The organism is Streptomyces sp. NPDC057702 (genome assembly GCF_042799315.1).
GTDB lineage: Bacteria > Actinomycetota > Actinomycetes > Streptomycetales > Streptomycetaceae > Streptomyces.
On sequence record NZ_JBHVJC010000028.1, the window covers coordinates 1 to 115,343 of the forward strand.

55 protein-coding genes and 2 pseudogenes are annotated in these 115,343 nt (G+C 75.6%); 33 read left to right on the forward strand and 24 right to left on the reverse strand.

Annotation, left to right across the window (positions count from 1 at the left end; translation table 11 throughout):
* A pseudogene (locus tag ACFVFR_RS21690) lies at window positions 1–735 on the forward strand (Tellurium resistance); the annotation flags it as partial.
* Between the two features lie 53 nt (window positions 736–788).
* Here the strand turns inward: ACFVFR_RS21690 and ACFVFR_RS21695 are convergent.
* On the reverse strand, window positions 789–2,030 hold the full coding sequence (locus ACFVFR_RS21695) for a glycosyltransferase (protein ID WP_383704156.1): 1,242 nt from the start codon (window positions 2,028–2,030) through the stop codon (window positions 789–791).
* Between the two features lie 346 nt (window positions 2,031–2,376).
* Between ACFVFR_RS21695 and ACFVFR_RS21700 the strand changes: the two genes are divergently transcribed.
* Together ACFVFR_RS21700 and ACFVFR_RS21705 are read left to right on the forward strand one after the other, a co-directional pair.
* Window positions 2,377–3,159 carry a glutamate racemase gene (locus tag ACFVFR_RS21700; RefSeq protein WP_383704277.1) on the forward strand — a complete coding sequence of 261 codons (783 nt, stop codon included), beginning with the start codon at window positions 2,377–2,379 and terminating at the stop codon, window positions 3,157–3,159.
* A 116-nt stretch (window positions 3,160–3,275) separates the two neighbouring features.
* On the forward strand, window positions 3,276–3,845 hold the full coding sequence (locus ACFVFR_RS21705) for a hypothetical protein (RefSeq protein WP_383704159.1): 570 nt from the start codon (window positions 3,276–3,278) through the stop codon (window positions 3,843–3,845).
* Between the two features lie 448 nt (window positions 3,846–4,293).
* On the opposite strand, the gene ACFVFR_RS21710 is transcribed toward ACFVFR_RS21705, so the two are convergent.
* The gene (locus tag ACFVFR_RS21710) at window positions 4,294–5,265 is read right to left on the reverse strand and encodes an O-antigen ligase family protein (protein WP_383704161.1); all 972 of its coding nucleotides are present in this window, start codon (window positions 5,263–5,265) and stop codon (window positions 4,294–4,296) included.
* A gap of 283 nt (window positions 5,266–5,548) precedes the next feature.
* Here ACFVFR_RS21710 and ACFVFR_RS21715 point away from each other — a divergent pair, with 283 nt between their 5' ends.
* Window positions 5,549–6,031 carry an NUDIX domain-containing protein gene (locus tag ACFVFR_RS21715; protein WP_383704163.1) on the forward strand — a complete coding sequence of 161 codons (483 nt, stop codon included), beginning with the start codon at window positions 5,549–5,551 and terminating at the stop codon, window positions 6,029–6,031.
* A 719-nt stretch (window positions 6,032–6,750) separates the two neighbouring features.
* Here ACFVFR_RS21715 and ACFVFR_RS21720 read toward each other — a convergent pair.
* The gene (locus ACFVFR_RS21720; protein WP_383704165.1) at window positions 6,751–7,353 is read right to left on the reverse strand and encodes a helix-turn-helix domain-containing protein; all 603 of its coding nucleotides are present in this window, start codon (window positions 7,351–7,353) and stop codon (window positions 6,751–6,753) included.
* Window positions 7,354–7,471: 118 nt separating this feature from the next.
* On the opposite strand from ACFVFR_RS21720, the gene ACFVFR_RS21725 reads away from it, so the two are divergent.
* Together ACFVFR_RS21725 and ACFVFR_RS21730 are read left to right on the forward strand one after the other, a co-directional pair.
* Window positions 7,472–7,879: a hypothetical protein gene (locus ACFVFR_RS21725; protein ID WP_383704167.1), complete on the forward strand. Its 408-nt coding sequence runs from the start codon at window positions 7,472–7,474 to the stop codon at window positions 7,877–7,879.
* Complete coding sequence (locus ACFVFR_RS21730; protein WP_383704169.1) at window positions 7,872–8,141, forward strand: hypothetical protein; 270 nt, start codon at window positions 7,872–7,874, stop codon at window positions 8,139–8,141. Before ACFVFR_RS21725 ends, ACFVFR_RS21730 begins: the two co-directional genes overlap by 8 nt.
* A 196-nt stretch (window positions 8,142–8,337) precedes the next feature.
* On the opposite strand, the gene ACFVFR_RS21735 is transcribed toward ACFVFR_RS21730, so the two are convergent.
* Window positions 8,338–9,276, reverse strand: a complete 939-nt coding sequence (locus ACFVFR_RS21735) for an aldo/keto reductase (RefSeq protein WP_383704171.1) — start codon at window positions 9,274–9,276, stop codon at window positions 8,338–8,340.
* A 69-nt stretch (window positions 9,277–9,345) separates the two neighbouring features.
* Here ACFVFR_RS21735 and ACFVFR_RS21740 point away from each other — a divergent pair, with 69 nt between their 5' ends.
* Window positions 9,346–9,711 carry a MerR family transcriptional regulator gene (locus ACFVFR_RS21740; RefSeq protein WP_383704173.1) on the forward strand — a complete coding sequence of 122 codons (366 nt, stop codon included), beginning with the start codon at window positions 9,346–9,348 and terminating at the stop codon, window positions 9,709–9,711.
* Between the two features lie 72 nt (window positions 9,712–9,783).
* Here the strand turns inward: ACFVFR_RS21740 and ACFVFR_RS21745 are convergent.
* Both ACFVFR_RS21745 and ACFVFR_RS21750 read right to left on the reverse strand, forming a co-directional pair.
* Window positions 9,784–10,759: pseudogene (locus ACFVFR_RS21745) on the reverse strand (amidohydrolase family protein).
* Window positions 10,760–11,066: 307 nt separating this feature from the next.
* Window positions 11,067–12,389, reverse strand: coding sequence for a lysine N(6)-hydroxylase/L-ornithine N(5)-oxygenase family protein (locus tag ACFVFR_RS21750; RefSeq protein WP_383704175.1), 1,323 nt, complete (start codon window positions 12,387–12,389; stop codon window positions 11,067–11,069).
* 136 nt (window positions 12,390–12,525) lie between these two features.
* On the opposite strand from ACFVFR_RS21750, the gene ACFVFR_RS21755 reads away from it, so the two are divergent.
* The 8 genes from ACFVFR_RS21755 (at window position 12,526) to ACFVFR_RS21790 (ending at window position 69,866) form a co-directional block, all read left to right on the forward strand.
* Complete coding sequence (locus tag ACFVFR_RS21755) at window positions 12,526–13,482, forward strand: methionyl-tRNA formyltransferase (protein WP_383704177.1); 957 nt, start codon at window positions 12,526–12,528, stop codon at window positions 13,480–13,482.
* A gap of 60 nt (window positions 13,483–13,542) precedes the next feature.
* Window positions 13,543–14,637 (forward strand): FecCD family ABC transporter permease, encoded by a 1,095-nt coding sequence (locus ACFVFR_RS21760; RefSeq protein ID WP_383704279.1) that lies wholly within the window; start codon window positions 13,543–13,545, stop codon window positions 14,635–14,637.
* Window positions 14,634–15,785 carry a FecCD family ABC transporter permease gene (locus tag ACFVFR_RS21765; RefSeq protein ID WP_383704179.1) on the forward strand — a complete coding sequence of 384 codons (1,152 nt, stop codon included), beginning with the start codon at window positions 14,634–14,636 and terminating at the stop codon, window positions 15,783–15,785. Before ACFVFR_RS21760 ends, ACFVFR_RS21765 begins: the two co-directional genes overlap by 4 nt.
* A 127-nt stretch (window positions 15,786–15,912) precedes the next feature.
* Window positions 15,913–16,131: an MbtH family protein gene (locus tag ACFVFR_RS21770; protein WP_383704181.1), complete on the forward strand. Its 219-nt coding sequence runs from the start codon at window positions 15,913–15,915 to the stop codon at window positions 16,129–16,131.
* A complete protein-coding gene (locus ACFVFR_RS21775) occupies window positions 16,128–18,137 on the forward strand; it encodes a multicopper oxidase family protein (RefSeq protein WP_383704183.1) in 2,010 nt (669 codons plus the stop codon). Before ACFVFR_RS21770 ends, ACFVFR_RS21775 begins: the two co-directional genes overlap by 4 nt.
* A gap of 323 nt (window positions 18,138–18,460) precedes the next feature.
* Window positions 18,461–36,325 (forward strand): non-ribosomal peptide synthase/polyketide synthase, encoded by a 17,865-nt coding sequence (locus tag ACFVFR_RS21780; protein WP_383704185.1) that lies wholly within the window; start codon window positions 18,461–18,463, stop codon window positions 36,323–36,325.
* On the forward strand, window positions 36,322–52,398 hold the full coding sequence (locus ACFVFR_RS21785; protein WP_383704187.1) for an amino acid adenylation domain-containing protein: 16,077 nt from the start codon (window positions 36,322–36,324) through the stop codon (window positions 52,396–52,398). Before ACFVFR_RS21780 ends, ACFVFR_RS21785 begins: the two co-directional genes overlap by 4 nt.
* A 35-nt stretch (window positions 52,399–52,433) precedes the next feature.
* On the forward strand, window positions 52,434–69,866 hold the full coding sequence (locus ACFVFR_RS21790; protein ID WP_383704189.1) for an amino acid adenylation domain-containing protein: 17,433 nt from the start codon (window positions 52,434–52,436) through the stop codon (window positions 69,864–69,866).
* Between the two features lie 318 nt (window positions 69,867–70,184).
* Here the strand turns inward: ACFVFR_RS21790 and ACFVFR_RS21795 are convergent, their stop codons facing one another.
* The gene (locus ACFVFR_RS21795; RefSeq protein ID WP_383704191.1) at window positions 70,185–71,183 is read right to left on the reverse strand and encodes an ABC transporter substrate-binding protein; all 999 of its coding nucleotides are present in this window, start codon (window positions 71,181–71,183) and stop codon (window positions 70,185–70,187) included.
* Window positions 71,184–71,313: 130 nt separating this feature from the next.
* On the opposite strand from ACFVFR_RS21795, the gene ACFVFR_RS21800 reads away from it, so the two are divergent.
* The 3 genes from ACFVFR_RS21800 (at window position 71,314) to ACFVFR_RS21810 (ending at window position 75,835) form a co-directional block, all read left to right on the forward strand.
* Window positions 71,314–72,117, forward strand: coding sequence for a siderophore-interacting protein (locus ACFVFR_RS21800; RefSeq protein ID WP_383704193.1), 804 nt, complete (start codon window positions 71,314–71,316; stop codon window positions 72,115–72,117).
* A 204-nt stretch (window positions 72,118–72,321) separates the two neighbouring features.
* Window positions 72,322–74,022 (forward strand): ABC transporter ATP-binding protein, encoded by a 1,701-nt coding sequence (locus ACFVFR_RS21805; protein WP_383704195.1) that lies wholly within the window; start codon window positions 72,322–72,324, stop codon window positions 74,020–74,022.
* Entirely contained in the window at window positions 74,015–75,835 is a 1,821-nt protein-coding gene (locus tag ACFVFR_RS21810) for an ABC transporter ATP-binding protein (protein ID WP_383704197.1), read from the forward strand. The genes ACFVFR_RS21805 and ACFVFR_RS21810 overlap by 8 nt, the downstream gene beginning before the upstream one ends.
* Before the next feature lie 479 nt (window positions 75,836–76,314).
* Here the strand turns inward: ACFVFR_RS21810 and ACFVFR_RS21815 are convergent, their stop codons facing one another.
* The 3 genes from ACFVFR_RS21815 to dhaK all read right to left on the reverse strand — a co-directional run bounded on the left by ACFVFR_RS21815 (window position 76,315) and on the right by dhaK (window position 78,580).
* A complete protein-coding gene (locus ACFVFR_RS21815) occupies window positions 76,315–76,740 on the reverse strand; it encodes a PTS-dependent dihydroxyacetone kinase phosphotransferase subunit DhaM (protein WP_383704199.1) in 426 nt (141 codons plus the stop codon).
* Window positions 76,737–77,480: a dihydroxyacetone kinase subunit DhaL gene (gene dhaL, locus ACFVFR_RS21820; protein ID WP_383704201.1), complete on the reverse strand. Its 744-nt coding sequence runs from the start codon at window positions 77,478–77,480 to the stop codon at window positions 76,737–76,739. Before dhaL ends, ACFVFR_RS21815 begins: the two co-directional genes overlap by 4 nt.
* A 107-nt stretch (window positions 77,481–77,587) precedes the next feature.
* The gene (gene dhaK, locus ACFVFR_RS21825) at window positions 77,588–78,580 is read right to left on the reverse strand and encodes a dihydroxyacetone kinase subunit DhaK (RefSeq protein ID WP_383704203.1); all 993 of its coding nucleotides are present in this window, start codon (window positions 78,578–78,580) and stop codon (window positions 77,588–77,590) included.
* Window positions 78,581–79,342: 762 nt separating this feature from the next.
* Here dhaK and ACFVFR_RS21830 point away from each other — a divergent pair.
* Window positions 79,343–80,476 (forward strand): hypothetical protein, encoded by a 1,134-nt coding sequence (locus ACFVFR_RS21830; RefSeq protein ID WP_383704205.1) that lies wholly within the window; start codon window positions 79,343–79,345, stop codon window positions 80,474–80,476.
* Window positions 80,477–80,534: 58 nt separating this feature from the next.
* Here the strand turns inward: ACFVFR_RS21830 and ACFVFR_RS21835 are convergent, their stop codons facing one another.
* The 4 genes from ACFVFR_RS21835 to ACFVFR_RS21850 form a co-directional block, all read right to left on the reverse strand.
* Window positions 80,535–81,176, reverse strand: coding sequence for a hypothetical protein (locus ACFVFR_RS21835; RefSeq protein ID WP_383704207.1), 642 nt, complete (start codon window positions 81,174–81,176; stop codon window positions 80,535–80,537).
* A 116-nt stretch (window positions 81,177–81,292) separates the two neighbouring features.
* Window positions 81,293–81,757, reverse strand: a complete 465-nt coding sequence (locus ACFVFR_RS21840) for an RICIN domain-containing protein (RefSeq protein WP_383704209.1) — start codon at window positions 81,755–81,757, stop codon at window positions 81,293–81,295.
* Window positions 81,758–82,439: 682 nt separating this feature from the next.
* Window positions 82,440–82,568 (reverse strand): hypothetical protein, encoded by a 129-nt coding sequence (locus ACFVFR_RS21845; protein WP_383704211.1) that lies wholly within the window; start codon window positions 82,566–82,568, stop codon window positions 82,440–82,442.
* A gap of 502 nt (window positions 82,569–83,070) precedes the next feature.
* On the reverse strand, window positions 83,071–83,676 hold the full coding sequence (locus ACFVFR_RS21850) for a TetR family transcriptional regulator (RefSeq protein ID WP_383704213.1): 606 nt from the start codon (window positions 83,674–83,676) through the stop codon (window positions 83,071–83,073).
* Between the two features lie 93 nt (window positions 83,677–83,769).
* Between ACFVFR_RS21850 and ACFVFR_RS21855 the strand changes: the two genes are divergently transcribed.
* The gene (locus ACFVFR_RS21855; protein ID WP_383704215.1) at window positions 83,770–84,810 is read left to right on the forward strand and encodes an NAD(P)-dependent alcohol dehydrogenase; all 1,041 of its coding nucleotides are present in this window, start codon (window positions 83,770–83,772) and stop codon (window positions 84,808–84,810) included.
* A gap of 162 nt (window positions 84,811–84,972) precedes the next feature.
* On the opposite strand, the gene ACFVFR_RS21860 is transcribed toward ACFVFR_RS21855, so the two are convergent.
* The 6 genes from ACFVFR_RS21860 to ACFVFR_RS21885 form a co-directional block, all read right to left on the reverse strand.
* Window positions 84,973–85,359, reverse strand: a complete 387-nt coding sequence (locus ACFVFR_RS21860) for a hypothetical protein (RefSeq protein ID WP_383704217.1) — start codon at window positions 85,357–85,359, stop codon at window positions 84,973–84,975.
* 491 nt (window positions 85,360–85,850) lie between these two features.
* Window positions 85,851–86,111, reverse strand: coding sequence for a GlsB/YeaQ/YmgE family stress response membrane protein (locus ACFVFR_RS21865; RefSeq protein WP_383704219.1), 261 nt, complete (start codon window positions 86,109–86,111; stop codon window positions 85,851–85,853).
* Window positions 86,112–86,330: 219 nt separating this feature from the next.
* Window positions 86,331–86,762 (reverse strand): PPOX class F420-dependent oxidoreductase, encoded by a 432-nt coding sequence (locus ACFVFR_RS21870; RefSeq protein WP_383704282.1) that lies wholly within the window; start codon window positions 86,760–86,762, stop codon window positions 86,331–86,333.
* A 30-nt stretch (window positions 86,763–86,792) separates the two neighbouring features.
* The gene (locus ACFVFR_RS21875; protein ID WP_383704221.1) at window positions 86,793–87,452 is read right to left on the reverse strand and encodes a hypothetical protein; all 660 of its coding nucleotides are present in this window, start codon (window positions 87,450–87,452) and stop codon (window positions 86,793–86,795) included.
* Window positions 87,453–87,593: 141 nt separating this feature from the next.
* Entirely contained in the window at window positions 87,594–88,799 is a 1,206-nt protein-coding gene (locus ACFVFR_RS21880) for an FAD-dependent monooxygenase (RefSeq protein ID WP_383704223.1), read from the reverse strand.
* Window positions 88,800–88,952: 153 nt separating this feature from the next.
* Complete coding sequence (locus ACFVFR_RS21885) at window positions 88,953–90,437, reverse strand: MFS transporter (RefSeq protein ID WP_383704225.1); 1,485 nt, start codon at window positions 90,435–90,437, stop codon at window positions 88,953–88,955.
* Between the two features lie 625 nt (window positions 90,438–91,062).
* On the opposite strand from ACFVFR_RS21885, the gene ACFVFR_RS21890 reads away from it, so the two are divergent.
* The 3 genes from ACFVFR_RS21890 (at window position 91,063) to ACFVFR_RS21900 (ending at window position 94,872) form a co-directional block, all read left to right on the forward strand.
* Window positions 91,063–91,761 carry a response regulator transcription factor gene (locus tag ACFVFR_RS21890; protein WP_383704227.1) on the forward strand — a complete coding sequence of 233 codons (699 nt, stop codon included), beginning with the start codon at window positions 91,063–91,065 and terminating at the stop codon, window positions 91,759–91,761.
* The gene (locus tag ACFVFR_RS21895) at window positions 91,758–93,524 is read left to right on the forward strand and encodes an ATP-binding protein (RefSeq protein ID WP_383704229.1); all 1,767 of its coding nucleotides are present in this window, start codon (window positions 91,758–91,760) and stop codon (window positions 93,522–93,524) included. The genes ACFVFR_RS21890 and ACFVFR_RS21895 overlap by 4 nt, the downstream gene beginning before the upstream one ends.
* A gap of 250 nt (window positions 93,525–93,774) precedes the next feature.
* Window positions 93,775–94,872: an FAD-dependent monooxygenase gene (locus ACFVFR_RS21900; protein WP_383704232.1), complete on the forward strand. Its 1,098-nt coding sequence runs from the start codon at window positions 93,775–93,777 to the stop codon at window positions 94,870–94,872.
* Window positions 94,873–95,145: 273 nt separating this feature from the next.
* Here ACFVFR_RS21900 and ACFVFR_RS21905 read toward each other — a convergent pair whose 3' ends face one another.
* Window positions 95,146–95,292 (reverse strand): hypothetical protein, encoded by a 147-nt coding sequence (locus ACFVFR_RS21905; RefSeq protein WP_383704234.1) that lies wholly within the window; start codon window positions 95,290–95,292, stop codon window positions 95,146–95,148.
* A gap of 241 nt (window positions 95,293–95,533) precedes the next feature.
* Here ACFVFR_RS21905 and ACFVFR_RS21910 point away from each other — a divergent pair, with 241 nt between their 5' ends.
* From ACFVFR_RS21910 to ACFVFR_RS21930, 5 genes are all read left to right on the forward strand, one after another.
* Window positions 95,534–97,819: a tetratricopeptide repeat protein gene (locus ACFVFR_RS21910; RefSeq protein WP_383704236.1), complete on the forward strand. Its 2,286-nt coding sequence runs from the start codon at window positions 95,534–95,536 to the stop codon at window positions 97,817–97,819.
* A gap of 67 nt (window positions 97,820–97,886) precedes the next feature.
* Window positions 97,887–98,672 carry a gamma subclass chorismate mutase AroQ gene (aroQ, locus tag ACFVFR_RS21915; protein WP_383704238.1) on the forward strand — a complete coding sequence of 262 codons (786 nt, stop codon included), beginning with the start codon at window positions 97,887–97,889 and terminating at the stop codon, window positions 98,670–98,672.
* 1,033 nt (window positions 98,673–99,705) lie between these two features.
* Window positions 99,706–99,945 carry a DUF397 domain-containing protein gene (locus ACFVFR_RS21920; protein ID WP_383704240.1) on the forward strand — a complete coding sequence of 80 codons (240 nt, stop codon included), beginning with the start codon at window positions 99,706–99,708 and terminating at the stop codon, window positions 99,943–99,945.
* Window positions 99,946–100,294: 349 nt separating this feature from the next.
* Window positions 100,295–100,828 carry a GNAT family N-acetyltransferase gene (locus ACFVFR_RS21925; protein ID WP_383704242.1) on the forward strand — a complete coding sequence of 178 codons (534 nt, stop codon included), beginning with the start codon at window positions 100,295–100,297 and terminating at the stop codon, window positions 100,826–100,828.
* 292 nt (window positions 100,829–101,120) lie between these two features.
* The gene (locus ACFVFR_RS21930) at window positions 101,121–101,618 is read left to right on the forward strand and encodes a hypothetical protein (protein ID WP_383704244.1); all 498 of its coding nucleotides are present in this window, start codon (window positions 101,121–101,123) and stop codon (window positions 101,616–101,618) included.
* A 92-nt stretch (window positions 101,619–101,710) separates the two neighbouring features.
* On the opposite strand, the gene ACFVFR_RS21935 is transcribed toward ACFVFR_RS21930, so the two are convergent.
* Window positions 101,711–103,735 carry an N-acetylmuramoyl-L-alanine amidase gene (locus ACFVFR_RS21935; RefSeq protein WP_383704284.1) on the reverse strand — a complete coding sequence of 675 codons (2,025 nt, stop codon included), beginning with the start codon at window positions 103,733–103,735 and terminating at the stop codon, window positions 101,711–101,713.
* A 223-nt stretch (window positions 103,736–103,958) separates the two neighbouring features.
* Window positions 103,959–105,068, reverse strand: coding sequence for an aminoglycoside phosphotransferase family protein (locus tag ACFVFR_RS21940; protein WP_383704246.1), 1,110 nt, complete (start codon window positions 105,066–105,068; stop codon window positions 103,959–103,961).
* A gap of 488 nt (window positions 105,069–105,556) precedes the next feature.
* On the opposite strand from ACFVFR_RS21940, the gene ACFVFR_RS21945 reads away from it, so the two are divergent.
* The gene (locus ACFVFR_RS21945) at window positions 105,557–107,035 is read left to right on the forward strand and encodes a hypothetical protein (protein WP_383704248.1); all 1,479 of its coding nucleotides are present in this window, start codon (window positions 105,557–105,559) and stop codon (window positions 107,033–107,035) included.
* 278 nt (window positions 107,036–107,313) lie between these two features.
* Here ACFVFR_RS21945 and ACFVFR_RS21950 read toward each other — a convergent pair whose 3' ends face one another.
* Window positions 107,314–108,771 carry a PP2C family protein-serine/threonine phosphatase gene (locus ACFVFR_RS21950; RefSeq protein WP_383704250.1) on the reverse strand — a complete coding sequence of 486 codons (1,458 nt, stop codon included), beginning with the start codon at window positions 108,769–108,771 and terminating at the stop codon, window positions 107,314–107,316.
* Window positions 108,772–109,079: 308 nt separating this feature from the next.
* Here ACFVFR_RS21950 and ACFVFR_RS21955 point away from each other — a divergent pair, with 308 nt between their 5' ends.
* The 4 genes from ACFVFR_RS21955 (at window position 109,080) to ACFVFR_RS21970 (ending at window position 115,235) form a co-directional block, all read left to right on the forward strand.
* The gene (locus ACFVFR_RS21955; RefSeq protein ID WP_383704252.1) at window positions 109,080–110,507 is read left to right on the forward strand and encodes a HEAT repeat domain-containing protein; all 1,428 of its coding nucleotides are present in this window, start codon (window positions 109,080–109,082) and stop codon (window positions 110,505–110,507) included.
* A 427-nt stretch (window positions 110,508–110,934) separates the two neighbouring features.
* Window positions 110,935–112,080: a glycosyltransferase family 4 protein gene (locus ACFVFR_RS21960; RefSeq protein ID WP_383704254.1), complete on the forward strand. Its 1,146-nt coding sequence runs from the start codon at window positions 110,935–110,937 to the stop codon at window positions 112,078–112,080.
* Complete coding sequence (locus tag ACFVFR_RS21965) at window positions 112,077–113,471, forward strand: glycosyltransferase (protein WP_383704256.1); 1,395 nt, start codon at window positions 112,077–112,079, stop codon at window positions 113,469–113,471. The genes ACFVFR_RS21960 and ACFVFR_RS21965 overlap by 4 nt, the downstream gene beginning before the upstream one ends.
* Before the next feature lie 693 nt (window positions 113,472–114,164).
* Window positions 114,165–115,235, forward strand: coding sequence for an SGNH/GDSL hydrolase family protein (locus tag ACFVFR_RS21970; protein WP_383704258.1), 1,071 nt, complete (start codon window positions 114,165–114,167; stop codon window positions 115,233–115,235).
* Window positions 115,236–115,343: the final 108 nt, after the last annotated feature.

The following is a 115,343-nucleotide window of genomic DNA, read 5'->3' on the forward strand; positions in this document are numbered from 1 at the left end:
GCCCCCGCCGCTCCGCTGCCGCCCCCGCCGCCCGTCGCCCCGGCCGCGCCCGCCGCGCCGCCCGCGCCCGCGGCCCCGGCCCCCACCGGCGCTCCCGTGCGGCTGACGAAGGTCACCCTGACCAAGGAGGCGCCCACCGTCTCGCTCACCAAGCAGGGCGGCACCTCGGGCGTCATGCGCGTGAACCTCAACTGGCAGGTGCACAAGCAGTTCAAGAGCTGGGGCCAGAAGCTGGGCAAGGTCATGGCCATGCACTCCGACCTCGACCTCGACCTCGGCGCGTTCTTCGAACTCGCCGACGGCACCAAGGGCGTCGTCCAGGCGCTGGGCAACTCCTTCGGCGCCCTGCACCAGCCGCCGTTCATCCACCTGGACGCGGACGACCGCACCGGCGCCCGCACCGAGGGCGAGAACCTGACGATCAACCTGGACGCCAAGGACGTCTTCCGCCGCATCCTGGTCTTCGTCACGATCTACGAGGGCGCCCGCAGCTTCGCCAACCTCAACGCGACCGTCACCCTCAGCCCGCAGCACGGCGCACCGGTGGACTTCTCGCTCGACGAGTGCACCGTGCCCTCCAACGTGTGCGCGCTGGCCCTGATCACCAACAACAACGGCGACCTCGTCGTCCAGCGCGAGGCCCGCTACCTGGTGCCCGACCGGGGTGTCAGCCCCCAGCGGACCCTGGACCACGCGTACGGCTGGGGCATGAACTGGACGCCGGGCCGCAAGTGACGTCCACGTGACGTCGGGGCCGGGCGCGTCGCGCGGGCGCGGCCCCGCCCCGCTCACGGCGCGGCCTTGGGACGGGCGTAGGTACGCCCCTTCCAGGCCGCGCCCCGGCCCCGGTAGTGCTGGATCGCCGAATCCACCGTCATGAGCAGGTACAGCGCCGCCGTGAACGGCAGCAGCGGCGCCCACCACGGCGAGAGCCGGTAGTAGCGCAGCATCGGCAGGAAGGTGCCGGCCATCACCGCCCAGGCCAGGGCGCCGGCCAGCCACATCACCCGCGCCCCCCGCAGCGCCCCGACGCCCACCGCCACCGGGGGAACGAGGTAGACCACGGCGAGCCCGACCACGGTCGCCGCCAGCAGCGCCGGGTTGTGGCGCAGTTGGGCGTACGCGCTCCGCGAGACCATCCGCCACAGCTCGCCCAGGTGCGGGTAGGGCCGCACGCTGTCCACCCGCTCCGCCAGGCCCAGCCAGACGCGCCCGCCGGTCGCCCGCCCGGCCGGCGCGGCCACCGACGCCCCCGGGCCGGGTGCCGGGCGCGGCGGCCCGGCGCGCTTGACCGCCCGCGCCAGGGCCACGTCGTCGATCACCGACTGGCGGATGCTCTCGGGGACGCGCGCCCGCTCGGCGGCCTCGGTGCGCAGCAGTACACAGCCGCCGGCCGCCGCCGCGGTCCGCGCCCCGGGCCGGTTGACCCAGCGGAAGGGGTAGAGCTGCGCGAAGAAGTACACGAACGCCGGGACGATCAACCGCTCCCACCCGGTGGCCACCCGCAGCCGCGCCATCTGCGAGACCAGGTCCAGATCGCGCGAGCGGGCGGCGCGCACCAACTCCCGCAGGCTGTCGGGCTCGTGGGCGATGTCCGCGTCGGTCAGCAGCAGGAACTCCGGTTCGAGCTGGGCCCGGGCCAGCGCGATGCCGTGCCGTACCGCCCACAGCTTGCCGGTCCACCCGGGGGCCGGCTCCCCGGGCGAGGCCACCACCAGCGGCAGCCCCTGTTCGCAGTCGGCCGCCAGCTCGCGGGCGATCTTGGCGGTGCCGTCGGTGCTGCCGTCGTCGATCAGGAAGACCACGGCGCGGCCCGGGTAGTCCTGCTCCAGCAGGGAGGGCAGGCTCACGGGCAGGACCTCGGCCTCGTCCCGCGCGGGGACGATCAGGGCCACGGTGGGCCAGTCCTCCCGCGCCGGGTCGTGACGCCGTGGTAGGCGGATGTCCGTACGCCAGAACAGTCCCTGCCCCAGGAGCAGCCACCCCCAGGCGGCCAGCGAGACCAGGGCGATCCAGGTAAGCGCGCTCACCTTGCGCAGTCTGCCCCAGTGAACGCCGTGTACGGGGGCATCGCCCGCGATCCGGTGCGCCGCGCTCACCGCCGGTGACCGTGGCGCCCGCTCACCCCAGTCCCGGGTGTCGGCCAGGACCCCGTCGGGCACGAGGCCCACACCACCGGGGCCGGGGCGCGCGGGCTCGGCCGCTCGCGCCAGGGCGCCCCGCCCCACCGCCGGCGGCGGGGCCGGGGGAGCGATCGACTAGGGTGGCCGGGTGCCGCGCTCAGGTGGCGTGTCGCACGGGGCCACGGGCCGCCGCCGGTGTCGCAGCGACCGGGTCCGCCCAGCGAGTGACCGGAGATGGCGAGACGGCATGGCAGTGAAGATCGCGCTCATGGACTCCGGTCTCGGCCTGCTGGCGGCTGCCGCCGCCGTGCACCGCCTGCGTCCCGACGCGGATCTCGTCCTGTCCAGTGACCCGGACGGGATGCCCTGGGGGCCGCGTACGAGCGAGGACATCGTCGCGCACGCGCTGGCCGTCGGCAGGGCCGCCGCCGCGCACCGCCCCGACGCGCTGATCGTCGCCTGCAACACCGCCTCCGTCCACGCGCTGCCCGCGCTGCGCGCCGAGCTGGAGCCCACGCTGCCGGTCGTCGGCACCGTACCGGCGATCAAGCCCGCCGCCGTGGCCGGCGGCCCGGTGGCCATCTGGGCGACGCCGGCGACGACCGGCAGCCCGTACCAGACCCGGCTGATCCGCGACTTCGCGGCACGGGTCAGCGTCACCGAGGTGCCCTGCCCCGGCCTCGCCGACGCCGTACAGCACGCCGACGACCAGGCCATCGACGCCGCCATCGCGGTGGCCGCCCAGCTCACTCCACCGGGCGTACGCGCCGTCGTGCTCGGCTGCACCCACTACGAACTCCTCGCCGACCGCATCCGCGCCGCCGTCCAGGCCAGGGCCGCCACGCCGGTCACGCTCTTCGGCTCCGCCGACGCGGTGGCCGCGCAGGCGCTGCGCCGCATCGGCGCCCAGCCCGCCCCGGACGCGGCCCCCACCGGGACCCTGACGGTGTTGCTCAGCGGGCGCGAGTCCGCGCTGCCGGCCGAGGCGCTGGCCTACCCGGAGGGCGCGCAGCTCGTCCCGGTGGGAGCTGCCTGATCCGGCGGGCGCCGTCCGCCGGACGCGTTGTCCGCGCGTCCGCCGTCGGCCGGGCGGGTGGCGCGTCGCCCGCCACGGCGCTGCCCGGCGGGGGTGGCGCGCGTACGCTGCACAGCATGAGGCACCACTCCCAGGACGATCCGTCGCGGGACGCAGGGCAACCCGCGCAGGTGTGGACCGGGCGGGCGACCAACCGGTTGCAGTGGGCGCTGGCCGCCGTCGGCGCGGCGTGCATGGCGCTGGGAATCGAGCTGGCCGTGGACTCCGCCTGGACCCCCGGCCTCGCCCCGCTGCTGATGTCGGTGATCGGCTGTGTCGCGGCCGGGCTGCTCATGCTGTTCGGCACGCTGGCCTTCGTCCACGTGGCCGTGCGGGTGGACGCCGAGGCCCTGGAGGTGCGCTGCGGCCACATCGGGCTGCCGCGCTGCCGCATCCCGCTGGAGCAGGTGATCGGGGCCGAGTTCGCGCCCCGGGTCACCCCGCGCCACTGGGGTGGCTGGGGCTACCGCTGGCGGCCCGAGCAGGGCACCGCCGTGGTGGTCAGGCGCGGCGAGGGCCTGGTGGTACGGCTCGGCGACGGCCGGACGTTCACGGTGACGGTCGACGACGCGGAGGCCGCCGTACGGGTCATCCGCGAACGCCTGGGCCTGCGACACGGCCACCGAGGCCGCCCCTCACCCGCCTGACCCCGCCCGCTCGTCGCGGGCGCGCGCGGGCGGACGCGTGGCTACGCGGGACCGCCTCCCGCCGCCCTGTGTGGTGCCGTGTGGTGCTGTGTGGTGTCGTGCCGCGATGTGCGGCCCTGTGCCGCGTGGGGGTGTGCGGTGTGGTGTGGGGGCCGCCGCGGTGTGCGGCCGGCGGACGGCGTGGCGAGTGTGCCGTCCGCTGCCGTGGCCGCTGGTTCGGCGGTGGGATGGTGGGGTCGGTGTCCGGTTTCCCCCCGTGGCCCTCGGCCCTCGGGGGGTGGCCGCCCCCCTGGCGCGGGGGCGTGTCGCCCCCGGGGCGACCGCTGCCGACGTCGGTGCGGCCCGGCTCGGGCGCCGGCCGGCGCGGCGAGGGCGCGGACGGAGGGCGGGCCGGGCCCGGCTGCCCCTTCGAGTGCGGCGCTCCGCGCCACGGTCGGGTGTGCCGGTGTCAGCCGGTGGGCGAGCACTGTCTGCGAGCGCTCGCGTCCTCGCTGACCAGGTGGGCCGTGGCCACGCCGGCCAGCAGCCCGGCGCCCGCGGTGACCTCGGAGAAGCTCAGCGCGTTGCCGACGGTCGCCGCCACCGCGAGCGCGGTCAGGGCCGCCCCCGCCGTGAGCACCACCGGAGTCGTACGGGTCGAGCAGCGCAGCGCGTACAACATCCAGCCGAAGGCCGCGGCCAGCAGCGCGACCCCGGGCACTCCCTGCTCGGCGGCCTGCTGGAAGGGCGCCGAGTAGGGTCGGCTCGCCGGCTCCGCCGCCTGCCGCGCGGTCGGGCTCAGCTCGGCGAACCGGCCGGGGCCCGCGCCGCGCCCCGGATGGCCGGCGGCGATGTCGATCGCGTCCTGCCACAGGTGCACCCGCTGGTCGGTGAGCTGGCCCTGAAGCGAGGAGGACAACCCCGCGGGCAGCGCGCGTTCGGCCGTGGCCCAGGAGGCGCTGACGGCCAGCACGGCGCACAGGGCGAACCCGGCGAGGCCCAGCGCCCGCCGTGGCCTGCGCGCCGCCAGCGAGAACAGGGCGACGGTGGACCCGGCGAGGCCACCGGGTACCGAGCCCACGCCGAAGGCGGCGACCACGACGGCGACGGCGAGCAGCGCGCACCCGACCCGGACCGCCGGCGCCGTACTCGCCCAGCCCGCGCAGCAGGCGGCGCCGACCGCGAGCGCCGCGTAGGCCACCATCAGCCCCGCCGGGCCCGGCGCGGTGGGCTGCCCCGAATGGGGTGTGGCCAGGACGAGCCCGAGGCCGACCACGCCCGCCGCGGCGGGCGCGGCCACCGGCAACAGCGCCCCGGCGACCCGACCGCCCGCGTACCCCGCCGCCACCGCCAGCACCGCCAGCACCATCCCCTCCGGCCGGGTGGGACGCCCGGCCGCGCACAACAGCGCCCAGGCGACGCACGCGCCGAGCACCACCACGCCGGCACGGTCGGACCGATGGCGCGCCGTGATCACCGGAGATACGGCCGAAGAGACCACCCCGTCGACCCCCCGAGTCGAAGCGGGCACCGCGCGGCGGGGACGAACGTCGCCTGCGGGCTTGGACTTTGGGCCACCGTAGCGGGTGTGGCGAACGTTGTGGACATCCTGCGCAGAAACGATGCGGCGACGGTGTGTGCGGGTCCCGCACGCCGCCTCCGGCGTGCCGGGGGCGGACCCCCCGCCTCCGGAGTGGCGGTGGACGGGGGCCTACGCTCGGCGCATGGCTATCCCCGAGTTTCTCCGGACCCTGCGGGTCAGCGCCGGCCACCAGTTGCTCCTGCTGCCCGCCGTCAGCGCCGTCGTCTTCGACGCCGACGGTCGCGTGCTCCTGGCCCGCCGGGTGGACACCGGCCGCTGGTCCATCATCGGCGGCATCAGCGAGCCCGGCGAGCAGCCGGCGCACACGGCGGTGCGGGAGGTGTTCGAGGAGACGGCGGTGCACTGCGTGCCCGAGCGCGTCGTCCTGGTGCAGAGCCAGGAGAAGCCGGTCACCTACCCCAACGGCGACGTCTGCCAGTTCGTGGACATCTGCTTCGTCGCGCGTGCCACGGGCGGCGAGGCCCGGGTCAACGACGACGAGAGCCTGGAGGTCGGCTGGTTCGAGCTGGACGCCCTGCCGGAGGTGGAGGAGTTCGCGATCCACCGGATCAAGCAGGCCACCGCGGGTGGGCCGACGTGGTTCGAGGGGATCGGCCAGGGGTGAGAACGCGCCCGCCCCGCCACGTCGCGGCCCCGTGGCCAGAAGACGCCTCAGCGCGGCCGGCGCCGGGCTCCCACGGCTGAACCCGGCACCCACTCGGCACGGGGTGTGGCGTGTGCTGGCGCGCGAGGTCACCTGAGCGGCGCGCGGCGGGCCCGGGGGGCCCGACGGAGGCGGTCGCGACACCCTGTCCGACAGCGCCGTCGCCGGACCCAGACAGCTCCCTCACCCGCGTCCGCCAGCGGGGCGCGGCGTGTGTCGCGGCCACCGCGCGCCCGTCTGTTCCACCACGGCGGCCCGGAACGCTGCCGGCAGGACGGATCCGGGAGACGTCTCGAACGCCCTGTGCTTCCAGCGGTGGTAGCACGACCAGTAGCTCACCACACGACGCTCCGTGCGCGCGCCGGTTTCGGAGCGGTGAACTCCCCGTAGACGCGGCGCTGGGCCGAGCCCGGGACCGCGAGTTCCGGATGGCTCTGATCTGATCGCCTCGATGGTCTCCAGCACGTGTTCGCCGGCCAACCGTCCCACGAACGGGACCACCCACCGCTCCTTCGACGTCACGATCCGCTCAGGGTGTCGCCGGAGTCAACGTGAGCCCGCGCGCGGTCGCCGGCGGCGGGACGGTGGCGGGGTACGTGTTCGCGCGAGGCTCGGGAAGCCATGCCGCTCGGCGGGAGAGGTACGTCGTGTCGCCCCGCCCACGGCGGGCGGGCGCGGCGCTAGTCGTCGGCCGGCTCGGTCGGCAGGGTGGGCCGGGGGCCTTCGTCGGGTACGACCAGCAGGCGTACGGCCACCTGCCGTGCGTCGGGCGGGTGGTCGCCGGGTTCGGTCTGGTACTTGCGCAGCAGCGCCTGGTACTCCTCGACGAACGTGGCGACCTGCTCCCTGGTCATGCGCAGCCCCGAGCGCTGGATCTGGTTCCAGCCCCCGGAGGAGTCGTACCCGGTGTACGCGCTCACGGTCAGGTTCAGGTCGTGGGTCATCTTGAGCGCGCCGATCTTCACCGCGGCCTCGCGTTCGTCGGCCGTCAGCTCCAGACCCGGTGGCGTGAAGATGTCCGTCATGAGCGACCTCCACCAGCGTTCCCGGCCCGTGGAGCGTTCCTCGATCTCGGCGATCAGCTGGAGATCGGCGAGTTTGCGCAGGTGGTAGCTGGTGGTGCCGGTGCTCTCGCCGAGTGCTTTGGCGACGCTGGTGGAGTTGGCCTCGCCGTGCTCTCCGAGGTAGCTCAGGATGTCGCGGCGCACCGGGTTGGACAGGGCCTTGTAGAAGGCTTTGAGGTCCGGGCCGGTGAGCACTCTCGTCTCGGGGCGCTCGACCATGCCGGCCAGCATAGTGCGCAGGCTCTCGGCTACCGCAGAGAATGTTTGCAGAATATCTCTGCAGTCGTTACGTTGGTTCCGGAAGGTGCCAACGGGTGCCGGGACGCTGGGGGTGAGGATGCGGGACGACCTGGTCGGGCGGGTGGTACTGGCCGCGGGGGTGGCGCTGGTGCCGTGGCTCGCGGTGCTGTGGATAACGCTGCCGGACTCCTACTCCGCGCGACACTGGCGGGTCGCCTGGGTCGGCTTCGACGCGTTGGAGATCGCCGCTCTGCTGACGTCGGCGGTGCTGGTGCGGCGTGGCGGCAACCGGGCGCCGCTGGCTCTGATCGCGACGGCCGTGTTGCTCCTGGTCGACGCCTGGTTCGACGTCATGACAGCCGGGCGCGACGTGGCCCTGTCGGTGACGCTGGCCTGTGCGCTGGAGCTGCCCGTGGCGACATGGTGTGCCGTCGCCGCGCTCCGGCCGCCAGGGCCTTCTCCGGTTCCGGCGGCCGTGGCGCGACGGGGGGCCGTCCGTGTCTGACCGGCTGGATGCCCGGATGCGGGACGAGATCGACGATCAGGTCGCGGAAGCCTTCGACGCCTATCTGGCCGACCGGCTGGCCGAACCGGGTCCCCTGCGCAGGTCGCTGGCGGGGAGGCGTAACGCCGGGGTCGTGCTGGGCACCGTCGGGTTGGGTGTCCTGGCCACGGCGCTGGCGCCGGCCGGAGGCGTCGTCCGCTGGATCTGGGGCGCGATCGCGGTGATCGATCTCGCCTGGCTGCTGACCGCGCGCCGTCGTTGACGGCCCGTGGGCCAGGCTCCCCCGAGGGTGGGGGACGATGCCGGTCTGTGAGCGGAGGGGCCGGAGTCGGGCCTGGCCCCTGCCCGTCGCCGGGGTGACCGGCGGTGGGCAGGGACGAGTGGGGCTGGGGCCGGGGTGCCCCGGTGGAGGGCGTGACCTGGCCGAGGTGACCATGGCGGCGCCTGGGTGGTGGGGGTCACCCGGCCGTCGGCTGGGGCGTGGTCCCGGCGGCCTGCACGCGGTGGAACTGGTCTTCCGTCAGACGTAGGCCCAGGGCTTCGACGTTCTCGGTCAGGTGCGCGACCGACCGGGTGCCCGGGATCGGCAGGACGTGGGGTGCGCGGTGCAGAAGCCAGGCCAGGGCTGTCTGCGCGGGCGTGGCGCCAAGTCGCGCCGCGACCTCGGCGAGCGGGCCGTCCTGCCGGGCATGGGTGCCGGTCGCGACGGGGAAGAACGGCACGAACGCGATGCCCTTGGCCGCCGTGTGGGTCAGAACCTCCTCGTGGTCGCGGGTCGCCAGGTTGTACATGTTCTGCACGGCCGCGATCGGTGTGGTTCGCTCGGCCTCCTCCACCTGCGCGACCGTCACCTCGGACAGGCCGACGTGGCGCACCTTGCCCTCCTCGCGCAACCGGGCGAGGGCGCCGACCTGCTCGGCCAGAGGGACGTTCGGGTCGACGCGGTGCAGATAGAGCAGGTCGATGCGGTCGGTACGCAGCCTGCGCAGACTCAACTCGGCCTGCTGGCGCAGATAGGCGGGATGCCCGAGCGTCACCCACTCGGTGGGCGACGGCCGGACCACGCCGACCTTCGTGGCGACCACCAGGTCGTCGCGGCGCGGGTGGAGGGCCTCGGCGATCACCTCCTCGCCCGCGCCGAGCGCGTAGGCGTCCGCCGTGTCGATCAGGTTCACGCCGAGGTCGACGGCCGTGCGCAGGAGGGTGATCGCCGCGGCCCGGTCGGTCGGCGCCGTCCAGATGGGTGCCGCCATGCCGCCGGGGGCGTCCGGCGCGTCGGCCAGCCGCATGGCGCCGTATCCGACGCGGCTGACCTCCAGGTCACCGCCGACCCGGAAGACGGGGCTGAACTGCGAGGTTGTAGGTTCAGTGGTCGTGTCGTACGTGGTGTTCGTCATGACCGGGACGCTATGACGTGACATCGGTGAGAGATTCAAGCGGCCGTGAGGGGGATCACGTTGGACGCCGTGGGTGGTGACATGAAGATCGGCGAGCTGTCGGCGCGGACGGGGGTGAGTGTGCGCCTGCTGCGCTACTACGAGGAGCAGGGGCTGCTCGCCTCGGAGCGCACCCCGGGCGGACACCGCGTCTACGGCCCGGACGCGCCGCTCCTCGTGCGGCGTATTCGCCAGTTCCTCGACGCCGGCCTGTCCACGCGGATCATCGGCGAGATCCTCGGTTGCGTCTGCGGCAGCGACGAGGAGATCGAGCCGTGCCTGGGCCCGCTGCTCCTCACGCGACTGCGGGGCATGGACCAGGAGATGGACCGCCTGGCCCTCACCCGCGAATCGCTCGCGAGCCTCGTCGCCGCCACCGGCGCGCGCCCGGCCTGAGCCCCGACCGGGCCCGGGGTCCGTCCCGTCGTACGCGTGCGGGAGGGGGGCCCGCGCCCTGCCCGGCCGCCGTCAGGTCAGGTCGAGACCCGCACCGCCGTACACCGGCGCGCCGGCCGAGAGGGTGGCCAGGATCTCGATGTCGCCGATGCGGGAGGGGCCACCTGGTGCGGGTCGTCGGCCAGGACGACCAGGTCGGCGTGGTGGCCGGGGGCGATGCTGCCCAGCGTGTCCGCCCAGTGGCAGGCGCGGGCGGCGTCCACGGTGTACGCGCGCAGCGCCTCCCCTACCGAGAGTCCCTCCTCCGCGCCGATGACGCGGCCTTCGCGTGAGCGGCGCTCGACCCTGAACTGGATGGCCCGCAGCGGGGCGCCGACCGTGACGGGTCGGTCCGAGCTGCCGGCGAGCGGGATGCCGTGGTCGCGGAAGGCGCGGCCCCGGTAGAGCCAGCCGGCTCGCTCGGGGCCCACGAGCCGCGCGTAGTCGTCGCCGAAGCTCCACAGGACCGGTTGGACGACGGCGGTCGCGCCCACGCGCGCGAAGCGGGGGAGTTGGTCGGGGCGGACGAGGCCGGCGTGCTCGATGCGGTGCCGCGCGCGGGGGCGCGGCCTGACCCGCTGCGCCTCGGCCAGCGCGGCCAGGGCCACCGTCCACTCCCCGGTCGCCGACGGCGTGGATGGCGAGCTGCCAGTCGGCCAGGTGTCCGACCGAGCGGGCGCTGGTCGTAGTCGGCGACGTCCCCCCAGGCGTCCGGTGGCGTGCGCTGGGCGGCCCGGCGGACGACGGCGAGGACGTCGTGCGCGGTGGTCTGGGCCGCGACGCTGGTGGCGCGGGCGGCCAGGCCGGTCCAGGCCAGGTGGACGTGGGCGTCGACGAAGCCGGGCAGCACGGTGGCGCCGGCCAGGTCCACCTCGCGCGCGGCCGGCGGCCTGGCGACCGCCTCGTCCACGCCGACGATCCGGCCCCGCCAGATGCCCGGGGTGCGGGCCCTGGGGTGGGCCGCGTCCATGGTGTGGACGGTGGCGTGGGTGAGTCGTGGATCGAGCATGTCGCTCGCCTTGGCTGACGGGGCGCTTGCCCGGGGTGGCGGGCACGGCGGCGTGCCCGCGCGGGCTGTGCCCGGTGCGGCGCGGGCCGAAACCGGGGGGTGGGTCACCCCGGCGCGGCCCGTGCCCCTCCCGGTGCGGGGGTGGGCGCGGGCCGCGTACCGGCGCGTGGGTCTGACCGGTGGTCCGGCCGCCGGGCGACGGTGGCCTCTCGTGCCCGACGCCACCCTCACCCGACGTCCGCCCCCCGACCTGACCTGGCACCCCCGCCCTGGCATCGCGCCTGTGGTGCCGGGGGTGCCGTTCGGGTCACACCCGTGGCTTGGACGGCTCCGGCTTGTGCTGGCGGCTGAGCACCGAGTCGAGTATCTCGCCCACCCTGACGGCCGTGTGGGACAGCAGGGTCGAGGTGATGCCGTGGGTGTGTTCGGTGGAGCCCTGGAGGTAGATCCCCGCCCGCACGTGATCGGCGACGGCGACCCTGTGGTCGCGGTCGACGCGCAGCGCGCCCTCCTCGTCACGGTGACAGAGCGCACCCGCCTCGCCGAGCAACGTCCCCGGGTCGGGCGGCAGATAGCCCGTGGCGTACACCAACAAGTCGGCTTCCAGGACCTGTTGCTCGCCGGTGGGCAGGAACTCCACGGTCACGCGCAGCCCGTCGGTGTCCGACTCCACGGCGCGCAGCCGGGAGACGTTGAGCATCCGCAGCCGTTCCTTGCCCTGGACGCGCTCCTGGTACTGGGTGCGGTACAGGGACTCGATCAACTCGATGTCCACAGCGGAGTAGTTGGTGGAGCGGTGGTAGCCAAGGAGCGACTCCTTGACCTCGTTCGGCGCCTGGTAGTACGCGTCGACGGCCTCCGGGTCGAAGATTCGGTTGGCGAACGGGCTGTCGTCGGCCGGTGTGTAGCCGTACTTGGCGAACACCGCGCACACCTCGGCCTCGGGGAAGGCGCGGTGCAGGTAGCCGACGGTCTCGGCGGCGGACTGGCCGGCGCCCAACACGACCACTCGGCGTAGCGGGGCGCCCGCCAACTCGGCCACCCGGGGCACCAGATCGCGGTTGTGCAGCACCCGCTCGGAGGACGGGGCGCCTTCGGGCAGCCGGTGTCGCATGCCGGTGGCCACGCAGATGTCCCTGGTCCGTCGCACGTGCAGGCTTCCGCCCGCGCGGCTGGTCACGTCGAAGTAGCGGACCTCGCCGTCGATGGTGACCGGTGTCACCGCGACGACCTCGGCCGCGTAGTCGACCAGGTGCGCCAGGCGGCCCGCCGCCCACTCGAAGTAGTCGTGGAACTCGATGCGGAGCGGGAAGAGGGTCTTCTGGTTGAGGAAGTCGACCAGCCGTCCCTGTTCCTTCAGGTAGTACAGAAAGCTGTAGTCGCTGGTGGGGTCCCGCATGGTGACCAGGTCCTTGGGAAAGGACACCTGCATGGTCGCGTCGTCGATGAGCATCCCCCGGTGCCAGCCGAACGTGGCCTGTTTCTCCAGGAATCGGGCGCGGATACGGTCCTGGGTCCTGGCGTGAGTGTTGTGCTCCTCGATCGCTATGGCAAGCGCCAGGTTGGACGGCCCAAAGCCGATTCCTAGCAGGTCATAGATGGTTTCCGTGTCGCGGCTGACATGGTTCAACGCAGCATCGCCTCCCTAGCCGGGGCAATCCTAGGTAAGGTTAGCCTTGCCTTGCAACGACGGTGTGGCTCGTTCTGGTCACACCACCCCGGTTGACGTATGACGGAGCGTCATCCCACTCCAAGGGAGCTGCTGTATGCGGATCGCCATGTTCGGCTACCAGACGTGGGGGCATCGCACCCTGCGAGCGCTGCTGGACTCGGGCCACGAGGTGTGCCTGGTGGTGACACACCCCAAGAGCGACCACGTGTACGAGAAGGTCTGGGACGACTCGGTGGCCGACCTGGCGGCCGAACACGGGGTGCCCGTGGTGCTGGCCAACCGACCCGACGCCGAACTGGCCCGCACCCTCGGCGAGATAGCCCCCGACCTGATCGTCGCCAACAACTGGCGCACCTGGATTCCGCCGGAGATCTTCGATCTGCCCCGGTACGGCACCCTCAACGTGCACGATTCGCTGCTGCCTGGCTATGCCGGCTTCTCGCCGATCATCTGGGCGCTGATCAACGGCGAACCCGAAGTCGGCGTCACCGCGCACCGGATGGACGCCACGTTGGACGCCGGTGACATCCTGCTCCAGCGCTCGGTCCCGGTGGGGCCCACCGACACCGCCACCGACCTCTTCCACGCCACGGTCGACCTGATCGCCCCGATCGTCACCGAGGCGCTGGAGCTGATCGACTCGGGCAAGGCGGAGTGGACGCCGCAGGACCCCACCCAGGCCAGCTTCTTCCACAAGCGCGCCCTGGAGGACAGCCGGATCGACTGGACCTGGCCGGTGGAGGACCTGGAGCGCCTGGTGCGCGCGCAGTCCGACCCGTACCCCAACGCCTTCACCTACCACCGGGGACAGCGGCTGCGGATCGTGGCCGCCGAGCTCTCGAAAGGCAGCTACGGGGGTACGCCCGGCCGCGTCTTCATCAAGGAGGGCGACGGCGTGGTGATCGTCGCCGGCCCCGAGGCCCGGCGCGGTCGCGGTCGCGGTCTGCTGCTGACGCGCGTACGCACCGAGGACGGCACGGAGTGGGCGGCCACCGACTACTTCCGCACCATGGGCGGCTACCTGCGCGACCAGCCGGAAACGGCAGGGTGAGTCACCACCGTGGCACAGCCAACCGCCGGGCCGACCGGCCCGGTCTCCGCCCCGGGCGCCGTGGCCTCCTCGCCACCGACGCCCGGGCGCCCCACCCCGGGCCCTGACCGGGCCCGCGCCGGCGGGGGCCGGGGGGCCGCGTCCGAGGGCGGCGCCGGTCGCGCCGCCCTGCGGGGCGGTGGCCTGCTGGCCCTGGCCGGACTGCTCCTGCTGCTGACGGTGCTCAGCACCTGGATCGGCGCCAAGGACACCTCGCTGGCCGAGGTGTGGCGGGCGCTGTGGTCCGACGACGGCTCGTACACCACCGAGGTCATCCGTCAGCTGCGGCTGCCGCGCACCATGGTGGGGCTGATGGTCGGCGCCGGACTGGGGGCGGCCGGGGCGATCATGCAGTCACTGACCCGCAACCCGCTGGCCGACCCGGGGCTGCTCGGGGTCAACGCCGGCGCGTCGGCCGCCGTGGTGTTCGGGCTGGGCGTGGTGGGCGTCAGCGGCTACGCGACGCTGATCTGGTTCTCCTTCGCCGGCGCGGCCCTGACCACGGTCGTCGTCTACGTCCTGGGCGCTTCCGGGCGCGGCGGCGCCTCGCCCGTGCGGCTGGCGCTGGCCGGGGCCGCGATCAGCGCCAGCCTGAGCGGACTGATCGCCGGACTGACCGTCTTCGACGCGGCCACCTACGACTACCTGCGGTTCTGGATGGTCGGCTCGCTGGCCGGCCGGTCCCCGGACCTGGCCTCGCAGATGGTGCCGTTCGTGACGGTGGGGCTGGCGATCGCACTGCTGCTGGCCCGCCCGCTGAACGCCCTGGCGCTGGGGGACGACCTGGGGCGGGCGCTCGGCGCCAGGATCGCGCGGACCCGACTGCTGGGGGTGGTGGCGGTGACCCTGCTCGCCGGTACGGCCACCGCCGCCGCCGGGCCGATCGGCTTCGTGGGCCTGGTCATTCCGCTGGTGGCCCGCTGGCTGACCGGGCCCGACCTGCGCTGGGTGCTGCCGTACTCGATGCTGCTCGCGGCCTGTCTGCTGCTGGGTGCCGACATCGTGGGGCGCGTCGTGCTGCCGGAGGGTGAGTTGGAGGTGGGCGCGGTGACCGCCGTGATCGGGGCGCCGGTGTTCATCGCCATGGTGCGGCGCCGCAGGGAGGTGTCGCTGTGACGGCGACCAGGGCCGAGCCCGCCGAGCGGGCACGAGCCGCCCGTGGGGCGGGCACGCGACCGGTGAGCCTGTGGTCGGGACGCCTCTCCTTCCGTACGCATCCGCGCACCGCCTGGGTGTGCGGGGCGGGCCTGCTGCTCAGCGCGGCGCTGCTGACCGTGAGCCTGTGCGTGGGCGCGTACCCGGTGGCCGTGCCCGACGTGGCGCGCGCCCTGTTCGTGGGCACCGGCGAGCGGCTGGCGGTGCACTTCGTCAACCAGGAGCGGTTGCCGCAGGCGCTGCTGGCGATCCTGGTGGGCGGGGCCCTGGGGATGAGCGGGGCCGTCTTCCAGAGCCTGTCGCGCAACCCGCTGGCCAGCCCGGACGTCATCGGCTTCAACAGCGGCGCGGCCACCGGCGCGATCGCGGTCATCGTGGCCTTCGGCGGCAGCGCCGGGCAGGTGGCCGCGGGCGCCATCGGTGGCGGACTGCTGACCGCGCTGGTGGTGTACGTGCTGGCCAGCAAGGGCGGGGTGCACGGGGTGCGGTTGGTGCTCATCGGGCTCGGGGTGACCGCGATGCTCGGCTCGGTCAACTCCTACCTCCTCACCCGCTCCACCCTCAACAACGCGCAGAACGCGCACATCTGGCTGATCGGCACGCTCAACGGCCGGACCTGGGCATCGGTGCAGACCATGGCCGTCGCGCTGGTGGTGTTGCTGCCGGCGACGGTGCTCCTGGGGCGGCAGCTGCGGATGCTGGAGCTGGGGGACGAGCTGGCCAGCGGCCTGGGGATGCGGGTGGACCGGACGCGGCTGGCGCTGACGGTGCTCGGCATCGGGCTGTGCGCGGTCGCGGTGGCCAGCGCGGGGCCGGTGCCCTTCGTGGCGCTGGCCGCCCCGCAGATCGCCGCCCGGCTGACCCGCTCGCCCGGGGTGAGCCTGGCCGCCGCCGGCGTGACCGGGGCCGCGCTGTTGTCGGCCGCGCACCTGGCCTCCAACCAGTTCTTCGCCGTACTGGCCTGGGTGGGGGACCGGGTGTCCTGGCTCGCGGTGGTCGACGAGAGTCAGCGCGACACGCAGTTGCCGGTGGGGGTGACGACGGCGGTCCTGGGCGGACTCTATCTGGCCTGGGTGCTGTTCAACCGACGTGGCGAGGGCCGGCGTTAGCGCGTGCCGACGCGCGGCGATGTGAACCAGCACTCCTTTTCGGCCCTTGAAGCAAACGAAAAAGCAAGGTTAGGCTTACCTAAATAGCAGGTCCGGGCGTTGCGGGCCTGACGACGTGGAGGTTTCCGTGACCAATCCGTTCGAGGACGAGGACGGCGTGTACCTGGTGCTCGCGAACGACGAGGGCCAGCACTCCCTGTGGCCCAACTTCGTGGACGTACCCGAGGGTTGGACCGTCGTCCACCCCGAGGACACCCGCCAGGCGTGCCTGGACTACATCGAGGAGAACTGGACCGACCTGCGCCCCAAGAGCCTCATCGCGAGCATGGCTGACGACCCGTCATGAGCTTTACGCCAAAGCCCCGTAACGGCCTGGGCAGACGGCACTTCCTGGCCGGCGCGGGCGCGGTCGGCGGCCTGGCGCTCGGGGTCGGCGCGGCACTGCCGGGAGCCGGCCAGGCGCGAGCCGCCGGCCCCCGGCCCGACCTGATGACCGCCGCGCTCGGCACCCCCGTGCGGGACCTGCCCGACCTGCCGACCACCCCCCGGGTGGGCGAGCGCGCCGCGCGGGCGGCGGCGGCCGTACGCACCCTGAAACCCTTCCGGGACCCGCTGCCGATCCCGCGCACCCTGCGCCCGCGCGACACGCTCACCGTGTCGCTGGAGCGCGCCCGGGTGCGACTCCACCGCGACCTGCCCGCCACCCACCTGTGGACCTACGGCGGGCGACACCTGGGGCCGACCATCGAGGTGCGGCGCGGCAGGCGGCTGCGGGTCGCCTGGGAGAACCATCTCGAAGGCGCCTTCCCCGTCACCGCGGTGCGGGTGCCCTTCGCGTACGACCCCGAGCAGCCGCTCATGTGGGACCGGCCGGGCCGCGAGGGCGGCGCGCCCCGGAAGGAGGTCGCCGCGCTGCCGCCGTGGGCCGTGGTCCACCTGCACGGGGCCGTCACCGGCGGCGGCAACGACGGTTGGGCCGAGAACGCCGTCTCGCCCGGCCACGCCCAGCTCGCCGAGTACCCGAACGACCAGCCGGCCGGTCACTTCTGGTACCACGACCACGCCATGCACATCACCCACCTGAACGTGATGACCGGGCTGGGCGCCGGCACCTACCTCGTCCGCGACGCGGAGGAGGACGCGCTGCGCCTGCCCGCGGGCGAGCGGGAGATACCGCTGGTCTTCTACGACCGCAACCTCGACGCCCGCGACAGCGGCGAGCTGACCGGCGACCTCCTGTACAAGGGCATCGTCGTCGCCGACGACCCCTACGAGCTGGTCCGGCCCTTCACCGGCCCGTTCAACCTGGTCAACGGGGTGATCTGGCCCTACCTGGACGTCGAGGCCCGCTGGTACCGCTTCCGGGCGCTGAACGCCGCCAACAACCGGCCCTACCGACTCCAGATCCTCGGCGAGGACGACAAGCCGCTGCCCGCCGCCGCCTTCCTCCAGATCGGCGGCGACGCCGGGCTGCTGCCCAGGCCCGCGCCCCTCGCCGACGGCATCACGCTCACCCCGGCCGAACGCGCCGACCTGCTGGTGGACTTCCGCGCGCTGCGCGGGCGCCGGCTGCGCCTGGTCAACGCGCTGCCCGAGCCCGGTGCGCGGCCCGACCTCATGGAGTTCCGCGTCGCCTCGCGCGCCAGCCACGGCGGCCCCACCGCCCCCGCGCCCGGCAGCACGCTCTCGCCCTCCTACCGGCGCCGCAACGAGGCGGACGTGGCCGACGCCACCCAGCGCATGGTCGTGGTCACGCCCGTCTACCCCAAGGACCCGGAGCTGTGGGAGATGGAGCGCGTCAAGGCGCCCGAGGGGCCCTTCCCCATCGACGGGGTGATCCAGTTCGAACACCCCGACGGCACCGTGCACACCTACCGGCGCGTCTCCTCCACCTTCGAGGACCCGGTGCGCTTCACGGTGCCCGCCGGCGCCACCGAACGGTGGAGCTTCCTGAGCCTGGAGAAGTCCGAGGGCAGCTACCCGCACCCCATGCACCTGCACGCCGTCGCCTTCCAGGCCCTGGGCCGCGACCGGTACGACACCAGCACCTTCGAGTACTTCGAACTGCCCGGCGGCGGCTACGGCGGCGGCACCACGTCCCCGCTCAAGCGCAAGGGCGCCGGCACACTGACCCCCGGCGAGCGCGGCCCCAAGGACGTGATCAGCCTGGGCCCCGGTGAGATGGTCAACGTGGCCGCCGAGTTCACCGGCCCCGCGGGCCGCTTCATGCACCACTGCCACATCTACGAACACGAGGACATGATGATGATGCGCCCCTTCGTCATCATGCCGCCCGAGGTGCTCGCCGCCGCGCCGCCCGGCCACGGCGCCGGCCCGGGACACGGCCACTAGACCGCGCCCCGCCCCGGTCCGCCGGGGGCGGCCCCACCGTCACACCCCGCGCCGTCCGCCGGCGGGCGGGCGCCGCCTCGCGCGCCCCCCCCCCCCCGCGCCCGGATCGCCCCGGCCCCGGCCCGGCCGTAGGACGGTGCCGCGGGGGGGTTTCGCCTTGGTAAAACGCGCGGCCCCCCCCCGCCCCGCGGGGGGCGCCCCCACCCCCACCCCCGGGGCCGCCCGCGGGCGGGGGGGCCCCCCCCCGCCCCCCCGCCCGCCGCCGCGCCCTCTTCGCCCCGTCCCGTCACGGCCGTACGAGCTGTCCCGCTGGGAGATTCCGCATGAGTCAACGCCGCGCCACCCGCCTGCCGCTCACCGCGGCCCAGCTCGGACTGTGGTCCGCCCAGCGACTCGACCCGGCCAGCCCCGCCTATCTCACCGCCGAGTACGTCGAGATCCAGGGGCCCCTGGACGAGCGGGCGTTCCTGGCCGCGCTGACCCACACCCTCGCCGAGGCCGACGGCCTCGCCGTGCGGTTCGTCACCGACGGCCCGAGGCCCGTCGACGGCCACGACGGAAGCGGTCAACAGGACGGCCGGCAGGGTGATATGACAAACAGTCGGATCAGCGAGACGGTCTGGCAGGAGCTGGGGGGCGCGCCGCCCGCGCCACCGCACCGGATCGACCTGCGCCAGGAGGCGGACCCGGACGCGGCGGCCACGGCGTGGATGGACGGCGACCGCGCCGTCCCCGTACGCCTGGAGGGCGGCGACCTGGTCCGGCACGCGCTGCTGAGAGTGGGCGAGCGGCGCTGGCTGTGGTACCACCGCTGCCACCACATCCTCCTCGACGGCTACGGCTTCTTCCAGCTCGCCCAGCGCGTCGCCGCCGTCTACCAGGCCCTCGCGGCCGGCACCACCCCGCCGCCGACCCCGTTCGGGTCGATCCGGGACGCCGTCGCCGCCGACCAGGCGTACGAGGGCTCCGCCGAGCAACGGGCCGACGCCGCGTTCTGGCACGACCTGCTCGCCGACCGGCCCCGCCCCCGCACCCTCACCGAGCGCGCCGCCGACCCCGGACACACCTTCCTGCGCCACCGCACCCACCTCGACGCCGAACAGGCCGCCGCGCTGGAGCGGTTCGCCACGGCGTGCCGCGCCTCCTGGCCGGAGGCCGTGTTCGCGGCCAGCGCCCTCTACCTGGCCCGGCTGACCGGCACCCACGATGTCGTGCTCGGCCTGCCGGTGATGAACCGCACCGGCACCGCGCTGGCCCGGGTGCCGGCCACCGCCGTCAACGTCGTACCGCTGCGCGTCGCCGTCACCGAGAGCGCCCCGCTGGCCGCCCAGGTGCGCCGGGTGACCGAGCTGCTGCGCGCCCAGCGCCGCCACCAGCGCTACCGGGGCGAACAACTCCGCCGCGACATGGGCCTGTTCGGCGCCGGCCGGCGCCTGGTCGGCCCGCAGATCAACGTCAAGCCCTTCCCGCCCGAGCTGCGCTTCGGCGAGGCCACCGGCACCACGCACTACCTGGCGGCCGGCGCCGTCGAGGACCTGACCCTGACCGTCAGCGGCATGCCGGGGCCCGGCGGCCTCGCGCTCACCCTGGACGCCAACCCCGCGCTCTACTCCGCCGACGAACTGGCCGCGCACGCCCAGCGGTTGACCGCACTGCTGGCCCGCCTGGGCCGGGCCGACGCCACCGCGCCCACCGGCTCGCTCACCATGCTGGAGCGGGCCGAACGCGACCGTGTGCTCACCGCGTTCAACGCGCCGGGCGCCGGCGGCCAACCCGGCGCCGACCTCGACGCCGCCCTGCGCGCCCACGCCCTGCGGCGACCGGAGGCGGTGGCCGTGCGCGGCGGTGACCAGGAGCTGACGTACGCCGCGCTCGACCGCCGCGTCAGCGACCTGAGCCGTGTCCTGGCCGCCCACGGAGCCGCCCCCGGGCGCCTGGTGGCCGTGGCCCTGCCGCGCACCCCCACGCTGCTGGTGGCGCTGCTGGCCGTGCTGCGCAGCGGCGCCGGCTACGTGCCCGTCGACCCGGACTACCCGGCCGACCGCATCGGGCACATGCTCCGGGACGCGGCGCCGGTGGCCGTGCTCAGTGATCCCGGCGGCGTGGGCGCCGACTGCGCCGCCGCCGTGGCCGCCGGCCCGTGGGCGGTCCTGACCCCCGACACGCCGGCCGTGCCCGGCGGCGGCACCGGGCCCGGCACGCCGGCGCGCGGCGAGCACCCCGCCTACGTCATCTACACCTCCGGCTCCACCGGCCGGCCCAAGGGCGTGGCCGTGCCCCGACGCGCGCTGGCCAACCTCCTGGCGACCATGGCCGAGGAACTGCCCGTGACCGCCGAGGACCGGCTGTTGGCGGTGACCACCGTCTCCTTCGACATCGCCGCGCTGGAACTGTTCACGCCCCTGCTGGCCGGCGGGACCGTGGTGCTGGCCGAGGCCGCGCGGGTGCGCGACCCGTTCCTGCTGCGCGACCTGGTCGAGGCGGCCCGGCCGACCCTCATGCAGGCCACCCCCTCGCTGTGGCGGGCCCTGAGCGACGCCGCGCCCGAGGCGCTGACCGGCCTGCGCGTGCTGACCGGTGGCGAGCCGCTGGCGCCCGACCTCGCCGCGCGGCTGGCTGGCCTGGGCTCCGAGGTCGTCAACGTGTACGGGCCGACCGAGACCACCGTCTGGTCCACCGCGGGCGTGGTCAGCCACACCCCGTGCGTCGAGTCCGCGGCGCTGACCGCGCCCCACGTCGGTGGGCCGCTGTGGAACACCCGCCTGTACGTGCTCGACGCCGCGCTCTCCCCGCTGCCCCCGGGGGTGGCGGGGGAGCTGTACATCGCCGGCGCCGGCGTCGCGCTCGGCTACCTCGGCCGGCCGGGGCACAGCGCCGAACGGTTCGTGGCCGACCCGTACGGCGGGCCCGGCGAGCGCATGTACCGCACCGGTGACCTGGCCCGCTGGCACCCGGACGGCACCCTGGACATCCGTGGCCGGGTCGACCAGCAGCTCAAGATCCGTGGCCACCGCGTGGAGCCGGGCGAGATCGAGACGGCGCTGCTCGCCCACCCGCTGGTGCGCGAGGCCGCCGTGGTGGCCAGGCCGCTGGGCGGGGAGTCGGAACAGGGCGCGGCGCTCGCGCTCGTGGCGTACTGCGTCCTCGCGACCCGACCCCGACCGGGCACCCCGGCACCGACGGACACCGAATCCGAGCCCCCCACCGGCCCCCCCGACGCCGCGCGGGCCGAGGCCGAGGCGGCGGTGCGGGCCCACCTGGCCGGGGCGCTGCCCGCGTACGCCGTGCCCGAACTGCTGGTGACGCTGGACGGCCTGCCACGCACACCCAACGGCAAGCTGGACCGCAACGCGCTGCCCACTCCCGGGCGGCGGGCCGCGCGCGGTGGGCGGGCGCCCGCCAGCGAGGCCGAACGGCTGCTGTGCGCGCTGTTCGCGCGGGTGCTCGGGCTGCCCGAGGTCGGCGTGGACGACGACTTCTTCGCCCTGGGCGGCCACTCGCTCAGCGCCGCCCGCGTGGTGGCCGCGCTGCGCGCCGAGGCCGGCACCGAGCTGCCCGTCCGCACCCTGTTCGACCACCCCAGCGCGGCGGCCCTGGCGGGGGAGGTGGAGCGCGCGCGGGGCACCCGCGCCCCGCTCACCGTCCAACCACGCCCGGCCCGCCTACCGCTCTCGCCCGGCCAGCGCCGCCTGTGGTTCCTCTACCAGGCACACGGCGCGACGCCCACCTACAACGTGCCGCTGGCGCTGCGCGTGGACGGGCCGCTGGACCTCTCGGCGCTGCGCGCGGCCCTGCGCGACGTCGTCGAGCGGCACGAGGTGCTGCGCACCGTCTTCCCCGCCCCCCAGGAGGCCGACGCCGAGCCCCACCAGCGGGTCCTGTCCGTCCCCGAGGCCGACACCCCGCTGGAGGTCACCACCCTCGCACCGGGCGAGGAGGAGCGGGCCGTCGCGGAGGCGGCGCGCGAACCGATCGCCATCGAGCACCAGACACCCCTGCGCGCCCACCTGTTCTCGCACGGGCCCCAGCGGCACACCCTGCTGCTGGTCCTGCACCACATCGCCGGCGACGAGTGGTCCCTGCCACCGCTGCTGCGCGACCTGGCCACCGCCTACCGCGCCCGCCTGGCCGGCACGGCGCCCGACCGCGCGCCACTGCCGGTCAGCTACGCCGACTACACGCTGTGGCAGCGCGCGGGAGCCGCCGACCGGGAGGCCGAGTCCCTGGCGTACTGGCGCGCCCGGCTGGCCGGCGCCCCGGAGCGGCTCGCGCTGCCGTGGGCGCGCCCGGCGCCCCCACACCCCACCGGTCACGGCGAGGTGCTGCCCTTCACCCTGGACCCACGGGTCTACGCCCAGATCAGGGAACTGGCACTGCGCACCCGCACCAGCACCTTCATGGTGGTGCACGCCGCGCTGGCCGCCACCCTCTCCCGGCTCGGCGCGGGCCAGGACATCCCGGTGGGTGTGCCGGTGGCCGGCCGCACCGACGCCGCACTCGACGACCTGGTCGGCTTCTTCATCAACACCCTGGTGCTCCGCCTGGACCTGAGCGGCACACCCACCTTCCACGACCTGCTCGCCCAGACCCGCGAGGTGGACCTGGCGGCCATGGCCCACCAGGAACTGCCCTTCGAGCGGGTGGTCGAGGAGCTGAACCCGGCGCGCGGCCGGGATCTGAGCCCGCTGTTCCAGGTGCTGCTCGCGGTGCGGGAGGAGTTCGCCACAGGCGGGCCCTTCCCCGGCCAGCGGGGGCGCCCGCGTCTGGTGGAGACCGGCACGGCCAAGTTCGACCTCCAGGTCACCGTCACCGAGGACCCGGCGGCGGGCACCGCCAGCGGTCAGGTCGAGTACGCCAGCGACCTGTTCGCGGCGGACGACGTCCAACGCCTCGTGGCCGCGCTGCTGCGACTGCTGGACACCGTCACCGCCGACCCGCGCGCCGTACTGGCCACCGTGGACCTCACCGGCCCGGCCGAGTGTCGCCGACTGCTGGCCGCCCCCGGCGGCGCCCGTCACCGGGTCCCGCCCGAGGGCATCGCCGACCTGGTGGCCGCGCAGAGCGCGCGGACCCCCGACCACACCGCCCTGCGCGTGGGCCGGGACCGGCTGACCTACCGGGAACTGGACGCGCGGGCCGCCCGGTTGGCCGCGCTGCTGGCCGACCGGGGCGCCGGGCCCGGCACGCTGGTGGGCGTGCTGCTGCCGCGCGGCGCCGACCTGCTGGTGACGCTGCTCGCGGTGGCCCGCACCGGCGCCGCCTATCTGCCGCTGGACCCGGACTTCCCGGCCGAGCGCATCGCGTACATGCTCGCCGACGCGAACCCGGCCCTGCTGGTCACCGACCGCGCCACAGCGCCCGGTGCCGCCTCGGCCACCGGCCCCGCCGGGGCGCGACCGCTGGTCCTGGACGACGCCGCGACCCTCACCGCGCTGGCCTCGGCGCGCCCGCTGGAGCACCCTCGGGCCGCGCACCCGGGGCAGCCCGCCTACGTCATCTACACCTCCGGCTCCACCGGCCGGCCCAAGGGCGTGGTCGTCCCGCGCGCCGCCGTCGCCAACTTCATGGCCTGTCTGCGCGCCGAACTGCCGCACGGCCGGGACGAACGGCTGCTGGCGGTCACCACCGTCGGCTTCGACATCTCCGTACTCGAACTCTTCCTGCCGCTGACCCGAGGCGGCACCGTCGTGCTCGCCAGCCGCGCCGAGGTGCGCGACCCGGCGCTGCTGGGCGCGCTGCTGCGCACCAGCGGCGCCACCGTCGCCCAGGCCACGCCCTCGCTGTGGCGCGCCCTGCTGGACGCCGACCCCGCCGCGCTGGCGGGTCTGCACGTGCTCAGTGGCGGCGAGGCGCTGCCGCCCGACCTGGCGGCGGAACTGGTCACACACGGCGGGCGGGTGGTGAACCTGTACGGGCCCACCGAGACCACCATCTGGTCCACCAGCGCCGTCATCGGCCCCGACGAGGCCGCCGCGCCGCCCGTCGGCCGCCCGCTGTGGAACACCCGCGCCTACGTCCTGGACCGCGCGCTGACCCCGGTGCCCGCCGGGCTCACCGGCGAGCTCTACCTCGCCGGCGCCGGCGTGGCCCACGGCTACCTGGGGCGGGCCGCGCTGAGCGCCGAGCGCTTCGTGGCCGACCCGTACGGCGGGCCCGGCGAGCGTATGTACCGCACCGGTGACCTGGCCCGACAGCGCCCCGACGGCACCCTGGACGTGGTCGGCCGGGCGGACCAGCAGGTCAAGGTCCGTGGCCACCGGGTGGAGCCGGGCGAGGTGGAGGCGGCACTGCGCGCGCACGCGTGGGTGCGCGACGCGGCCGTGGTCGCCACCGCCGCCCCCGCCGGCGGCGGCGCGCGCCTGGTGGGCTACGTCGTGGGACCCGCCGACGCGGGGGCCCTGGAGCAGGTGCGCGCGCGGTTGGCCGACACGCTGCCCGACTATCTGGTGCCCGCGCTGCTGGTGCCCCTGGACGCGCTGCCGCGCACCCCCAACGGCAAGCTGGACCGGGCCGCGCTGCCCGCGCCGCGCCTGGACGCGGTGGCCGGCCGCGCGCCCACCGGCCAGCGCGAGGAGCTGCTGGCCGAGCTGTTCGCCCGGGTCCTTGGAGTGGCCCGGGTCGGCGCCGACGACGACTTCTTCGCCCTGGGCGGCCACTCCCTGCTCGCCGCCCGGCTGGTGGCCGGGGCGCGCGCCGCGCTCGGCCTCGACCTGTCGGTGCGCGCGGTCTTCGAGAGCCCCACCGTGCGCGGGCTGGCCGCCCTGGCGGGCGCCACGGGGCCGGCGACACCGCCGCTCGGCGCCGGCCCCCGCCCCGAGCGCCCGCCGCTGTCCCCGGCCCAGCGCCGGCTGTGGTTCCTGCACCGGCTGGCGGCCCCGGGCGCCGCCTACCACCTGCCCTTCCAGCTCACCCTGGTCGGCGAGGTGGACCCGGCGGCGCTGCGGGCCGCCGTCGGCGACCTGATGGGCCGGCACGAGGTGCTGCGTACCGTCGTCGCCGAGTCCCGCGAGGGCCAACCCCACCAGCACGTCGCCACCGCGTGGGAGCCGCCGTTCGAGGTGCGCGCGGTGGCCCCCGACGCCCTGGAGGCCACGCTCGACACACTGACCCGCCAACCCTTCGACCTGGCGCGCGAGTTCCCGCTGCGGGTCAGCGTGCTGCGCGACGGCGACCGGTGGACGGTGCTGCTCCTGCTGCACCACATCGCCGCCGACGAGTGGTCGGTGGAGCCGCTGCTGACCGACCTGGCCGCCGCCTACGCCGCCCGCCGCGCCGGGCACGCGCCCGACCTGGCACCGCTGCTGGTGCAGTACGCCGACTACGCCGTCTGGCAGGTCGACCTGCTGGACGGGCCGGCCTGGGAGGGGCAGCTGGAGTACTGGCGCACCGCGTTGGCCGGCGCCCCACGCGTCCTCGAACTGCCCACCGACCGGCCACGGCCGGCGACACCCAGCGGGCGCGGCGGCTTCGTGCCCTTCGAGGTGCCCGTGGCCACGGCCCGGGGGCTGCGCGCGCTGGCCCGCGAGCACGGCGTGACGCCCTTCATGGCCGCCCAGGCCGCCGTGGCCACGCTGCTGCACGCGCTCGGCGCCGGCACCGACATCCCGCTGGGCGTGCCCACGGCGGGCCGCGACGACCGCCGCACCGAGAACCTGGTCGGCTTCTTCGTCAACACCCTGGTGCTACGCACCGATCTGAGCGGCAACCCCACCTTCGCCGACCTGCTGGGCCGGGTGCGGCGCACCACGCTCGACGCGTTCGACCACGCCCAGGTGCCCTTCGAGCGCGTGGTCGAGGAGCTCAACCCGGAGCGGACCCCGGCGGCCAACCCGCTGTTCCAGGTGATGCTCACCTACCAGAACCGCACCGAGCCACCGTTCGCCGCCGAGGGCGTCGAGGTCGACTTCGGGCTGCGCCAGACGGACGCCGCCAAGTTCGACCTCGTCGTCGGCTTCACCGACCATGCCGCGACCGGCACGCTGGGCGGGGCGCTCAACTACGACGCCGACCTGTTCGACCGCTCCACCGCCCAGTTGCTCGCCACCCGCCTGGTCCACCTGTTGACAGCGGCCGTGGCCGCCCCCGAGACGCCCGTGACCCGGCTGGCGCTGCTGACCGCCGACGAGCGGCACACCCTGCTCACCGAGTGGAACCCCACCGGAGAGCACTCCGGCGAGCCCGACCTGATCACACGCCTGGACGCCGTGGTGGCCGCCACCCCCGACGCGCCCGCCGTCAGCCACGCCGGGCACACCCTGAGCTACGCCGCACTGGACGCCCGGGCCCGACGCCTGGCCGCGCGGCTCACCGACCGGGGCGTGGGCCCCGAGGACCGGGTGGCCCTGCTGCTGCCGCGCTCGCCGCTGACGGTCGTGGCCATCGTCGCCGTGCTCCGCGCCGGCGCCGCCTACGTGCCGATCGACCCGCGCTACCCGGCCGACCGCGTCGCCCACACGCTGGGCGACGCCGCCCCGGTGGCCGTGCTGACCACGCCCGAGCACGCCGACGCGCCACCCCTGCGCCCCTTCCCGGTGCTGGCCCTGGACGCGGACGGCGCCGGGGCCGCACCGTGGTCGCGGCCCGCCCCGGACGAGGCCACCCCGGGCGGGCCCGCGCCCGCCGCCCCGCCCCCGACCGTCCCACACCCGACCACCCCGCACCCCGAGCAGGCCGCGTACGTCATCTACACCTCCGGCTCCACCGGTCGTCCCAAGGGCGTGGTGGTCTCCCGGCGTAACATCACCCGCCTCTTCGACGCCACCCGCCAGCGCTTCGCGTTCACCCCCACCGACGTGTGGACGATGTTCCACTCCTACGCCTTCGACTTCTCCGTGTGGGAGCTGTGGGGCGCCCTGCTGCACGGCGGCCGGCTGGTGATCGTCCCGCACGACACGGCGCGCTCGGCGCCCGAGGTGCTGGCCCTGCTGCGGGAGGAGGGCGTGAGCATCCTCAGCCAGACCCCGTCCGCCTTCTACCAGCTCACCGACGCGTTGGAGGGCGCCGCGCCGCCGCCCTCGGTGCGCTGGGTGGTCTTCGGCGGCGAGGCGCTCGACCCGCGCCGCGTCGCCCCCTGGGCCGGTCGGCCCGGCGGGCCACGGCTGCTGAACATGTACGGCATCACCGAGACCACCGTCCACGTGACGGAGTACGAACTGGACGCCGACCGGGACACCGCCGGCGACGCCGAGGCGGCCAGCCCGATCGGCCGGGCCATCGAGGACCTGCGCCTGTACGTGCTGGACGACGGGTTGCGCCCGGTGCCGCCGGGCGTGCGCGGCGAGCTGTACGTGGCCGGCGGCGGCCTGGCCCGTGGCTACCTGGGTCGCCCGGACCTGACCGCGACCCGCTTCGTCGCCAACCCCTTCGGCCCGCCCGGCAGCCGCCTGTACCGCAGCGGTGACCTGGCCCGCTTCGCACGCGACGGCGTCCCGCACTACCTGGGCCGCGCCGACGACCAGGTCTCCGTACGCGGCTTCCGGGTGGAGACCGGCGAGATCGAGGCGGCGCTGCTCGCGGTGGCCGGCGTCCGTGCGGCGGCCGTGGTGCTGCGCACCGACCTGCCGACCGGCGCGGGCCTGGTCGCCTACCTCGTGAGCGAGCCCGCCACTTCCGGTGGTGCGTCCGGCCCCGGCACCGCCCGCCCCGCCGCCGACGCGACCGCGCTGCGCGCCGCGTGCGCCGCCGCGCTGCCCGAACACATGGTGCCCGCCGCCTTCGTCACCCTGGACCGGCTTCCGCTGACGACCAACGGCAAGCTCGACCGGGCCGCGCTGCCACTGCCCACCCGCATGCCCGCCCGCACCGGCCGGGCGCCCCGCACGGCCCACGAGAAGGTGCTCAGCGCGGTCTACGGCGAGGTGCTCGGCACCGGCCCGGTCGGCCTGGACGACAACTTCTTCGCCCTGGGCGGCCATTCGCTGCTGGTCACCCAGCTCGCCGGGCGCGTCCGCGCCGCACTGGGCGTCCACCTGCCCGTCCGGGCCCTGTTCGAGGCCGCCACGGTCGCCACCCTCGCCGAGCGCGTCGCCGCCGCCGACCGGGCCGACCGCGCCCCCTGGCCCGCGCTGACCCGCGCGCCCGAACTGCCCGCCGAACTCCCGCTGTCCCCGGCCCAACAACGGCTGTGGTTCCTGCACCGGCTGGCTGGCTCCGGCACCACGTACACCGTGCCCTTGGTGCTGCGCACCCACGACGCGCTCGACCTCACCGCGCTGCGCGCCGCGCTCGCCGCCCTGAGCGCCCGCCACGAGGTGCTGCGCACCGTCTTCCCCGAGCACGAGGGCCGGGCCACCCAGCGCGTGCTCGCCCCCGAGGCGGCCCCGCCCGCCCTACGGGTCGCCGACGTCGCGGCCGACGAGGTGGTGGCCCGGGTGCGCCGGCTGGCGGCGTACGAGTTCGACCTGGCCGCCGAACCCCCGCTGCGCACACACCTCTTGCGCACCCCGGACGGCGAGAGCGTCCTGCTGCTGCTCCTGCACCACATCGCCTGCGACGAGTGGTCGGTGGGGCCGCTGGTTGCCGACCTGGCCGCGCTCTACGCCAGCGCCCTGCCCGGCGCGCGGGTCCCGGCGCCACCCGCGCCCGCCGTGCGGTACGCCGACTACACGCTCTGGCAGGCCGCGGCCCTGGCCGAGCGGGAGGAGGCGCTGACCGGCTACTGGCGCACCGCGCTGGCCGGTGCCCCGGACGAGATCCCGCTGCCGCTGGACCGGCCCCGGCCCACCGAGGTGGACCAGCGCGGCGACTCGGTGGAGTTCACCATCGACGCGGCGGCCCACCGGGCGGCAGCCGACCTCGCCGCCGCGTCCGGCGCCACGCTGTTCATGGTGGTGCAGGCGGCGTTCGCCGCGCTGCTGAGCGCGCACGGCGGCGGCACCGACCTGCCGATCGGCACCGTCCTCAGCGGCCGGGGCGACCAGGCGCTGGGCGGGCTGGTCGGCCTGGTCTCCAACACCGTCGTGCTGCGCACCGACACCTCGGGCGACCCCACCTTCCGGGAGCTGGTCGAGCGGGTGCGCGCGGTGGACCTGGACGCCTTCGACCACGGCGAGCTACCCTTCGAACGGCTGGTGGACCACCTGAGCCCCGAGCGCTCGCTGGCCCGCCACCCGCTCTTCCACGTCGCCCTGGTGCACCAGAACGCGCCGCGCCGCACCGTCGCCCTGGGCGACGCGCGGGCCACCGTCGAGCTGACCGAGACCATGGGCGCCAAGTGGGACCTGACCCTGGCCGTCGTCGAGGAGCACGGCCGGCACGGGCTGCGCGCCGCGTTCAACTACCGCACCGCGCTGTTCGACCGGGCCACCGTGGCGGCGCTGGGCGAGCGGTTGCGGGCACTCCTGGACTGGGCCTGCCGCCACCCCGACGCGCCGCTGAGCGCCGCCAGCCTGCTCACGGCCGCCGACCGGCGGCGGGTGCTCACCCGGTGGAACCAGACCGACCACGCCCTGACGCCGGCGACCCTGCCCGGCCTGGTCCGCGCGCAGGCGGCCCGCACGCCGGGCGCCACCGCACTCCTCGACGGCCAACAGAGCTGGAGCTACGCCGAGTTCGACGCGGCCACCGACAGCCTGGCCGCCCGGCTGGCCGCCCGGCCCGGCGCGACGGGCGAGCCCGCCCCCGTGGGCCGGGGCGAGGTGGTGGCCGTCGCGCTGCCCCGGTCGGCCACCCTGGTCCTGGCCCTGCACGCGGTGCAGCGCGCCGGCGCCGCCTACCTGCCCGTCGACCCCGAACTGCCGCGCGAGCGGGCCCTCTCCCTGGTCGCCGACGCGGGCGCCACCGCCTGGCTCATCGCCCCCGAACTCGCCGAGCGGTGGTACCCGGACACTCCCGACGCGGACGGCTGGACGCAGGCCCCCACGGGCCCGGCCCACCCGCCGCTGCTGCGACTGGGCACCCCGCCCGAGCCCACGACGGCGCGGACCGCCACCCCGACCGCCCCGGCGCCACTGCCGTCCGACCCGGCGTACGTCATCTACACCTCGGGCTCCACCGGCCGGCCCAAGGGCGTCCTCGTCACCCACGAGGCGATCACCAACCGGCTGCGCTGGATGCAGCACAGCTACCCGCTCGACGCCGCCGACCGGGTCCTGCACAAGACCCCGGCCAGCTTCGACGTGTCGGTGTGGGAGCTGTTCTGGCCGCTGCTGGCCGGCGCCACGCTGGTGGTGGCCGGGCCCGAGGACCACCGTGACCCGGCCGCCCTGGCCGCCCTGGTGCGCGACCGGGCCATCACCACCGCGCACTTCGTGCCCTCGATGCTGGCCGCCTTCACGGCCGGCGCCGACCCGGGCGACTGCGCCAGCCTGCGCCGGGTGTTCGCCAGCGGCGAGGCACTGCCGCCGGCCGCCGTCGCCGCCTGGCACCACCTGGCCCCGCACGCCGAACTCCACAATCTGTACGGGCCCACCGAGGCCGCCGTGGACGTCACCGCCTGGCACACCCGGCCCGCCGACGCCCACGCCCACCGGGTACCCATCGGCCACCCGGTGTGGAACACCCGCACGCTGGTGCTGGACGCCGCGCTGCGCCCGGTTCCCCCGGGCGTGCCCGGCGAGCTCTACCTGGCCGGCACCCAACTCGCCCTCGGCTACCTGGGGCGGGCCGCGCTGACCGCCGAGCGCTTCACCGCCGACCCGTACGGCCCGCCCGGCTCGCGCCTGTACCGCACCGGCGACCTGGCCCGCTGGCGGCCCGACGGCGGTCTGGACCACCTCGGCCGCGCGGACGACCAGATCAAGCTGCGCGGGCTGCGCGTGGAACCCGGCGAGATCCAGGGGGCCATCGACGCGCACCCGGCCGTGGCGCACAGCGCCGTCATCGCCCACACCGACCCCGCGACCGGGGCGGCGCACCTGGTCGGCTACGTCGTACCGGCGCCGCCCGCGCCGGGCGCCGACCACGCGCCGGCCGCGCTGGACGCCACCGCGCTGGAGGACGTGCGCGCGCACCTGGGCGCGACGCTACCCGCCCATCTGGTGCCCACCGCGCTGGTCCCGCTGGACGCGCTGCCGGTCACCCGCAACGGCAAGCTGGACCGGGCCGCGCTGCCCGCGCCCCAACTGGCCGACCAGAGCGAGCGGGTGAGCGCCACCACGGCCGAGGAACACCTGCTGGCCGGGCTCTTCGCCGAACTGCTGCACCTGCCCGAGGTCGGCACCACCGACAGCTTCTTCGCCCTGGGCGGCGACAGCATCCTCTCCATCCACCTGGTCGGCGCCGCCCGCCGGACCGGCCTGCGCTTCACCCCGCAGGACGTCTTCCGCCAGCGCACCGTACGCGGCCTGCTCTCGGTCGCCGAACGACTGCCGGCCCAGGCGCCACAGCTCGCCGCCGACCCCGCCACCGAGGCGGTCTCCGGCACGTCCTGGCCGGTGACCCCGCTCCAGGAGGGGCTGCTCTTCCTGTCCCGGTACGACGAGAACGCGCTCGACCTCTACCACGTCCAGGTCGTCCTGCGCCTCGACGGAGAGCTGGACACCGCGCGGCTGCGCGCCGCGCTGGCGGGCGTCATCGACCGGCACGCCCCGCTGCGGACCGCGTTCCACCCGGCGGACCCCGCCACCGACCCGGCCGCCGGCACCTGGGTGCAGCGGGCCGCCGCCACGGCACGGGCTGAGGTCACCGAGCGCGACCTGAGCCGCCACACCCGCCGCGAGCGCGCACGCCGCGCCCGCCGCGCCGCCGAGGACGACCGGCTGCGCCGCTTCGACCTGACGGATCCGCCGCTGCTGCGCTGCACCCTGCTCCGACTGGACGCGACCACCAGCGAACTCGTCCTGACCGGCCACCACCTGGTGCTCGACGGCTGGTCCATGCCGCTACTGGTCCGCGAGGTGCTCCAGGGCTACGCTCGCCAGCGGTCGGCCGACGGGCCCGCCCCGACGCCCGCCCCGCACTACCCGCACTACCTGCGCTGGCTGGCCGCCCAGGACCGGGCGGCGGCCGGTGACGCCTGGCGCGCCGCGCTGGCCGGCGTCACCGAACCGACCCTGGTGGCACCCGCCGCGCTCCAGGTCGCGGCCGGCCCGCCGGAGGAGCTGACCCGGGTCCTGGACGCCGAACTGACCGACGGCCTGGCACGGTTCGCGCGCGCCCACGAACTGACCCTGGGCACCGTCGTCCAGACCGCGTGGGCCCTGACCCTGGCCGCCCACACGGGCCGTGACGACCTCGTCTTCGGCACCGTCGTCTCCGGCCGCCCCGCCGAGGTCCCCGGCGTCACCGACATGATCGGCCTGTTCGTCAACACCGTCCCGGTCCGTGTCCGACTGCGCCCGAACGAACCGCTGGCGGCCCTGCTGGCCCGGGTCCAGGACGAGCTGACCGGCCTGCTCCCGCACCACCACCTGGGCCTTGCCGACATCCAGCGCGCCGCCGGCCTCAGCACCCTCTTCGACACGCTCACGGCCGTCGAGAACTACCCGGTGGACGACCTGGCGGAGCTCACCGAGGGCACCGGCCTCGGCGTCGCCGACATCCACGGCCAGGACGCCACGCACTACCCGCTCACCTTCGTCGCCATCCCCGGCGAGCGGCTGACGCTGCGCCTGAAGTACCAGAGCCAGGCGCTGGAAGAGACGGCCGTGGGCACCGTCGCCGACCGCGTCGAGCAGACCCTGCGGGCCGTCGTCACCGCGCCGCACACCCGGGTGGCCGCGCTCGACCCACTGCTGCCCGCCGAACGGGCCGCCCTCGCGGCGCACACCCACGGCCCCACCGCGCCGCCCGCCACGACCTGGGCCCGCCTGGTCGCCGAGCAGGTACGCGCCCGCCCGCACGCGATCGCCCTCACCGGACCCACCACCGTGGCCCAGCCCGGCACCGAAGCCGGCGACGGGGCCACCGTCGAGGTGACCTACCAGGAGCTGGACTCCCGGGCCCGACACCTGGCCGCCCGGCTCGCCGCACGAGGCGTGGGACGCGGGGACCTGGTCGCCCTGCTGCTGCCGCGCTCGCTCGACCTGACCGTCGCGCTCCTGGCCGTACAGCTGACGGGCGCCGCCCACCTGCCCATCGACCCCGACTACCCGGCCCGGCGCATCGCGTTCACGCTCACCGACGCCACGCCCGCCCTGGTGCTCACCACCCGCGAACTGGCCACCCGGGTGCCCGCCGGCCACGCCCCCACCCACCACGTCGAGGACCTGACGGCCTCGGACGTGCCGACCACGGCGGACCCCGAACCGGCCGGGGCGCCCTCGCCGCGCGACGCCGCGTACGTCATCTACACCTCCGGCTCCACCGGCGTGCCCAAGGGCGTGGTGATCGAACACCACGGACTGGCCGCGCTCGCCGCCGCCCAGGCCGACCGGCTCGCCATCGACCACGACAGTCGCGTCCTGGCCCTGGCCTCGCCCTCCTTCGACGCCTCCGTCATGGAGACGCTCATGGCCCTGGCCACCGGCGCGCGCCTGGTCCTCCCGCCCCCCGGGCCGCTGGCCGGCGCCCCGCTCGGCGAGGCCATCGCCACCCACCGGATCAGCCACGCCCTCATCCCGCCCACCGCGCTGACCGGCCTGGAGCCCACCGGCCTGGACTGCCTGCGCACCCTGGTCGTCGGTGGCGAGGCGTGCTCGGCCGAACTGGTGGCCCGCTGGTCGCCGGGGCGTCGCATGGTCAACGCGTACGGCCCCACCGAGGCCACCGCCTGCGTGACCATGAGCCACCCCCTTGGCGGCGCCAGCACGCCCCCGATCGGCACCCCGCTGCCCGGCACCGTCGCCCACGTCCTGGACCCGCTGCTGCGCCCGGTACCGCCCGGCGTGGTGGGGGAGCTGTACGTGGCCGGCGACAGCGTGGGACGCGGCTACCTGCGGCGCGCGGGGCTGACCGCGCAGCGCTTCGTGGCCGACCCGTTCGGCCCGCCCGGGGCCCGCGTGTACCGCACCGGGGACCTGGTCTCCCGGGGCCCCGACGGCCAGCTGCGCTACCACGGCCGGGGCGACGACCAGGTCAAGATCCGCGGCTTCCGGGTCGAACTCGGCGAGATCGTCACCGCCCTGACCCGCTCGCCCCGGGTCCGTACGGCCGCCGTCGTCGTGCGCGCCGACGGCGCCGGCCCCCAGCGGCTGGTGGGCTACCTGGTGCCGGCCGAGCGGCCCGGCGCGGACCACGCCGCCGAGCCCGTGTCCCCGGACCGGCCGCCCCTGGTGGACACCGACGCGCTGCGGGCCGAACTGGCCGCCAGCCTGCCCGAGCACATGGTGCCCGCCGCGCTGGTCGTCGTGGCGGGGCTGCCCGTCACCGCCAACGGCAAGCTCGACCAGGCCGCCCTGCCCGCCCCCGACTTCACCGCCGCCATCGGCCAGGCCAAGCCCGAGGGGCCCACCGAGGAGCTGTTGGCCGAACTCTTCGCCACGGTGCTGGCGTTGCCGACCGTCGGCGCCGACGACAGCTTCTTCACCCTGGGCGGGGACAGCATCCTGTCCATGCGGCTGGTGGCCCGCGCCCGCGCCGCCGGCCTGCGGCTGAGTCCGCGCGAGGTCTTCGAGGAGCCCACCGTGCGCCGCCTGGCCGCCCTCGCGGCCGACCGGGCCGAGCCCGTGGCCGACGTCCCCGCCGCCGGCCCCGCGGAACCCGCCGGGCCCGCCCCGCTGACCCCGATCATGCGATGGCTGGCCGAGCGCGCCGGGCCCACCGACCGCTTCAGCCAGTCCATGCTGCTCACCCTGCCCGTCGGCATCCAACGCGCCGACCTGGAGGCGGTGTTGGCGGCCCTCGCCGAGCGGCACGCGATGCTGCGCGCCCGCGTGGAGCTGACCGCCACCGACGCCACCATCGACGTACCGGCCGACCAGCCGGCGTCGCCCCCCGACCCGGCGGCGGGCGCCGGTACGGTGCCGGGGGCCGGCCCCGCGCCGGATGCCGAGGCGCCCGCGCTGCCGCTGCGTCACCTCGCCCGCGCGCGGGCGCTGACCGAGGCCGAGGTCCAGGCCGCCGTGGCGGAGGAGGCCGACGCGCTCGACCCGGCCGGCGGGCGGATGGCGCGGGCCGTGTGGTACGACCCGGGCCCCGCGCGGGCCGGCCGGCTGCTGCTGGTCATCCACCACCTGGCCGTGGACGGCGTCTCCTGGCGCGTCCTGGTCGACGATCTGCGCGCGGCCTGGCGGGACGTGGTCGCCGGCCGGCGGCCCACCCTGCCGCCGGTGCCCACCTCCTTCCCCGCCTGGGCCGCCGAGCTGCCCCGCGTCGCCGCCGGCCGCCGCGCCGAACTCCCGCTGTGGCGGGAGATCGCGGCCGCCCCGAGCGGACTTCCGGGGGGCCGGGCCGACGGCCCGGTCACCGACACCGTGGGCCGGGCCCGCCACCGCGTCGTGGTGCTGCCACCCGAGCACACCGGGCCGCTGCTGACCACCGCGACCGAGCGGTACCGCACCGGCGTCGGCGACCTGCTGCTGACCGCGCTGGCGATCGCCGTCGGCGCGTGGGGCGGCGCCGACCGGGCCCGCTTCCTGGTGCACGTCGAGGGCCACGGCCGCGAGGAGCACATCCGGCCGGGCGCCGACCTCTCCCGTACCGTCGGCTGGTTCACCAGCCTCTACCCGGTCCTCCTGGACGCCCCCGTCACCGGCCCCGTCGCCGAGGCGGTACGGCGGGTACGCGAGAGCGTGGCCGCCCTCCCCGACAGCGGCGTCGGCTACGGGCTGCTGCGCCATCTGGACCCCGAGGGCCGGGCCGCGCTGCGCGCGGCTCCCACACCACGGATCGCCTTCAACTACCTGGGCCGCTTCGCCGCCGCCACGGACGACCGGCCCTGGTCGAGCGCGCCCGAGGCCGGCGTGCTCGGCGGCGCCATCGACGACGCGCTGACGATGGCCCACCCGCTGGAGCTCAACGCCCTCACCCGGGAGACCGCGCACGGACCCGCCCTGCACACCCGCCTCACCTGGGCCCCCGGCACGCTGACCGACACCGAGGTGAGCGAGCTCGGCGCGCTCTGGCTGGCGGCCCTCACCCGGCTGGCCCACGACGACCACCCCGGCCCCGCCGACAGCCCACCCGACCGGCCCGGCCGCGCCGCGCCTCCCGGCGCCCCGGACGAGCACCAACCGGCCGACCCCGCCGCCCCGCCCGCCGAGCCCTCGCGGCCGGCACCCGACGCCGAGCGAGCGCCCGCCGGGCCCTCGCTCTCCCCGCTCAGCCCCGAACAGAGCGCCCTGCTCCAAGCACGATGGAGGAACCGGTGAGTGAGAACGACGGCCTGGACGACATCCTTCCGCTGTCCCCGTTGCAGGAGGGCCTGCTGTTCCACTCCGCCTTCGACGCGCGGGCGTTGGACGTCTACACCCTGCAGCTCGCCTTCGACCTGCGCGGCCCCCTGTCCGGCCCCGCCCTGCGCGCGGCCGGCCAGGCCCTGCTGCGCCGGCACGCCAACCTGCGCGCCGCGTTCGTCCAGGACGGCCTGGACCGCGCCGTCCAGGTCATCCCGCACCACTGCGAGCTGCCCTGGTCCGAGCACGACCTCTCGGCGTACCCGCCGGCCGAGCGCGAGCGCGCGCTGGCCCGGCTGACCGCCGCCGACCGGGCCCGCCGCTTCGACCTGAGCGACCCGCCGCTGCTGCGCATGACGCTGGTCAAGCTGGCCGACCACCAGTGGCACCTGCTGCTGAGCGCCCACCACATCCTCGTCGACGGCTGGTCGGTGCCACTGCTGGGCAAGGAGCTGTTCGCCCTGTACGCGGCCGGCGGCGACGACAGCGGCCTGGCGCCCGTACGCCCCTACCGCGACTTCCTGGCCCACCTGGCCGGCCAGGACCTCGCGGCGGCCGACACCGCCTGGCGCGCCGCGCTGGCCGGGCTGGAGGAGCCGACGCTGCTGGCCCCCGGGCCCTTCGCCGGCGTACCCGAGCTGCCCCGACAGCTCGATGTGACCCTCCCGGACGGCACCGGCGCCGCTCTGGCCGCCCTGGCCAGCGCGCAGGGCCTGACCAGCGGTTCGCTCTACCAGGCGGCCTGGGGCGTCACGCTGGCCCGCCTCACCGGGCGCGCGGACGTCGCCTTCGGGACCACCGTCTCCGGGCGGCCCGCCGAACTCGACGGCGCCGACACCATGATCGGCCTGTTCATCAACACCCTGCCGGTGGTCGTGCACGCGCCCCCGGGCCGCGCGCTCGGCGACGTCGCGCACACCCTCCAGCGCGCCCAGGCCGCCCTCCTGGACCACCAGCACATCGGCCTGGCCCGCCTCCAACAGGCGGCCGGCCTCGGTGAACTCTTCGACACCCTGCTGGTGGTGGAGAGCTTCGCGGTCGATTCCGAGGGCCTGGCCGCCGCCCAGGCGGCCGGCGGCGTCCGCGTGGCCTCCGTACGCGGCGAGGACGCCACCCACTACCCGGTCACCGTCGTCGTCCACCCCGGCCCCCAGCCGCGTATCGCGCTGCGCTACCGACCCGACCAGCTCACCGCCGAGCGCGCCCAGGCGCTGGGCGCGGCCTACACCCGGGTGCTCGGCGCGTACGCCAGCGCCGCGCACCGCCCCGTGGGCGCGGTCGAACTGCTGGCCCCGCACGAGCGGCGCCGCGCCCTGGCCGACGGCGCCCCGCTGACCACCCAGACGCCGGCGGCCGATGACACGCTGCTGGCCCGCTTCGCCCACGCCGTACGCCGCGACCCCGAGGCCATCGCCCTCACCCACGGCGCGACCCACCTCAGCTACCGCGCGCTCGACGCCCGCTCCGACCAGGTGGCCGCGCTGCTGCGGGAGAACGGCGCGCGCCCCGGCGAACTGGTCGCCCTCGCGCTGCCGCCCGCCGCCGACCAGGTGGTCGCCGTGCTCGCCGTGCTCAAGACCGGCGCCGGCTACCTGCCACTGGCCGTCGACGGGCCCGCCGAGCGGGCCGCCACCGTCCTGCGTGACGCGGCCCCCGTCGCCCTGTTGACCACCGGCGACACGCTGACCGAGGTACCGGACGGAACGCGACGGCTGGCGCTGGACGCGCCGCACACCGCCCGGCGGTTGGCCGACCTGGCGGGGGCGACCGTGCCCGCGCCCCGGATCGGCGCTGCGCACACCGCGTACGTCATCTACACCTCCGGCTCCACCGGCACCCCCAAGGGCGTCCTGATCCCGCACGGCAACGTGCTGCGCCTGTTCGACGCCACGCGCGAACTCCTGGCCTTCGACGAGAGCGACGTGTGGACCCTCTTCCACTCCTACGCCTTCGACTTCTCCGTCTGGGAACTCTTCGGCGCGCTCCTGCACGGCGGGCGGCTGGTCGTGGTGGACCGGGAGACCACCCGCGCCCCGGAGGAGTTCCGCGCCCTGCTCGCCGCCGAGCGGGTCACCGTCCTCAGCCAGACCCCCTCGGCCTTCTACCAGCTCGCCGAGGTCGAGTGCGCCCGGCCCCGCGAGGGCGAGGCCGCGCCGCTGGCCCTGCGCGCCGTCGTCTTCGGCGGCGAGGCCCTGGACGTGGCGCGCCTGGCGCCCTGGCGGGCCCGGCACGGCGTCGAGGGACCCGAGCTGGTCAACATGTACGGCATCACCGAGACCACGGTGCACGTCACCCAACTCGTCCTCGAAGCCGAACCCGCCGACCCGGCCGAGGCCGCCGACTCCCCGCTGAGCCCGGTCGGCCGGCCCGTCGACGACCTGGGCGTGTACGTCCTGGACTCCGCCCTGCGCCCGGTCGCCCCCGGCACCACGGGCGAGCTCTACGTCAGCGGCCCCGGCCTCGCCCGCGGCTACCTGGGCCGGCACGCGCTGACCGCCACCCGCTTCGTGGCCGACCCGTTCGGCGCGCCGGGGGCCCGCATGTACCGCAGCGGCGACCTGGCCCGCTGGAGTGCCGACGGCGAACTCGACTACCTGGGCCGGGCCGACGACCAGGTACAGATCCGTGGCTTCCGCGTCGAACCCGGCGAGGCCCGCGCCGCCCTGGCCGCCGACCCACGGGTCGCCGACGCCGTCGTGCTGGCCCGCCCCGCGCCCGAGGGCGGTACCCGCTTGATCGGCTACGTCCGCCCCGCCACCGACGACCTGGACCCGGCGCTGCTGCGCGCCCGCCTGGCCGAGCGGCTGCCCGGCTACCTGGTGCCCGCGGCGGTCGTGCGCGTCGAGCGCTGGCCGCTGACCGGCAACGGCAAGCTCGACCGGCGGGCGCTGCCCGAGCCCGAGCGGGCCGCCGCGCCCGCCGGACGGGCCCCGCGCACCCCGCAGGAGGAGATCGTCGCCGGCCTCTTCCGTGACCTGCTGGACGCCCCGCACGTCGGCGTGGACGAGGACTTCTTCGCGCTCGGCGGCCACTCGCTGCTGGCCACCCGGCTGGCCTCGCGGGTGCGGGCCGCGCTGGAGGCCGACGTCTCGGTACGCGACGTGTTCGAGGCGCCCACCGTCGCCGGTCTGGCCCGCCGCGCCGAGCCCGGCAGCTCACGCCGCGCCCCGCTGACGCCGCGCCCGCGCCCCCAGCGGGTGCCGCTGTCGCCCGCCCAGCGCCGGCTGTGGTTCCTGCACCAGCTCCACGGCCCGAACGCCACGTACAACATCCCCTTCGTCGCGCGGCTGACCGGCCCGCTGGACGTGCCGGCGCTCCGCGCGGCGGTGCGCGACGTGCTGGAGCGGCACGAGAGCCTGCGGACCGTCTTCCCGGCCGCCGCCGACCACCCCCACCAGCACGTGGTGCCGCTGGCCGAGATCGGCGAGGTGCTGCCGGTGCGACAGGTGGCCCCCGGCGCGTTGGAGCGCGAACTGGCCGAGGCCACCGGCGCCGCCTTCGACCTGGAGCGCGAGATACCGCTGCGCGCCACGCTGCTGGCCGTCGACACCGACCAGCACGTCATCGCGCTGGTCGTGCACCACATCGCGGCCGACCAGTGGTCGGCCGGGCCGCTCCTGCGCGACCTGGCCACCGCCTACGCCGCCCGCCGGGCCGGCGCCGCGCCCCACTGGGCCCCGCTGCCCGTGCACTACACCGACTTCACGCTGTGGCAGCGCGAGGTGCTCGGCTGGGGCGAGGACGGCCCGCTGCCCGGCGGCCCGCTCCAGGCACAGGTCGACCACTGGTGCGCCCACCTGGCCGACCTGCCCGACGAACTGGCCCTGCCCACCGACCGGCCCCGGCCCGCCCACCCCAGCTACCGGGGCGGCTTCGTGCGCTTCGCCGTCCCCGCCGCCACCCACCGCGCGCTGCGCGAGCTGGCCCACTCCCGCTCGGGGTCGCTGTTCATGGCCGCCCACGCGGGCCTGGCGGCCCTGCTGACCAAGGTCGGCGCCGGCACCGACGTGGTGGTCGGCACGCCCGTCGCCGGCCGCTCGGACGCGGCCCTGGACGACCTGGTCGGCTTCTTCGTCAACAACCTGGTGCTGCGCGCCGACACCTCCGGCGACCCCACCTTCCGTGACCTGCTCGACCGGGTGCGGGCCGTGGACCTGGCCGCCTACGCGCACGCCGACGTGCCCTTCGAGCACCTGGTGGACGTCGTCAGCCCGCACCGCTCGCTGGCCCGGCACCCGCTGTTCCAGGTGATGCTCGCGTACGAGAACCGCTCGGCCACCGACATCGGACTGCCCGGCGTGCGCACCACGGCCGTGCCCGCGCTGGGCGACGCGGCCAAGTTCGACCTGACGTTCACGCTGGCCGAACGGGAGGGCGCCGACGGCATCGACGGCATCCTCGAGTACGCCACCGACCTCTTCGACCGCTCCTCCGCCGTCGCCCTGGCCGACCGGCTGGTGCGACTGCTCGACGCCGCGGCCCGCGAACCGGACGCCCCGCTGCACCGCCTGGACGTCCTCTCGCCCGCCGAGCGCGCTGCCCTGACCGGCGCCGCCGGCCAGCCGACCGCCGACCCCGCGCCGCAGGCCACCCCGACCGAGACGGCCCCCGCCCCGCTCGCCGCCCGGGGCCCCGCGCTGGCCCCCGACACTCCGCCCACCCTGCCCGCCCTGTTCGCGGCCCGGGTCGCCGCCGCCGGCACGGCCCCCGCCGTCACCGGCCCCTCCGCGCTCGGCGGCCACCAACTCAGCCTCAGCTACCGGGAGCTGGACGCCGCGGCCAACCGGCTCGCCCAGCACCTGATCGCGCACGGCGTACGCCCCGACGACCGGGTCGCGGTCGCGTTGCCGCGCACCGTGGAGGCCATCGTCGCGCTGCTCGCCGTCCAGCAGGCCGGCGCCGTCTACCTGCCCGTCGACCCCGACTACCCCGCCGAGCGGGTGCGCTACACCCTCACCGACGCCGCCCCCGCCCTCGTCCTCCTCGCCCCCGGCCAGCACCTGCCGACCCCCGACGGCCTGCCCACTCTCACGCTCCCCGCCGCCCACCCCGACGCCGCCCCGGCCGCCGACCCGGGGAGGTGGCGGGCGCTGCGCCCCGAATCGGCCGCCTACGTCATCTACACCTCGGGCTCCACCGGCCGCCCCAAGGGCGTCGTCGTCACCCACGCGGGGCTGCCCGCGCTCGCCGACACCCTCGCCCGGGGCTTTGGGGCCGGGCCCGGCGCGCGGGTGCTCCAGTTCGCCTCGCTGAGCTTCGACACCTCCCTGTGGGAGATCGCCATGGCGCTGCTGACCGGCGGCTGCCTGGAGATCGTCCCCGCCGAGCGGCGGCTGGGCGAGCCTCTGGCGGACTTCGTGGCCGAGCGTGGCATCACCCATCTGACGGTGCCGCCCGCCGTCCTCGCCGCGCTGCCCCGGCACGCCCTCGCACCCGGCACCACCGTGGTCGTCGCGGGCGAGGCGTGCGCACCGGAGCTGGTCCGCGCCTGGGCGCCGCACACCCCCCTGTTCAACTCGTACGGGCCGACCGAGACCACCGTGGACGCGACCCTGTGGCGTTGCGACGCCGAGGCCCTGCGCGGCGGCCCGGTCCCGGTGGGCACCCCCGTCACCGAGACGGCCACCTACGTGCTGGACGCCGCGCTGCAACCGGTGCCCCCCGGCACCCCGGGCGAGCTCTACGTCGCCGGCAGCGGGCTCGCCCGGGGCTACCACGCGCGCCCGGGGCTGAGCGCCCAGCGCTTCGTGGCCGACCCGTTCGGGGCGCCGGGGGCGCGCATGTACCGCACCGGCGACCTCGTCCGGTGGACCTCGGCCGGCGTCCTGGAGTACCTGGGCCGCGCGGACGACCAGGTCAAGCTGCGCGGGTTCCGGATCGAGCTGGGCGAAGTCGAGGCCGCGCTCGGCGCGCTGCCCGGCGTACGCCAGGCCGCCGCGCTGCTGCGCGAGGACCAGGTGGGCCGGCCGCTGCTGGTGGGCTACCTGGTGGCCGACCCGGCGGCCCCCGCGCCGCTGGGGACCACCGCGCTGCGGAGCGAGCTGGCCCGCACGCTTCCCGACTACCTGGTGCCCGCCGCCCTGGTGGAGCTGGAGTCCTTCCCCCTCAGCCCCAACGGCAAGGTGGACCGGGCGGCGCTGCCCGCGCCCGAGGCGAGCGCCGACGACCAGCGGCCGCTGGAGGGCACCGCCGCCACGCTGGCCGCCCTCTTCGGCGAGGTGCTCGGCCGCGCCCCCGCCGGCGGCGGCGACAGCTTCTTCGCCATCGGTGGCGACAGCATCTCCTCCATCCAGCTCGTCAGCCGCGCCCGGGCGGCCGGACTGGCCCTGAGCGCCCGGCAGATCTTCGAACAGCGCACCCCCCGGGCGCTGGCCACCGTCGTCGGCCGCCTCGACCCGGGCGCGCCCGCCGTGGCCGGCGCCCACGAGAGCGGCACCGTGCCGCTCACCCCGATCATGGCCTGGCTCGCCGGCCGGCCCACCGCCTGGCGCACCTTCCACCAGTCGATGCTGGTACGCGTGCCGGGCACACTCAGCGCACCGGCCCTGGAGGCCGCGCTGGCCGAACTGGTCGCCACCCACGGCATGCTGCGCGCCACCGTGGTGCGCGACGCCACCGGCGCGCCCACCCTCACCGCCGACCGGCCCGCCGACGCGGGCGGGGCCGCTCCCGCCACGTACCGGCTGAGCGTCGTGGACGCGGGCGAGGCCGGCCCCGAGCGGCTGCGCGCGCTGGTCGCCGAACACTCGTCGGCCGCCGTGGAGCGCCTGGACCCCGAGTCGGGCCGGCTGCTGGAGGCGGTCTGGTTCGACGCGGGCCACGGCGAGAGCGGCCGACTCCTCCTGACCGTCCACCACCTGGTCGTGGACGGCGTCTCCTGGCGCGTCCTGCTCGCCGACCTCGCCGCCCTGCTCGGCGCCGACCCCGCGAGCGGGGACGACTCCCCGCCCGGCACCCCGGCCGGCGCCGCCCCGCGCCTGGCGGCCCCCGGCACCTCCTTCGGCCACTGGGCCCGACAACTGCGCGCCGGAGCCGACCGGCACGAGGACGAACGCGCCCACTGGGCGGCGACCCTGGCCGGCATCGAACCCACGCTGGGTCAGCGCCCCCTGGACCCGGCGACCGACACCGCCGCCGGCCGCCGCACCCTGCGCACGGTGCTGCCCCCCGAACTGGCCGGCCCGCTGCTGACCGACGTGCCCGCCGCCTTCCACGCCAACCCCGAGGACGTGCTGCTGGCCGCCCTGACGCTGGCCGTCACCGCCGAACGCGCAACCGCCCCGGGCGCGGCCGACGACGGCTCCCTGGTGGTCGACCTGGAGTCGCACGGGCGGCACGAGGAACTCGTCCCGGGCGCCGAACTCTCCCGTACCGTCGGCTGGTTCACCACCCAGTACCCGGTACGCCTGACGCCCGGGCACGCCGGCACGGCCGCCGCCGTCAAGCGGGTCAAGGAACAACTGCGCGCGGTGCCCCGCCAGGGCACCGGCTACGGCCTGCTGTACGACCAGGCCCCCAGCGGCGCCCAGGTCGCCTTCAACTACCTGGGCCGCTTCGACGGCGCCACCCCCACCACCGGCGACCCGGTCGCCGGGAACTGGACGCCGGCCCCGGAGTCCGACGCCGTCGCCGCCCCCGAGGACCCCACCCTGCCCGCCGACCACGCCCTGGACGTGCACGCCTCGGCCGTCGGCGGCCAGCGGGGGCCGAGCCTGACCGTGCGCTGGACCTACCCGCCGGGGCCGCTGGACGCCGAGCGCGTCCGCCGGATCGCCGACCGCTTCACCGCCACCCTGCGCGAGCTGACCGAACACGCCGGGCGCGGCGAGCACCAGGGCCACACCCCCTCCGACTTCCCGCTGGTCGGCCTCGACCAGGCGGGGATCGACGAGCTGGAGCGGGCCCACCCCGACCTCGCGGACGTCCTGCCGCTGTCACCGCTGCAACAGGGCCTGGCTTACCACGCCCTGGCCGATACCGACGCGCTGGACCTCTACGTCGTCCAGCTCGACCTGGAGCTGACCGGGGCGCTGGACGCGGAGCGGCTGCGCCGGGCCGCGCACACCGTCGTGGACCGGCACGCCAGCCTGCGCGCCGGATTCCGCCAACTCGCCGACGGCACCCTGGCCCACTACACCGTGGCGTCCGCGCCCGTGGCCGCGCCGCTGACCTGGCGTCAGACGGACCTGCGGGCCGAGACCGACCCGCCGGCCGCGCTGGCCGACCGCGCCGCGACCGACCGCACCGAGCGCTTCGACCTGGACCGGCCACCGCTGCTGCGCCTCACCCTGGCCCAGGTCGCCGACGACCGGTACCGCCTGCTGTTCACCAGCCACCACCTGCTGATGGACGGCTGGTCGGCGCCGCTGCTGCTGACCGACCTGTTCGCCGCGTACGCCGGCCAGCCGCTGCCCGACCGCCGCCCCTACGCCGACTACCTGCGCTGGCTGGCCGGGCGCGACCAGGAGGCCGCGCTGGCCGCCTGGCGCCGCGCGCTGGCGGGGTTCGAGCGGCCCACGCTGGTGGCCCCCGCCGGCGGGGCGCACGCCGCCACCGTCCCCGGCGCGACGGACCTGACCCTCTCGCGCCGGGCGACGGCCGCCCTGGAGGAGACGGCCCGTGCCACCGGCGTCACCCTGAACACCCTGGTGCAGAGCGCCTGGGGCCTGGTGCTCGGCCAGCTCACCGGCCGTGACGACGTGGTCTTCGGCTCGGCCGTCTCCGGCCGGCCACCCGAGCTGACCGGCGTCGAGTCGATGATCGGGCTGTTCGTGAACACCGTGCCGACGCGAGTACGCCCGCGCCCGGGGCGCACGTTGCGCGAGCTGACCGCCGAAGTCCACGCCGACCAGGTCGCGCTCCTGGACCACCAGCACGTGGGCCTGGCCGACCTCCAGCGGGCCACCGGCCTCGGCGAACTCTTCGACACCATGACGGTGTTCGAGAACTACCCCTTCGACGACGAGGCCCTCAGCGGCAGCGAACGCGCCGCCGGCCTCGCCGTGCGCGGCGTCGGCGGCCGGGACGCCACCCACTACCCGCTCACCCTGGCCGCCACCGCGCAGGCCGGCCGGCTGCGACTCGCCCTCACGTACCGCACCGACCGCTACGACGCCGACGCGGCCCGCGACATCACCCGCCGCGTCGCCGTCGCCCTGGCCCGCCTGGCCGAGGACCCCGAGGCCACCGTGGCCTCCGTGGACACCGCCGACCCCGCGCGCCCGCCGCGCTGGCGGCTGCTCGGCGCCCCACCCCGCCCGCTCCCGGCCCCGGCGGCCACCGCCCCGGGCCAGCCGGGCGCCGGCACGGGCCTCGCCGCCGCGTTCGCGGCCCAGGCCACGGCCACCCCCGAGGCCACCGCCGTCCGCCACGCCGACGGCACCGGCCGGCTCGGGTACGCCGAACTCGCCGCCCGCGCGGCGGCCCAGGCCCGCCCACTGCGCGCGGCCGGAGCCGGGCCGGAGACCGTGGTCGGGGTGCTGCTGCCGCGCTCGCCCGAACTGGTCACCAGCCTGCTGGCGCTGGCCTGGTGCGGCGCCGGCTACCTGCCGCTGCACCCGAGCTGGCCCGCCGACCGCTGCCGCTCCGTCCTCGCCGCCGCCGAAGCGGTGGCCCTGATCGCCCCGGCGGACGACACCCGCGCGGCCGAGATCGCCGCCGGCCTGCCGCTCCTCCCCCCACCGACCGCCCCGCGCGAGCGCGACGGATGGAGCGAGCCGGGCCCGCCCGAGCCCCCCACGCCGGCACACCCCGACCAACTGGCCTACGTCATGTACACCTCCGGCTCCACGGGGACGCCCAAGGGCGTGGCCGTACCGCAGTCGGCCGTCCTGGCGCTGGCGGCCGACGTCCGCTGGGACGACCCGGCCCACCGTGCCGTCCTCCTGCACTCACCGCACTCCTTCGACGCCGCCAGCTACGAGCTGTGGGTGCCCCTGCTGCGCGGCGGCGAGGTGATCCTGGCACCGGACGGCGACGCGGACCCGGCCACCTGGGCCACCCTGCTGCCCGCCAGCGGCGCCACCGCGCTGTGGCTGACCGCCGGCCTGTTCGCCCTCCTGGCCCACGAGGTGCCCCAGGCGTTCAGCGGGCTGCGCGAGGTCTGGACGGGCGGCGACGTCGTCTCGCCGGCCGCCGTGCGGGCCGTCCGCGCCGCCGCGCCGCACCTGCGCGTCGTCAACGGCTACGGGCCCACCGAGACCACCACCTTCGCCACCTGGGCCGAGGTGACCGGCATCCCGACCGAGACGGCCGGCCCGGACCCGGCCCGCCGGGCACAGGCTCCGCTGCCGATCGGTACGCCGCTGGACGGGATGAGCGCCAGCGTGCTGGACGGGGCGTTGCGGCCGGTGCCCGACGGCGTACCCGGCGAGCTCTACCTCGGCGGCGCCGGTCTGGCCCGTGGGTACGCGGGCCGACCCGCGCTGACCGCCGAGCGGTTCGTCGCCGACCCCGCCGGCCCGCCCGGCGCGCGGATGTACCGCACCGGCGACGTGGCGCGGGTACGGCCCGACGGGCGGCTGGACTTCCTCGGCCGCGCCGACGACCAGGTCAAACTGCGCGGCTACCGCGTCGAACCCGGCGAGAGCGAGGCCGCGCTGCGCGCCCTGCCCGAGGTCGCCCACGCCACCGTGCTGACCCGCACCGACCTGCCCTCGGGCCCGGCCCTGGTGGCCTACGTCGTCCCGGCCGTCCCCGCGCCCGACACGGCGGACAACGCCGAGGCGCCGGCCGACGGGCCGCCCGCGGGGGAGGCCCTCGGACGCGCCCTGCGCGCACGCCTCGCGCGCACCCTGCCGGAGTACCTGGTGCCCTCGGCGGTCGTGTGCCTGGAGCGTGTCCCGCTCACCGCCAACGGCAAGCTGGACCGGGCCGCGCTGCCCGCGCCGCGCGTGGCCACCACCGCGAACACCGCGTCGCTGGGGCCGCGCGAGGAGCTGCTGTGCCGGTTGTTCGCCGAGGCCCTGGGCGTCGAGTCAATCGCCCCCGACCAGGACTTCTTCGCCGCCGGCGGGCACTCGCTGGCGGCCATGCGCCTGGTGGGCACCGTACGGGCGGCGCTGGACGTCTCGCTGGCGGTACGCGACCTGTTCACCGCCCGCACCCCCGCGGCCACCGCCGCGCTGCTGCGCCCGGCCGCCGCGCGCCGGGCGCCGCTGGTGGCCGGGCCGCGCCCGGCCGAGCTGCCGTTGTCGCCGGCCCAGCGCCGGCTGTGGTTCCTCGACCGGCTGGACGCCGACACACCGGCGTACAACGTGCCCATCGCGCTGCGCCTGACCGGTCGGCTCGACCTGCCCGCGCTGCGCGCCGCGCTGCACGACGTCGTGGTGCGGCACGAGGCGCTGCGCACCGTCTTCCCCGACACCGGGGGCGTACCGCGCCAGCACGTCGTGCCCGCCGACCAGGCCCTGGTCCGGGTGGACCCGCACACCCTCCCCGCCCCCGACGCCGCGCCCGACGCGCTGGCCGCCGCCCTGCACGAGGCCGCCGTCCGTCCCTTCGACCTGACCCGTGACCTGCCGTTGCGCGCCACCGTGCTGCGCCCCGCCGCGGGGCCGGCCGAGGCGGGCGCCTCGGACGAGCCGGGCGACGTCCTGCTGCTGGTGCTGCACCACATCGCCGGCGACGAGTGGTCCGTACGCCCCCTCCTGGCCGACCTGGGCGACGCCTACGCCGCGCGGGTGGCCGGGCGGGCCCCGCGCTGGACGCCGCTGCCCGTGCAGTACGCCGACTACGCCCTGTGGCAGCGGGAGGTGCTGGGCGCCGAGGACGACCCGGACAGCGGCACCAGCCGGCAGACCGCCTACTGGCGCGAGCGCCTCGCCGGCGCCCCGGCCGAGCTGCCCCTGCCACTGGACCGGCCGCGCACCAGCCAGGCCGGATACGCCGGCGAGGTCGTGGAGTTCACCGTCCCCGACGGGGTACGGCGCGGACTGCGGGAGCTGGCCCGGCGCACCGGCGCCACGCCCTTCATGGTGGCCCACGCCGCGCTGGCCACCCTCCTGGAGCGGCTGGGCGCCGGCAGCGACCTGCCGATCGGCACGCTCATCGCCGGCCGGGACGACCACGCGCTGCACGACCTGGTCGGCTTCTTCGTCAACACCCTGGTGCTGCGCACCGACGTGAGCGGCGACCCGACCCCCGACGAGCTGGTGGAGCGGGTCAAGGCCGCCGACCTGGAAGCCTTCGACCACGCCCAGGTGCCCTTCGAGCGGCTGGTGGACGCGCTCGGGGTGGAGCGCTCGCTGGCCCGCCACCCGCTGTTCCAGGTGATGCTCAACCACCAGACGCTCACCCCGGCCGGGCCACGGCTGGCCGACCTGGACAGCGCCCCGCTGGCCGTGCACACCCGCACCGCCAAGTTCGACCTGACCTTCACCCTGGTCCAACACCCGGGCGCGGACGGGCCGCTGACCGGTGGTATCACCTACCGCACCGACCTGTTCGAGGCGGCCACCGCGCGCCGGATCGCCGACCACTTCACCCACGTACTGGCCGCGTTCGCCGACCAGCCCCGACGGCCGGTCACCGCGATCGACCTGCTGACGGGCGACGAGCGGCGGCGCGTGCTGCACCAGTGGAACGCGACCGGGACCGAGGTGCCGACCGCCACCGTGCCGCGGGCGCTGGCCGCGCAGGCGGCCCGCACGCCCGACGCGAGCGCCGTCATCGCCGAGGACGAGACGCTCACCTACCGCGAGCTGTACGAGCGCGCCGCCCGACTCGCCCACGCGCTGGCCCGCCGGGGCGCCGGGCCCGACCGTCTCGTGGCGGTGCTGCTGCCGCGCTCGGCCCGCTCGGTGCTGGCCGCGCACGCCGTACAGCACGCGGGCGCCGCCTACCTGCCCCTGGACCCGACGCACCCCGTCGAGCGGGTGGGCGCGCTGCTGGCCGAGACCGCCCCGGCGCTGGTGCTCACCGACGCCGCCACCGCCGCGACCCTGGCCGGCGCGCTGCCCGCGTCCGGCGCGGCCACGGTGCTGATCGACGACCCGGCGCTGCGCGCCGAGCTGGCCACCCACCCGCTGACGCCACCGGCCGCCACCCGCCCACCGCACCCGCTGAACACCGCGTACGTGCTGCACACCTCCGGCTCCACCGGCCGGCCCAAGGCGGTGGCCGTCTCGCACCAGGCGCTGGTCAACCGGCTGACGTGGAACCAGCGGCGCTTCCCGCTCGGGCCGGGCGAGCGGATGCTGCACAAGGCGGCGCCCGGCTTCGACGTGTCCGTGTGGGAGCAGTACGGGCCGCTGACCGGCGGCGCCGCCTTGGTCGTCGCCCGCCCGGAAGGCCACCGTGACCCGGCCTACCTGGCCGAGGTGATCCGCGCCCGGCAGGTCACCGCCGTGCACTTCGTCCCCTCGATGCTCGCCCTGTTCGCCGCCGAGCCGGCGTCCGCCCGCCTGCCCGGGCTGCGCTGGGTCTTCAGCGGCGGCGAGGCCCTGCCGGGCCAGCTCGCCGACGCCTGGTACCGGGGCCGGCAGGCGCGACTGGTCAACCAGTACGGGCCGACCGAGGCGGCCGTGGACGTCACCGCACGCCCGGCCGAGCCCGGTCAGGCGGGCACCGTCCCGCTGGGCGCGCCCGGCGACAACACCCGCGCCTACGTCCTGGACGCGCGGCTGCGGCCGGTGCCGGTGGGCGTGGTGGGGGAGCTGTACCTGGCCGGCGCCCAGCTCGCGCGGGGCTATCTGGGCCAACCCGCGCGTACCGCCGAGCGGTTCGTCGCCGACCCCTTCGGACCCGCGGGCACCCGCCTGTACCGCACCGGTGACCTGGCGCGCTGGAACCCGGCGGGCGAGCTGGAGTTCGCCGGCCGCGCCGACGACCAGGTCAAGCTGCGCGGCGTACGGATCGAACCGGCCGAGGTCCGCGCGGCGCTGCTGGCCCACCCGTCCGTCGCCGACGCCGCGGTCCTGGCCCGCGAGGACCTGCCGGGCGCCGCCCGTCTGGTCGGCTACGTCACCCCCGCGCGCCCCACCGGCGCGGACACGTCCGACCAGCCAGGCACGCCCGACCAGCCGGCCGGGCCCGACGTGCCCGCGCTGCTGCGACACGTCGCCGCGCTGCTGCCCCCCGCCCTGGTCCCCGCCGAACTGGTGGTGCTCGACGCGTTCCCGCTCACCAGCAGCGGCAAGCTGGACCGGGCCGCGCTGCCCGCCCCCGCGCGGGCCGAACCCGACGCGGGGGCGCGACCGGGCACCGACACCGAACGGGTCCTGGCCGACCTGGTGGCCGAGTTGCTCGGGCTGGCGGAGGTCGGCGCGCACGACAGCTTCTTCGCGCTCGGCGGCGACAGCATCTCCTCCATCCAGCTCGTCAGCGCGGCCCGCCGCGCCGGGCTGGTGATCACCCCCCGCCAGGTGTTCGAGCACCGCACCGTCGCCGCCCTGGCCCGGGTGGCCGCGCCCGCGCCGCGCGACGCCGCCGCCGAACACGACGCCGGCACCGGGCTGGTACCGCTGACCCCGGTCATGCACGCGATGCGTGAACGCGGCGGCGACCACCGCGCCTACAGCCAGTCGCTGCTGGTCACCGCGCCGGCCACGGTCGACCACGACAGTCTGGTCGCGGCCCTGCGCGCGGTGCTCGACCACCACGGCATGCTGCGCGCCACCCTGCGCACGACGGACCCGGGCCCGGCACACCCGGGCGCGACGGAGCGGCACGCCACGGACCCGGGCGCGGGGCACCCGGCGCCCTGGACGCTGGAGGTGCCCGAGCCCGGCGGCGTGGACGCCGCCCGGTGCCTGCGCCGCGTACAGGTCGCGCCCGGTGATCCCGCCGCGCTGCGGGAGGTCGTGCACACGGCCTCCCGCGCGGCCACCGAGGCGCTCGACCCCGAGCGCGGCCGGGTCTTCGCGGCCGTCTGGTTCGACCTGGGCCCGGCCAGCCCCGGCCGACTGCTGCTGCTCGCCCACCACCTGGTGGTGGACGCCGTCTCCTGGCGGGTGCTGCTGCCCGACCTGGTCCAGGCGTGGGAGGCGGCGGGAGCCGGCCGGGCGCCCGACCTGCCACCGGTCGAGGTCTCCTTCCGCACCTGGGCCCGCGCCCTGGCCGACCAGGCCGCCACCCGACACGCCGAACTCCCGTACTGGCGCCAGGTGTTGGACGCACCCGATCCGGCCTTCGGCGACCGGGAGCCGGACCCGGCCCGGGACACCCCGGCCACGGTGCGCCGGCTGGCGGTCACCGTGCCGCCCGAGCTGGCCGAGCCGCTGCTGAGCGAGGTGCCGGCCGCCTTCCACTGCGGGGAGCACGAGGTGTTGCTCGCGGCGCTGGCCATGGCCCTGCGGCGGTGGAGCCCCGGCCGAGAGTCGGCCCTGGTCCTCTTGGAGGGCCACGGCCGCAGCGACGCGGTGCTGCCCGGGGGCCGCGAACCCTCGCGCACCGTGGGCTGGTTCACCAGCCTCTACCCCGTACGCCTGACCGCCGACGGCAGCGGGCCGCGTACCCCCTACGAGGACCCGGAGGCCGCCGGGCGGCTGCTCAAGCACCTCAAGGAGCAGCTGCGCGCGGTGCCGGCGGGCGGCGTGGGCTACGGCCAGCTCCGCTATCTGGACCCGGAGGCGGGGCCGGAACTGGCCCGGGGCCCCCGCCCACAGGTCAGCTTCAACTACCTGGGCCGCTTCGACGTCGGCCCCGCCGCACCACCCGGGGCGGACCGGTCCGAGGACGCGCCCACGGCGTCGGCGACACCCGAGGCGGCGGGCGGGGGAGACGGGCCGCCGTGGACCCCGGCCGCCGAGTCGGGCGCGCTGTGGCGCGACGACGCCACGATCGGCGTGGACACCGCGCTGGATCTGAGCATCGCCGCGCTGCGCCGCGAGACCGGCACCGAGCTGTCGGTGACCTGGCACCACGCGGGCCTGCTGCTGGACGCGGCCCGGGTCGCGGAGCTCGACCAGTGGTGGCGCGCGGCGCTGCGCGTCCTGCTCGACAGCGCGCGGGGCGGCACGGCGGCCGGGCACACCCCGTCCGACCTGGGACTGGTGTCCCTGAGCCAGGACGAGATCGACGAGTTCGAAGACGAGTGGAGGAATCTGTGAGCGGGGCGCGTTCGGGGCTTTTGGACATCTTGCCGTTGTCCCCCCTGCAAAAGGGCTTGTTCTTCCTCTCGTCGTACGACGAGAGCGCGCTGGACGTCTACACCGTCCAGCTCGGCTTCGACCTCGAAGGGGAGCTGGACGTCGAGCGGCTGCGCACCGCCGCCGACGCCCTGCTGACCCGGCACCCCAACCTCAAGGCGGCCTTCCGTCAGCGCAAGAACGGCGAGCCCGTCACCCTCGTCCCGCACCAGGTCGAGCTGCCCTGGCGGGAGGTGGACCTGTCCTCCCTGGCCGCGGACGCCCAGCGCGAGCGGCTGGACCAGCTCACCGACGAGGACCGGCGCACCCGGTTCGACCTGGGCAGCCCGCCGCTGATCCGCTGCGCCACGATCCGCCTGGGCCCCGCCAGGCACCGGCTGCTGCTGACCCACCACCACCTGCTGCTCGACGGCTGGTCGACGGCGAGGGTCATCCAGGAGCTGTTCGCGCTCTACGCCGCCGCCGGCGACCCCTCGGCCCTGCCGCCCGTGCGCCCCTACCGCGACTACCTGGCCTGGGCCGCCGCCCAGGACACCGTCGCCGACGAGCGGGCCTGGCACGCGGCGCTGGCCGGGCTTGAGGGGCCGACGCTGGTCGCCCCCGGCGCCGCCGACCAGCCCCCCGCCGAACCGGGCACCGTCACCGTCGACCTGGACCCGGAGCTGGCCGCCGCGCTGACGGCCACCGCGCGCCGGCTGGACGCCACCGTGCCCACGGCCGTGCAGCTGCTGTGGGCCCTGGTGCTCGCCGGCCGTACCGGCCGTACGGACGTCGTCTTCGGCTCCACCGTCTCCGGCCGCCCCGCCGAACTGCCGGGCGTGGAGTCGATGGTCGGCCTGTTCATCAACACCGTCCCGATCCGCGTCCGGCTCCGCTACGAGGAGACGTTGACCGCGCTCCTGGGCCGGGTCCAGGCCGAACAGGCCGCCCTGCTGCCCCACCACCACCTGGGGCTCGGCGACATCCAGCGCCTCGCCGGCCTGGGGCCGCTCTTCGACACCCTCGCCGTCTTCGAGAACTACCTCGTGGACTCCGGCACCGCCGACACGGGGCCGGCCGACGCCGGGCGGGACACCGTCTTCGCGGGCCTGCGCGTGGGCGCCATCACCGGACAGGACGCCACCCACTACCCGCTGACGCTGGTCGCCGCGCCCACCGGGGACGGCGGGCTCGGCCTGCGGTTGCGCTACCGCTCCGACGCCCTCACCGAGCCGGACGTACGCGGCGTGGCCGACCAACTGCGCCGCGCCATCGAGGAGTTCACCGCCGACCCCGAACAGCCCCTGGCCCACCTCGACCTGCTCACCCCCGCCGAGCGCGCCCGGGTGACCCACGAGTGGAACGGCCACCTCACCCCGGTTACGCCGCGTACCCTGCCCGAGCTGTTCGAGCGCTGGGCGCACGAGGTGCCCGCCCGGCCCGCCGTCACCGACGGCGCCGTCGAGCTGACCTACGGCCAGCTCAACGCGCGCGCCAACCGGCTGGCCCACACCCTCATCGGCCTCGGCGTCGGCCCCGAGCGGCCCGTCGGCGTGGCCCTGCCGCGCGGCGCCGACGTCTACGTCGCCCAACTGGCCGTCGGCAAGGCCGGTGGCGTCTTCCTGCCGCTCAACCCCGACTACCCCGCCGAGCGGTTGCGCGCACTGGTCGACGACGCCCGCCCGCACCTGATCCTGGCCGCCCCCGGCGTGGACCCCACCCCCTGGGCGCCCGGCACCCCCGTCGCCCACCTGGCCGACCTCCCGCAGGACGGGCCCGACCACGACCCCACCGACGCCGACCGACACCAGCCGCTGCGGCTGGAGAACGCCGCGTACGTCATCTACACCTCGGGCTCCACCGGCACCCCCAAGGGCGTCCTGGTCGCCCACCGGCCGCTGGCCGACCTGGTCGCCTGGGCCCACGACCGCTTCGCCACCGCCCCGGGCGACCGGGTCACCCAGTTCGCCTCGCCCAGCTTCGACGTCACCTTCTGCGAACTGGCCAACTCGCTGTTCGCCGGCGCCACCCTGGTCGTGGTGCCCGAGGAGGAGCGGGCCGGCGCGCCGCTGGCCGACTTCCTGGTGCGGGCGCGGATCACGCTCGCCGTCATCCCGCCCACCGTCGTCGCCTCGCTGCCCACCGACGTCGCCCTGCCCGCCGACATGACGATGATCGTCGGCACCGAGGCGCTGCCCGCCGAGGTGGTGCGCACCTGGGCGCGCCGACACCGCCTGTTCAACGCGTACGGGCCCACCGAGGCCGTGGTCAACTCCGCCACCTGGCTCGTGCCCGCCTCCTGGGACGGCGGCCCCGTCCCGATCGGCCCCCCGGACGTCAACAAGCGGGCCTACGTCCTGGACGGGGCGCTGCGCCCGGTCGCGCCCGGCGTGCTCGGCGAGCTCTACGTCGCCGGCGTCGGCCTGGCCCGTGGCTACGTCGGCCGCCCCGGCACCACCGCCGACCGCTTCGTCGCCTGCCCCTTCGGCCCGGCCGGCACCCGCATGTACCGCACCGGCGACCTCGCCCGCTGGAACGCCTCGGGAGAGCTGGAGTACGCGGGGCGCACCGACCACCAGATCAAGATCCGCGGCTTCCGGGTCGAACCCGCCGAGATCGAGGCGCTGCTGACCGACCACCCGGCCCTCACCCGCGCCGTGGTCGTCGCCCGCGCCGACGCGGCGGGCACCAGGCGCCTGGTGGCCTACGTCGTGCCGGCGACCGACGCCGAGGTCCAGACCGGGGAGCTGACCGCGTGGGTGGCCGCCGCGCTGCCCGAGCACATGGTGCCCGCGGCCTTCGTCACCCTGGACACGCTGCCGGTCACCGGCGCCAACAAGATCGACCGGACGGCGCTGCCCGCCCCCGACCTCACCCCCGCCAGCGAGGGCACCGCCCCGCGCGACGCGCGCGAACGCGTACTGGCCGGTCTGTTCGCCGAGGTCCTGGGCGTACCCGAGGTCGGCGTACACGACAGCTTCTTCGCGCTGGGCGGCGACAGCATCTCCTCCATCCAGCTCGTCGGCGCCGCCGGCCGGCAGGGCCTGCGGCTGCGCCCGCGCGACGTGTTCGAGCGCCGCACCGTGGCCGCCCTGGCCGCCGTCGAACAGCGGTCCGCCGAACCCGCGCCGGCCGCCGTACCCGCCACCGGCGGCGCGCCGCTGACGCCCATCCTGCGCTGGCTGGTCGAGCGCGGCGGGCCCATCGCCGACTACCACCAGTCCACCGTGCTGCGCACCCCGGCCGGCACCACCACCGCCCACCTCGTCGCCGGACTCGGTCAGGTCATCGACCACCACGACGCGCTGCGCGCCACGCTGACTCCCACCGCCCTGGAGTTCCCCGCCCCCGGCACGCTGGACGCGGCCCGCCTGGTGGAGCGGGTGGACGCCACCGGGCTGCCGGCGGCCGAGCACGCCCGGACGCTGCGTGCCCGCGCCACCACGGCCGCCCGCGCCCTGGACCCCTTCGGCGGCACCATGCTGCGCCTGGTGTGGCTGGACGCCGGGCCGCGCGAGCCCGGCCTGCTGGCCGTCCTCGTCCACCACGCCGTGGTCGACGGCGTCTCCTGGCGCGTGCTCACCGAGGACCTGGCGGCGGCCTTCGACGCCGCCGCCCAGGGCCGCAGGGCCAGCCTGCCGCCGGTGGGCACCTCGCCGCGCGCCTGGACGCTCGGCCTGGCCGAGGAGGCCGCCTCCGCGCGGCGCACCGCCGAACTCGCGCACTGGCGCGCCCTCGCTGACGGTGACCCGCTCCAGATCAGCCCGCTGCCGCTGGACGCGGCCACGGACACGCTGGGGACGCTGCGTACCGTCGCCGTCGAACTGCCGCCGGCGGTCACCGGACCGCTGCTGACCGAGGTGGCCGAGGCGTTCCACACCGGCCCCGACGCCGTGTTGCTGACCGCCCTGGCGCTGGCCCTGGCCGACTGGCGCGGCCGGGCACGGCCGGTGCTGGTCGACATCGAGGGCCACGGCCGGGTGGAGGAGGCCGTTCCGGGGGCCGAGCTCTCCCGCACGGTCGGCTGGTTCACCAGCGTCCACCCCGTACGCCTGGACCTGACCGGGCTCGACCCCGCCGGGGCCGCGTACGCCTCCGCCGCCCTCAAGCGGGTCAAGGAGCAGGTGCGGGCCGCTCCCGACAGCGGCATCGGCCACGGCCTGCTGCGCCATCTGCGGCCCGCCGCCGACGAGGCGGGTGCCGCGCTGCCCACGGCCGCCATCGGCTACAACTACCTCGGTCGTTTCGGTGCCGGCGACGGGGCCGAGCGCGACTGGGCACCCGCCGCGCTGACCGGCTCGCTCGGCGGCGGCGCCGACGACAGGCTGCCCGCCTCGCACACCCTGCAACTCAACGCCTCCACCCTCGACGGTCCCGAGGGGCCCCGGCTCCAGGCCGCGTTCACCTTCCCGGCCCGGCTGCTGGCCGCCCCGGACGTGGAGCGGCTGGCCCAGTGCTGGCTCGCGGCCCTGAGGGCGCTGGCCGCGACCGGTGCCCGCCCCGGCGCCGGCGGCCACAGCCCCGGCGACTTCCCGCTGGTGAGCGCCGCGCAGGAGGAGATCGAGGCGATCGAGGCGGCGAGCGGACCGCTGGCCGACCTGCTGCCGCTCTCGCCCCTCCAGCAGGGCCTGTTCTTCCTGTCCTCCTACGACGCCGACGGCACGGGCCCCGACGTCTACACCACCCAGCTCACCCTGGAGGTCGAGGGCGACCTGGACGCCGCGCGGATGCGGGCGGCGGCCGACGACCTGCTGGCCCGCCACCCGAACCTGCGCGCCGCCTTCCACATCCGACCCGACGCGCAACCGCTCCAAGCCATCCCCGAGCGGGTGCGCATGCCCTGGCGCGCGATCGACTTGGGCCCCACCGACCAGGCCGCCCCGACGGACCACCGGGACGACGCCACCCACGGGGGCCGGGCGCCCACCGCCGCGCCGCACGCCGCCGTACCCGACGAGGTGCGCGCCCGGGCGCGCCAGGTGCTCGCCGAGGAGCGGGAGCGACGCTTCGACCTGGCGGTACCTCCCCTGACCCGGCTGACCCTGATCCGGCTCGGCGAGCGCACCCACCTGCTGTCGCTGACCTCCCACCACCTGCTGCTCGACGGCTGGTCGGGCCCGCTGCTCATCCGCGACCTGCTCGACCTCTACCGGGGCACGCCCGAGCCGGCCCCGCGCCCCTACCGCGACTACCTGCTCTGGCTCGCCGACCGCGACCCGGCCGCCACCGCCGACGCCTGGCGCGCCACCCTGGCCGACATCGACGGGCCCACCCTGCTGGCGCCCACCGCCTCCGCCGCGCCCGCGAGCGTGCCGGGCCGGGTGGCGGTGGACCTGCCGGCCGACCTGGCCACGCGGATCACGACCTTCGCCCGCGCCGAGGGCGTCACCGTCAACGCGGTGCTCCAGGCCGCCTGGGGCGTCCTCCTGGGCTGGCTCACCGGACGGACCGACGTCGTCTTCGGCGTCACCGTCTCCGGCCGCCCCGCCGACCTGGACGGCGCCGACCGCATGATCGGCCTGTTCATCAACACCCTCCCCACCCGCGTCACCCTGGCCCCGACCCAGCGGCTGGTGGAGGTCGTGCACGCGGTGCGCGACCAGCAGGTCCGCATGATGGACCACCAGTACGCGTCACTGGCCGAGCTCCAGCGGGCGAGCGGGCACCGCGAACTCTTCGACACGCTGCTGCTGTTCGAGAACTACCCGGTCGACTCCGAGCAACTACGCCGCACCGAGCGGCGCGCGGGCCTGGCGGTCACCGGCGCCCAGGGCCACGACGCCACCCACTACCCACTGGTGCTCGTCGCCCTGCCCGGCACCGACCGGCTCGGCCTGGCCATCGACCACCGTCCCGAACTGCTGCCCGCCGAGCGGGCCCGCGCCATCGGCGCCCACCTGGTCGAGGTGCTCGACCAGTTCGTCAGCCGGCCCAGCACACCGGTGGCCGCCCTTCGGCCGGCCACCGTCGACCAGCGGGCGGCGCACGGCCCCACCCGGCCGATCGCGCCGGCGGGACTGGCCGAGCGGTTCACCCGACAGGCGGCGGCGACCCCCGAGGCCACCGCGCTCGTCGCCGGCGACCAGGAGTGGACCTACCGCCAACTCGACCAGCGCGCCCGCCTGATCGCCGCCCGCCTGACCGCGCGCGGCGCCGGCCCCGAGCACCTGGTGGCCCTCACGCTGCCCCGCTCGGCCGACCTGGTCGCCACCTTGCTGGCCGTGGCCCACACCGGCGCCGGCTACGTCCCCGTCGACCCCGAGTTCCCCGCCGAGCGCGTCGCCTACCTGCTGGCCGACACCCGCCCGGTGCTCGTGGTGGACGCGGCCTCGCCGGTGCTCGCCCCGCGCCAGCCGGCCGAGGCCCAGCCCACCGCGCCCGCGCCGACCGTCCGGCCCGAGGGCACCGCGTACGTCATCCACACCTCGGGTTCCACCGGCCGCCCCAAGGGCGTCGTCGTCACCCACCGGGGCCTGGGCAACCTGCTGGAGGCGATGGCCGACCTGCTGGGCACCGGCCCCGGCGACCGGCTGCTCGCCGTGACCACGGTCGGCTTCGACATCGCGGCCCTCGAACTCTTCGTACCGCTGTGCACCGGCGCCACCGTCGTCCTGGCCGACCGCGCCCAGGTCACCGACCCGCGCCTGCTGGCCCACCTGGCCGCGCGCACCGGGGCCACCCTCATGCAGGCCACGCCCTCGCTGTGGCGGGGCATCGCCGAGACGGTGCCCGAGGCGTTGGCGGGCCTGCGCGTCCTGTCCGGCGGCGAGCCGCTCGCGCCCGACCTGGCGACCACCCTCGCCACCCGGGGCGCGCGCCTGGTCAACCTGTACGGGCCGACCGAGACCACCGTCTGGTCCACGGCCGGCGACCTGACGGCCGACCAGGAGCCGCACATCGGGCACGCCCTGCCCAACACCTCCGCGCACGTGCTCGACCCGTGGTTGCGCCCGGTGCCCGCCGGCACCCTCGGCGAGCTCTACCTCGGTGGCGCGGGCCTGGCCCGTGGCTATCTGGGCCGGCCCGCGCTGACCGCCGAGCGTTTCGTGGCCTCGCCGTTCGGCCCGCCCGGCGCCCGCCTCTACCGCACCGGTGACCTGGCCGCCTGGCGCCCGGACGGCACGCTGCGCGTCGCCGGCCGCGTCGACCACCAGGTCAAGATCCGGGGCCACCGGGTGGAGCCCGGCGAGATCGAGACGGCCCTGCGCGAGCACCCACGGGTCACGGACGCGGTGGTGGTCGCGGTGCCCGACCCGGTGGGCACCCCCCGCCTGGTCGCCTACGTCACCGGGGCGCCCGAGGGCCTGCCGGAGTTCCTGTCCGCCCGGCTGCCCGCACACCTGGTGCCCTCGCTGACGGTGCCGCTGGAGCGGCTGCCGCTGACCCCCAACGGCAAGGTGGACCGGGCCGCGCTGCCCGCCCCCGAACTGGCCGTCACCGAGCGCGGCCGGGCCGCCCGCGACCCGCGCGAGGCCGTGCTCGTCGCCCTCTTCGCCGACCTCCTCGGCCAGCCCGACGCCGGGCCCGACGACGACTTCTTCGCCCTGGGCGGGCACTCGCTGCTGGCCATGCGCCTGGCCAACCGCGTGCGCTCCGCGCTGGGCACCGACGTCGCCATCCGCGACGTCTTCGACCACCCCACCCCGGCCGCCCTCGCCGAGGTGGTGCTGCCCCGTGGGACGCACCGCGCGCCCCTGACCCGGGGGGAGCGCGGCGCGCGGGAGCCGCTGTCCTTCGCACAGCGCCGGCTGTGGTTCCTGCACCGGCTGGAGGGCCCGAGCGCCACCTACAACCTCTACTTCGCGCTCCGCCTGACCGGCGATCTGGACGCCCCCGCGCTGCGCGCCGCCCTCGCCGACCTCCTCGCCCGCCACGAGCCGCTGCGCACGGTCTTCCCCGAGTCCGAGGGCCGGCCCGAGTCGGAGCCCTCGCCCGAGGACGGGGGAGAGGCCCTCGCGAGCGCGCCGGGCGCCGCCGCCGCGCCCGCCGACCAGGACGCCCTCGGCATCCCCTACCAGCGCGTGCTCGACGCGACCCAGGGCGCCACCGCCCTGGGCGACCTGACCCCGGTGCCGGTCACCGAGGCGGGCCTGGACGCGGCGCTGCGCGCGGACGCCACGGCCGCCATCGACATCACCCAGCAGATCCCGCTGCGCGTCCGGCTGCTGCGGGTGGGCGGCGACCACGTGCTGTCCGTGACGCTGCACCACATCGCGGGCGACGAGTGGTCCATGCGCCCCCTGGTCCAGGACCTGCGCGCGGCGTACGCGGCCCGCCGTCGGGGCACGGCCCCCACCTGGCCGCCGCTGCCCGTCGCCTACGCCGACTACGCCCGCTGGCAGCGCGAGGTCCTGGGCGCCGAGAGCGACCCGGAGAGCCTGCTCTCCCAGCAGGCCGACTACTGGCGCCAGGCCCTGCGCGGGGCACCCGAGGAGCTGGCCCTGCCCTACGACCGGCCCCGCCCGGCCGTCGCCGACAACCGGGGCGGCGCCGTGTCCTTCGAGCTCGGCCCCGAGGTCCACCGGGCGCTGCGGGCGTTGACCGCCGAGACGGGCGCCAGCGTGTTCATGGCCGCCCAGGCGGCGCTCGCCGCGCTGCTGGCCGGACACGGCGCCGGCACCGACATCCCCATCGGCACGCCGGTCGCCGGGCGCGGTGACGCGGCCCTGGACGACCTGGTCGGCTTCTTCGTCAACACCCTGGTGCTGCGCACCAGCGTCGCCGGCCGACCCACCTTCCGCGAACTGCTGCGCCGCGTACGGGACACCGACCTGGCCGCCTTCGAACACGCCGACCTGCCCTTCGAGCGCCTGGTGGACCTGCTGGCCCCCGAGCGCTCGCTGGCCCGCCACCCGCTGTTCCAGGTGATGCTGGTCTTCCAGAACCTCAGCGGCGAGAGCCCCACCCTGCCGGGCCTGGACGTCACCCCGCTCGGTGCCGACCCCGGCGTCTCCCGCTTCGACCTCGGCTTCACCCTGGCCGAACGGCCCGGCGGACAGGGCATCGCGGGCCTGCTGCACTACCAGAGCGCCCTGTTCGACCAGGCCACCGCGCGCTCGCTGGCCGACCGTTTCGCGGCCCTGGTCCAACGGCTGGTCGAGCGGCCGGACACACCGCTGCACCGCGTCCCGCAACTCGACGCGGCCGACCACGCCACCGCCCTGGCCAGCGCCACCGGCCCGACCCGTGACCTGCCCGCGCGGACCCTGCCGGCCCTGGTGGCCGCCGTCTGCGCCGACACCCCCGACGCCCTCGCCCTGGTCGACGGGCAGGGCCACACCCCGCTGACGTACGCCGCGTTCGACGCGCGCGTCGGCCGCCTCGCCGCCCTCCTGCGGGCGCGCGGCGCCACCCCGCACACCCGCGTCGCCATCGTGCTGCCGCGCTCGGTCGACCTGGTGGTGGCGGTGCACGCGGTGCAGCGCGCCGGCGCCGCGTACGTGCCCGTCGACCCCGACTACCCGGCCGAGCGGGTGGCCCACATGCTCGCCGACAGCGCCCCGCGCGTGACCCTCACCGACGCCGCGCACGCGCCGGACCTGCCCGCCGACCACACCCCGCTGGTCCTGGACACGCCCGCGACCGAGGCCGAACTGGCCACGGCCGACCCGGTGGGCCCGCCCGCCGAACTGACCGGCGCGCACCCCGCGTACGTCATCTACACCTCCGGTTCCACCGGCCGCCCCAAGGGCGTGGTCGTCTCGCACGCGGCGGCCGTCAACCGGCTGTCGTGGATGCGCGAGGAGTACGCCGTGGGGGCCGGCGACCGGGTGCTGCACAAGACGCCGGCCAGCTTCGACGTCTCGGTGTGGGAGCTGTTCCTGCCGCTGCTCGCCGGCGGCACGCTGGTCGTGCTGCCCGACGGGGCGCACCGCGACCCCGCGCTGGTGGCCGACGCCATCGACCGGCACCGGGTGACCGTCGCGCACTTCGTGCCGTCCATGCTGGCCGCCTTCGCCGCCCACCTGGACGACGAGGCCACCGGCGCCGAGCACGCCCGCTCGCCACGGCTGGTGTTCGCCAGCGGCGAGGCGCTGCCGCCGGCCGTCGCGGAGGCCACCCGCCGCGCTCTGCCCGGCGCGGCGCTGCACAACCTGTACGGCCCCACCGAGGCCGCCGTGGACGTCACCGCCTGGCCCACCGGGCCCGCCGACACGGCCGCCGTACCGATCGGGCTGCCGGTGTGGAACACCCGCGCCCTGGTGCTCGACCCCTGGCTGCGCCCGCTGCCGCCGGGCGTCGTCGGCGAGCTCTACCTCGGCGGCGACCAACTCGCCCAGGGCTACCTGGGGCGGGCCGCGCTGAGCGCCGAGCGCTTCGTGGCCGACCCCTACGGCCCGCCGGGCGGGCGCCTGTACCGCACCGGCGACCTGGTGCGCCGCCGCGCCGACGGCGCCCTGGTCTTCGTCGGCCGCGCCGACGGGCAGGTCAAGCTGCGCGGGCTGCGCGTGGAACTCGGCGAGATCGAGGCCGTGTTGGGCGAACACCCGCAGGTCGCCGCGTGCGCCGTGACGGTACGCGAGGACCAGCCGGGCCAGCGCTACCTGGCCGGCTACGTCGTCGCCGCCGGCGCCGAGGCGAGCCCCGAGGACCTGCTGGCCCACCTGGCCGGCCGGCTGCCGGACCACATGGTGCCCACCGCGCTGGTGGCCCTGGACGCGCTGCCGCTGGGCCCCAGCGGCAAGCTCGACCGGCGCGCGCTGCCCGCGCCCGACCTGGCCGGCGCCGCCACCCACACCGCGCCGCGCGACGCCCGCGAGGCGCTGCTGGCCGACCTGTTCGCCGACCTGCTGCGGACGCCCCGGGCCGGCGTCGAGGACAGCTTCTTCGCCCTGGGCGGCGACAGCATCCTCTCCATCCAACTGGTCGCCAGGGCCCGCCGGGCCGGCCTGGTCATCACCCCGCGCGACGTGTTCGAGCACAAGACGGCCGCCGCCCTGGCCCGCGCCGCCACCCCGGTGGCCGGCGCGCCGAAGCCGCCCCAGGTGGCGCCCACCGGCCGGGTACCGCTCACGCCCATCATGCGCTGGGCCCTGGAGCGGGCCGACATCGACGCCCTGCACCAGTTCACCCACCTCGTCGCCCCGCCGGACGCGGACAGCGCCTCGCTGGCCACCGCCCTGGGCTGGCTGCTGGACCACCACCCGATGCTGCGCGCCCGACTGGTCGAGACGGAGGGCACCGCCGCCCTGGACGTACCGCCCCCGGGGACCGTGACCGGCGCGCGGGTCCTCACCCGAGTGGACGCGCGGGGCCTGGCCCCGGGCGCGCTGGCCACCCTGGTCGCCGAACACACCGCCCGCGCCGTCGGGGAACTCGACCCGCGCGCCGGGGTCATGCTGCGCGCCGTGTGGTGCGACGCCGGGCCCGGCGTACCCGGCCGGCTGCTGCTGGTCGCCCACCACCTGGTGGTGGACGGCGTGTCCTGGCGGGTGCTCACCCCCGATCTGGCCGCCGCGCACGCGGCGGCGCGGGCCGGGCGGGCGCTGCCCCGGCCCACGAGGGGCGGCACGCCCTTCCGGCAGTGGGCGCTCGGTCTGGCCGACGCCGCCCGCCGCCCGGCCGTCCGCGCGCAGGAGGACCTGTGGCGCGCCCGCGAGGCCGGGCCCGCGCTGCCGCTGGGTCGGCGTCCGCTCGACCCGGCCACCGACACCGCCGACACGCTGGCGCACGCCGAGCGCCGACTGCCCACCGCGCTCACCCGGGCCCTGTTGACCGAGGTGCCGGCCACCGTGCACGGCGCCGTGCCCGAGGTGCTGCTGAGCGCGCTCACGCTGGCCATGGCCCGCTGGCGGGAGCTGCGTGGCGAGCGGGGCGAGGGGTGGGACGTGGTCGCCGTGGAAGGGCACGGTCGCGAGGAGAGCGCGGTGCCCGGCGCCGAACTCTCCACCACCGTCGGCTGGTTCACCTCCTGGTACCCCGTGGTCCTGGACCCGGCGGGCGCCGACCTGACGGAGGCGCTGGGTGGCGGGCCCGCCGCCCGCGCCGTCCTGACCCGGATGAAGGAGCAGCTCCGCGCCCCGGCGGAGAACGGCATCGGCTACGGCCTGCTCCGCTACCCGCCCCACGACCCGGCACCGGACGACCGGCCCTCCGCCACCCCGACGAAGCAGGCTCCGACGCCGCCCGGCCAGGCTTCGGACGACAACACCCCCAGCGGTCAGGCGCCCGCCGGCCAGATCTCCGACGGCCAGGCCCCGCCCGCCCAGGCGCCCGCCGCCGCGACGCGACCCGCCCCGGGCGAGGGGAGTCCGCCCGGCGTGGACGTCGCCTCGGCCCCGCCCGCCGTCGACACCACCCCGCCCGTGGTCTTCAACTACTTCGGCCGCTTCACCGGGGACGGCGCGGCCGACCCCGAACACGAGACCGCCTGGAGCCCGGCCCCCGAGGCGCTGCCCGCACCCCGCCCCGGGCACCGCCGGCCCCCGGTGCTCTTCCCGCTGGAGATCAACGCCTCCACCGTGGACGGGCCCGACGGCCCGGTGCTCGGCGCCCGCTGGTCCAGCCCGGCCGGCATCCTGACCGGGGAGGAGCTGGCGGAGCTGGCCGACCTGTGGGTGACGGCGCTGACCGGGCTGGCCGCCCACGGCGGCCCGGCCACCCACACCCCCTCCGACTTCCCGCTGGTCAGCCTCGCCGAGGACGAGGTGGCCGCGCTGGACGCGCGCTACCGGGACCTGCGCGACATCTGGCCGCTGACCCCGCTCCAGGAGGGCCTGGTCTTCCTGGCCGGCATGGCCGCCGACGACGCCGAGGCATACGGATCGGACCCGGCGTACGAGGCCGGCCGCGCGGGCGCGTCGGACCCGGCCACGGCCGACGGCGAGGCCCCCGACGAGCCGGTGGACGTCTACACCATGCAGCTCGCGCTGCGCCTGTCGGGCGACATCGACACCGCCGCGCTCCGCGAGGCCGCCGCCGAGCTGCTGGCCCGCCACGAGAACCTGCGCACCGCGTTCGTGAACACCACCACCGGCACCCCCGTACAGCTGGTGCTCGACGCGGTCGAACCGGACTGGTCGGTCAGCGACCTGTCCGACCTGCCGGAGGCCGAACGCGAGGCCCTGCTCACGACGGTGGCCGCCGCCGAGCGCACCCGCCGGTTCGACCCCGCCGCCCCGCCGCTGCTGCGAATGCGCCTGGTGACCCTGGCCGCCGACCGCAGCGTGCTGGTCGTCACCAACCACCACCTGGTGCTCGACGGCTGGTCGCTGCCGCTGCTCGTCCAGGAGCTCTTCCAGCTCTACGCGGCCCGCACCGCCGGCACCCCGCCGCCGCCCCGCCGCCGCCCCTTCCGCGACTTCCTGGCCTGGCTGGTGGCGCGCGAGGCCGGCGAGGCGGAGGCGGCCTGGCGTACGGCACTGGCGGGGGTCAGTGAGCCGACGCTGCTGGCGCCGGCCGACCCGGCGCGCCGGCCCGTGCTCTCCCGGCACATCCCCCTCCAGCTCCCCGAGGCGCTGGACCGGTCGCTGACGGCGCTGGCCCGGAGCAGCGGGGTCACCCTCAACACCGTCGTCCAGTTCGCCTGGGGCGTGCTCCTCGCGCGCCTGACCGGCCGCGAGGACGTCGTCTTCGGTGCCACCGTCTCCGGGCGGCCCCCGGAGATCGAGGACGTGGAGACCATGGCGGGCCTGTTCATCAACACCCTGCCCGTCCGGCTGGACCTGCGCCCGGGCGGCACGGTGCGCGAGGTGCTGGCCCGCCTCCAGGACGAGCAGGCCAGGCTCTCGGCCCACCAGTACCTCGGCCTCTCCCGCATCCAGCGGATCGCCGGCGCCGGCGAACTCTTCGACACGCTGCTGGTGTTCGAGAGCTACCCGGTCGACGCGGACGGGCTGCGCCGCGCCGAGGAGTCCGGCTCGCTGGCCGTCACCGGCGGCGACAGCGCCGACTCCACGCACTACCCGCTCACCCTGGCCGTGGACCCCGGCAACGCCCGGCTCACCCTGGAGTACCGGCCCGACCTGTTCACCGACGACGACGCGCGGGACCTCGCACGCCGCCTGACCCGCGTCCTGGAGAGCCTGGCGGCCCGGCCCGACGAGCCCTGCGCCCGCCTGGAGGTCCTGGACCCGGCCGAGCGGTCGCGTATCACCGTGGACTGGAACGCCACCGACCAGCCGCACGCCGACCAGACCCTGCCCGAGCTGCTGGCCGCACGCGTGCGCGTGGCACCCGACGACACCGCCCTGGTCCGCGACGAGACCCGCCTGACCTTCGCCGAACTCGACGGCCGCGCCAACCAGCTCGCCTGGGAGCTGATCGCGCGCGGCATCGGACCCGAGGACGTGGTGGCGCTCATGCTGCCGCGCACCCTGGACCCGATGATCGCGCTGCTGGCCGTGCACAAGGCGGGCGCCGCCTACCTGCCCGTCGACCCCGACTACCCGGCCGAGCGCATCGGCTACCTGCTCGGCGACGCCGCCCCCCGCCTCCTGCTGACCACCACCGGCATCGACGCCAGCCGCCCGGTGGCCGAGGTCCCCGTACTCCACCTGGACCAGCGGGACGTACGCGAGCGGCTGCGCACCCGCCCCGACCACGACCCCACCGACCGGGACCGCACGCGCCCCCTGCGCCCGCAGCACCCGGCGTACGTCATCTACACCTCGGGCTCCACCGGCGCCCCCAAGGGCGTGGTCATCTCGCACCGCAACGTCGTCAACCTCTTCCACAGCCACCGCAGGGCGCTGTACGAGCCGACCGTCGCCGCCACCGGGCGCCGGAGGCTACGCGTCGGCCACGCCTGGTCGTTCTCCTTCGACGCCTCCTGGCAGCCCCAGCTCTGGCTCTTCCACGGGCACGCCGTCCACATCCTGTCCGAGGAGCTCCAGGGCGACCCGGAGGCGATGACCGCCTACCTGCGCACCCACCGGATCGACTTCATCGAACTGGCCCCCTCGGTCCTGGCCCAGCTGGAGCGGGCCGGCCTGACCGAGGGCGGGCACTGCCCGCTGGCCCTGCTGGGCGTGGGCGGCGAGGCCGTGCCCGACGTCCAGTGGACCCGCCTGAAGCGGCTGCCGCACACCCGCAGCGTCAACCTGTACGGGCCCACCGAGTGCACCGTGGACTCGCTGCTGGCCCGCATGGAGGACAGCCCACGGCAGGTCATCGGCCACCCGGTGGACAACGCGCGGGTCTACCTGCTGGACGCGGGGCTGCGCCCGGTCCCGCCCGGTGTCAGCGGCGAGCTGTACATCGCCGGCGCCGGCCTGGCCCGTGGCTATCTGGGCCGCTCCGCGCTGACGGCCCAGCGCTTCGTGGCCGACCCCTTCTCGCGTACCGGCGGGCGCCTGTACCGCACCGGGGACCTGGCGCGCTGGACCGAGCGGGGGGCGGTGGAGTTCCTGGGCCGCGTCGACGACCAGGTCAAGATCCGGGGCTTCCGGGTCGAACTCGGCGAGATCGAGACGGCCGCCGCCGACCACCCGGCCGTCGCCCAGGCCGTCGTCGTGGCCCGCGAGGACGCCGGCGTACGCCGCCTGGTCGGCTACGTCGTCCCACGCGCCGGTGCCACCGCCGACCCCGCGCGCCTGCGGGCCCATCTCGCCCAGCGCCTCCCCGCCCACCTGGTGCCCGCCGCCTTCGTGGTGGTGTCCGAACTGCCGATGACCACGCACGGCAAGCTCGACCGGGCCCGGCTGCCGGCGCCCGACTTCGGCGCCGCGGCCGGCGGCCGGGAGCCGGAAGGCGAGCGGGAGCGGGCGCTGTGCGCGGCCATGGCGGCCGTGCTCGGCCTGCCCCGGATCGGCGCGGACGACGACTTCTTCGCCCTGGGCGGCGACAGCATCGTCTCCATCCAGCTCGTCAGCCGCCTGCGCGCGGACGGCTGGCGGCTCTCACCGCGCCAGGTGTTCCTGCTGCGCACGCCCGCCGCCCTGGCCGACGCGCTGACCGGCGTCGCGCGCGGTGCGGCCGAGGCGGAGTCCGCCGGGGTGGGCACCGCGCCCAGTACCCCGATCATCGAGTGGCTGCGCGAGTTGGGCGGCCCCATCGGCGAGTACTCCCAGTCCACCGTCCTGCGGGTGCCGGCCGCGCTGGGCCTGGCCGACCTCACCTCGGCCGTCCAGACACTGCTGGACCGACACCACCTGCTGCGCGCCCGTCTGGTACGCCACCGGGCCGAGCCGGCGAGCGGGGCCGCCGAGCGCTGGGAGTTCGACATCCCCGGGCCCGGGACCGTGCGGGCGGCGGACCTGGTGGAGCGGATCGACGTGCGCGAGGTGCCCGCCGGCCGTGACCTGGCGCACGTCATGGGCGAGAAGCTGCTGGCCACCGTCGGCGAACTCGACCCGCGGGCGGGCCGGATGGCGCGCCTGGTGTGGTTCGACGCCGGCCCCACCCGCCCCGGGCGGCTGCTGATGCTGCTGCACCACCTGGTGGTGGACGGCGTGTCCTGGCGGGTCCTCCACCCGGACCTGCGGGCGGCCTGGGAGGCGGTCCACACGGGCGGCGAGGCCAAGCTGGACTCCGTCCCCACCTCGTTCCGCACCTGGTCACGCGCGTTGGCCAGCGCGGCGACCACCCCGGAGCGCGAACGCGAACTGCCGCACTGGCGACAGACGCTGGCCGCCGCCACGGCCCCGCTGGCCTCCCGCCCGCTGGACCCGGCCCGCGACACCGTCCGCACCCTCACCCACCTCAGCGTCGAGCTGGCGCCCGAGCACACCGGCCCGCTGCTGACGACAGCGGTGCGCGAGACGGGCGCCAGCGTCAACGAACTGCTGCTGGGCGCGCTGTCCGTGGCCGTCGCGCACTGGCGCGAGCGGCGCGGTGACCCGGACCCCGGACGCACGGTGGTGGCCATGGAAGGGCACGGCCGCGAGCAGGACATCGTGCCCGGCGCCGACCTCTCGCGCACGGTCGGCTGGTTCACCTCCGTCTACCCCGTGCGGCTGGACGCGGCCGGCCTCGACCTGGCCGAGGCGCTTGGCGCGCACGGCGACGGCAGGGCGCTGCGCGAGGCGGTCGGCCGCGTCGGCGACCAGCTCGCCGAGGTGGCCGACCACGGCATCGGCTACGGTCTGCTGCGCTACCTCAACCCGCGCACCGGTCCGCTGCTGGCCGCGCTGGGCACGCCCGAGGTGCAGTTCAACTACCTGGGCCGGTTCGTCGGCAGCGCCCCGGTCGCGGACGCCGACCCCGACCCCGGCGCTCCCGGGGCCCCCGAGGGTGGGCCCGACGGGGGCGGCGACTGGGCCCCGGCGCCCGAGGCGGGCGTGCTCGGCGGCGGCCGGGACCTGGACATGCCCGTGGGCTACCTGCTGGACATCACCGCCTCCACGGTCGACGGCCCCGACGGGCCGCGGCTCCGCGCCGGTTGGGTCTGGCCGGGCGGCCTCCTGTCCGAGGAGAGCGTGCGCGAACTGGCCCAGGCGTGGACGACGGCCCTGCGCGGCCTGTCCGCCCTGGGCCGCGCGCGCCCCGGCGACGCGGAGCCGGGCGCGTAGCGGCGCGGACGGCAGAGCCGGTAGCGGGCGGGGGCCAGGCCCCCGCGCGCCACCGGCGTGCCGGGAGCCCGGCGCCCGCCCGGCGGGGCGTCACCGAGACCGGTCCCCGCGAGCGCGCGCCTTCCCTTCCCGCCCCTTCGCGCCCCGGCGCCCCGCGCGCGACCCCGTGCACACGGGCGCCACCCGCGCGATCCGGACCCGCGCACGCGACCGGCCCCGTGGGCCCGGGGCGAGAAGCCGGGCCCACGGGGCCGGAGTCAACCGACCGCGCGGGCGGCGGGGCCGGCCACCCGCCAGCCCCGCACAGCGCTCAGCGGGTCACAGCTTCTGGAGGATCTTCTCGATCTCGTCCACCGCGCCGTTGCCCCAGCGGTAGGACGCGACCGTGTAGTGCTGGATCGGGAAGGCGTGGCCGGCCTTCACGGCGGGGACGCCCTTCCACACCTTGTTGTCCAGCAACTGCTGGGTCAGGGCCGGCGGCTTGCCGTCGAAGAGCCGCGGGTAGAGCAGCACGTCGCAGTCGTCGAGGATCTCCAGCTCCTCGTACGACTTCTGGGTGAAGCCCGCCTCGTCCGGCGCGATCTTCGCCCCGATCCTCAGGCCCAGGTCACGCATGACCGTCAGCAGGGTCGAACCGAGGAAGAACACCCCGTTCTGGCCGCCGCTGAGCGGCGCCCAGGTCGTCTTGGCGATCTGCTGGGCGTACTTCTCCTTCACTTCCTTCAGCCGCCGCTGGTATTCCGACTTGGCGTCGGTGAGCGCGTCGCGGCGGTTGACCGCGTCCGCGATCTTGTCGAGCTGCTCGTACCAGAGCGCCCCGCTGTCCTGCCAGTTGTAGTACGCGACCGGGGCGATGGTCTTCAGCGGCGCCGTCTTGTCCTTGTAGAACTGGTCGATGATCAGGTCGGGCTTGAGTGCCCCGATGGCCTGGGCGTTGAGGGAACCGGACACACCGATCGTCTTGACCCGGCGCAGCTTCTGGTAGATGTCGGCGGGCAGCGCGGCGGGGTTGGCGACCCCGTCCGGGATGCCCACGGGCACGATGCCGAGGTCGAGCAGCATCAACGCGTCCCAGTTCTCGGTGGCGATGACGCGCCGCGGGTGGGCGGGCGCCTCGATGGTGCCGTTCTCCGTCTTCACGCTCCGCGTGTCCGCACCCTCGCCGCCCTTGCCCCCCTTGTCGCCCTTCTTGTCGTCATCGTCGTTGGATTCGCCCACCCCGCAGGCGGCTAGCCCGACGGCGGCGGCTGTTCCGGCCAGTCCGCCGAGGAACGCCCGGCGCTTGACAGGCGAGAACGGGATGGCGGATCGGGTCATCTCGGTACTCCTTGCACGTCGAATGCGGCGCGACGATGTCGCGCATCAAAGGTTAGGCTTGCCTAACTTACTCCTTGGCCGCAAGATCTAGGGAGTTGACCATCGTCGAGCCAGTGAGGAGCCCACCAGGATGAGCGGGGCGTCGACCCAAGAGCACCGGTACGCGAGCCGTCGGCCAGGCAGGCTGAACGTCACGAGGGTGCGCCAGGTGCGCCGGATCACCCCGCGTATGACCAGGATCACCTTCGGGGGTGATGACCTGTCAGCCTTCCTGAGCAACGGCACCGACCAGCACGTCGCGCTCTACTTCTACGAGCCGCACGTCGAGTTGCCCAGGCCCTTCACCACCGAGGCCGCCCGCGACCTGCTGTCCGTCGCCCGCCCCCGACTGCGCCGCTACACCATCCGCGACCACCGCCCCGAACGGGCCGAGGTCGACATGGACTTCGTCCTGCACGGCTCCGACCAGCTCGCCTCCGGCTGGGCCGAGACGGTCGCACCGGGCGACGAGAGCATCTGGTTCGGCCCGAGCCCGGCCTACCCGCTGGACCCCGAGGCGCCCTGGTACCTGTTCCTCGGTGACGAGACGGCCCTGCCCGCCATCGCCGTCACCCTGGCCGCCCTGCCCGCCACGGCCAGGGCCCGGGTCCTGATCGAGGTCGCCGACGCGCAGGAGCAACAGCCGCTGCCCACCGTGGCGGACGTGGACGTCACCTGGCTGCACCGCGACGGCCGCCCGGCGGGGGAGGCCCTGCACGCGGCGGCGCTGGCGACCACGCTGCCGCCGGGCGCCGGCCGGGTGTGGGGCGCGGCCGAACGGGGCGTGGTCAAGTCCCTGCGCGGGCACTACGTTCGCACCCTCGGCATGGACCGGGCCCACACCCACCTCACCGCGTACTGGACGCGGGGCGAGACACAGGACAGCGAGGTCTGAGCGCCCCATGCGCAGCCACCGCCCCCCGGGCAGCCACCCCGTCCCGCGCGTGAACCCCCTCCCGCGCGCCCACCGCCCCCGAGCCGGCGCCCCGGCCGGCCCGCCGCCCACGCCCGCGCGCGGCCACCAGCGGCCGGCGCCCCACCCCGAACGGCCAACGGAGGTCGCGCCGACCATGCCCACCCGCCTCACCGGGAGCGGCGCGTGACGCCCCCCGTGGCCGACCCGCGACCGGGCCCCACCGGCCTGCTGCTGTGGTGCCTGCGCGACAACGCGGGCCGCGTCGCGATCGCCGTCGTCGGCGGCCTGCTCTACCAGATCGCCCTGATCGGCCTGCCCTGGTGCGTGGAACGGGCCCTGGACCGGGGCATCACCGTCGACGAGCCGTCCGCCACGCTGCGGTGGGCCGGTGTCATCGCCGCCGTCAGCGTCGCCGCCGCGCTCGGCGAGATCGTCCTCGGCTGGCAGTCCACGATCAGCGCGACACTCACCGGCAACCGGCTCTACCTGCGCCTGGCCGACCGCATCGCCGCCCTGGACGGCGCGGCCCTGGGCCGGTACGGCGAGGGCGACCTGAGCATGCGTGGCACGCGCGACGTCGACCTGATACGCACCTGGCTGATGGGCTTCGCCTCCTTCGTCACCGGCGCCGTCGGCTTCGTCGTCATGATCGTCGCCATCCTCGGCCTCGATCCGCTGCTCGCCGTGGTCGGCCTGGCCTGCGTGCCGCCGCTGGTGCTCATCAACACCGTGCTCTTCCCCAAGTGGTTCGGAGCGGCCAATGCCGACCTGTCCACCGCCCACGGTTCCCGCGCCGACGCGGTGGAGGAACTGCTGTCCGCCAGCGCCGCCGTCCGTGGCCTCGGCGGCGAACGGGCCCTGGTGGAACGGCACGACGAACGCAGCTCCCACGTCACCCACCACACCCTGCTCACCGCCCGGGTCTCGGCGAGCTGGGCCGCCGCCTCACCGTTCGTGCCCGGCCTGGCCATCGGCGTCGGCCTGGGCGTCGGTGGCCTGGCCGTCCTGCGCGACGACATGTCCATCGGCGGCATCGTGGCGTTCACGAGCTGGATGAGCATGCTGGTGCTGTGGGTGGGCGTGCTCACCCTGCGGCTGAGCCAGCTCAGCCAGGCCCGCACCGCCGCCCGCCGCCTGACCGAGGTCCTTGAGAGCGAACCGGCCCTGGCCGCGCCCGCCGAGCCCACCGCGCTGCCGGCCACCGGCGACCTGGTCGCCGAGGGTGTCGGCGTGCACCGCGAGGGCCGCCCGATCCTGGCCCCCACCAGCCTCACCGCCCGCCCCGGCGAACTGGTCGCCGTCACCGGCCCGATGGCCTCGGGCAAGACCACCCTGCTGCGCGTCCTGGCCCACCTGGAGGCCACCAGCCAGGGCGCCGTACGGTACGGAGCCGTACCGCTGACCCGGGCCGCGCCCGAGGAACTGCGGGCCCGTATCGCCTACGTACCGCAGCGGCCGGTCACCATCAGCGGCACCCTGGCCGAGAACCTGCGCCTGGGGGGCGACTTCAGCGACGCGCAACTGCGCGAAGCCTGCCGGCTGGCCGCGCTGGAGGACTACCTCGCCGCGCTGCCCGACGGCCTGGAGACGCCGCTGGGGGAGGGCGGCAACACCCTCTCCGGCGGCCAGTCCCAACGCCTGGCGCTGGCACGGGCGTTGCTGCGCGAGCCGAGCGTCCTGCTGCTCGACGACGTGACCTCAGCGGTCGACACCGAAACCGAGAAGGCCATCGTGGAACGACTCACCACCCGCGCCGACGCGATGACCGTGGTCTTCGCCACGCACCGTCCGGCCGTGCTCGCCGCCGCCGACCGCGTCATCACCCTGGACCACGCGGCGACACCGGCCGTGGCCGACGAGAAGCGGGTGAGCGCGGGTGGCTGAGCAGCAGGGACTCTCCGAGGCCCCCCAGCAGGAGGCCGTCCTACGCCGCGCCTGGCCCTACCTGCGCGCCGAACGCCGCGGCATCGCGCTCGCGCTGGTGGGCAGCGCGGCGGCCACCGCCTGCACCGTCGCCGTACCCGCCGTCATCGGCGCCGGCGTCGACCAGCTCATCGAGGACGACCGCGCCGGCCTGCTCACCGCCGCCGGCGTGCTCGTCGGTCTGATCGTGGTACGCCTCGTGCTGTTCCGGCAGTCCGAGATCTGGCTCACCACGGTCGGCGAACGCGTCGTGCGCTCCCTGCGCGAACTGGCCGTTCGCCGGCTGTCCCAGGCCCCGCTGCGCTTCCTCGAAGCGCACCGCTCCGGCGACCTGCTGCGGCGCACCACCACCGAGATCGCCGATCTCGCCAACTTCGTGCGCAGCCAGTTGCCCGAGGTCCTCACGGTCCTGGGCTACCTGCTGTTCACCACCGTCCTGCTGGTGAGCTACTCGCCGCTGCTCACGCTCGCGCTGCTGGTGGTGTTCGTGCCCGGCATCGTGTGGGTGCTGCGCCGCTTCAAGCGCGCGGCGGGCCCGGCGTTCGCCGCCGAGGCCGCCGCCGCCGGCACCGTGGCCGCCACCTACCGCGAACTGGTCCAGTCCCGCGAGATGCTCCAGACCAACAGCGGGGTCGGCGCCTGGCGGCAGCGCTTCCTGGCCGACAGCGAGCACCGCTACCAGGCCGCGCGCCGCACCCAGAAGTCGCTGTTCGTCATCAGCCTCTCGCGCGTCGTACAGGGCCTGACCACGGTCGTCCTGCTGCTGCTCGGTGGTTGGCTGGCCGCCGAGGGACGGATCAGCGTCGGCACCGTCGTCGTCTTCATCCTGGCCACCCGACAGCTTTTCGACTCGGCCACCCAGGCGTCCAACCTGGTCGGCCAGTTGCAGCTCACCAAGGTCGGCCTGGCCCGCCTCCTCGACCTGCTCACGACGACGGCCCCACCGACCGGGACGGCCGAGGCCACCACATCCGCCCGGCCGCCCCGCCCCGCCCCCGACGCCGTCTCCGGACCGACCGTCGAGGACACGCCCGGCGCGCCAGGCGAGCAGCCCGGCCGGGGTAGGCCGGACCCGTACGCGACGCCCGAACGGGGCGACCTGGAGGTGCGTGACGTGCGCTACTCCTACGTCGCCGACGCCGAGGTGCTGCACGGCCTGAACGTCACCATCCCCGCCGGCGACCGGGTGGCCCTGGTCGGCCCGACGGGAGCCGGCAAGACCACCCTGGCCAAGCTCGTCACCGGCCTGTACACCCCCGACACGGGCAGCGTCACCTACGACGGCGTGGACCTGCGCGACCTGCCCCCGGGCGAGCTGCGCCGCCGCATCGTCCTGGTACCCCAGCGCGTGCACCTGATCAGCGGCACGCTCCGGGACAACCTGGCGCTGGTGCCCCGCCGACCGACCGAGGACGAGGTGGGCGAGGCCATCGCCCGCCTGGGCCTGGAGAGCTGGGTGACAGGGCTGCCCGACGGGCTCGCGACCCGGCTGGGTGGCGGAGGAGGCCGCCTGTCGGCCGGTGAGGTGCAGTTGATCGGCCTGGTCCGGGCGGCCCTGGTCGACCCCGCCGTCCTGGTCCTCGACGAGGCCACCGCCGACATCGACCCCGAGACGGCCCGCACGTTGGAGACGGCGATCGACGTGCTCCGCGCCGACCGCACCCTGATCGTCATCGCCCACCGCGCATCCACGATCGAACGCCTACCCCGCGTGATCCGACTCGACCACGGCGGCATCGACCCGCTCCCCACCCCCCGCCCAGCCACCCCCTGACCACCCCACCCACCCCCAAGCCCGGCCGAGTGCCCCACACCCGACCAGGCACCCCGGCCCGGCAGGGTGCCTCGGCCCGACGGGGCACGAACGGGATCCGGGGCCGTACGCGGTGTCACGTCCGGCGTGGCGGTGTGGTGGCGTGTGGGCCCCAGTGCGAGCGGGTGTGTGTGGGCCTGGCGTCGCGGGCCCTGGTGTGGAGGCGAGGAAGCCTCGTCGGCTGAGCCAGGTGGGGTGGTGTGCCATGGGCGTTCCGTGTGATGTGCGGTGGCACACCCCGGTGCACGGCCCTGTGGCGTGTGGGGCCCGGCATCACGGGCCCCGCTCTGAACCGGGCCCCGGCCGGCCCGAACGGGGTCGGATACCGACGACAACCCACGTGGCGAGCGGCGCCACAGCCCGCGCGCCACGCCGAGGCGCCCAGCCATCCGCGCCGCCGCCTCCGCGCCCTCGGCCCAGCTCCACAGTGCCCCTGGCGCTCACACCTTGCGGTAGTCGTACGCCTCCTCGGCGGCGGCTGCCACGGCGTCCAGGTCGGCTCCGGTGGCGGCGGTGACCACCGCCGCCACCGCGCCCTCCACCAGCGGGGCGTCCACCAGCCGGGTGCCGGCGGGCAGTTCGTCCTCGTCGGCCAGCAGCGCCTTGACCGTCAGGACGGCGCTGCCCAGGTCCACCAGGAGCGCCACGCCCGCGCCGCCGTCCACCGCCCGCGCCGCCTCGACCACCAGCTCCGCGCTCGTGCCCAGACCACCGTCGCGAGTGCCGCCCGCGGGCGCCACCGGCGCGCTCGCCAGCCCCGCCAGACCCCGGGCCAGGTCGGCGACGGCTGCCGCGACCGGGCCGCTGTGCGAGACCACGACCACCCCGACCCGACCGTCTTCGGCCACCCGCCGCACCGCGCTCACCGCGCCACCTCCGCGAGGGCCGCGAACAGCAGCACCGAGGAAGCCGCGCCCGGGTCCAGGTGCCCGACACTGCGCTCCCCCAGATAGCTGGCCCGCCCCTTGCGCGCCCGCAGCTCCACCGTCGCCCGCGCGCCCTCCTCGGCCGCGGCCGACGCCACGGCGAACAGCTCGGCGTCCCCGCCCCCCGCGCCGGCGGGAGCGGAGGCGGTCGCGTCGTCCGCGTCGCCCGCGCCCAGTGCGTCGGCCCCCGGCCCCAGGGCGTCCAGCATCGTCTTGTCACCCGGCGCCGCCCCGCCGAGCTGCGCCACCGCGGCGACCCCGGCTCGCAGCGCCACTCCCAGCCGCACCGCGCTGACCTGCCGCGCGTCGCCCAACTCCTTGCCCGTACGCCGCAGCAGGGTGCCGTACAGCGGCCCGGAGGCGCCGCCCACCGTCGAGATCAACTGCCGCCCGGCCAGCGCCAGCACCGCCCCCGGGGTGGCCGGTGGATCGGCGTCCAGGGCGGCGGTGACGGCGGCGAAGCCGCGGCGCAGATTGCTGCCGTGGTCGGCGTCCCCGATCGCCGCGTCGAGCTCGGTGAGACGGTCCGCCTCCCGGGCGACGGCGGTGTCCACCGCCGCCAGCCACCGCACGAAGAACGCCGCGTCCAGCCCCGCGGCGGCGTCGACACCCGACCCGGGGGCGGGGTCGGCACGCGAGGCGGTGGGGTCGCTGTTGGAGGCGGATGCGCTGCCGGACACGGGCTGGTCCCTTCGCTCGTTCGACCGGCCGGGCCGGTCCTCTTCCATCGCTGCGGCCCACCCTACGCAGCGTGCCCGGCCCCGCCGGTAGCGGCGGGCCCGCGCCGCTACAGGCCCCAGCGCAGGGCGGGAGTGCGCACCGGCGCGTCCCACAGCCGCAGCAACTCCTCGTCGGCCTGACACAGCGTCACCGTGCAACCAGCCATGTCGAGCGAGGTGACGTAGTCCCCGACCAGGCTGCGCAGCACCGGCACTCCTCGCTCGGCCAGCACCCGGTGCACCTCGGCGGCGTACCCGTACAGTTCGAGCAGCGGGGTGGCGCCGGCGCCCCCCACCAGCAGCAGCACGGGGTTGGTCGGCCGCAGGTCCTCCAGTACGGCGTCCACGGCGAAGTCCGCGATCTCGTGCGAGGTCATCATGGGACGCCGGGCGCGCCCCGGCTCGCCGTGGATGCCCACGCCCAGTTCCAGCTCCCCGTCGGGCAGTTCGAACGTCGGTCCGCCCCTGGCCGGCGTCGAGCAGGCGCTGAGCGCGACCCCGAAGCTGCGCGCGGACGCGTTGACCCGGCGGGCGATGGCCGCCACCCGGTCCAACGGGGCGCCCTCCTCGGCGGCGGCACCCGCGATCTTCTCCACGAACAGCGTGGCCCCCGTGCCACGCCGACCGGCGGTGTGCTCACTGTCGATGACCGCGACGTCGTCGTCCACGACGACCTTGGCCACCTGAACCCCCTCGTCCTCGGCGAGTTCCATGGCCATGTCGAAGTTGAGCACGTCGCCGGTGTAGTTCTTGACCACGAACAGCACGCCACTGCCGCTGTCCACGGCCGCCGCCGCCCTGACCATCTGGTCCGGCACGGGCGAGGTGAAGATCTCCCCGGGACAGGCCGCGTCCAACATCCCCGGCCCCACGAACCCCCCGTGCAACGGCTCGTGCCCCGACCCGCCGCCCGACACCAGGGCCACCTTCCCGGCCACCGGCGCGTCCCGCCGCACGATCACGCGACGGTCCACATCCACCGTCAGCTCCGGATGCGTGGCGGCCATCCCCCGCAACGCGTCGGCGACCACGGTCTCGGGCACATTGATGAGCATCCTCAACTGTCTCTCCCTGGTGCACTAGCAGACGGGTCTGTGAGCTGCGTTTTCGCGGGTCAGGTTAGCCTTGAACAGTTCTTGGCCGTGGCGTCGCACCAGGGGTGGAGGCGGGTTCCCCAGCGCGAACAGTCGAACCAGTATGGGGCGGGAACCCCCACCACGGTGATCTCGTCATGGTGGTCCGCTGTTTCCGACACGGGTGCGCGACGGTCGCGGTGGCGGTGGGGCGACCGCGAGTGAGCGGGTGGGCCTCGCGGGTGCGCGTGACCCCGCACCCGCTACGAGCGACGTGCCGACCTTCATTAGGGCCCGCTCGAACGCGCCCGCGGCGTCATCCGCTTCCGACGACTCCGGGCGGCACTCCGCGACGATCAGCGACACTCCAGCGGGACCTCGACGTGCTGCCCGAGCAGAGGCCGCGCGAGGGGCGCGCGGTGGGCTCCGTGCTCGGTGTGGTCGGCCCGCAGTATGCCGGGCGGCGCACCGACAGCGCCGGTGGAACGCGAGGGACCAGGAATGGCGAACGAGATCACGGCGTCCGGTGGGGCGCGGACTGGGCCATTCGCCTGTGAATCACCTCCACATGGCAGATCCACCCGGGCGGGTCGCGTGCGGAGGATGGCTGGATGGTGGGGGTCTGTCGGGGGTGTGCCGACGATTCCCGGCGGCCCGCCCCACGAGCGGTGAGCGGTGCCACCGTCACCGCTCTGGCAGACGCCCGCCAGTACCCGCCCACGTCGAGCCCGCCCCCTGGAGGAGATCACCATGGCCAGCGCGCACCCCGTCTTCGAGCCCTTCGACGGCTCCCCGCTCCGCCACCAGTGGGTGCTGTCCAAGGGCGTGCGGGCCGACGCCGACGGACTCCGGCTGACCACCGACGAACCCGAGCGGGCCGGCCTGGCCCTGCTGTCCGCGGAGTCGTTCCCGGCCGGAGGCGACCTCGTCATCGACTTCGACTACGCGGTGACCGGCGGCGAGGGCGGCGGCGGCCTCGGCGACGGCTTCTGCGTCCTCCTCCTCGCGCACGGCACCGGCGCCCCGGGGGCGTACGGGGCCGGGTTGGGCTACTCGTTCGTCAACTACAAGAAGATCTACGAGCCGGGTGTGGCCGACGGGTACCTGGGCGTCGGCTTCGACACCTTCGGTGACTTCGCTACGGGGCTCACCGGCACCGGCGGCACGGACCGTCACCCGGACAGCGTCGGTGTCCGTGGCGCGGGCAACCGCTTCGACGGCTTCCCGTGGCTGGGCGGCGCGGCGGCCGAGGGAGGCTTCCGGGGTGGCTGGGCGGAAGGGCGGCACTCCCAGGTGCGGGTGGCCGACGGCCACCTCAGGGTGGCGCTGTGGAGCGCGGCCCGCTCCGGTCCGAAGGTGGTCATCGAGGACCTGGACGTGCGGGAGCAGTTGACGGGGCCGTACGCGATCGCCTTCGCCGCCGCCACCGGGGAGGCCACGGCCGAGCACCGGATCCGCAACGTGGCCGTGGCCCTGCCCACCTCGGTGTCGCTGGAGATCGACGCCCCGTCCGACGCGCGGGCGGGTGGGCCGCTCACCTACACCGTCACCGTCTGGAACAGCGGCCTGGACGACTGCCCGGACGCCGTGGTGTGCGCCCGGCTCTCCACCCACCTGACGGCGCCGGCGCAGCCGGAGTGCTCGGACTTCAACGGCGCCTCGCACGGGAAGGGGGCGATCGTGTCCGGTGTGCTGACCCAGCCCGTCTCGTTCCCCGCGCCCACCGGTGCGACCGGGAAGCCCCTGGCGAGCGTGGTCCTGAAGTGCACCGTCCCGGGCGACTACACGGGCGACGTGGACTTCGACGCCTGGGTGACCACCGCGTCGCGCGTCAACACGTCCGATCGGTGGTGGGATGCGAAGCGAACCACCGTCCGGCCCTGACGGCCGGTCCTCCCGGCGGGGGGACGGCGGGGAGGGCCGGCCGGGGCTCCTTCGGGGGCTACTTCTTCGGGTTGTCCACGAAGAACTTGGTGTGGTCCTTGTCGAAGTGCAGCGTCTGCGGAACGTCCGGCTGGAGGGTGACCTCCACGTAGGGCGACCACTTGCTGATGGTGATCGTGCCGTCCTGGGTGTGCTTCGTCAGGAACACGTAGACCGTCTCGTGGGGGGTGAACTCGGCGGTCTCCCCGGGGCCGGCCGGGGTGAGAGCGACCGAAGTGAACTTTCCGCCGCTCTTGTTGTTCGGCTGGGAGAGGCCGAGGTTCCACACGACCTTCGGGGCGTCATTCCTGATGGTGTAACTGCCTACCGTGCCGGTCTCCGTGGTGCGCTTCACCGACGTCCCGTCGAAGGAGTACACGATGCCGGACTGCGCGGGAGGAGTCAGCAGCGGCGCGGTCTGCGTGATCACAGCGCCGTCCGAGACCGTGATGTTCGACGCGAACACCGAGTAGTTCGCCTCCCACGTGACCTGGTTGTTGGCCACCGGGGAGAAGATCTGCCAGGCGACGTCCGCGGGGTTCTTCCCCTGGTATCCGCCGGCGCCATCGACCTTCTTGGCCACGGCGACCCGGTCCTGCAGGGTGTTGACGATGTAGTCCGCGTGTTCCAGCGGGTCGATATTGAGCGTGTAGACGGACATGGCTACTCCTTCTGGCGGTCCGGTCGGAGTGGTGAATGGGATTCCGACACCGGGCCATTCAATACGCCAGGGCAAGCCACTGTGAGTGTGTACACGACCAGAATCACTCGAACGCTTTAGGGAGCGAGTCGCGACCACACCTGGTATTCGCCGTCGTTGCACGTGTGGCCGTAGGCCCTCCCGTCGCTGGCGCTGTCCAGGCAGAGGTCCGAGCCCTTGCTTCGGTAGGAGTAGGAATCCGTCCCCCTTTCGGTGACGTACCAGTGCATGTAAGGGTTCTCCGGATTGCAGGTGGTCTGGTAGATGTTGCCGGCATGGCTGCCGTCGAGGCACTTCCCGGTGCCCTCGGACATGATTTCCACGGTCCCGTCATCGAGGGGCACCAGCGAGAACCTCTGGTAGAGGTCGCCCTTCGTGCAGTCCCGGGTGGCGAATCCTCCGTCGGTACTGCCAGCGGTCAGGCAGAGGCCGGTCTTGTGATTCTTCAGGACGTAACTGGGCGCGGCCTGTGCCGACCCCGCCCATGTCAGCGTCACGGCCGCGAGAACCACGCTTCCGGAGATCGTTCCGATTCTCTTCATAATCGCCTCCTCGACGGGTCAGATGACACCCGGAAAGTGGGCACGGGTGAATGGGTGTCACATTCCCGTCGTGGTCATGGTAGATCGGTTGCAAGGACCGCGCTGACTCAGGAGATGCTTTCGGGAATTCCCGTGCTCGCCTCCGGGAATCGGGGAAGCGAGTCGAATCCGGCCGGGAGGCGTTGACGTCGAGACCGCGCCACGGCGAGGCGCGGACCGCCGTGCGACAGCGGGGCTACGAGCCGGCGGTCGCCGCTTCCGGGGAGGGCGCGGCTGAACTGGTGAGGGTGTTCGTGGCATCGCCCGTGGAGGGTTGGTACGCGCGAGCAGGTTGCCGATGTTGGGGGCCGGCTGTCTTCGCCCTCACCGCGAGCTCCGCTTCGGCGGCGGCTTGCGACAGGGCGGCGGCGGGTTGTTCGTCCTCGGCGAGACGGAAGGGCGGCCACGTGGCGATCGGGGTGACCGCGCACGGCGTCGATCGTCTCCACCAGTCGCGCCGAAGCACACGCCTCCCGCCCATGGTGGACCAGACCCACTGCCGCCTCCCGACTGAGCAGGGCGCCGCAATCAAACCCTTCGGCGCCGTGGAAGGACGGCAGTGGCACGACCGCTTGCGTCTCCGATGCCACGAAGAAGCGCTCCAGCGCCGACGCCGATTCGACCAGGCCGATGTGCGGCGTCTTCACACCGTTGTGGCGCGCGCGGACGGATCGCGCAGCTCCAACAGCCGCACCAGATGATCGGCCAGCGCGCGGTGGCGCGGCGGCCCGTACAACACCCAGTAGTGGACCAGGTCCGGGCGCTGGGCCACAGCCGTCTCGATCGCCGCGAGATACGCCTTCTCTGTTGGCCGCAGTCATGGACATCGCCTTCTCCCCATCAGGCAGCCGGTGTGTATCCGCGTCCTTCCCGCCTCCCCGGCGGTTCGCAAGGACCTTTCCAGCCTCTGGGCCGTGAACTCGCGGGGTGTGTCGGCGTATCGGGCCATGCGCCGGAACCCGCAGGGACTCTCGCTGGCCAGCCCTCCTCACACCCCGCATCTCACGCCGGCCCCCGGCGGATTCGAGTGCGTTGCTCACGAGACGCGTCGGGGAGTGCGGTTCGGCGGTGCTCAGCCGGGTGAAGGGGGCTGGTCGACTCCTTCGCCGAGGGGGCGCCTCGGTCGGATCGATCGCCCAGATCGCCTGGCCGGTCACGTGGGTCAGGCCCGTGGTCGGACAGCACGCCCTCGATCCGGTCGCCGGTCCACAGGGAGATCTCGTGGGGGGCGTCGCGGCCCGGGCGGTACGCGTGAGTGCCACCGGGGGCGGTGGTCAGGCGCGGGGCGCGCTCCCGCCGCCGGCGGTAGCGCCGCGCACGCAGTCGCGCAGCAGGGCGCGACGCTGGTCGTGTACGTCGTCGGGTTCCTGGTCGCTGGCCGCGTAGACGTTGCTGACCGGAGACCAGGCCATGGACATGGCGATGACCATGGCCATGATGTCGAACGGGTCACCCGCGCGAACGCGCCCGGCGGCCTGGGCCTCGGCGATGGCCGTGAGCTTGCGGTCGTCGTAGTGCTGGTGCGTCTCGACGAGGTGCCCGACGGGTCGGCGCTCCAGTCGCGCCCAGGTCGCCAGCCGGATGAGGTCGGGGCGGCGTAGGTACTCGTCGTAGAGGCGTACGGCCCACTCCGCGAGGTCCTCGGCGTCGATGGGCACGACGTTGGTGATGCGCTCCAGCGAGCTGAGGAAGATCGCGTCGAACAGTCGCTCCTTGTCGCCGAAGTAGGCGTAGAGCTGGGCCTTGTTGGTCCGCGCTGCCCTCACGACGCGTTCGACGCGCGCGCCGGCGATGCCGTGTTGGGCGAACTCCTCGGTGGCGGCGTCCAGGATGCGCTGGTAGGTCGCGGCTCCGCGCGAGGTCTGGGGCTGGTCCGGCATGGCCCGACCCTACCAAACAGAACAGTTGGTTTGCCTTGTGGGATGGGCGGGTCTAGCCTCGAATAGACCAACCAGTCTGTTTGAGGAGTGAGGATGCGCACGACTACCGGGTGGCGGGCGGTCGGCCCCACGACGCTGCGGCGGACGTCGTTGGAGCGCCGTGACCTGCGGCCGGACGACATCGCGCTGCGGGTCGACTACTGCGGGGTGTGCCACAGCGATCTGCACGCCGTGCGAGAGTACGACCCGCGCGCGGCGGTGCCCCTGGTGCCGGGGCACGAGTTCACCGGCGTGGTGACGGAGATCGGGCGGGAGGTGACCACCTTCGCGGTGGGCGACCACGTCGCCGTGGGCAACATCGTCGACTCCTGCGGTGTGTGCGCCATGTGCGAAGCCGGACAGGAGAACTTCTGCCGTTCCTTCCCGACGCTGTCCTACGGAGGCGCCGACCGGCGGGACGGGACGACGACACTGGGCGGCTTCTCCCGCGAGTACGTCGTGCGCGACACCTTCGCCTACCTCCTCCCCGCCGGCCTCGACCCGGCCGCCGCCGCCCCGCTGTTGTGTGCCGGCGTCACCGTCTGGGAACCCCTGCGTCATCTCGGTGTGGGCCCCGGCAGCCGCGTCGCCGTGGCCGGACTCGGCGGGCTGGGCCACCTCGCGGTCAAGATGGCCGTGGCGCTGGGAGCCGCCACCACGGTCGTCAGCCGCAGCCAGGACAAGCGTGCGGACGCCCGCGAGCTCGGCGCGCACGACATCATCGCCTCCACCGACACCCAGCGCATGGCCTCGGCGCGTGACGCCTTCGACGTCGTCATCGACACCATCTCCGCCCCCCACGACCTCGCCCCGTACCTGGGGCTGGTGGCGATGGACGGCACCCTCAGCGTCCTCGGGTACCTGGGCCCGGTGACCGTCGAGGTCACGGATCTGCTCATCGGCCGTAAGAAGCTCAGCTCGGCGGGTAGCGGAGGCCGCCCGGCGACCGCCGAGATGCTCCAGTTCTGTGCCGACAACCGCGTCGCCGCCGCTATCGAGCTGCTCCCCTCGGCACAGGTGGACACGGCGCTCGACCGCCTCGGGCGCAACGACGTCCGCTACCGCTTCGTCCTCGACATGTCCGATCTTGACTGACCGGAAGAGGGCCTGCCCCGTCGCCTCCCGGCCACCGGCACGCGGGCTGCCGCCGCCCGGTCGCCGCTTCGCGCTCGGCGGGGTGCCGGACCGACGGGCCGCCGCCCGCGCCGGCCGGCCCTCGTGCGTCCGGCGGCGTGCCGCTCTGGTCGCCCGAGCGCGTCAGGCCATCCAGGCGCGAAGGCGGTTGCCGAGCACGACGTCGTGTGGCAGCCGCTCCAGCTCGTGCGCGCCCACCTCGACCCCCTGGCGTCGGAGGATGTCGGCGAGGGAGTTCCAGTGCGCGGCTTCCGCCTGCTCCTGGGTCCCGCCGTCGAAGGGTTCGTCCGGCCCGACCACGGTCCGGGCCTCCCGCTCGATGTCCTGGGCCGAGGTCGTGGTCCGGATGTCCACGGGACTGGAGACGCTCCAGCCACGATCGCCGAGCAGCACCAGGGCACGCCCGTCGGAGAGTGCGGCCGTGAGTCGGGCCGAGACCGAGACCTGCCGACCGTTCGCGGCGGCGTCGTCCAGCTCGACGTGGGTGACCCAACGCGTAACCACGGCCATGCGCACTCCTCTCGGCTCGCCGACGCCCCGACCGGCCACGGGCGTCCAACGGCCACGTTCCCCGGGACCGCGTCCCGCGTACGACTGGTGTCGGTGCTCATGATGCGCCATCGGCGGCGCGCCCCGCACCGTCCCACCGCGAGCCGGGACCGATCCCGGCCGTCCCCACCAGCGCGCCCCCAGACCGGGGGAGGCCCCGTGTGGCGCGTCGGTTGCCGGCACGCGCGCATGGCGGGGCGTGCACGGCTGGTGGGGCGGGGTGCCGTCCCGCCTGCGTGAGCTCACCTCGGCTCGCACGCCGCGGCTGACGGGTCGGTGCCGCCTGGCGGGCGAGTGTGTGGTGGCCGGAGTGCGCCGGTGATGGCGCCGCCTCCCCGTGCGCTCGGCGACTGGGGGCCCCGCGAGTCGGGACCGGCACCCGCCGATCGTGCGGCGGGTGCCGGTCCGGAGCCGAAGGGGCGCGGGTGGGGAAGGCGCGAGGGTGTCGCGCGTCAGGTGCGTCGCCGCAGCCACAGGGGGGTGAGGGCCGAGATCAGTACGGCGGCGACGCCGATCTGGAAGAAGTGGCGAATCCAGTCGACGCCGTTGGTGTCACGCACCCCGAACGCGGAGGCGAGCCCGTTGCCGGCGAGGCCGCCGACGATACCCAGAATCACCGTGAGCCACAGGGGGATGGGCTGGCGTCCGGGGAGGACGAGCTTTGCCAGAAGGCCGATGACAAGCCCCGCGATGATGGCCCAGAGAAACGACACGATGATTCCTTTCATCCCGATGTAAGAGTCCGTCACCACCCACGTGCCCCGGCCAGAGCGGCGTAAGCCTGTTCTTCGCGAGGAGCCTGTATCGGCCATTGGTCACGGCACGAGATGTCAGGTGCCGCCTCGGCGGGTGCCGACACCCGCCCGGGCGTCAGCGGCCCCGGGCCCGGCGGCCGGCCCCTGGACACCGCCCGGGACCACACCCCGGCGGTGTCAGCGGATCTTCGCGCCGTAGACGTGCTCGACGGCCATCGTCATCAGCACCCGACGGTCGGAGACCATCACGGCCCGGTACTCGTCCCAGTCCGGGTGCTCCCCGGCCGCCCGCTGGTAGTACGCCACCAGCGCCTCGACCTCCGGGCCGCGCGGGTCGGTGCCCGGCCCGGTCAGCGTCGCCGTGCCCTCGGCGGTGGCCCAGGCCAAGCCGTCGGGGCTGGTCACCTCCAACGCGGCGCGCGGGTCGCGGCGCAGGTTCGCCGTCTTGGCCCGCCCCTCGGTCATCGAGACGTAGAGGACTTCGGCCTCGCGGTCGTAGAAGGGCATCACGGGGGAGAGCTGGGGGCGGCCGTCCGACTTGATGGTGGCCAGGACACCGAGCCGGCTTTCCGCGAGCAGCGTGCGCGGGTCGTACGAGGAGACGGTCATGTCGAAGATCAAGCCCCGCCCACCGGACACCTATTCCCGGCCACCCCGAACACGCCGCCGACGCCCGTCCGGAACCGGCCGCCCGGGTGACGCCCGCGCTACTCGCCGCCGCGCCTCCCGCCGCCGCGCCTCCCGCCACACCTGGCGTGTGGCGCGTGGCGTGCGGGGGCCCTCGCGGCCGGTCGGGCGCGCCGCACCGTGCGGCGGGTCCCAGGGCCCCGAAACCGCCCTGGGGCCCGCCCTCCGCCACCCGGCGTGGCCGGCCCCGTGGTCGCGCTGGACCAGCGGAAGGACCTCGCGCGGGAAGTAGGCGCGGGTGCGGGGCGCGCCCCCGGCGCCGTGGTTCCACCGGTCGGCCCAGAAGCCGAACACCGGCATGGCGGGCATGACCACCAGCACGTCGTGCAGTTCGACCAGGCCCTGCACGTGGAACCTCTCGGTCCACACGGTGTGGTCGCCGTTGCCGCCGGCCAGCAGGTAGCGCGTCGGCCAGTGGCCACCCGGGCGGCGGCGGTCCCAGCCGTGCGGAGTGAGGAGGGCCACCGGACCGGTGCGGCCCAGGGCGGGGGAGCGCGGGGTCGGTGCGACCAGCCGCTCGTCCAGACGCCGTTCCCCGACCACCCGGCCGGCGGCCCGTGCGGCGGGAGGGGCGCACAGGGAGGCGCCGGTGACCCGGGCCGCTCCGGCCATGACGGAGCGGCGCGTGGAGTGTGTGCCATGGCACGGTCGTCGACAGCGCGCCCACGCGCGTGAGTCCGCCGCGCCCCGCGAGTCGCGGCGCGCGGAGATCGGGTCCGACCGCCACGCCCGGCGGTCGGACCCGAAGGGGCGTCAGGCCGGCCGTGGGTAGTCCGGCAGGACCAGCGAGGTGTGGACCGCGTTGCGCGCGGCGGCCCCGCTCGGCGGAGTCGAGCCCGACGCCGCGCGCAGTGCCGCGTCACGCGCGTCGAGGGCCTCCCGGGTGGTGGGGAAGACGCTGCTGCCGTCGGTCGCCAGGGCCTGGTTCCGTTCGACGAAGGGGCGTGCCACCTTCTCGTACGCCGCGAAGGCCGCGGTGTGGTCGGCGTGCCGGGCCAACTCGCCGGCCAGGACGTAGGCCGCGACCAGGGCGACACTGGAGCCCTGGCCCGAGAGGAACGAGGGCGCGAACGCGGCGTCGCCGACGAGCGCGACGCGCCCGGCCGACCAGGCCGGCATCCGGATCTGGCTGACGACGTCGAAGAACAGGTCGTCGGCCTCCCGCATCGCCGCCACCAGACGCGGAACCTCCCAACTCCGCTCGGGGAACATGGCGGCGACCAGGTCGCGCTGGGCCGAGGGGTTCCGGAAGGCGTCGAAGGGCGGCGTCTCCCGGGTGAAGACGAGGAAGCCGTGCAGGCTCTCGCCGGGCTCCTGGGCGAAGAGGACCGCCGCCCGCCCCGGCGCGTTCCAGGCCACGACCTCGTGGGCCAGCCCCAGGTCGCCCGGCAGGGTGAACCCCGCGAAGGCGGAGCCGAGGTAGTGGTGGAAGGTCTCCTCCGGCCCGAAGGCCAGGCCGCGCGTGCGCGAGTGCAGCCCGTCGGCGCCGATGACCAGGTCGAACGTGCGCCGGTCGCCTCCGCGGAAGACGACGTCCACACGGTCCCCGTGGTCGGTGAGGGTGGCGATGGAGTCGCCGAAGCGGAACTCCACCGCGTCGCGGATCGGCGTGTACAGCGCGTCGGCCAGGTCGCCGCGGCGTATCTCGACATCCCGGTCCGTCTCCCCGCCGGTGACCTGTTCGGGGCGGATGGTGCCGATCGGGGCGCCGGCGGAGTCCACGAAGGAGACCCGCCGGGTGTCCACACGGACCTCGCGCAACCGTGCCAGCAGGCCCATCCGGTCCACGACGCCCAGCGCCGTGCCCCGAACGTCGACGGGGTACCCGCCGCCCCGGACGTGTGTGGCCTTCTCGACCACGGTGACCTCGAAGCCGTACTGGTGCAACCAGTAGGCCAGGGTGGGGCCGGCGATGCTGGCGCCGGAGATCAGAACCCTGCGGTTAGCCGAGTGGTTCATGGCAGATCCTTTCTGCTGAGGGTGTGAGCTGGTGCGGGGGGAGCTGGTACGGGCCGGGGCGCGAGTGGTGACGTACGGGCCGGGCCGCTTCGGGTGGGGCGTGCGGGGCGTGCCGGGCACGTGCCCCGCACGGTCGGGGGGCGGGGTCCGGGCTCAGTGGGGGGCCGGCGGTCGACGGGCCGGTTGGGGGCCCGGGGTGGGTGTCGCGGAGAGTCGGCGCGGGGTGCGGACCAGGGCGACGGCCGGTAGCGCGGCGAGGACGAAGGCGCCGGCCGCGATCGCGACGTAACCGAGCACGCCCGTGGCCGAGTTCACGGTGTCGCCGGCCACGCGCAGGTCGGTCGAGTTGAGCACGGCCGCGCCCACGAAGTTCAGGACCACCGACCCGATCGCGATCACGGTCATCACCAGGCTGGACACCATCCCCTGCCGCTCGCCGGTGACCAGAGTCGCCGCCATGTTGAAGCCGGAGGTCACCAACGCCCCGGCCGTCAGGCCCAGCAGCAGGGCACACCCCATGGCCACGGCGAACCGCGAGACACCCAGGAACATGCCGAAGGTGCCCACCATCCCGACCCCCACCCCGATCGCCAGCGTCCGGGCCGGGCCGATGCGGGTCGCGAGCGTGCCGGCCAGGGTGCCGCCGAGCATGGCGCCGATCGCCGGCATCCCGAACAGCAGCCCCTTCGCCGCCGGTACGTCCCACCCGTAGCCGAGCCCCTCGTCCGGCGAGACGTCGATGATCAGGCCGAAGAGTTGGAGCATGCTCTGGTACGCGCCCGTGCACAGGACGGTCACCAGGAGCGTGAGCACCAGCGGCCGGCCGAGATCGCGGATGTCGACCACGGGCTCGGGCACCCGACTCGTCACCAGGAACCACCGGGCCAGCGCGGCGACACCGGCGGCCAGCAGGGCCAACGGGCCCACCGCCAGCCAGCCCAGTTCCGACCCGAGACTGATGTAGCTGAGCACCGCCGCGAGCCCGCCCCCCAGCACGAGGGCCCCGACGACGTCCACCCGGCCCGGCGTCGTGACCCCCACCAGGGGCATGACGCCCCGCACGACGGCCGCCGAGACCGCCGCGAACACCGCCGACAACAGGAACACGCTCCGGAAGCCGAACTCGGCGGCCAGCGGCGGGACGACGAAGTGGAAGGCGATGCCGAAGATCGCGGAACCGGAGGTCACGAGGCCCGTGACGACCATGCCGATGCGCGGCTCGCACAGGTCGCGGATGAGCGCGACCGAGAGGAAGACGGCCGCCAGGGCCGCCCCCTGGAGCAACCGGCCGAGGATGAAGACCCACAGGGTGGGGGCCACGAAGCACACGAGCGCGCCCCCGCACGCCACGCCCAACGCCGCCACGAGCACCCGCCGCCTGCCGTACACGTCCGCGCTCTTGCCGAGCAGCGGCGCCCACATCGCCCCCGCCAGCATCGCGCTCGCGTTGAGCCACGCCGTCTGGTCGGTGTCGAAGTGGTCGAGCATGTCGTCCAGGACGAGCAGCGGCGCCGAGACGGCCGTGTCCAGCATGCAGTTGACGAGGACCAGCACGGCCACCTGGCCGACCAGTCGCGCGTTCCATCCCGTATGTCGTCCGTCGCCGAGCGTCGGGGCGCTCACGCCGCTGACTGTCATGGAGTCCTCTCCTGGCCGCCGAGGGAATCGCTCACGGGCGAGGCCGCGGGCCTGCCGAAGGGCGGGGCCGGTCGGGTCGCGCACTGCCACGCGCCCCGTGCGGGGACGGCCGTGGCGACCGTCGCGGCGCGTCCGGGGCCCAGGTTGGACGGGCCGTCTGGGACCGACGTGGGTGCTTTCTGTGCGTCCGATGGGAGGGCGGTCAGCGCCTCGCCCGCCCGGGCCGGGCCACGCCTGGCCCGCGGGTCGCGCGGCGGGTCGCGGGGGCGCCGACTCCCATCGAACGCCCAGTGAACGCACGGGAAGTCACACCCGGGGAGGCCGACGGGTGTGAGCGCGCGCCGCGCCACCGGGTCCGGCCGGGCGTCCGCGCACCTCACGCGGCCGGGACGGGGGTTCGCCGGGCCAACGGAGGCGGCCGGCGCGGCCAGCGCCGAACAGGCCGCTTGGCCCCGCCTGTTGACGGTCCACCAGCTATCGTGATGCGGCGCGGCCGGACGTGCCCCGTGGCACCGTCGCGGCCGGGCAACGGTCGGCGGCGAGCGGCCACGGGCGAGGCCCCCGCGCGGAGCCCACCCGGCGCGGGCGGGGGAGACCCGGGGCGACGGTCACGAGGGAGACGGCCATGGCACACCAACTGCTGGTGGTGGAGGACGACCCCACGCTGCGCGAACTGCTCTCGGCGAGCCTGCGGCTGGCCGGCTTCACGGTCACCTCGGCGACCACCGGCACCCAGGCCCTGGACGAGATCCGCGCCGAGCGACCCGACCTCATCGTCCTCGACGTCATGCTGCCCGACGTCGACGGTTTCGAGGTCGTACGCCGGCTGCGCGGGGCGGGTACGTCGGGGGCGGTCGAGCCGCCGCCGGTGCTCTTCCTCACCGCCCGGGACGCCACCGAGGACCGGATCACCGGGCTGAGCGCGGGCGGCGACGACTACGTCACCAAGCCCTTCAGCCTGGAGGAGCTGATCCTGCGCATCCGGGCCATCCTGCGCCGCACCAGCGGCCGGCCCGCCGACGGCCAGTTGACCGTCGGCGACCTGCGCCTGGACCGCGACAGCCACCAGGTCACGCGCGGCGGGACGCCGGTCCCGCTGTCCCCGACCGAGTTCAACCTGCTACGGGTGCTGATGGAACACGCGGGCCAGGTGCTGTCCAAGGAGCAGCTACTCGACCTGGTCTGGCGCTACGACTTCGGAGGCGACGACAGCATCGTCGCCTCCTACGTCAGCTACCTGCGCCGCAAGGTGGACGCCGCCGAACCGAAGCTGATCCACACGGTGCGCGGCATCGGCTACGTCCTGCGCAGGCCCCCACCGTGAGCGACCCCGACCCGCACGGCGAGATACCGAGCGACGCGCCGACGCCCACCAGCGTCCCGCCCACCGGTGCCCCGCCGACCAGCGCCCCACGCGACAGCGCCCCGGGACCCGACGACGCGGACATCGGTGGCACGGGCCCGGGGACGCCTGGCCGGCCCGGCCCCGCCGTGTACGGCCCGGGCGTGGGCGCGACCTCGCGCGTCCCGGCCTCGCGCGTCCCGGCGGGCGACGCGGAACCGGGCGTACCAGCTCCCAGCGCCCCCGGGCCGCGCGGCGGAGCCCGCCGGGTTCGCCGGCGCGGGCTCTCGCTGCGCGTCCGCGTGCTGACGATCACGTTGCTCCTGCTGGTCGCGGCGTTGATTGGCAGCAACGTGCTGGTCATCGACCAGCTCCGGCGCGACCTCGTCGCGCAGCTGGACGAGCGCGTCCGCTCCACCGCCGTCGTGGCCTCCCGCCTCCCCACCCTCCCCGACCTGGTCGGCGGCCGGGCCCCGCAGGTGCGCGACGCGGTCGACCAGCAGCTCATCCGCGAGTTCCACGTCCTGTACCTGCGCTCCGACGGACGCCTGGACCGCGTCGTCCGCTCCACCTCCGGACCCCCGCCCCACCTGCCCCGGCTGGACGCGGCGGCCGTCGCCGAACGCGGAACCCGCCCCTTTGGCGTCCGGGCCACCGGCGGCCCGGACTGGCGGGTGGCCGCCGTGCCCCATCTGCCGGGGGCCGACGGCACGCGGGACGGCGGGGCCGTGGTCGTGGCCGCCTCGCTGAGCGTCGTGGACGAGACGATCGACCAGCTCGTGCGCCGCGTCCTGTTCATCGACTCGGCCGTACTGGCCCTCCTCGGCCTCGCCGGCTGGTTCGCCGTACGGGCCGGACTGCGCCCGCTGCGCCGCGTCGAGACCACGGCCGCCGCCATCGCGGCCGGAGACCTCTCCAGCCGGGTTCCGGAACGCGCCGCCCCGCGCACCGAACTGGGCCGCCTCTCCACCGCGCTCAACGGCATGCTCGACCGGATCGAGGCCGGTGACGCCGCCCGCGACGCCTCCGAACAGCGGATGCGCCGCTTCATCGCCGACGCCAGCCACGAGCTGCGCACCCCGCTGTCCGGCATCAAGGGCTTCACCGAGCTGTACCGGATGGGCGGCATGCCCCAGCGGACCGACGTCGACGCCGCCATGGGACGGATCGAGCGCGAGGCGGCCCGACTGGTCGACCTGGTGGAGGAGTTGCTTCTGCTGGCCCGGCTCGACGAGTACGACGCCGGCACGGGCCCGCCCCCTCACCTGACCCCTATGGACCTGCGCACCCTGGCCGCCGACGCGCTGCACGACCTGCGCGCCCTGGACCCGCACCGGCCGGTCACCCTCACCGGCCCCGGCGGCTCGCCCCCGGGCGGGTCCCCGGCCCCGGTCCTGGGCGACGAGGCGAGGCTGCGCCAGGTCACCTCCAACCTCGTCGGCAACGCCGTCTCCCACACGCCGCCCGGCACCCCCGTCCGCATCGGCGTCGGCACCCGGGACGGCCTGGCCGTCATCGAGTTCCGCGACGAGGGCCCCGGCATGACCGCCGAGCAGGCCGAGCGCGCCTTCGACCGCTTCTACCGCGCCGACCAGGCCCGCGCCCGGGGCGCCGACGGCGGTGGCGCGGGCCTGGGTCTGTCCATCGTCGCCTCGCTGGTGCGCGCGCACGGCGGACGCGTCGAGATCACCACCGCCCCCGGCGCCGGCGCGACCTTCACCGTCCTGCTCCCCCCGCACCCCTAAGCGCGAGCCGAGCCGCCGGCGGGCGCGCCCCCGTTCTGGGTAGGACGCCCTGACGGCGTGAACTCCGCGGGCCGTTCCCGGGCCCGACCACGTCGGCACACAGCACACGGCGCTAAAAGGCTAACCGTTAGTGTTAAGTTCGCCGGGTGATGTGAGTGGGCCCTGCCCAGCCACGGGCCCCGGCGCAGGGGTCGCCGTCTCCCGTCGCCGGCTGGCCCCACCACCCCACCGGACGGCGAGGGGAGAAGCGATGCGTACGGTGATCGTGGGAGCGGGGTTGGTCGGCCTCATCGCGGCGGCCTCGCTGCGACTGATCGGGCACGAGGTCGTCGTGTTGGAGCACGCGCCGCGCGTACGGGCCGCCGGAGCCGGCATCGGCCTGTGGTCCAACGCGCTGCGGGAGTTGGACACCATCGGTGTCGGGGACGAGGTCCGGCGCGGGGGCACGACCGTCCAGGCGTGGTTCTTCGACCCCGCCGGCCGCCGTACACGCGCCTTTGGCTACCACCCGGCCACCCACCAGTTCCTGATGGTGTCGAGGCCGGACCTGAACAACCTCCTCGCCGACACCCTCGGCAGGGACCGGATCCGCCTGGGAGCACACGTCACCGGCTTCACCGAGCACGACACCCACGTGGAGGTGCACCTCGCCGACGGTGGGTCGCTGCGCGCGGATCTGCTGGTCGGCGCGGACGGCGTGTACTCCGACGTACGCGCCGCCCTGGTGCCCGGCAGCACGGCGGTCGAGCACGCCGGCAACTACGCCTGGCGGGCCGTGCTGCCCTCCGGGAACGAGCGCCCGGAGGGCACCTTCATCACCATCGGCCCCGCGCGGACCCGGGGCGGCTACGCCCGGGTCGCGCACGGTAGGACCATGTGGTGGATCGGCCAGTTCGACGCCGGCGAACTGGTCGGCGGCAGACGGGACCGGGCACTGCGGCGGGCCCACAACGTGGCCCGCTCCGGCTGGCACGACGAGTTGCTGGAGATGATCGCCGCGACACCGGAGGAGTCCATCCTGGAGAACCAGATCATGCTCGTCCCCGAACTACGGCGCTGGACCAGCGACCGCGTCGTCCTGGTCGGCGACGCCGCCCACGCCCTGTCCCCGCACATCGCGGCGGGCGGCTCCCTGGGAATGGAGGATGTCGGAGTGCTGCGTGCCGCGCTGAGCGGCGCGTCCGCCACCGCACCGGCCCTGGCCCACTACGAGAGCGCCCGCCGGTCGCGCTTCGCGCGGGTGCGCGAGCACTCCGCCGCCATCGAGCACGCCAACGGGGCCGACGAGACCGCCGAGCGCTACGCGGCCTTCACCCACTGGATGATCACCACCGCGCCGACCGCCTGAGCACGCCCCGGGAGTTCGTTCCGGGGGAGCCGCCCGCCGTATCCCAGGTCATCGGCACCCCCGGAGCGACCTTCACCGTCCTGCTCCCCCCCGCACCCCTGAGCGCGGACCCACCACCCGAGGGCGTACGGACAACAGCCGGCCGCCCGCCGGCGGCGCCCCCGCCGATCGCCGCACACCCCCGTGTCCGCCACACCGCGCCCGCGACGCCAGGCCCAACCGCCACCCGCCGCCGCGTCGCCCTCGTCTCCTCCCGCCGTGCCGTGCCGTCGGCTAGCGCCGTCCGCGCAGCCGGCGCAGCAACTGCTGGGCCTGGGCCCGCTTCCTGGGGTCGGCCGCCGCGCGCCGGCCCTCCGCCACCAGCTTGCGTCCCTGGGGGCTGCGCGCGAACGCCTTGATGCGACTCAGCAAGCCCGACATGACTCCTCCATCAGCTCGTTGGCCGTACGTCACGGCCCCACGGCTGACGATACGCGCCACCGGCCAAGCCTCACCCGCGCCGGCCGCCCGCCACCGCTCCGCCCCGGGCCAGCCGCCGCCCGACCCGGCGCGGGGAGGCCGCCGCTTCCTCGCCTTCATGCCGCTCGACCCGCCGGCCATACTGGACGGGCTGGGGGCACGGCACACACGACGGGGGCGACGGCGGCCGATGGCGGAACCGATGGCGGAGACCAGGCTGATCCAGGGCCGGTACCAGCTCCTCGACATCATCGGACGAGGTGGCATGGGCGAGGTGTGGCGGGCCCGTGACACCTCACTCGGCCGCCTTGTCGCCGTCAAGTGCCTCAAGCCCATAGGGCCCCAACACGACGCGTCCTACCTGCGTGTGCTGCGCGAGCGCTTCCGCCGCGAGGCCCAGGTGGCCGCCTCGCTCCAGCACCGCGGGGTGACCGTGGTGCACGACTTCGGGGAACACGAGGGCATCCTCTACCTGGTGATGGAGCTGCTCGAAGGACGCAATCTCAGCCAGGTCCTGGAGGACAGCCAACCCCATCCGCTGCCCGTGGCGGACACGGTCGACATCGCCGAACAGGTCAGCGTCGCCCTGGCCTACACCCACCGGCAGGGCATCGTGCACCGCGACCTGAAGCCCGCCAACATCATGCGACTGACCGACGGCACCGTGAAGATCTGCGACTTCGGCATCGCCAGACTCGGCCACGACATCGGCGCCTCCTCCCGCCTGACCGGCACCGGCATCGCCATGGGCACCCCCCACTACATGTCGCCCGAGCAGATCGCCGGCGGCCTCGTGGACCACCGCAGCGACCTGTACTCGCTGGGTTGCGTGCTCTACGAACTGGCCACCGGCGCGCCGCCGTTCGACCACGAGGACGCCTGGGCCGTGCTCGTCGGGCACCGCGACACCCCGCCGGAGCCGCCGCGCCACCACCGCCCCGAACTGCCCACCCGCTTCGCGGACGCCGTCCTCGACCTGCTGGCCAAGGACCCCGAGCAGCGCCCGCGCGACGCCGGCACGCTCGCCACCCGCATCGCCGGCGGCGCCCCCGCGCCACCCCCGCCCCCAACCGCCGGCCCGCGCGCCGCCGCACCGCAGCCGCCCGAGCCCCCGGCCGCGCCGCCCACCGGCCGCACCGGCCCCCCGGAGAGCGACCCCGACCTCCCGTCGTGGGCCCGCCACATGACCATCGGCTCCAAGGCCACCGGTGGCCTCAGCGCCCCACCGCCCACGGACCGCTCCGCCGGCCTGACCGGCGCCTGGACGGGCCCGTACGCCGACGTCCCCGACGCCGCCCCCGGGGGCCCGCCCAGTGTCGAGACCAAGCGCCCGACGCCACCGCCCGGCGTCCTGGACCGGCTCGCCATCCGCCACCACGCCGGCCTCAGCTTCGCCCGCCTCGGCTGCTGGGAGGAGGCGGGCGAGGTACACCGCGCGGTGGCCGCCGAGCGCGAACGGGCACTGGGCCCCGACCACCCCGACACCCTGGCCAGCCGCTACGAGATCGCCTTCACCCTGGGCCGGCTCGGCCATGCGGCCGAGGCGCTGCGCGAGTACGGGCGGGTGGCCGAGGGCCGCGAGCGCGTCCTCGGCCCGGACCACCCCGACACCCTGGCCGCCCGCCAGGAGAGCGCGTACGTGCTCAGCCAACTCGGCCGCCACGAGGAGGCGCACGCGGTGTACGTCCTGGTCCTCGCCGCCCGCGAACGCGTCATGGGCCCCGACCACCCCGACACCCTGCGCTGCCGGCACAACCTGGCCTTCAACCTGAGCCGGCTGGGCCGTCTGGACGAGTCGTACCGCATGGCGCGCGAGGTGGCCGCCGCCCGCTCCCGGGTGCTGGGCGCCCTGCATCCGGACACCCTCGTCACCCGGTACGAGGTGGCCTACGCGCTGGGGCAACTCGGCCGCCGCGAGGAGGCCCTGCACGCCTACCGCGCGGTGGCCGCCGCCCGGGCGGAGGCGCTGGGCGCCGACCACCCGGACACCCTCGCCGCGCGCTACGAGGTGGGCATCAGCCTGGGCCGGCTCGGCCGCAGCGAGGAGGCCCTGACCCTGTACCGGGAGCTGGCCGCCGACCGGGCGCGGGTGCACGGCGGCGACGACCCCGAGACGCTGCGCGCCCGCCACGGCCTCGGCGTCAACCTGGGCCGCCTCGGCCGCTGGGAGGAAGCCCTGGTCGAAGCGCGCGAGGTGGGCGCCGTCCGCGAGCGCGTGCTGGGCCGCGACCACCCCGACACCCTGGTCAGCCGACGCGAGGTCGCGGTGTGCCTGGGCTGGCTCGATCGCTGGTCGGACGCGCTGACGGCGTACCGCCAGGTCGCCGAGGTCCGCGCCCGCGTGCTCGGCGCCGACCACCCCGACACCCTGGCCAGCCGCAACGACGAGGCCCAGTGTCTGGAACGACTCGGCCGCCACGAGGAGGCCGTCGCCGTCTACCGCCAGGCCGCCGCCCTGCACCGCACCGGCGCCCCGCGCGAGGACTGAACCACCCCTCGCGCGCGCCCCACGCCCTCGTCCCCCCACCCGCCCCGCGAGAGAGGCGTTCCGTTCCGTGTCCCCGGTCAGTCCCTTCCGCTCGACGCTGGTCGCCGCTCTCGCCGCCCTCGCCGTGCTGGCCCCGGCCACCCCCGCTGGCGCGACGGCGGCGCCGGCCGCACAGCGCCCCGCCCCCGCCACCGGCCCCGGTGTCCACGCCGACCCCGCACCGACCGTGGACGCCCGGCCCGGCCCGCTGCGCCGGCTGGCCGACCTGTCCGCGCGGCGCCTGCTCACCGCCGGCCTGGTCGCCGCGGCGAAGTGGGGCACCGACCGCCCCGTCGACGACCCGGAGCGCGAGCGACAGGTCCTGGCGACCGTCGCCCGCCAGGCGGGCCAGGCCGGCGCCGACCCACGGGACGCGGTGGCCGTCTTCCGCGACCAGATCGAGGCCAGCAAGCTCGTCCAACGCGCCCTGCACCGCCGCTGGCGAGCCGACCCGCGACAGGCGCCGACCCAGCGCCCCGACCTGGCCGTGGTGCGCGCGGAGATCAACCGGATCAACGGCGGTCTCGTACGGGCGATCGTCGCCTCCGAGGACGCCCGCGCCGCCCCGCTGTGCCCCCTGGCCCTGCCGGCCGAGGCCACCCGCGCCGGCCGGGACCGAGCGCCGGACCCCCTGTCCGGCCTGGCCCTCGCCGTCAGCCTGCGCTCCGTCTGCTCCCGACCGGCGACGACCACCCCCGTGACCCACGACGGCTGGCGCCACTCCGACCGCCATCGCGGCGGGCGCACCCCGTCGGGCGAGGCCGGCCCCAAAGCCGACTTGGCGTCAACGCCCGGGGCGCACCCCGTCAGGTGACGGGCGAGGCGGCGGACGGGATCGGTGAAGGCGTACCGGGGAAGGTCTCGGGGCGTCGAGGTGCGCGAGGTGGCACGCTCGGCCACACCTCGGCCCGGGCGGGTGAGTGGGGGTGAACTCCCGCTCGCCCGAACGGAAGCCGGTCCTCCCGCGCGCCGTTGACGATCGGCTCGGGCTCCGTGACGTGCCGTACCGCCCCCGCGTCGAAGCGGCCCACCGCCTCGCCCCAGGCCGCCGGCACCGTGGCGAGGCGTAGCCGGCGCGGACTGTCGCGGCCACCACCTCGGGCGGAGAAAGCCGACGCGACAGCCGGTCCTCCCACCGGGCCAACCGGCCGGCCGGGACACGCGACCAGCCCGGCGCCCCCGCGGTACGGTCTCGCCGACCGGCCGCGCGTCGGGGCGCCGCCCCGTGAGGACCGGCCCCGAAGACCCGCCAGGCGGCGCGGCGCGAACTCCCACGTGGCGTACCCGTCGAGCGGGTGCCCGACGGCCAGCGCCGGCCCGTGGCCGAGCGCGCGTCCACCACGCCGGCGACGACCTCCCTCGCCTCCCCGCCCCAGCGGCTCGGCCGCGCGGACGCCGTGACCGGGCGGGGTGACGAGACGGGCTCCAAAGACCGGCCTCGGCCACGTCCGTTGGGGACCTCGCCACCCCGTGATGACGCGCGTCCGCGTGCACGGAGGTGCCGGGCGGCGCCCCCGCTGGTGTCATGCGCCCGGTCAGCGCGCTCCCGACGGCCGGTCCCACCGACCGGGGCCACGGCCGGGAGCTGAGGTGGCGCGACCGCGCCGGCCGTGTGTCCCGGGCCGGCGACCGGTCCCGCGCGGGGGGACGCGTACACGCCGCTCGGGCACGCACCCGTCGCCACTCGGTCGCCGGTTCTTCCCGTCACCTCCGCGACTTCTCCGCACCTCCCGCGCGTGTGCGGGGTCTTCTCGCGGTGCGGCGGGGCATCTTCCGTCGTGACCTGTCCCACAGCCCGGAGCCATGGATAGGCTGGCTGCGGATGACGAACCGGGAGGAGCACGGACGTGGCCGACAGCACCACTGAACACACACTGGCGGGCGGCAAGAAGCCGCAACTCGACCTCAGCGCCGCACAGTGGCAGTCGAGTAGCCAGGGGACGGGTGACGTCCAAATCGCCTTCGTCGAGGGGTACATCGCGATGCGGGACGGCCGACACCCGGACGGGCCCGCGTTGATCTTCACCCCGGCCGAGTGGCGCGCCTTCGTACTCGGCGCCCGTGACGGCGAGTTCGACCTCACCTGATCCCGGGCAGGCCGTCGCCCGTCGACGGCGCACCGCCGGGCCGCCCAGGCCCGCGCGACCCCGCCCGCACCCCGCACCCGAGGCGCCGGGCCCCCGAGCTGCCCCAGCCGCGCGAGCGGCTCGGGCAGCTCGTGTCGTACGGGGCCGGGCGATCGCCAGAGAGCCCGCCGCCTCGGCGGGTACGCCACCCGGAGCGGGCCGCGCCGTCCGACGTCCGGCCGCCGCGCGGCGGTTGGCGCCAGCCCCGGTCCCGTCCGTCGGTGTCACCCGGACCCGTCTCGCGCGCCGGCCCCGACTGCCTTGGCTCCTACGGCGGCCGGGCGCGGCGAGCCGTGCGTACAGTGCCTCCATGACCCCGCCCACTACCTGGCTCGCCGCGCGCCCCCTCAACAGCGCGCGGCTGCGGCTGGAGCCGCTGCGCGTCGCCCACGCGCGGGAGATGTTCCCGGTGCTCGACGACGTTCGGTTGCACACCTGGATCGGGGGGACGCCCGACCCGCCGGCCCAGCTCGCCGCGCGATACCGCCGCCAGGTGGCCGGCCAGTCGCCGGATGGCACGCGGGGCTGGCTCAACTGGGTGGTGCGCCGCACCTCGGACGCGCAGGTGATCGGCACCGTGCAGGCCACGCTGAGCCGCCCCGACACAGGCGGCCCGCAGGCGTCGCTCGCCTGGACGATCGGCGTCGCCCACCAGGGCAGCGGCTTCGGGCGCGAAGCCGCGCTCGCCATGGCGCGGTGGCTGCGCGCCCAGGGCGTGACCCACCTCGTCGCGTCCATCCACCCGGAGCACGGCGCGTCCGGCGCCATCGCGCGGGCGCTCGGCCTGGCGCCCACCGACGTCGTGGTGGACGGCGAGGTCCGCTGGAGCGATCCGGGCGCGTAGCGACCGACGCGAACGGCCCGCCCCAGCCCGTGCGGCCCGCCACCCCCGCTGGTCACCCGGGCCCGCGCCCGCCCGAGCGCGCCGCCGCGCCGATCACCCCGACCCCGGGGCCCGGTGACCTCGACGAGGGCCCCGGGGGCGCCCGTCTCGCCGCACGCTGTGGCCTGTTTCCAGGCCCGCTGATAAAATGGCGAATTTTTCGCTGTTTCGCCCGGAAAGCCGTGGCCGTGGGATGGCGTTGGGCGACTTCGAGGCGCCGCGCGACGCCTCCCCGGGCACGTACCATGTCCGCATGTCGTTTCTCCGCCGCCGCAGCGCTGCCACGCCGACAGGTCCGGACTTCGATGTCCTCGCCATGGACCCGGGGGACTGGCCCGGTGACCTGGGTGCCGGGCTGCTGCCCGCGCCGGACGGGAGCTGTCAGGGCGTCTTCCTGCGATACGACCTGTTCGGCGGTCGCGGACCCGCGATGATCATCGGGAACCTGCCGGCGGGTTCGCCGGTGCGCGAGGTGGGCGAGGGCGTCCCGTTCGAGGTGACGCAGCTTCTCGACGCCCTGGGCAACGACGAGCCGGTGACGGTCGTCTCCTCCGAGGACAGCCCCGTCATGCACGAGGACAACCTGCTGATCGTGCGGCGCGTCAAGCTCTCCGAGAGCCGCGTCTCCTGCGTGCAGTTCGACCGCAGCGACGGCGTCCTGGTCACCATCGCGAGCTGGGACCGCCCCATCACCGACGACCTGTACCGACTCCTGAAGCCGCTGCCGGCCGAACTCTTCCAGCAGAGCTGACGACAGGCGGGCGCATGACGCCCGCCGGCGGACCCACGGCACGGACAGGCCCCCGACGCGCCAGCGCCGGGGGCCTTCGCCCTCCTCACCGGCTACCGGCCCGAGGGGCGCACACTCACGTCGGCCGCCCGCACGAAGGCCACCCGGTGCCCGAACTGGATCTGGTAGTACGCGTCCGCACCCCGCACCACCCGGTGCCCGGCCGGGTCGAACGTCGTGGCCCACAGGTACTCGCCCCGCGTCCGCAGCCCCACCACGTACCGCTGACCCCGCTCCAGCGTGTACGGCAGCGGCGAGACCTCCTGCACCGGCACCCCCTGCGGATACGCCGCCTTCTCCGGGTACGCCCTGCCGTACACCGGCACCTCGGCGCGCCCGGGGCGTGGCGTGACGACCCAGCCACGGGCGGGCACGGCCGTCGGCTGGCGCGCTGGATCGTGGAACCACGCCCGCTGCCCCAGGTACCAGATCGCCGTCCACTCGCCCGAGCGCCCGGCCACCGCGAAACGCTGGCCGGTGGAGGCGCGGGCGCCCGTGTCGTTGACCCCCGTCGTCGTCGGCGACCCGTCCGGGCGCAGCCCGACATCGCGCACCAGCGGCGCGTCCGCGCGCGGCGCGGTGTGCAGCCGCACCGCCCCGGAGCCGTGCGGCGCGCACGGCCGCCCCGCTTTCTCGCAGTCGGTGTACACCGGCTGGTGCCGGTCGTAGTCGGGGCGGATGGTGACCAGCCCGCCCTCCGGCCCCGCCGTCGGCCGCAACGGCGCGCCCAACAGGCGGAAGTAGTGCGCCCAGTCCCAGTACGGACCGGGATCGGTGTGCATGCCCCTGATGGTCGAGGCGACGGTGCCCGGCACGGTGTCGTGGCCCAGGATGTGCTGCCGGTCCAGCGGAATGGCGTACCGCCTGGCCAGATGGCGCACCAGCCGCGCCGACGACCGGTACATCGCCTCGGTGTACCAGGCGTCCGGTGCCGTGAGGAACCCCTCGTGCTCCAACCCGACCGACTTGGCGTTGACGTACCAGTTCCCGGCGTGCCAGCCGATGTCCCGGGTCGGCACGTGCTGCGCGACGTGCCCGTCCGAGGCGCGCAGGGTGTAGTGCCACGAGACGTACGTCGGGTCCCGCACCAGCTTCAGCGCGGTGTCCCAGTACCCCTCCGTGTCGTGCACGACGATGTAGTCGATGCGCTGGGAGGCGGGGCGCAGCGCCTTGTCGTGGTTGCCGTAGTCGCCGTCCCCGAGCTCCTGGTACGGCGCGGGCACGGACTCGCAGGCCAGCTCGGGCGGGCACTCGACGCCCGGGGCCCGGTCGCCGGCCGGCAGCGCCAGCCGGCGCGACGTGCCGCTGTCGGGACGCAGCCCCGGGTGCGGGGCCAGCCGCATCCGCTCGCCCGTGTCCGTGCGACGGCTGGCCCCGGTACGCAGGACCGCGTACACCTCGTCCGCGAACATCCTGGCCGTCGCGGTGTCGGCGGCTCCCGCGTAGTCGGCGACCGCCGCGTACCAGCGGGCGGGGTCGCGACTGGGCGGCAGGCCGAGACGTTTCTGCGCGGCGGCGAGCAGCGCCGCGCCACCGTGCACGTTGGCCGCCGGGTCCTCCCGCAGTTCCCGCGCCGTCAACCCGGTCAAGTGCCGGGCCCGCTCCACGGTGCGCAGCCGCGCCGGCGGGGCCCCGGCACCAGGCGGCTCCGAGGCCCGGTGGGCGACCCACTTGGGCGCTCGCGCCCCGTCCCCGCGCGGATCCTCCTCGCCCTCCCCGTGGTGCGAGCCCTGCGCGTGGTGCGAGGTCGAGGCCAGCGCCGTGACCACGTCCGTCAGGTGCATCGGGCCGTAGCCGCCGCCGACGCTGGGCGCACCCCGATGAGCGTCCCAGCGGGACTGGAGGTACGCGACACCGAGCAGCACGTCACGCGGTACGTCGTACCGCTCGGCCGCGTCCGTGAACGCCTGCCGCAGACCCGTGTGCGACGGCTGCTCCGCCGTGGCGGAGGGAGCCGACGCCAGCAGCGGGACCAGCAGCGCGAGCGACGCGACGGCGCCCGCGGTGCGCGATGGTGGTCCGGCGCGGCGGCCCGCTCGACCGCTCGCCGTCGTCCGCTTCCGGGTGAGACCTGGCAACCTGGGCAACGCAGCCTCCTCAAGCTGAGCCCTACCTCCCACGCGCGGGGCGCGGGAACGATCGGGCATGCGGGGCTGAACCCACCCAGAGGTAGCCGCTGGCAAGGGACCCGTCAATCACCTCCGCAGGGGATTTCCACCGCCTCCTCCGTCCGAACCGCTTCGTGCGCCGTCCCGGGCCGCGGCGGCGGGGTGCCGCCGCGCGCCGCGCCGTGGCACCCGGTCAGCGGGTGCCGACCGCGGCGCGCACGGCACGTCGCGCGAGCGCGCAGTCGTCGTGCAGCCGCCGCAGCAGCAGGCGCTGCTGCTCGCCGGGGCTGGCTCCCGGCTCGCCGGGAGCCGCCGGAGCCGGATCGCGCATCGTGCGCTGCACGGCCGTCTCGTACATACGGATCTCCCGGGTCAGCACCAGCATCAGGTTCACCAGGAAGGCGTCCCGGGCGACGCGCCCCGAGCTCTGGGCCAACTGGGAGATCTGCCGCCGCGCGATCGCGGCGTCGACGCCCACCACCACCCACAGCGTGGCCAGGTCGTACCCCGGCAGATACCAGCCCGCCTGGTCCCAGTCGATCAGCGCCGCCCCCGACGGCGTGAACAGCATGTTCGACAGCACCGCCTCACCGTGACAGAACTGCCCGGGGCCCTGCCGGCCGTACGCCTGCGCGATGCCGAGCAGCAGCTTCTGGAGGTCCCCGATGTCGCGGTCGGTCAGCAGCCCCAGCTCGTGGTAGCGGGCCAGCCGGGCGGCGTAGTCGATGGGCGCGTCGAACAGGCCGGCCGGCGGGCGCCAGGTGTTCACCCGGTGGATCGCGGCGAGCGCGTTCCGCAGGTCACCACGGGGCGGCGGCTCGGTCGGATGACGGTGCAACGTGGCCACCCGTCCCGGCATCCGCTCCATGACCAGCGTGCCGCTCTCGGGGTCGGCGGCGATGAGCCGAGGTACGCGCACCGGCGGGCGGTGCCGTACGAAGGCCCGATACGCAGCTATTTCGTGCCCGAACCGGTCCGCCCAGGCCGGGGAGTGGTCCAGCAGGCACTTGGCCACCGCCGTGCTGCGCCCGGTCGTCCCGACGAACAGGACCGAGCGCCCGCCGCGACGCAGCACCTGGACGGGGTTGAACTCGGGACAGATGCGGTGCACCGCCGCGATGGCCGCGCGGAGTCGGGCTCCCTGCGGGCCGGACAGGTCGAGCCTCCCGCTCAGCGGCTGGGGAAGGGAGCCCTCCGCGCGTCGCGCCCGCCCGCCGCGGCTGGGGTCGAGGTACGGCCCGCCGCCGACGTGCGGGCGGTGCGGCCGGATCGGGGCGGACACGGGGGGCGATGCTGTGTACATGGGCGAGACAGATCCCTTCGTGTGCCGGCAAGTGCGTGCGCACCAGACCCGGAAGGTGACCGCACCCTGGGGAATGCGGTCCGCCTACCGGGCTGGGCCCTGACCACGGACAGGTGGCGCGAGCTCGCACCAGGAGGCGATGAGGCGTGCCCCGCCACTCGCGTGACGTTTCCCGGTGGACCGCGACGGCTCACAAGCCGTCGCGGTACGGGCCGCTCCGTCGCCGGTGGCGACGGCGCCGACACCGTCGGCGCCAGGGCTGGCCCCGGCATCACGTACCCACCGGCCCAGCGTCCCGACACCCACGACATCCCCGCCCGTAGCTGCGTCACCTGAGCCCGAAGGCCAGGGGAGGGTGGCGCGTTCCTACAGGACACCCGCGCGCGGGTGGCACACCATCTGGCGGACCCTGGCGAACCCTGGCGAATGCTCGCCACCCCCTATCCCGGCGGTTACTGTCAACACAGCCGAGAACCTGGGGGCTTGACGTGACGAGGGAACCCAATGCCCGTCTTGCGGACCTGTTCGGCCTGGCCGGCTGGTCCAAGGGGGAACTCGCGAGACTCGTGAACCGGCAGGCGGCGGCCATGGGCCATCCGCAACTGGCGACCGACACCTCGCGGGTACGGCGATGGATCGAGACCGGTGAGACGCCACGCGATCCCGTGCCGAAGGTGTTGGCCGCCTTGTTCACCGAGCGACTCGGTCGTGTCGTGACCATCGAGGACCTCGGATACGGCCGCTACGGACGCGTGGGTAAAGGGCAAGCCCACGACGGACTGCCCTGGGCGCCCGAGCGTACGGCCCAGGTCCTCACCGAATTCACGGGAATGGACCTCATGTTCAACCGACGCAGCCTGGTGGGCGCGGGAGCCGCGCTCACCGCGGGCTCCGTGCTCAGCAGCGCCATGTACGACTGGCTGCACACCGATCCCGCCCTGGCGACCGACGCCCCCTTCCTCTCCGGCTCGTTCTCCGCCGACCACGCCAGCTTCGACCGCTACGAGGCGGCGCCCGTGGGCTCCGCCGAGATCGAGGCGCTGGAGAAGTCCGTTGACATCTTCCGTGCCTGGGACGCGTCCCGGGGTGGCGGACTCCAGCGCAAGGCGGTGGTGGGCCAACTCAACGAGGTGGGCGGCATGCTCGCCTACCGCCACCCGCCCCACCTCCAGCGCAGGTTGTGGGGGGTGGCGGCCAACCTGGCGGTCCTCGCCGGGTGGATGTCCCACGACGTGGGCCTGGAGCCCACGGCCCAGAAGTACTTCGTCATCGCCGCCCACGCCGCGCGGGAGGGGGGCGACCGGCCTCGCGCGGGCGAGGCACTGTCCCGGGCCGCCCGTCAGATGGTGCACCTGGGCCGTCCCGACGAGGCGCTCGACCTGATGAAGCTCGCCAAGTCCGGTTCGGGCGAGGAGGCGCTGCCGCGCACCCGGGCCATGCTGCACACCATCGAGGCATGGGCGCAGGCGTCGATGGGCCGTGGCCAGGCCATGCGCCGCACTTTGGGCGAGGCGGAGGAGCTGTTCGTCTCGGACAAGGGCGATGTGCCCGCGCCGAGTTGGATGCAGATGTTCGACGAGGCCGACCTGCACGGCATGCAAGCCCTGGCGTACCGCACGCTCGCCGAGCACGAACCTGCGGCGGCGATCGTCGCCCAGCGGCACGCGAAGGAGGCGCTGCGGTTGCGCGTCGACGGTCGGGAGCGGTCGCAGATCTTCGACCACATCTCGATGGCCTCGGCCTGCTTCCTCGACGACCAGCCGGAGAAGGGCGACAGCTACGCGCGGTTGGCCCTGGTATCCATCGGCGAGACGTCCTCGCTGCGCACCTGGGACCGGCTGCGGGAGATGTACCGCCTCACCGGCCAGTACGCGAGCCGTACCGACATCAAGCACCTGCGGGAGGAGATCCAGGAAGCCCTGCCGGACCAGGGCGGCGGCAAGCGGGGTGACAGTGCCGCGATCTGAGGGCCGAGCGGCGCGACCACCGCCACCCCGTCAGAAGGCCCCTCGATGTCCGCGCGGACATCGAGCCCGTCCGCGATGGCCTTGCTGGCCTTCGCTACGCCGCCACGTGAGCGGGCACCGCATCGGCCGGATCGGTCAGCGGGAGGTGCCGTGCGATCGTGCGGGTCGAACCGAACCCGGGGCCGGGGCGAGCGCCGACGTGTCGAGCCCTGACGCCCTCAGTTCGGAATCACTGGGCCTCGGTGTCGGGGTCTGCCGGAGAGGTGCGTGAGGCTGGGTCACGCGGCGAAGCCGATCTGGGCGACGAGGACACAGGCGTCGTCCTCCCGCTCTTCGTCACCGAAGGTCTCGGCGACGGTGCGCACACACTCCTGTGCGGAGCGGGCCACGGAGAACCGGTGCGCGAGGGCGAGCAGCCGCTCGGCTCCCGCGTCGGCGCTGGCTCGTGTGGAGCGGGGCGCCAGGCCGTCGGTGTGCAGGACGAGCAGATCGCCCGGTTCCAGCGCCTCGGTGCGCTGGGTGTAGGTCGCTCCCGAGGTGGCGCCGAGCAGTACGCCCTCCGGTGGGCGCAGCGACCGCCCCGTCCCGCCACGGAACAACAGCGGGGCGGGGTGGCCGGCCTGGGACCAGGTGAGGGTGCGGGTGCGGGGGTCGTAGAGGCCACAGACGGCACTCCCGAGCGCCGGCTGGGGCCCCGCGTCGAGCATGTGGTTCAGGAAACCCATCAGCGGGCCCGGCTCCACCCCGGCCACGGCCATGCCGCGCAGCGCGCCGAGCAGGGTGGCCATGCCCGAGGTCGCGGCCACTCCGTGGCCGGTCAGATCGCCGACGCTCAGCAGCGTGCGGCCGTCGGGCAGGTGGAGCGCGTCGTACCAGTCGCCGCCGATCAGCGCGCTGACGGCGGAGGGGAAGTAGTGGGCCGCGAGGTCGAGGGCGTCGCCGTCCGTCGCGTGCGGCAGTCGCAGCGCGCCGCGCCAGGGCGGGAGCACGGCCTCCTGGAGTTCGACCGCGAGCCGCCGTTCGGTCTGGGCGATGTGCCGCTCGCGTTGCAGGACGTCGCGGGATTCGCGCACCGCCTGCTGACTGCGGCGTAGCTCGGTGACGTCACGCAGCACGGCCCACATGGAGCCGGTGCTTCCGTCGGCCTCGAGGACGGGCTCGCCCATCATGTGCACCGTGCGTTCGAGGAAGCCCGGCCCCACGATGCGGAACTCGCCGTCGATGGGCTTCCCGTCCACCAGGCAGTCGGTGACCAGAACGGCCAGGGACGCCTGGTCGGCCGGGTGCACCCAGGAGGGCAGCTCGTCCAGCGAGAGCCCGCCCTCGGCCGGCCGGCGGCCGAAGATCTCGTAGAGCTCGGGAGACCAGGTCACCTCGTCGGTGAGCAGGTTCCACTCGGCGCTGCCGACGCGGCTGACCAGCGAGCGGTGCTCGGGCTCGGGCGGCGCGGCGGGCACGCGCTCGCTGGGCGGTACCTCTTCGAGGTCGATGGGCACACCCTCGCGGAGCTGGCCCAGGTGCTCGCCCAGGTCGTCCAGGTGGTGGACGGCTAACTCGCACAGGGCGCGCTGCCAGCGGGCTCGCGGGTCCTCGAGTCGCTCGTCCTCCATGCGGGACCCGCGGCGGACGGCGTCGAGGTCGCCGCGCAGGGTGCGGGTCTGCGAGATCAGTGCGTCGAGCGCGCCGCGCTCGGGCGGCTGCGGAGCGGGACGGTCCGCGAAGAGGGGCGACGGCATGGGGAGGTACTCCGATACAGGCGCGGCGCGACCAGTTGGACGGAAGGGCCGGTGACGACTGTTGCACAGGCTGCGATGGCTCGTAAGGGATTTGGCAATACCCGATACGGTGGTGCTCTTGACATATGCCAGCGGCCTTCCGTGGATATGCCGGGCACACACCCGGAGGTGGCGGCTCCGGGTAGGCTGCGGCGCTTGGACACATGGCCGCTGCCATTCATCAGGCATACCGGCCGCGACATCGGCAAGAATGCCGGTCGAAGGAAATCCCGTTGCCAGCCGAACCCCCCGCCCCGGATGCTGACCTTATGTTCGATCCAGACATAGCGCCCAGTGGCTCCCTCCTCGGTCTCCTCCAGCGAGGCCGCGGCGACGGGACCCTGCACGCCCTCGCGGCGCCGCGAGACGAGGCGCTCAACGCGCTGCACCAGTGTGTGCTGCGCGATCCACGCCGCGACTGGCAGGCGGAGAACCGCTCGCTGTACTACGCCAGGCTCTACATGGAGCTCGACGGCGGACTTGAAGAGATCGAACAACACCTCTTCCAACCGGACGACCTCCTGGACACCGCCGAGGAGCGCACCGGGCTCGCCCTGGCCGTGCTCGGCCATCTCGCTTCGTACGGGCGCGGTGACGCTCTGCACCTGCTGCGCCGGTACGCGGCGACGGGCGGCAACTGGCAGTGGGCGCTCGACGAGTTGGCCCTGCGCGACGACGACAGCGGGCTGCGCGCCCTCAGCGGCCTCGTCCTGGCCCGCTTCCCGCGCACCCCCGAAGGCGAGGCCGAACTCGCGGCGGCGGCCAGGGACGCCTTCGAACCACGGCCCTGGCGGCTGTGGGCGGAGGACTCCGCCGAGCCACACAGCGCCGCCCGGGTGCGCGCCGCGCTGGAGAACGGCTGCTTCGACCGGTGGCAACGCCAGCTCAGGCCGACCGGCCCCCGGCCGGGCTGGAGCGTGCGCGAGGTGCTCGACTGGGCACAGCAGGGCCTCGACGAGCACCCCACCCAGCACCGGCACGGCCCGGCGGCCCGCTGCCTGACGGCCGTCGCGGGCCCCGAGGACCACGCGGCGATCATCGCCGCGGCGACCGATGGCCCCGACGCCGCCCGCGCCACGGCCCTGCGCTACCTGGCCGAACAGCACGCCCCCGAGGCGCTCGGCCTGATCGAAGCCGCCGCCGAGTCGCCCTCCGGCCTGGTGGCCGACGCCGCCGTCGGCGCCTTCGAACGGATGCGGAGCAACGCCTCCCTGGCCAGGGCCAGAGGCTGGGTGCACCGCGACGACGCGCTCGGCACCGCCGCCGCCGCGCTCCTGGCCTGCCGGGGCGGCCAGCACGACGCCACCGCCGTGCTGAGCGCGCTGCGCCGCGCGGTGCGCGGGCAGGGCCCGGACGCCCCCACGCTGTGGGACCTGGTCGACGGGGCGGGCCGGCTCACCATCGACTGCGCCGCGCCGGTGCTGCGCCATATCTACCGCGAGACCTCGTCCTCGCAGCTTCGCGGCAGGTCGGCGCGGGCGCTGGCGGCCACCGACCCGTCCTTCCCGGCCGGGTTCGCGGTGGAGTGCCTGTGGGACTGCGAGGAGACCACCCGCGAACTCGCCGCCCGGCACGCGGCCACGGCCGACTCGCGCGTCGTGGACCGGCTGCGCAGGCTCGCCGCCGACCCGGCCGAGGAGGCCGAGGTCCAGACCGCCGTACGCAGCCGGATCGACCCGGACACGGCGGCCCTGTGAGCGCGCCGCCACCGGTGGTGGCCCGGAGCGCGCTCGCGTAGGCCCCACGCCGGGCCGCGCCGGAGGCCGACCGGGCCCCACGTCGGCGAAGGGCGGCCCGGTGGCCGCCGGCGAAGCGATCGCGGCGTACCCGGCGGAAGACGCGGCCGGCTCCAGGCCGGTTCCCAGGCAGGGAGCGCGTCGGCGCGATGGCGGCCCGGTCGCCGTCGAGCGGCGGAGTCGCCCCGAGGCGGGGCGGCGGGTGGCCGTGGCACGGGAGCGGGGCGCGGCGCCGGCGGATAGGCCCCGCACGGGGTGGGCGTTTTCCGGACAGACCCGCCCGGCAGGGCAGAACCCGCCCTCACCAGCGGCGAACGCTCATGGGACGTTTCCTGATCGGAAAGATCCACGTGGCCCGCGTCACGTTCCGCGCGCCGACAACACCGGTATGCGTGTCGCCATCGTCACCGAGTCCTTCCCGCCCGACATCAACGGCGTCTCCCACTGCGCCCTCCAGACCGCCCAACACCTCGCCCGACGCGGCCACCAACCCCTGGTGCTCGCCCCGGCCGGAGCGCACGACTGCCCGGCCGACAGCGACGGCACCCACCCCTATCCCGTCGTGCGCGTCCCCTCGCTGCCGCTGCCCGGCTATCCGCAGGTGCGCGTCGCCCTGCCCAGCCGCAGGCTCACCGCCGCGCTGAGCGCGCACCGCGCCGACCTCGTCCACCTGGCCAGCCCGTTCATCCTCGGCGTACGCGGCATGGCGGCGGCCACCCGACTGGGTGTTCCCGCCGTCGCCGTCTACCAGACCGACATCGGCGGCTACGCCCGTACCTACCTCGGCACCGGCGAGTCCGCCGCCTGGCGCCGCATCCGGGCCGTGCACGCCGCGGCCGACCGCACCCTGGCCCCCTCCACCGCCGCCGTCCGCGACCTGTCCGAGCACGGCGTGCCGCGGATCGCGCTGTGGCCACGCGGGGTGGACACCGGGCGCTTCCGCCCGGAGCTGCGCGACGCGGCACTGCGCCGCACCCTGGCGCCCGGCGGGGAGCTCATCGTCGGCTACGTCGGCCGGCTGGCGCCCGAGAAGCGTGTCGAACTGCTCGCCCCGGTCGCGGCCATGCCCGGCGTGAAGCTGGTCGTCGTCGGCGACGGGCCGAGCGCGACCGGGCTGCGCTCGGCGCTGCCCGGCGCCCAGTTCCTGGGCCGGCGCACCGGCGACGAACTCGCCCGCGTCTTCGCCTCGTTGGACGTCTTCGCGCACACCGGGCCGCAGGAGACGTTCTGTCAGACCGTGCAGGAGGCGCAGGCCAGCGGCGTGCCGGTGGTCGCCCCGGCCGTGGGCGGGCCGGTCGACCTGATCGCGCACGGCCGCACCGGGCTGCTGGTCCCGCCGGGCGACTCGGCCGCCGTACGGGACGCGGTCGCGCTGCTGGCCGGCTCGCCGAAGCTCCGCGCCGACCTGGGCCGGGCCGGCCGGGCCGCCGTGGCGGGGCGCACCTGGGAGGTGGTCGGCGATCTGCTGCTCGACCACTACGCCGAGGTGTTGGCCGAGCGCACCGGGCGGGTCACGGAAGGGCGTGCGGCATGAGCGCGTCCCAGGAGCCCGAGCCCACCCCGTGCCCCGTAGGACCGCGAACCGTCCTCGACGCGCCGCCGGGGCCGTTGCGCATCGTGCGGCTCGCCAACTTCGTCACCCCCACCTCCGGGGGACTGCGCACCGCCCTGCGCGAGCTCGGCGCCGGATACCGGGCCGCCGGCCACGAGCCGGTCCTGGTCGTCCCCGGCGAGCGGGCGTCCGACGAACTCACCCCACAGGGGCGCGTGATCACCGTCCCCGGTCACGAGCTCCCCGGCACCGGCGGCTACCGCGTGCTCACCGACCGCCGCCACCTGTCCCGGCTGCTGGAACGCCTGGCCCCGGACCGCCTTGAGGTCTCCGACCGCACCACGCTGCGGTGGACGGGGGAGTGGGCCAGACGGGCCCGGGTCCCCGCCGTGATGGTCTCCCACGAGAGCGCCGACGCCGTGCTGCGCACCTGGGGCGTCCCGCCGGCCGCCGCCCGCCGCGCCGCCGACCGACTCAACCTGCGCACGGCGCGGGCGTACGCGCGCGTGGTGTGCACGACGGAATGGGCCGCGCGGGAGTTCGTACGGCTCGGCGTGCGCAATCTCGTACGGGCTCCGCTCGGCGTGGACCTGGAGAAGTGCCATCCCGCCTGGTACAGCGCCGCGTTGCGGGCCCGGCAGGTGAGCGGTGCGTCGACGTTGCTGGTGATGTGCTCGCGGTTGTCGCCCGAGAAGCGGCCGGGACGCGCCCTGGACGCCGTGGCCGAGCTGCGGCGGCGCGGCGTGGGGACGCGTCTGGTGGTGGCGGGGGACGGGCCGCTGCGCGCCCGGCTGGCCGAGCGCGCCCGCGCGGAGGGGCTGCCGGTCACCTTCCTGGGACACGTGGCGCACCGTGGCGAGCTGGCCGCGTGGCAGGCCAGCGCGGACGTGGTGCTGGCGCCGGGGCCGGCCGAGACGTTCGGTCTCGCCGCGCTGGAGGCCCTCGCCTGCGGGACGCCGGTGGTGGTCAGCGCCTCCTCGGCGCTGCCCGCCATCGTGGCCACGGCCGGCGCGAGCGCGGCGGACGACGGGCCGGCGTTCGCGGACGCCGTCGAGGACGTGCTGGCCCGCCCCGAACCGGCCCGCCGCCAGGCCGCGCGGGCGCGCGCCGAGGAGTTCGGCTGGCCGCTCGCGGTGGCCGCGTTCCTGGCCGCGCACGACGCCGCCCCGCTGAACCCGCCCGACGGCGCGGTACAGCCGGCGGCGCGCGCCATCGGCGTGGGCCCGCGCGCGGCAACCGGGCAGGGCGCGACGGCCGGGCAGGGTGTGGCAACTGGGCAGGCCGTGGTCGGCCCGCTGGCCGACCACGCGCCGGGCGGGCCACGACCGGTGGCGACCCCGGGAGCACCGACACCGGGGGGAGGCGGCTCGTGAGGACGCGGCGGGTCCGCCACGCGGAGTCACCCGCTCCGTGCGGGGCGCGCCACGGGGCCGTAGTGGGGCGATGGGACAGGTTCGGGAGCCCGGCCCCGCACGGGTGCCCGGGCCCCGCGACGATCGGGCCCCGCGCGTCCCCGGGCGGCCCGCGCGCGGCACACCAGGGCGCCGCCGACCAGCACCCGGCCGATCGAAGCCCGGCTCACCCGGCGTCCGCCGACCACCGCCCGGCCCGTCCGACCGCCGCTACCCCGAGGCCCGTTGACCTGACGTTCGCGACCTCGGGGTTCGCCACGCCGACCTCCGCCGCGCCGATCTCCGCCACGCCGAGGCGCACCGATCCGAGGTACGCCCGCTCGGGATACGCCATCCCGGGACACGCCGCCCCGGGGCTCGCCGATCCGACCTTCGCGGCTTCGTGGGCCGTCACCCCGCAGCTCGTCGACCCGGCCTTCGCGGCTTCGCGGGCCGCCGCCCCCAGGCCCGCGATGGCCGGGCCCGGGTCCGTGGACCCGGCGTCCGCCGCTCCGAGGCACGCCGCCGCTCCCGCGTCCGTCGGCCAGGCGTTCGCCGCCCGTGGGCGCACCGGACGGAGGTCGGTCGGCTCGGCCGGCGCCGGTCGGGGGCCGATGCTGGTGGCTGGGGGAGTGGTCGGCCCGGTGGGGGGCGCTCGCGGTGTGGGTGGGTCCGGTGTCCGGCGGTAGTGCGGCTGCCGGTCAGGCGGCCGCGTTCCGGTTCGTCGCGTTGGGCGACTCGCTCACCGCGGGCATCGGTGACCCGGCGCCCGGGGGTGGTTGGCGTGGCTGGGCGGCGCTGTTGGCGGACGCCCTGGTCGTGGTCGACGCGCGGGCCGAGCCCCGTGGTCGTGGCGCCGTCGCCGGGCACACCGCGCGGGGCGAGGGCGCCGCGTCCGGCCCCGTGACCGCCGTGGAGGCGCCGGCCGTCTGGGGGAGCCTCGACGTCCCGGGCGGCCCGGCCGACAGCGAGTGGAGGCGGGCGGACCGGGGTGTGGCGGGTGTGGAGTTCGTCAACCTCGCCCGCAGCGGTGCGCTGGCCACCGAGATGGCCGAGGCACAGTTGGCCACCGCGCGCCGGTCCCGTCCCCGGCTGGCCTCGGTCGTGGTGGGCGGCAACGACACGCTGCGGGCCGCGTTCGACATCCGACGGGTCGCCGAGGCGCTCGACCTGACGATGCGTGGCCTGAGCGAGGACGGCGCCCTGCTGCTCACCGCCTGTCTGCCTGATCCGGGGCGGATGCTGGGCCTGCCACGGCCTCTGGCCGCGCCCCTGACCCGGCGGATGCGGGCGTTGAACACGGTGGTGCACGTCCTGGCCCGGCGCTACGGAGCGGTCCACGTCCACCTCGCCGAGCACGCCTGGGCGGCGGACCCGGCCGCGCGCACCGTGGACCGACTGCACCCCAGCGAGCTCGGCCACCGGCTGCTGGCCAGGGAGTTCCACACCGAGCTGGGTCGCCGGGGCGTGCCGCTGGGCCCCGCCCCCTCGATCACGCTCGACGGCCCGCGCCCCACGCTCGCCGCCAGCACCTGGTGGCTGGCCACGCGCGGGTCGCGGTGGGTCGCCGACCGGTGCCGGGACCTGCTGCCGGACCTGGTCCGGCAGGCCGCCCTGGAAAGCGGCCACCACCTGCGCGGCACCGCGCACCTGCTGGACACGCGGACCCGGGTGGCCACCCGGGGCGCGCTGACGCTCACCCAGAGCACGCCGACTCCGGCCCTGGACGCCGGCGACACCCGCTGACCCCACCCCCAGCCACTCCACCGACCTCCCCGAGCCCGCCGAACCGGAGCGCGCCGAGCCGCCCCACCCTCGCCCGGCCGGCGCGCCCCGGCCCACTCCCAGGCCCAC

Bases quoted from the DNA above. Each gene is read 5' to 3' on its own strand.
- ACFVFR_RS21780 (WP_383704185.1), top strand. From the start codon at position 18,461: ATGAGTCAACGCCGCGCCACCCGCCTGCCGCTCACCGCGGCCCAGCTC.
- ACFVFR_RS21860 (WP_383704217.1), bottom strand. From the start codon at position 85,359: ATGGCCGTGGTTACGCGTTGGGTCACCCACGTCGAGCTGGACGACGCC.
- ACFVFR_RS21940 (WP_383704246.1), bottom strand. From the start codon at position 105,068: ATGTACACAGCATCGCCCCCCGTGTCCGCCCCGATCCGGCCGCACCGC.
- ACFVFR_RS21835 (WP_383704207.1), bottom strand. From the start codon at position 81,176: ATGTCCGTCTACACGCTCAATATCGACCCGCTGGAACACGCGGACTAC.
- ACFVFR_RS21910 (WP_383704236.1), top strand. From the start codon at position 95,534: ATGGCGGAGACCAGGCTGATCCAGGGCCGGTACCAGCTCCTCGACATC.
- ACFVFR_RS21735 (WP_383704171.1), bottom strand. From the start codon at position 9,276: ATGACGAACACCACGTACGACACGACCACTGAACCTACAACCTCGCAG.
- ACFVFR_RS21725 (WP_383704167.1), top strand. From the start codon at position 7,472: ATGCGGGACGACCTGGTCGGGCGGGTGGTACTGGCCGCGGGGGTGGCG.
- ACFVFR_RS21905 (WP_383704234.1), bottom strand. From the start codon at position 95,292: ATGTCGGGCTTGCTGAGTCGCATCAAGGCGTTCGCGCGCAGCCCCCAG.
- ACFVFR_RS21890 (WP_383704227.1), top strand. From the start codon at position 91,063: ATGGCACACCAACTGCTGGTGGTGGAGGACGACCCCACGCTGCGCGAA.
- ACFVFR_RS21930 (WP_383704244.1), top strand. From the start codon at position 101,121: ATGTCGTTTCTCCGCCGCCGCAGCGCTGCCACGCCGACAGGTCCGGAC.
- ACFVFR_RS21795 (WP_383704191.1), bottom strand. From the start codon at position 71,183: ATGACCCGATCCGCCATCCCGTTCTCGCCTGTCAAGCGCCGGGCGTTC.
- ACFVFR_RS21950 (WP_383704250.1), bottom strand. From the start codon at position 108,771: ATGCCGTCGCCCCTCTTCGCGGACCGTCCCGCTCCGCAGCCGCCCGAG.
- ACFVFR_RS21880 (WP_383704223.1), bottom strand. From the start codon at position 88,799: ATGAACCACTCGGCTAACCGCAGGGTTCTGATCTCCGGCGCCAGCATC.
- ACFVFR_RS21870 (WP_383704282.1), bottom strand. From the start codon at position 86,762: ATGACCGTCTCCTCGTACGACCCGCGCACGCTGCTCGCGGAAAGCCGG.
- ACFVFR_RS21885 (WP_383704225.1), bottom strand. From the start codon at position 90,437: ATGACAGTCAGCGGCGTGAGCGCCCCGACGCTCGGCGACGGACGACAT.
- ACFVFR_RS21840 (WP_383704209.1), bottom strand. From the start codon at position 81,757: ATGAAGAGAATCGGAACGATCTCCGGAAGCGTGGTTCTCGCGGCCGTG.
- ACFVFR_RS21965 (WP_383704256.1), top strand. From the start codon at position 112,077: ATGAGCGCGTCCCAGGAGCCCGAGCCCACCCCGTGCCCCGTAGGACCG.
- ACFVFR_RS21900 (WP_383704232.1), top strand. From the start codon at position 93,775: ATGCGTACGGTGATCGTGGGAGCGGGGTTGGTCGGCCTCATCGCGGCG.
- ACFVFR_RS21960 (WP_383704254.1), top strand. From the start codon at position 110,935: ATGCGTGTCGCCATCGTCACCGAGTCCTTCCCGCCCGACATCAACGGC.
- ACFVFR_RS21855 (WP_383704215.1), top strand. From the start codon at position 83,770: ATGCGCACGACTACCGGGTGGCGGGCGGTCGGCCCCACGACGCTGCGG.
- ACFVFR_RS21755 (WP_383704177.1), top strand. From the start codon at position 12,526: ATGCGGATCGCCATGTTCGGCTACCAGACGTGGGGGCATCGCACCCTG.
- ACFVFR_RS21800 (WP_383704193.1), top strand. From the start codon at position 71,314: ATGAGCGGGGCGTCGACCCAAGAGCACCGGTACGCGAGCCGTCGGCCA.
- ACFVFR_RS21830 (WP_383704205.1), top strand. From the start codon at position 79,343: ATGGCCAGCGCGCACCCCGTCTTCGAGCCCTTCGACGGCTCCCCGCTC.
- ACFVFR_RS21955 (WP_383704252.1), top strand. From the start codon at position 109,080: ATGTTCGATCCAGACATAGCGCCCAGTGGCTCCCTCCTCGGTCTCCTC.
- ACFVFR_RS21720 (WP_383704165.1), bottom strand. From the start codon at position 7,353: ATGGTCGAGCGCCCCGAGACGAGAGTGCTCACCGGCCCGGACCTCAAA.
- ACFVFR_RS21705 (WP_383704159.1), top strand. From the start codon at position 3,276: ATGAGGCACCACTCCCAGGACGATCCGTCGCGGGACGCAGGGCAACCC.
- ACFVFR_RS21775 (WP_383704183.1), top strand. From the start codon at position 16,128: ATGAGCTTTACGCCAAAGCCCCGTAACGGCCTGGGCAGACGGCACTTC.
- ACFVFR_RS21850 (WP_383704213.1), bottom strand. From the start codon at position 83,676: ATGCCGGACCAGCCCCAGACCTCGCGCGGAGCCGCGACCTACCAGCGC.
- ACFVFR_RS21875 (WP_383704221.1), bottom strand. From the start codon at position 87,452: ATGGCCGGAGCGGCCCGGGTCACCGGCGCCTCCCTGTGCGCCCCTCCC.
- ACFVFR_RS21715 (WP_383704163.1), top strand. From the start codon at position 5,549: ATGGCTATCCCCGAGTTTCTCCGGACCCTGCGGGTCAGCGCCGGCCAC.
- ACFVFR_RS21925 (WP_383704242.1), top strand. From the start codon at position 100,295: ATGACCCCGCCCACTACCTGGCTCGCCGCGCGCCCCCTCAACAGCGCG.